103 protein-coding genes (2 of these 103 running past the window's edge) are annotated in these 113,122 nt (G+C 61.2%); 50 read left to right on the top strand and 53 right to left on the bottom strand.

All coding sequences use genetic code 11. The annotated features are described in order from the left end of the window. From ACQKIK_RS13935 to puuE, 7 genes are all read right to left on the bottom strand, one after another. Positions 1-506 carry the 5' portion of a cation:proton antiporter domain-containing protein gene (locus ACQKIK_RS13935; protein ID WP_499136365.1) on the bottom strand. 1,045 nt of this gene lie to the left of the window's left edge, so only the first 506 of its 1,551 coding nucleotides appear in the window; it begins with the start codon at positions 504-506; the stop codon falls past the left edge of the window. Between the two features lie 159 nt (positions 507-665). Next, the gene (locus ACQKIK_RS13930; RefSeq protein WP_499136364.1) at positions 666-2,015 is read right to left on the bottom strand and encodes a nucleobase:cation symporter-2 family protein; all 1,350 of its coding nucleotides are present in this window, start codon (positions 2,013-2,015) and stop codon (positions 666-668) included. 210 nt (positions 2,016-2,225) lie between these two features. After that, the gene (locus ACQKIK_RS13925; protein WP_200637420.1) at positions 2,226-3,479 is read right to left on the bottom strand and encodes a urate hydroxylase PuuD; all 1,254 of its coding nucleotides are present in this window, start codon (positions 3,477-3,479) and stop codon (positions 2,226-2,228) included. Positions 3,480-3,616: 137 nt separating this feature from the next. Next, positions 3,617-4,141: an ureidoglycolate lyase gene (locus ACQKIK_RS13920; RefSeq protein WP_159967383.1), complete on the bottom strand. Its 525-nt coding sequence runs from the start codon at positions 4,139-4,141 to the stop codon at positions 3,617-3,619. Between the two features lie 210 nt (positions 4,142-4,351). Continuing rightward, entirely contained in the window at positions 4,352-5,347 is a 996-nt protein-coding gene (alc, locus tag ACQKIK_RS13915; RefSeq protein ID WP_499136361.1) for an allantoicase, read from the bottom strand. A 38-nt stretch (positions 5,348-5,385) separates the two neighbouring features. After that, complete coding sequence (uraD, locus tag ACQKIK_RS13910; protein WP_127839906.1) at positions 5,386-5,901, bottom strand: 2-oxo-4-hydroxy-4-carboxy-5-ureidoimidazoline decarboxylase; 516 nt, start codon at positions 5,899-5,901, stop codon at positions 5,386-5,388. Then, entirely contained in the window at positions 5,901-6,830 is a 930-nt protein-coding gene (gene puuE / locus ACQKIK_RS13905; RefSeq protein WP_499136360.1) for an allantoinase PuuE, read from the bottom strand. The genes uraD and puuE overlap by 1 nt, the downstream gene beginning before the upstream one ends. A 356-nt stretch (positions 6,831-7,186) precedes the next feature. Between puuE and uraH the strand changes: the two genes are divergently transcribed. Further along, positions 7,187-7,540, top strand: coding sequence for a hydroxyisourate hydrolase (gene uraH / locus ACQKIK_RS13900; protein WP_046162555.1), 354 nt, complete (start codon positions 7,187-7,189; stop codon positions 7,538-7,540). 325 nt (positions 7,541-7,865) lie between these two features. Here the strand turns inward: uraH and ACQKIK_RS13895 are convergent, their stop codons facing one another. Further along, positions 7,866-8,492: a LysE family translocator gene (locus ACQKIK_RS13895; RefSeq protein WP_499136359.1), complete on the bottom strand. Its 627-nt coding sequence runs from the start codon at positions 8,490-8,492 to the stop codon at positions 7,866-7,868. A 185-nt stretch (positions 8,493-8,677) separates the two neighbouring features. Then, positions 8,678-10,024: an NCS2 family permease gene (locus tag ACQKIK_RS13890; RefSeq protein ID WP_064480431.1), complete on the bottom strand. Its 1,347-nt coding sequence runs from the start codon at positions 10,022-10,024 to the stop codon at positions 8,678-8,680. Positions 10,025-10,391: 367 nt separating this feature from the next. On the opposite strand from ACQKIK_RS13890, the gene ACQKIK_RS13885 reads away from it, so the two are divergent. Together ACQKIK_RS13885 and ACQKIK_RS13880 are read left to right on the top strand one after the other, a co-directional pair. Further along, entirely contained in the window at positions 10,392-11,147 is a 756-nt protein-coding gene (locus ACQKIK_RS13885; RefSeq protein WP_045425046.1) for a GntR family transcriptional regulator, read from the top strand. Beyond that, positions 11,092-11,532, top strand: coding sequence for a metal ABC transporter solute-binding protein, Zn/Mn family (locus ACQKIK_RS13880; RefSeq protein ID WP_499136358.1), 441 nt, complete (start codon positions 11,092-11,094; stop codon positions 11,530-11,532). The genes ACQKIK_RS13885 and ACQKIK_RS13880 overlap by 56 nt, the downstream gene beginning before the upstream one ends. Positions 11,533-11,879: 347 nt before the next feature. Here ACQKIK_RS13880 and guaD read toward each other — a convergent pair whose 3' ends face one another. The 4 genes from guaD to xdhA all read right to left on the bottom strand — a co-directional run bounded on the left by guaD (position 11,880) and on the right by xdhA (position 18,167). After that, positions 11,880-13,184 carry a guanine deaminase gene (gene guaD / locus ACQKIK_RS13875; protein ID WP_499136357.1) on the bottom strand — a complete coding sequence of 435 codons (1,305 nt, stop codon included), beginning with the start codon at positions 13,182-13,184 and terminating at the stop codon, positions 11,880-11,882. A 166-nt stretch (positions 13,185-13,350) separates the two neighbouring features. Continuing rightward, positions 13,351-14,199 (bottom strand): xanthine dehydrogenase accessory protein XdhC, encoded by an 849-nt coding sequence (xdhC, locus tag ACQKIK_RS13870; RefSeq protein WP_499136356.1) that lies wholly within the window; start codon positions 14,197-14,199, stop codon positions 13,351-13,353. A 145-nt stretch (positions 14,200-14,344) separates the two neighbouring features. Beyond that, the gene (gene xdhB / locus ACQKIK_RS13865) at positions 14,345-16,735 is read right to left on the bottom strand and encodes a xanthine dehydrogenase molybdopterin binding subunit (RefSeq protein ID WP_499136355.1); all 2,391 of its coding nucleotides are present in this window, start codon (positions 16,733-16,735) and stop codon (positions 14,345-14,347) included. After that, positions 16,728-18,167: a xanthine dehydrogenase small subunit gene (gene xdhA / locus ACQKIK_RS13860; protein ID WP_499136354.1), complete on the bottom strand. Its 1,440-nt coding sequence runs from the start codon at positions 18,165-18,167 to the stop codon at positions 16,728-16,730. The genes xdhB and xdhA overlap by 8 nt, the downstream gene beginning before the upstream one ends. An 853-nt stretch (positions 18,168-19,020) precedes the next feature. On the opposite strand from xdhA, the gene ACQKIK_RS13855 reads away from it, so the two are divergent. Continuing rightward, the gene (locus tag ACQKIK_RS13855; RefSeq protein ID WP_499136353.1) at positions 19,021-19,545 is read left to right on the top strand and encodes a nucleoside 2-deoxyribosyltransferase; all 525 of its coding nucleotides are present in this window, start codon (positions 19,021-19,023) and stop codon (positions 19,543-19,545) included. Between the two features lie 184 nt (positions 19,546-19,729). Here ACQKIK_RS13855 and ACQKIK_RS13850 read toward each other — a convergent pair whose 3' ends face one another. The 6 genes from ACQKIK_RS13850 to ACQKIK_RS13825 form a co-directional block, all read right to left on the bottom strand. Further along, positions 19,730-21,085 (bottom strand): 8-oxoguanine deaminase, encoded by a 1,356-nt coding sequence (locus ACQKIK_RS13850; RefSeq protein ID WP_499136352.1) that lies wholly within the window; start codon positions 21,083-21,085, stop codon positions 19,730-19,732. A 205-nt stretch (positions 21,086-21,290) separates the two neighbouring features. Continuing rightward, positions 21,291-21,992, bottom strand: a complete 702-nt coding sequence (locus tag ACQKIK_RS13845) for an ABC transporter ATP-binding protein (protein ID WP_200637448.1) — start codon at positions 21,990-21,992, stop codon at positions 21,291-21,293. 2 nt (positions 21,993-21,994) lie between these two features. Next, entirely contained in the window at positions 21,995-22,762 is a 768-nt protein-coding gene (gene livG / locus ACQKIK_RS13840; RefSeq protein WP_148924536.1) for a high-affinity branched-chain amino acid ABC transporter ATP-binding protein LivG, read from the bottom strand. Next, the gene (locus ACQKIK_RS13835) at positions 22,759-24,015 is read right to left on the bottom strand and encodes a high-affinity branched-chain amino acid ABC transporter permease LivM (RefSeq protein ID WP_486036574.1); all 1,257 of its coding nucleotides are present in this window, start codon (positions 24,013-24,015) and stop codon (positions 22,759-22,761) included. Before ACQKIK_RS13835 ends, livG begins: the two co-directional genes overlap by 4 nt. After that, entirely contained in the window at positions 24,012-24,935 is a 924-nt protein-coding gene (gene livH, locus ACQKIK_RS13830; RefSeq protein ID WP_045425061.1) for a high-affinity branched-chain amino acid ABC transporter permease LivH, read from the bottom strand. Before livH ends, ACQKIK_RS13835 begins: the two co-directional genes overlap by 4 nt. Positions 24,936-25,188: 253 nt before the next feature. Then, complete coding sequence (locus ACQKIK_RS13825; RefSeq protein ID WP_499136351.1) at positions 25,189-26,307, bottom strand: branched-chain amino acid ABC transporter substrate-binding protein; 1,119 nt, start codon at positions 26,305-26,307, stop codon at positions 25,189-25,191. 199 nt (positions 26,308-26,506) lie between these two features. Between ACQKIK_RS13825 and ACQKIK_RS13820 the strand changes: the two genes are divergently transcribed. Next, a complete protein-coding gene (locus ACQKIK_RS13820) occupies positions 26,507-26,824 on the top strand; it encodes a DUF2288 domain-containing protein (RefSeq protein WP_128118774.1) in 318 nt (105 codons plus the stop codon). 13 nt (positions 26,825-26,837) lie between these two features. On the opposite strand, the gene phnE is transcribed toward ACQKIK_RS13820, so the two are convergent. The 4 genes from phnE to ACQKIK_RS13800 all read right to left on the bottom strand — a co-directional run bounded on the left by phnE (position 26,838) and on the right by ACQKIK_RS13800 (position 30,206). After that, the gene (gene phnE / locus ACQKIK_RS13815) at positions 26,838-27,605 is read right to left on the bottom strand and encodes a phosphonate ABC transporter, permease protein PhnE (protein WP_499136350.1); all 768 of its coding nucleotides are present in this window, start codon (positions 27,603-27,605) and stop codon (positions 26,838-26,840) included. Continuing rightward, on the bottom strand, positions 27,602-28,435 hold the full coding sequence (locus ACQKIK_RS13810; protein WP_499136349.1) for a PhnE/PtxC family ABC transporter permease: 834 nt from the start codon (positions 28,433-28,435) through the stop codon (positions 27,602-27,604). Before ACQKIK_RS13810 ends, phnE begins: the two co-directional genes overlap by 4 nt. Beyond that, entirely contained in the window at positions 28,429-29,277 is an 849-nt protein-coding gene (locus ACQKIK_RS13805) for a phosphonate ABC transporter ATP-binding protein (protein ID WP_499136348.1), read from the bottom strand. Before ACQKIK_RS13805 ends, ACQKIK_RS13810 begins: the two co-directional genes overlap by 7 nt. A gap of 77 nt (positions 29,278-29,354) precedes the next feature. Next, on the bottom strand, positions 29,355-30,206 hold the full coding sequence (locus ACQKIK_RS13800) for a putative selenate ABC transporter substrate-binding protein (protein ID WP_046162537.1): 852 nt from the start codon (positions 30,204-30,206) through the stop codon (positions 29,355-29,357). Positions 30,207-30,529: 323 nt separating this feature from the next. Between ACQKIK_RS13800 and ACQKIK_RS13795 the strand changes: the two genes are divergently transcribed. The 10 genes from ACQKIK_RS13795 (at position 30,530) to ACQKIK_RS13750 (ending at position 38,854) form a co-directional block, all read left to right on the top strand. Continuing rightward, the gene (locus ACQKIK_RS13795; RefSeq protein WP_499136347.1) at positions 30,530-30,856 is read left to right on the top strand and encodes a hypothetical protein; all 327 of its coding nucleotides are present in this window, start codon (positions 30,530-30,532) and stop codon (positions 30,854-30,856) included. A gap of 52 nt (positions 30,857-30,908) precedes the next feature. Beyond that, on the top strand, positions 30,909-31,235 hold the full coding sequence (locus tag ACQKIK_RS13790) for a hypothetical protein (protein WP_499136346.1): 327 nt from the start codon (positions 30,909-30,911) through the stop codon (positions 31,233-31,235). Between the two features lie 136 nt (positions 31,236-31,371). After that, entirely contained in the window at positions 31,372-31,704 is a 333-nt protein-coding gene (locus ACQKIK_RS13785) for a hypothetical protein (protein ID WP_499136345.1), read from the top strand. Between the two features lie 171 nt (positions 31,705-31,875). Next, positions 31,876-32,934: a M4 family metallopeptidase gene (locus ACQKIK_RS13780; protein ID WP_499136344.1), complete on the top strand. Its 1,059-nt coding sequence runs from the start codon at positions 31,876-31,878 to the stop codon at positions 32,932-32,934. 23 nt (positions 32,935-32,957) lie between these two features. Next, positions 32,958-33,281: a protealysin inhibitor emfourin gene (locus tag ACQKIK_RS13775; RefSeq protein WP_499136343.1), complete on the top strand. Its 324-nt coding sequence runs from the start codon at positions 32,958-32,960 to the stop codon at positions 33,279-33,281. A gap of 68 nt (positions 33,282-33,349) precedes the next feature. Continuing rightward, the gene (locus ACQKIK_RS13770) at positions 33,350-34,237 is read left to right on the top strand and encodes an NAD(P)-dependent oxidoreductase (RefSeq protein ID WP_499136342.1); all 888 of its coding nucleotides are present in this window, start codon (positions 33,350-33,352) and stop codon (positions 34,235-34,237) included. Next, on the top strand, positions 34,234-35,016 hold the full coding sequence (locus ACQKIK_RS13765; RefSeq protein WP_499136341.1) for a hydroxypyruvate isomerase family protein: 783 nt from the start codon (positions 34,234-34,236) through the stop codon (positions 35,014-35,016). The genes ACQKIK_RS13770 and ACQKIK_RS13765 overlap by 4 nt, the downstream gene beginning before the upstream one ends. Before the next feature lie 126 nt (positions 35,017-35,142). After that, entirely contained in the window at positions 35,143-36,495 is a 1,353-nt protein-coding gene (locus ACQKIK_RS13760; RefSeq protein ID WP_045425079.1) for a spinster family MFS transporter, read from the top strand. Positions 36,496-36,624: 129 nt separating this feature from the next. Further along, positions 36,625-37,902, top strand: a complete 1,278-nt coding sequence (locus ACQKIK_RS13755; RefSeq protein WP_499136340.1) for an Hsp70 family protein — start codon at positions 36,625-36,627, stop codon at positions 37,900-37,902. A gap of 55 nt (positions 37,903-37,957) precedes the next feature. Next, positions 37,958-38,854: a CHAD domain-containing protein gene (locus ACQKIK_RS13750; RefSeq protein ID WP_499136338.1), complete on the top strand. Its 897-nt coding sequence runs from the start codon at positions 37,958-37,960 to the stop codon at positions 38,852-38,854. 34 nt (positions 38,855-38,888) lie between these two features. On the opposite strand, the gene ACQKIK_RS13745 is transcribed toward ACQKIK_RS13750, so the two are convergent. The 3 genes from ACQKIK_RS13745 to ACQKIK_RS13735 form a co-directional block, all read right to left on the bottom strand. Continuing rightward, entirely contained in the window at positions 38,889-39,302 is a 414-nt protein-coding gene (locus ACQKIK_RS13745) for a DUF6306 domain-containing protein (RefSeq protein ID WP_499136337.1), read from the bottom strand. A 68-nt stretch (positions 39,303-39,370) separates the two neighbouring features. Continuing rightward, entirely contained in the window at positions 39,371-39,922 is a 552-nt protein-coding gene (locus ACQKIK_RS13740; RefSeq protein ID WP_045425088.1) for a peptidylprolyl isomerase, read from the bottom strand. 64 nt (positions 39,923-39,986) lie between these two features. Beyond that, positions 39,987-40,919: a LysR family transcriptional regulator gene (locus tag ACQKIK_RS13735; RefSeq protein ID WP_045425095.1), complete on the bottom strand. Its 933-nt coding sequence runs from the start codon at positions 40,917-40,919 to the stop codon at positions 39,987-39,989. 68 nt (positions 40,920-40,987) lie between these two features. Between ACQKIK_RS13735 and ACQKIK_RS13730 the strand changes: the two genes are divergently transcribed. Continuing rightward, positions 40,988-41,308 carry a hypothetical protein gene (locus ACQKIK_RS13730; protein ID WP_045425097.1) on the top strand — a complete coding sequence of 107 codons (321 nt, stop codon included), beginning with the start codon at positions 40,988-40,990 and terminating at the stop codon, positions 41,306-41,308. Between the two features lie 181 nt (positions 41,309-41,489). Further along, complete coding sequence (locus tag ACQKIK_RS13725) at positions 41,490-42,836, top strand: DEAD/DEAH box helicase (RefSeq protein WP_045425099.1); 1,347 nt, start codon at positions 41,490-41,492, stop codon at positions 42,834-42,836. Between the two features lie 46 nt (positions 42,837-42,882). On the opposite strand, the gene ACQKIK_RS13720 is transcribed toward ACQKIK_RS13725, so the two are convergent. Further along, positions 42,883-43,179, bottom strand: coding sequence for a hypothetical protein (locus ACQKIK_RS13720; protein WP_046162525.1), 297 nt, complete (start codon positions 43,177-43,179; stop codon positions 42,883-42,885). A 152-nt stretch (positions 43,180-43,331) separates the two neighbouring features. Here ACQKIK_RS13720 and ACQKIK_RS13715 point away from each other — a divergent pair, with 152 nt between their 5' ends. Then, on the top strand, positions 43,332-43,712 hold the full coding sequence (locus ACQKIK_RS13715; RefSeq protein WP_046162524.1) for a hypothetical protein: 381 nt from the start codon (positions 43,332-43,334) through the stop codon (positions 43,710-43,712). A 47-nt stretch (positions 43,713-43,759) separates the two neighbouring features. Here the strand turns inward: ACQKIK_RS13715 and ACQKIK_RS13710 are convergent, their stop codons facing one another. The 6 genes from ACQKIK_RS13710 to ACQKIK_RS13685 all read right to left on the bottom strand — a co-directional run bounded on the left by ACQKIK_RS13710 (position 43,760) and on the right by ACQKIK_RS13685 (position 51,644). Further along, complete coding sequence (locus tag ACQKIK_RS13710) at positions 43,760-45,871, bottom strand: glycoside hydrolase family 5 protein (protein ID WP_499136335.1); 2,112 nt, start codon at positions 45,869-45,871, stop codon at positions 43,760-43,762. Positions 45,872-46,376: 505 nt separating this feature from the next. Beyond that, positions 46,377-48,128 carry a S8/S53 family peptidase gene (locus ACQKIK_RS13705; RefSeq protein WP_463307314.1) on the bottom strand — a complete coding sequence of 584 codons (1,752 nt, stop codon included), beginning with the start codon at positions 48,126-48,128 and terminating at the stop codon, positions 46,377-46,379. Beyond that, positions 48,125-49,090: an L-histidine N(alpha)-methyltransferase gene (gene egtD / locus ACQKIK_RS13700; RefSeq protein WP_046162521.1), complete on the bottom strand. Its 966-nt coding sequence runs from the start codon at positions 49,088-49,090 to the stop codon at positions 48,125-48,127. The genes ACQKIK_RS13705 and egtD overlap by 4 nt, the downstream gene beginning before the upstream one ends. Positions 49,091-49,093: 3 nt before the next feature. Beyond that, positions 49,094-50,389, bottom strand: coding sequence for an ergothioneine biosynthesis protein EgtB (egtB, locus tag ACQKIK_RS13695; RefSeq protein ID WP_463307338.1), 1,296 nt, complete (start codon positions 50,387-50,389; stop codon positions 49,094-49,096). A gap of 220 nt (positions 50,390-50,609) precedes the next feature. Further along, positions 50,610-51,305 carry an SDR family oxidoreductase gene (locus tag ACQKIK_RS13690; protein WP_499136334.1) on the bottom strand — a complete coding sequence of 232 codons (696 nt, stop codon included), beginning with the start codon at positions 51,303-51,305 and terminating at the stop codon, positions 50,610-50,612. A gap of 27 nt (positions 51,306-51,332) precedes the next feature. Further along, positions 51,333-51,644, bottom strand: a complete 312-nt coding sequence (locus tag ACQKIK_RS13685) for a DUF1652 domain-containing protein (protein WP_045425111.1) — start codon at positions 51,642-51,644, stop codon at positions 51,333-51,335. A 122-nt stretch (positions 51,645-51,766) separates the two neighbouring features. Between ACQKIK_RS13685 and ACQKIK_RS13680 the strand changes: the two genes are divergently transcribed. Beyond that, on the top strand, positions 51,767-56,185 hold the full coding sequence (locus ACQKIK_RS13680) for a DEAD/DEAH box helicase (protein ID WP_499136333.1): 4,419 nt from the start codon (positions 51,767-51,769) through the stop codon (positions 56,183-56,185). 164 nt (positions 56,186-56,349) lie between these two features. On the opposite strand, the gene rapA is transcribed toward ACQKIK_RS13680, so the two are convergent. After that, positions 56,350-59,199: an RNA polymerase-associated protein RapA gene (gene rapA / locus ACQKIK_RS13675; RefSeq protein WP_499136332.1), complete on the bottom strand. Its 2,850-nt coding sequence runs from the start codon at positions 59,197-59,199 to the stop codon at positions 56,350-56,352. A gap of 179 nt (positions 59,200-59,378) precedes the next feature. Between rapA and ACQKIK_RS13670 the strand changes: the two genes are divergently transcribed. The 4 genes from ACQKIK_RS13670 (at position 59,379) to ccoM (ending at position 60,782) form a co-directional block, all read left to right on the top strand. Continuing rightward, entirely contained in the window at positions 59,379-59,678 is a 300-nt protein-coding gene (locus ACQKIK_RS13670) for an aspartate-semialdehyde dehydrogenase (RefSeq protein WP_128118796.1), read from the top strand. Continuing rightward, positions 59,665-60,291: an alpha-ketoglutarate-dependent dioxygenase AlkB family protein gene (locus ACQKIK_RS13665; protein WP_499136331.1), complete on the top strand. Its 627-nt coding sequence runs from the start codon at positions 59,665-59,667 to the stop codon at positions 60,289-60,291. Before ACQKIK_RS13670 ends, ACQKIK_RS13665 begins: the two co-directional genes overlap by 14 nt. Continuing rightward, positions 60,288-60,449 (top strand): hypothetical protein, encoded by a 162-nt coding sequence (locus tag ACQKIK_RS13660; protein WP_499136329.1) that lies wholly within the window; start codon positions 60,288-60,290, stop codon positions 60,447-60,449. The genes ACQKIK_RS13665 and ACQKIK_RS13660 overlap by 4 nt, the downstream gene beginning before the upstream one ends. Positions 60,450-60,671: 222 nt before the next feature. Further along, positions 60,672-60,782 (top strand): cytochrome c oxidase subunit CcoM, encoded by a 111-nt coding sequence (gene ccoM / locus ACQKIK_RS13655; protein WP_045425123.1) that lies wholly within the window; start codon positions 60,672-60,674, stop codon positions 60,780-60,782. 330 nt (positions 60,783-61,112) lie between these two features. Here ccoM and ACQKIK_RS13650 read toward each other — a convergent pair whose 3' ends face one another. Then, positions 61,113-61,583, bottom strand: a complete 471-nt coding sequence (locus ACQKIK_RS13650) for a MaoC family dehydratase (protein WP_045425124.1) — start codon at positions 61,581-61,583, stop codon at positions 61,113-61,115. Between the two features lie 275 nt (positions 61,584-61,858). On the opposite strand from ACQKIK_RS13650, the gene fadD2 reads away from it, so the two are divergent. From fadD2 to hrpA, 5 genes are all read left to right on the top strand, one after another. Beyond that, positions 61,859-63,547, top strand: a complete 1,689-nt coding sequence (fadD2, locus tag ACQKIK_RS13645; RefSeq protein ID WP_499136328.1) for a long-chain-fatty-acid--CoA ligase FadD2 — start codon at positions 61,859-61,861, stop codon at positions 63,545-63,547. Positions 63,548-63,759: 212 nt separating this feature from the next. Continuing rightward, positions 63,760-65,448: a long-chain-fatty-acid--CoA ligase FadD1 gene (gene fadD1 / locus ACQKIK_RS13640; protein WP_463285890.1), complete on the top strand. Its 1,689-nt coding sequence runs from the start codon at positions 63,760-63,762 to the stop codon at positions 65,446-65,448. 178 nt (positions 65,449-65,626) lie between these two features. Beyond that, positions 65,627-67,312: a methyl-accepting chemotaxis protein CtpM gene (gene ctpM / locus ACQKIK_RS13635; RefSeq protein ID WP_499136327.1), complete on the top strand. Its 1,686-nt coding sequence runs from the start codon at positions 65,627-65,629 to the stop codon at positions 67,310-67,312. Between the two features lie 279 nt (positions 67,313-67,591). Then, complete coding sequence (locus tag ACQKIK_RS13630) at positions 67,592-69,196, top strand: M28 family metallopeptidase (protein ID WP_499136325.1); 1,605 nt, start codon at positions 67,592-67,594, stop codon at positions 69,194-69,196. A 116-nt stretch (positions 69,197-69,312) separates the two neighbouring features. Further along, positions 69,313-73,416 carry an ATP-dependent RNA helicase HrpA gene (gene hrpA / locus ACQKIK_RS13625; RefSeq protein ID WP_499136323.1) on the top strand — a complete coding sequence of 1,368 codons (4,104 nt, stop codon included), beginning with the start codon at positions 69,313-69,315 and terminating at the stop codon, positions 73,414-73,416. Positions 73,417-73,588: 172 nt separating this feature from the next. Here the strand turns inward: hrpA and ACQKIK_RS13620 are convergent, their stop codons facing one another. Continuing rightward, positions 73,589-75,706, bottom strand: coding sequence for a TonB-dependent receptor (locus tag ACQKIK_RS13620; RefSeq protein WP_499136321.1), 2,118 nt, complete (start codon positions 75,704-75,706; stop codon positions 73,589-73,591). A 129-nt stretch (positions 75,707-75,835) separates the two neighbouring features. After that, positions 75,836-76,846 carry a ribonuclease Z gene (locus tag ACQKIK_RS13615; protein ID WP_499136320.1) on the bottom strand — a complete coding sequence of 337 codons (1,011 nt, stop codon included), beginning with the start codon at positions 76,844-76,846 and terminating at the stop codon, positions 75,836-75,838. Positions 76,847-77,046: 200 nt separating this feature from the next. On the opposite strand from ACQKIK_RS13615, the gene ACQKIK_RS13610 reads away from it, so the two are divergent. Then, complete coding sequence (locus tag ACQKIK_RS13610) at positions 77,047-77,829, top strand: sulfite exporter TauE/SafE family protein (protein ID WP_499136319.1); 783 nt, start codon at positions 77,047-77,049, stop codon at positions 77,827-77,829. A gap of 76 nt (positions 77,830-77,905) precedes the next feature. Further along, the gene (locus tag ACQKIK_RS13605) at positions 77,906-78,649 is read left to right on the top strand and encodes a Mut7-C RNAse domain-containing protein (RefSeq protein WP_499136317.1); all 744 of its coding nucleotides are present in this window, start codon (positions 77,906-77,908) and stop codon (positions 78,647-78,649) included. An 883-nt stretch (positions 78,650-79,532) separates the two neighbouring features. Here ACQKIK_RS13605 and ACQKIK_RS13600 read toward each other — a convergent pair. From ACQKIK_RS13600 to ACQKIK_RS13590, 3 genes are all read right to left on the bottom strand, one after another. After that, entirely contained in the window at positions 79,533-79,952 is a 420-nt protein-coding gene (locus ACQKIK_RS13600) for a VOC family protein (RefSeq protein WP_499136316.1), read from the bottom strand. Between the two features lie 18 nt (positions 79,953-79,970). After that, on the bottom strand, positions 79,971-80,390 hold the full coding sequence (locus tag ACQKIK_RS13595) for a YciI family protein (protein WP_499136314.1): 420 nt from the start codon (positions 80,388-80,390) through the stop codon (positions 79,971-79,973). Positions 80,391-80,522: 132 nt separating this feature from the next. After that, on the bottom strand, positions 80,523-80,858 hold the full coding sequence (locus ACQKIK_RS13590; RefSeq protein WP_499136313.1) for a hypothetical protein: 336 nt from the start codon (positions 80,856-80,858) through the stop codon (positions 80,523-80,525). A 116-nt stretch (positions 80,859-80,974) separates the two neighbouring features. Between ACQKIK_RS13590 and ACQKIK_RS13585 the strand changes: the two genes are divergently transcribed. The 3 genes from ACQKIK_RS13585 (at position 80,975) to ACQKIK_RS13575 (ending at position 82,903) form a co-directional block, all read left to right on the top strand. Then, entirely contained in the window at positions 80,975-81,505 is a 531-nt protein-coding gene (locus tag ACQKIK_RS13585; protein WP_127839862.1) for a DUF3455 domain-containing protein, read from the top strand. Positions 81,506-81,617: 112 nt separating this feature from the next. Continuing rightward, positions 81,618-82,178: a sigma-70 family RNA polymerase sigma factor gene (locus ACQKIK_RS13580; protein ID WP_335743690.1), complete on the top strand. Its 561-nt coding sequence runs from the start codon at positions 81,618-81,620 to the stop codon at positions 82,176-82,178. Next, positions 82,175-82,903 (top strand): anti-sigma factor, encoded by a 729-nt coding sequence (locus ACQKIK_RS13575; RefSeq protein ID WP_127839861.1) that lies wholly within the window; start codon positions 82,175-82,177, stop codon positions 82,901-82,903. Before ACQKIK_RS13580 ends, ACQKIK_RS13575 begins: the two co-directional genes overlap by 4 nt. A 32-nt stretch (positions 82,904-82,935) precedes the next feature. Here the strand turns inward: ACQKIK_RS13575 and ACQKIK_RS13570 are convergent, their stop codons facing one another. Continuing rightward, positions 82,936-84,255: a serine hydrolase domain-containing protein gene (locus ACQKIK_RS13570; protein WP_499136311.1), complete on the bottom strand. Its 1,320-nt coding sequence runs from the start codon at positions 84,253-84,255 to the stop codon at positions 82,936-82,938. A 145-nt stretch (positions 84,256-84,400) separates the two neighbouring features. Continuing rightward, entirely contained in the window at positions 84,401-85,105 is a 705-nt protein-coding gene (locus ACQKIK_RS13565; RefSeq protein ID WP_127839860.1) for a glutathione S-transferase N-terminal domain-containing protein, read from the bottom strand. A gap of 244 nt (positions 85,106-85,349) precedes the next feature. Here ACQKIK_RS13565 and ACQKIK_RS13560 point away from each other — a divergent pair, with 244 nt between their 5' ends. The 4 genes from ACQKIK_RS13560 (at position 85,350) to ACQKIK_RS13545 (ending at position 88,345) form a co-directional block, all read left to right on the top strand. Further along, positions 85,350-85,796 carry an HIT family protein gene (locus ACQKIK_RS13560; protein ID WP_064482656.1) on the top strand — a complete coding sequence of 149 codons (447 nt, stop codon included), beginning with the start codon at positions 85,350-85,352 and terminating at the stop codon, positions 85,794-85,796. Between the two features lie 113 nt (positions 85,797-85,909). Further along, positions 85,910-86,920, top strand: a complete 1,011-nt coding sequence (locus tag ACQKIK_RS13555; RefSeq protein WP_499136310.1) for an ABC transporter substrate-binding protein — start codon at positions 85,910-85,912, stop codon at positions 86,918-86,920. Beyond that, positions 86,917-87,678, top strand: coding sequence for an ABC transporter permease (locus ACQKIK_RS13550; protein WP_499136309.1), 762 nt, complete (start codon positions 86,917-86,919; stop codon positions 87,676-87,678). The genes ACQKIK_RS13555 and ACQKIK_RS13550 overlap by 4 nt, the downstream gene beginning before the upstream one ends. Then, complete coding sequence (locus ACQKIK_RS13545; RefSeq protein WP_499136308.1) at positions 87,671-88,345, top strand: ATP-binding cassette domain-containing protein; 675 nt, start codon at positions 87,671-87,673, stop codon at positions 88,343-88,345. The genes ACQKIK_RS13550 and ACQKIK_RS13545 overlap by 8 nt, the downstream gene beginning before the upstream one ends. On the opposite strand, the gene ACQKIK_RS13540 is transcribed toward ACQKIK_RS13545, so the two are convergent. Beyond that, entirely contained in the window at positions 88,327-89,592 is a 1,266-nt protein-coding gene (locus tag ACQKIK_RS13540; RefSeq protein WP_499136307.1) for a DUF445 domain-containing protein, read from the bottom strand. The genes ACQKIK_RS13545 and ACQKIK_RS13540 overlap by 19 nt on opposite strands. Before the next feature lie 127 nt (positions 89,593-89,719). Next, a complete protein-coding gene (locus tag ACQKIK_RS13535) occupies positions 89,720-90,112 on the bottom strand; it encodes a hypothetical protein (RefSeq protein ID WP_045425165.1) in 393 nt (130 codons plus the stop codon). Positions 90,113-90,313: 201 nt separating this feature from the next. On the opposite strand from ACQKIK_RS13535, the gene ACQKIK_RS13530 reads away from it, so the two are divergent. The 4 genes from ACQKIK_RS13530 to ACQKIK_RS13515 all read left to right on the top strand — a co-directional run bounded on the left by ACQKIK_RS13530 (position 90,314) and on the right by ACQKIK_RS13515 (position 92,496). Then, a complete protein-coding gene (locus tag ACQKIK_RS13530) occupies positions 90,314-90,466 on the top strand; it encodes a hypothetical protein (protein WP_181689938.1) in 153 nt (50 codons plus the stop codon). A 49-nt stretch (positions 90,467-90,515) separates the two neighbouring features. Then, positions 90,516-90,737: a hypothetical protein gene (locus ACQKIK_RS13525; protein ID WP_045425167.1), complete on the top strand. Its 222-nt coding sequence runs from the start codon at positions 90,516-90,518 to the stop codon at positions 90,735-90,737. A gap of 85 nt (positions 90,738-90,822) precedes the next feature. Continuing rightward, positions 90,823-91,251, top strand: coding sequence for a 3-isopropylmalate dehydratase (locus ACQKIK_RS13520; RefSeq protein ID WP_499136306.1), 429 nt, complete (start codon positions 90,823-90,825; stop codon positions 91,249-91,251). A 234-nt stretch (positions 91,252-91,485) separates the two neighbouring features. Next, positions 91,486-92,496, top strand: coding sequence for an alpha/beta fold hydrolase (locus ACQKIK_RS13515; protein WP_499136305.1), 1,011 nt, complete (start codon positions 91,486-91,488; stop codon positions 92,494-92,496). Positions 92,497-92,553: 57 nt separating this feature from the next. Here the strand turns inward: ACQKIK_RS13515 and ACQKIK_RS13510 are convergent, their stop codons facing one another. Further along, positions 92,554-94,413 (bottom strand): SLC13 family permease, encoded by a 1,860-nt coding sequence (locus ACQKIK_RS13510; protein ID WP_499136303.1) that lies wholly within the window; start codon positions 94,411-94,413, stop codon positions 92,554-92,556. A 296-nt stretch (positions 94,414-94,709) separates the two neighbouring features. Here ACQKIK_RS13510 and ACQKIK_RS13505 point away from each other — a divergent pair, with 296 nt between their 5' ends. Then, entirely contained in the window at positions 94,710-95,612 is a 903-nt protein-coding gene (locus tag ACQKIK_RS13505) for an alpha/beta hydrolase family protein (protein WP_499136302.1), read from the top strand. 38 nt (positions 95,613-95,650) lie between these two features. Here the strand turns inward: ACQKIK_RS13505 and ACQKIK_RS13500 are convergent, their stop codons facing one another. Then, a complete protein-coding gene (locus ACQKIK_RS13500) occupies positions 95,651-96,598 on the bottom strand; it encodes an alpha/beta hydrolase (protein ID WP_499136301.1) in 948 nt (315 codons plus the stop codon). 175 nt (positions 96,599-96,773) lie between these two features. On the opposite strand from ACQKIK_RS13500, the gene ACQKIK_RS13495 reads away from it, so the two are divergent. Further along, entirely contained in the window at positions 96,774-97,499 is a 726-nt protein-coding gene (locus ACQKIK_RS13495) for an SIMPL domain-containing protein (RefSeq protein WP_127839850.1), read from the top strand. Between the two features lie 122 nt (positions 97,500-97,621). Continuing rightward, positions 97,622-98,656: a MerR family transcriptional regulator gene (locus tag ACQKIK_RS13490; RefSeq protein WP_499136299.1), complete on the top strand. Its 1,035-nt coding sequence runs from the start codon at positions 97,622-97,624 to the stop codon at positions 98,654-98,656. A gap of 10 nt (positions 98,657-98,666) precedes the next feature. Here ACQKIK_RS13490 and ACQKIK_RS13485 read toward each other — a convergent pair whose 3' ends face one another. The 4 genes from ACQKIK_RS13485 to ACQKIK_RS13470 form a co-directional block, all read right to left on the bottom strand. Continuing rightward, entirely contained in the window at positions 98,667-99,890 is a 1,224-nt protein-coding gene (locus ACQKIK_RS13485; RefSeq protein ID WP_045425179.1) for an MFS transporter, read from the bottom strand. Between the two features lie 177 nt (positions 99,891-100,067). Further along, positions 100,068-100,799, bottom strand: coding sequence for a substrate-binding periplasmic protein (locus tag ACQKIK_RS13480; protein WP_063880475.1), 732 nt, complete (start codon positions 100,797-100,799; stop codon positions 100,068-100,070). A gap of 176 nt (positions 100,800-100,975) precedes the next feature. Next, positions 100,976-101,965: an aldo/keto reductase gene (locus ACQKIK_RS13475; RefSeq protein ID WP_045425181.1), complete on the bottom strand. Its 990-nt coding sequence runs from the start codon at positions 101,963-101,965 to the stop codon at positions 100,976-100,978. Between the two features lie 134 nt (positions 101,966-102,099). Beyond that, positions 102,100-102,633, bottom strand: coding sequence for an ankyrin repeat domain-containing protein (locus ACQKIK_RS13470; RefSeq protein WP_045431646.1), 534 nt, complete (start codon positions 102,631-102,633; stop codon positions 102,100-102,102). A 187-nt stretch (positions 102,634-102,820) separates the two neighbouring features. On the opposite strand from ACQKIK_RS13470, the gene ACQKIK_RS13465 reads away from it, so the two are divergent. Continuing rightward, positions 102,821-103,033, top strand: coding sequence for a DUF3820 family protein (locus ACQKIK_RS13465; RefSeq protein WP_045425182.1), 213 nt, complete (start codon positions 102,821-102,823; stop codon positions 103,031-103,033). Position 103,034: 1 nt separating this feature from the next. On the opposite strand, the gene ACQKIK_RS13460 is transcribed toward ACQKIK_RS13465, so the two are convergent. After that, positions 103,035-103,565 (bottom strand): hypothetical protein, encoded by a 531-nt coding sequence (locus tag ACQKIK_RS13460; RefSeq protein WP_045425183.1) that lies wholly within the window; start codon positions 103,563-103,565, stop codon positions 103,035-103,037. 271 nt (positions 103,566-103,836) lie between these two features. Here ACQKIK_RS13460 and ACQKIK_RS13455 point away from each other — a divergent pair, with 271 nt between their 5' ends. From ACQKIK_RS13455 to ACQKIK_RS13445, 3 genes are all read left to right on the top strand, one after another. Beyond that, complete coding sequence (locus ACQKIK_RS13455) at positions 103,837-104,958, top strand: beta-ketoacyl-ACP synthase III (RefSeq protein WP_045425184.1); 1,122 nt, start codon at positions 103,837-103,839, stop codon at positions 104,956-104,958. Between the two features lie 242 nt (positions 104,959-105,200). Then, positions 105,201-106,505, top strand: a complete 1,305-nt coding sequence (locus tag ACQKIK_RS13450) for an OprO/OprP family phosphate-selective porin (RefSeq protein WP_045425185.1) — start codon at positions 105,201-105,203, stop codon at positions 106,503-106,505. An 88-nt stretch (positions 106,506-106,593) separates the two neighbouring features. Further along, on the top strand, positions 106,594-107,721 hold the full coding sequence (locus tag ACQKIK_RS13445) for a GNAT family N-acetyltransferase (protein WP_045425186.1): 1,128 nt from the start codon (positions 106,594-106,596) through the stop codon (positions 107,719-107,721). 1 nt (position 107,722) lies between these two features. On the opposite strand, the gene metR is transcribed toward ACQKIK_RS13445, so the two are convergent. Further along, entirely contained in the window at positions 107,723-108,649 is a 927-nt protein-coding gene (metR, locus tag ACQKIK_RS13440; RefSeq protein WP_045425187.1) for a transcriptional regulator MetR, read from the bottom strand. A gap of 383 nt (positions 108,650-109,032) precedes the next feature. On the opposite strand from metR, the gene metE reads away from it, so the two are divergent. Both metE and ybaK read left to right on the top strand, forming a co-directional pair. Beyond that, positions 109,033-111,333, top strand: a complete 2,301-nt coding sequence (metE, locus tag ACQKIK_RS13435; RefSeq protein WP_499136295.1) for a 5-methyltetrahydropteroyltriglutamate--homocysteine S-methyltransferase — start codon at positions 109,033-109,035, stop codon at positions 111,331-111,333. 130 nt (positions 111,334-111,463) lie between these two features. Beyond that, the gene (gene ybaK, locus ACQKIK_RS13430; RefSeq protein ID WP_499136294.1) at positions 111,464-111,934 is read left to right on the top strand and encodes a Cys-tRNA(Pro) deacylase; all 471 of its coding nucleotides are present in this window, start codon (positions 111,464-111,466) and stop codon (positions 111,932-111,934) included. 18 nt (positions 111,935-111,952) lie between these two features. On the opposite strand, the gene mltF is transcribed toward ybaK, so the two are convergent. Continuing rightward, positions 111,953-113,122, bottom strand: the 3' portion of a protein-coding gene (mltF, locus tag ACQKIK_RS13425; protein ID WP_499136293.1) for a membrane-bound lytic murein transglycosylase MltF. Its footprint extends 291 nt past the window's final position; 1,170 of the gene's 1,461 nt are visible here — the last part of the coding sequence; its start codon lies beyond the right edge, outside the window — the gene reads right to left on this strand; it ends in the stop codon at positions 111,953-111,955.

The raw sequence follows: 113,122 nt of genomic DNA, 5'->3' as shown, positions 1-113,122 counted from the left end.
GCTGACGGCACCTTTCCGCTGGCGATGCTCATCACCACCAGAGCGATCAGGTCCTGAATGATTAGGACTCCAATGGCGACACGGCCATGAAAGGCGCGCAGTTCGCGTTTGCCTTCCAGCACTTTCGCGGCCAGTACGGTACTGGAGAACGACAAGGCGATCGCCAGCAACAGACTGTCGCGCCAGCTGGTGTCGAGAAACAGCAGAATCGCCGGCAGTACCACCAGGCTGGATATGCCGAAGTGGAGCAGGCTGCCGCCGATGACTTCGCGGCGCACCAGGTTGCTCAGCTTGAGCTTGAGTCCGACCGTGAACAGCAGCAGCAGCACGCCCAGGTGCGCGAGGTGCTCGAGAATCACACTGTCGGTCGGGCCGACCCCGAAATGTTCGCCAAAGGCGGCGAGGGCAAAGCCGGCGGCCAGATAACCAATCAGGGGTGGCAGCCCGATCGAGCGTGTCGCAAGGCCGAGGATGAATGCGAAGGCGATCCAGGTTGCTTCGATCATGGGTCAGACCTTCTCGTTCGGGCGGGCGGGGATAGGACGGCGGGGCATTTTAACGGTGGTGCGGTGCTTGTCGAGTGTCGGGCGGCTGGAGAATAAAGCAAGGCAGAAAAAATAAGGCCCGCACATGGCGGGCTTGGGGGCTTATTTGGGACGGTATTGTCAGTGATGCGCAGCGCCTGTGAGCGCCTGGCGTTCGGCGCCACCGAGCACGTTGAACAGCAGGTTGAGGGTCACCGCGCTGAGCGTCGCCACCGCGATACCGCTGTGGGTGATCGGCTCCATCCAATGCGGCAGACGCGCAAAGAACTCAGGGCGGACTACCGGCACCATCCCGAGGCCGATGCTCACCGCCACCAGCAGTTGGTTTCGACGGTCACCGATGTCAGCTTCCTGAAGAATCTTGATACCAGTGGCCGCGACCATGCCGAACATGGCGATGCCGGCGCCGCCCAGCACCGCCGCCGGAATCGAAGCCACCATGAATGCAGCCTTGGGCAGCAGGCTCAGGCTGATCAGGAACAGCCCGGCAATCGCCGTGACGTAGCGGCTGCGTACGCCGGTCATCTGCACCAAGCCGATGTTCTGGGCAAAGGAGGAGTGGGTGAAGGTGTTCATGAAACCGGCGAGAAAAGTCGCCCCGGCATCGCACAACAGGCCGCGGCGCAGTTGCTTCGGGTCCACTTCCTGACCGGTGATCTTGCCCAGCGCGAGGAACATGCCGGCGGACTCGACAAAGATGATCACCACCACCAGGCACATCGACAGGATCGGTGCGAGCAGGAACTGCGGCGCGCCGAAGTGATTCGGCGTAACCACCTGAAATGCGGGTGCAGCACTGATGCCGGACAGGTCGACCATGCCCAGACTGCCGGCCAGCACATAGCCCAAGGCCATGCCCACCAGGACTGAAACGTTGACCCAGAAACCGCGCATGAACTGATTGATCAGCAGGATAACCGCCAGCACAGCTGCCGCCACGCCGAGGTAGGGCAGGGCGCCGAACTGACCGGTGCCGCTGCCACCACCCGCCCAGTTCACCGCCACCGGGAACAGCGAGAGGCCGATGGCGGTGATCACGGTGCCCGTCACCAGCGGCGGAAACAGGCGCACAATCTTGCACACGAACGGCGCGATCAATAGGCCGAAGAAGCCGGCCGCGATGGTCGCGCCGAAAATTCCGGTCATGCCCACGCCGGGCATGCCGGCCATCACTACCATGCTGCTGACCGCCGCGAAGCTGGCGCCCATCATCACCGGCATGCGGATGCCCACCGGCCCGATGCCCATCGATTGCACGACCGTGGCGATGCCGGCCACCAGAAGATCGGCGTTGATCAGGAAGGCGATCTCCTCACGAGACAGCCCTGCTGCCTGGCCCACGATCAGCGGGACGGCAACCGCGCCGCCATACATCAGCAGCACGTGCTGGAAACTCACCAGCAGCATCTGCAGCAAGGGCAGCCGCTTCTCTGTGGCGGGTGCGGTCTCCCGCTCGGTCACATCGTTCATGCAAAAACACCTCGGACGCTTTTGTTATTGGATGGTCGCGGTGGCCCCGCCGAACGAGCGGGGCCGGGTATAGGGTGCTCGGGGTTCCGGCTGTCTCCGTCCGCTGGGCTTGATTTCGGGTCGAGCTGAGGCCTCGCCTGGTGCAGCGCGGCTTGAGCGTTGAAGAGGTGAAAAAAAGCCGCGCTCGAAAGCGCGGCTGGTGAGCGGCGATCAGTCGATCGGCGCGCCCTTGTCGATCCAGGCTCCGAGCAGGTCGCGCTCTTCCTGGGTCATGTTGGTCATGTTGCCCAGCGGCATGATCTGGCTGGCCACGGCTTGCGCATGAATCTTCGCAGCCTGCAGGCGGATCTGCTCAGGCGTATCGAACATCACGCCCGCGGGTGCTGCACTGAACAGCGGGCTGCTCGGCGCTGCGGCGTGGCAAACGGTGCAGCGCTCGTTGATCACCCGATGAACCGCGGCGAACTCGCTGTTTCCAGCCTGCTCTGCCGGCGCTACCGCAGCGGCCTGCTGGGCTTCGAGGCTTTGCTCGCGCGGGCTGGTTGGCACCGCATTGGGCACGCCACCCTGGCGGTTCGGCGCGGTGACGAACGCCAGACAGATCATGCCAACCGCAGCAGCAGGCAGTGTCCAGGCGAAGCGATTGCTGTCATGACGGGTGTTGAAGTAATGACGCACCAGCACAGCCAATACCGAGATACCGGCAAGGATCAGCCAGTTGTACTGGCTGCCGTAGGTGCTCGGGAAGTGGTTGCTGATCATGATGAACAGCACCGGCAAGGTGAAGTAGTTGTTGTGGCGCGAGCGCAGCAGGCCCTTGGCGGGCAGCAATGGGTCCGGCGTACGGTTCTGCTCGATGGCAGCGACCAGCGCACGTTGTGCCGGCATGATGATGCGGAACACGTTGCCGACCATGATGGTGCCGATCAGCGCGCCGGTGTGGATGTAGGCCGCACGTCCGCTGAAGACCTGCGAATAGGCCCACGCAGCGAAGATCACCAGGACGAACAGGATCAGACCGAGCAGTGCGGGCTTTTTGCCAAGCGGCGAGTCGCAGAGTAGGTCATAGACGAACCAGCCGACGATCAGCGAGCCGAAACCGATGGCAATAGCCATGGCCGGCGCCAGATCACTGCCAGGCGCGATCAGGTAGAGCGAAGGGTTGAGGTAGTAGACCACCATCAGCAGGGTCACGCCCGACAGCCAGGTGGTGTAGGCCTCCCACTTGAACCAGTGCAGGTTGTCCGGCATTTGAGGCGGTGCCAACTTGTACTTTTCCAGGTGGTAGATGCCGCCGCCGTGAATCGCCCAGAGATCGCCCGACAGGCCGTCGCGGGGGTTGGCGCGGTTAAGGTTGTTTTCCAGCCAGACGAAATAGAACGACGCACCGATCCAGGCGATGCCGACGATCATGTGAATCCAGCGAACAGTAAGGTTCAGCCATTCGGTCAGATGTGCTTCCACGATAATTACCTCTTGCACGGCAGGCACGCCAACCGTTGTTTCTTCTTATTCGACTCGTCGCAAGTGTTCCGCTTGTTCTGAAGCGCGCATGTCTGGTGTCGGCTAGTCCACAGCCGCGCCGGTCATGCCCGCGCTGATCAATCGGTTGCCTGGCCGGAGTCCCGGTGGGGGTCGAGGAGAAGCTGCTCGTCCTCGGTGAAAAAATGCTCGTCGCAGTTGTTGCCAGAACCGCTGCGATCGACCACCAGGAATTCATCCCGCTTTTCGATCGTCAGCACCGGGTGGTGCCAGACGCCGCGGTGGTAATTGACGCCCTGCCTGCCGTTGCTGCGGAAGGCGCGGACGTTACCCGGTACAGGTGCATCGCCAAGTGGCGCGACCACGACCAGAAAGGGGTTGCCGAGCAGCGGAATGAAAGCCTGGCTGCCCTGCGGGTGTCTTTCGAGCATGCGAATGACCAGCGGCATTTCCAGCGCGTCGGCGGCGAAAATGCTGATGATGGCCTGGTCGTCCGGCTGCGCAGTCTCGACCGATGCCAGCTTGTGATAGCGGCGGGTGGAACCGTTATTGATCATGAAGTAGTCGCTGCCTTCGGTTTCGATGACATCACCGAAGGGGGCAAAGGCTTCCTTGGTCAGCGGTTCGATCTTGAGTGTGCGCATGCTGTGCCCGTATATGTTTGCTGATTTGTAAGCCACCGTCTTGGGGGCAGGTTTCGGTGGGCTGAAGCCCACCCTACAGAACCTACGAATCCAGCCGTAGGGTGGGCTTCAGCCCACCGCTGTAGCGGCCGGTCTTCGTCCCAGACGGGCTGGAGCGAAACGCCGTCCAGCCCGCCAATGGCCGATTGCTACGCCATTGGCGTTGTCGGCTTACTTCACCGCCTTGCCAAACAACCGCAGGCGGCTCACACCACCGTCCGGGAAGATGTTCAGGCGCACGTGGGTGATCGGACCGAGCTTGGCGATCTGCTCGCTGAACTCGTGTTCGGCGTGCATTTCCAGCTTCTGGCTCGGCAGCAGTTCACGCCAGAACAGGCTCTGGGTTTCGATCTGGCTGTCGGTGCCACCTTTGACGTACGCCGCCTGAATGCTGCAGCTGTCCGGGTAGTTACCCTTGAAGTGCAGGGTGTCGACGACGATGCGCTCGATTTCGCCGGGAGCGCCCAGCGCGACGATGACCCAGTCGTTGCCCGGCGTGCGGCGACGTGCGGTTTCCCAGCCGTCACCCATGTTGATGCCACGACCCGGGTTGAGGATGTTGCTCATGCGACCGAAATGCTCGTCGGAACAGGCCAGCGCGCGGCCGCCGTTGAGCGCCGAGGCCAGGTCGAGCTGCTCGTTGTCGCCAACGCTGCTCCAGTCGCGGTACGGAATGCCGTGCACGCGCAGACGGGCAACGCCGCCGTCCGGGTAGATGTTGAAGCGCAGGTGGCTGAACGGCTGGTCGACATTGATCTCGTGGTAGTGATGGCTGTTGCCCTGGAGCTCTACGGCAGACAGGATTTCAGTCCACTCGGTGTTGTCGTCCGGATCACCCTCAGCGAGATAGCAGGCTTCCAGCGACGTAGACGGCGGGAAGTTGCCGGTGAAGAAGCTGGTGTCGATGTCGACGCCCTTGATCGAGCCGGGTACGCCGAGGCGAATAACCGCATGGTCGTAGCCTTCGAAGCGCTTGCGGCGGGACTCCCAGCCGTCCATCCACTTGCCGTTATCATCGAAAACGCCCTCCTTCCATACGGCCGGCGTCGGCTGGAACAGCCGGTTGACGTCGGCGAACCAGTCGTCTGTGACGGAGATAGCCTTGGTGCCCAGGCGGGCGTCGGCCAGGTTGACGTATTTTTCGAAAGGTACGGCGTAGCTCTTCATACGTTGTTCTTCTCTTCGTGTCGTCTGATGGTGCTTGCTTACATCGTCTGCAGACGGAACAGAGCGATTTTGTTGATCTCAGCCAGGGCGCGGGCAAATTCCTGATCCTGCGAGTTGTGCATGCGCTCTTCGAACGCCGCCAGGATCTGGTGCCGGTTACTGCCTTTGACGGCCATGATGAAGATGAAGCCGAACTTGGCTTTATAGGCATCGTTCAGTTCGGTAAAGCGGGCGAACTCTTCCGGGGTGCATTCATGAATGCCGGCGCCGGCCTGTTCTGCGGTGCTTGAGGCGGTCAGCTCGCCGCGAACGGCAGCCTTGCCGGCAAGGTCCGGGTGAGCGTTGATCAGCGCCAATTGGGTGTCGGGATGGGCCGACAGCATGGCCTGGGACATCCGCTCGTGCATCACTTCGATGTTGTCCAGCGTCTCGTCCACGCCTGCCTGATAAACAGTGTCTGCAACCCAGGGCGAATGCTCGTAGACATCAGCGAAAGTCGAGATAAAGGTATCGCGGTCGAGTGTGGACGGCTTGATGGTCTTGAACGGGGTCATTAGCTGCGTTCCTGAGTAAGCGGATGAGTCGAGTGCCAGTGGCGGGCGATGTCGACACGGCGGGCAAACCACACCTGCTCGTGACCCTTGACGTACTCGATGAAGCGCTGCAGCGCGGCAAGACGTGCGGGACGGCCCAGCAAGCGGCAGTGCATGCCAATGGACAGCATCTTCGGCGCGCCTTCACAGCCTTCGGCATAGAGCACGTCGAACGCATCCTTCAGGTAATTGAAGAAGTCGTCACCGGTATTGAAGCCCTGCACCTGGGTGAAACGCATGTCGTTGGTGTCCAGCGTGTAGGGGATCACCAGATGTGGCTTGTTGGGCGTCGATTCCGGATCCCAGTAGGGCAGGTCGTCGTCATAAGTATCGGAGTCATAGAGGAAGCCGCCTTCCTCGCGCACCAGCCGGCGAGTATTCGGCCCGGTGCGGCCGGTGTACCAGCCCAGCGGACGCTCGCCAGTGATGTCGGTAAGGATGCGGATGGCTTCCTGCATGTGCTCGCGCTCTTGCGCCTCGTCCATGTACTGATAGTCGATCCAACGATATCCATGGCTGCAGATCTCGTGGCCGTCGGCAACCATGGCTTTGATCACGTCGGGGTGACGCTGCGCAGCCATTGCCACCGCGAAGATCGTCAACGGAATATCGAATGTGCGGAACAGCTTGAGCAGCCGCCACACGCCGGCACGGCTACCGTATTCGTAGAGGGATTCCATGCTCATGTTGCGCACGCCCTGCAATGGCTGGGCTGACACCATCTCGGACAGGAAGGCTTCGGATTCCTTGTCGCCATGCAAGACGCAACGCTCTCCGCCTTCCTCGTAGTTGAGCACGAAGGACAGGGCGATACGGGCCTTGCCTGGCCATTGCGGATTGGGTGGGTTCTCGGCATAGCCGATGAGATCGCGAGGGTAGTCTGCGCTCACTGTCGTTATTCCTTGTTTGATCCACGGGTCGCCGCTGTGAAGTACCGGCGACCATCATGGCTCAATTGTATACAAAACGTTTTGCGGTTTGGAAATCAAAAACCTGAAAATCTATTCGTCATGATCTGCGAACGGCGCCTCTTCTCCCATGGTTTGTCGCGCCGACCTGCGAGACAGGAACTTCCAGCTAATACCAGCCAGCAGGAAGCGAGCCAAAATGGCGATTTATAAACTGTGTACAATTTCCTTAAAAACTGTCTTTGTTTTTTTCGGCGGGATGCTATGCTCGATCCATCTCCACCATTCATCACTAAGAGGAGGCGGGCATTGGCGATTGATCGCTGGTGCTGGAATCTATGGGACGTTTGACTACTCATGTACTGGATGCTGCCCACGGTTGCCCAGGCAGCGACATCCGCATCGAACTCTATCGTGTCGAAGGCGAACGCCTCGAGCTGGTTACGACGAGTCAGACCAATAGCGATGGCCGTTGCGACTCGCCTCTGCTGGAAGGTGACGACTATCGTTCTGGCGTCTACCAATTGCAGTTCGCAGCCGGCGACTACTACCGCGGGCGCGGCGTCGCGCTGCCTGAGCCCGCCTTTCTGGACGTGGTGGTGCTGCGCTTCGGCATCAGCGCCGAGCAGGATCACTACCACGTGCCGCTGCTGATTTCGCCGTATAGCTACTCGACCTATCGAGGTAGCTGATGGCGCATGCCGCGTTTACAGCGACGCGGCGGTACTTCTCCCATGCGTGAAACCTTGACTCCCCTGAGTCCCCGACCCGCCTTGATGGCGGGTTTTTTTTGAAATGGGCGTTCGGTGGTGTCTGGTCGCTGTCGATCAGACAGGTAGGGTGGGCTTCAGCCCACCGAATCCGGTGCGTCAACGCCGGTGGGCTGAAGCCCACCCTACTGTTTTCTCGTAGGGCGCCTGGCAGCGGTGTGGGCGGCGCTGAACTTCAGCCAGCGCGACAGTGCTTGTCGGCACCGATTCATGGCGCAGGTGCTCGCGTGTAATGGACTCAGCGTCCTCACCGACTCACCAACGAAGCCGCCCCCGCGCCCCCAAACAGCGCAGCGCTGGTTCTGTTGAACCAAACTTGCCCCTTGCCCGTGCGCAGGTAACGCGCCGCCCCATGCGCGCCCAACCCGTAGGCCAGCTTGCAACAGAGATCCAGAACCGCCCAGGTCAGGATCATCACCAGCAACTGCGGCATGAAGGGCCGATCAGCAGTGAGAAACTGTGGCAGAAAGGCGGCGAAGAACAGGATGTCCTTGGGGTTGCTGGCGCCAAGCCCGAAGGCGCGCCAGAACAACTGGCGAAAGCGCGGGCTCACCTCGCTGGTTATCACGCTGGGGCCGCTGGCGGGGCGGCGTGATTCCCGCCAGCTCTGCCACGCCAGATAGAAGAGATAAAATGCGCCGATGATTTTCAGAGCGCTGAACACTTGCTCCGATGCCAGTAGCAGTGCGCCTAGCCCCAGCGCCGAAGCGCTGAGCAGGCAGATCGATGCACTGACCCCGCCGACAAACGCCGGCCAGGAACGTCGCAGTCCGTAGTTGAGGCTGTTGCTGATCATCAGCAGCGATAACGGGCCAGGGATCAGGATGACCACCAACGCCGCACTCGCGAACAACAACCAGGTTTCCAGACTCATTTCGGTGCTCCTCGATAAAAGTATGTTCAGCTATCTGACCCGACGCCGCGAAGCCCCCGAGGCTACGAAACGCCTCGACCGTAGGATGGTGTGGAGCGAAGCGATACCCATCAAACGCACCGCGTACCCATCCCAAACGTCAAAAGCCCCACCGCCGAAGCGATGGGGCTCTGAGCTCGCCTGGCTTACAGGAAGGCGAACTTGGCGATGAAGATTACACACAACACATACAGGCTGATCGAGACCTTGTCGCGCTGGCCTGTCAGCAGCTTGAGCGTCGCATAGGTCAGAAAGCCCAGCGCGATGCCGTTGGCGATGGAGAAGGTCAGCGGCATCATCACCACGGTGACGATGGCCGGGATGGTATCGGTATGGTCCTTCCAGTCGATGTGCGCCATGCCGCTCATCATCAGCATCGCCACATAGATCAGCGCGCCAGCCGTTGCGTAGGCAGGGATCATGCCGGCCAGCGGCGCGAAGAACATCGCGATCAGAAACAGGGCGCCGACGGTGACAGCCGTAAGGCCAGTGCGTCCACCCGCTGCAACGCCCGAAGCGCTTTCCACGTAGCTGGTCACTGGTGGGCAACCAACAAAGGCGCCCACGACGCTGGATGTGCTGTCGGCTTTCAGTGCGCGCGAGAGGTTCTGAATCTTGCCATCCTCGTCCACCAGATGCGCACGGTGCGCAACGCCCATCAGGGTGCCGGCAGTATCGAACATGTTCACGAAGAGGAACGCCAGGATCACGCTGACCATGGTCACGTTCAACGCACCGGCGATATCCATGGCGAGCCAGGTTGGGGCCAGGCTGGGCGGCATCGAGACCAGCCCGTTGTATTCGACCAGCCCCATCGCCCAGCCGATGCCGGTGACGGCCAGCATGCTCAGCAGGATCGCGCCGAACACGTTGCGGTGGCTGAGCACGGCGATCATTAGGAAGCACACCGCGGCGAGCAGGGCGGTGGGCTCGCCGAACGAACCCATGGTCAGCAAGGTAGCGGGACTGTCGACAACGATGCCGGCCGTCTTGAGGCCAATCAGCCCGAGAAACAACCCGACCCCGGCACCCATGGCGAAGCGCAGGCTCATCGGAATGCTGTTGAGCAACCACTCGCGCAGACGGGACAGGCTCATGATCATGAACAGGATGCCGGAAAGGAATACCGCCCCGAGGGCGATCTCCCAGCTATAGCCCATCTCGCCCACCACGGTATAAGTGAAAAACGCGTTGAGGCCCATGCCGGGGGCCAGGCCCACCGGCCAGTTCGCATACAGGCCCATCAACAGGCAGCCGAGCGCTGCACCGATACAGGTCGCGACAAAGGCTGCACCGTGGTCGATACCTGCGTCGGCCATGATGTTGGGATTGACGAAGATGATGTAGGCCATGGTGACGAAGGTCGTCAGGCCGGCGAGCATCTCTGTCTTGATAGTGGTTCGGTGAGCGCTGAGTTTGAAAAATCGGTCGAGCAAGCCGGGGTTTTCTGGCTGCAGGCCGAGGGCCGGCTGTTCCTGCTTGGTGGTTTCCACAAGGTGTTCCTCATCGTTCTTGTTGTCTATCACCCAGAGCAGCGCTCTCGAGGGCAGGTGATGGTGGGGCGCTTTCATTCGGTTTGTTGACCGAAAGGTCAGAAAGGCTTGACGCGATTATGCTTTTGTATACAAGAAATGCAACAGGCAATTCCCTAGCCGCCGCGTATTCCCTGATTCAGCTTGCGATGTGACAGGCGAAAGCGTGCGAATTAGCGCGGCTGCTTGAGTTATAGAAATATTCTTGGTGCACCGATTGTGCACAATAAAATGCGCTTTATTTGCTTGTTTTCGTATTGGCGTCTCCCAGCTGCGTTACGAAAGGCAGTAAAGTTCGAACCTGCCGACCCCTCCGACGCGAGTCACCATGAACGAACAGTTGCAGCCTTTGAAAAAGCCGACACGAAGCGGCAAGGCCCGTACCGGGACCCAGGACGACATCGTTTACGCTCATATCTTTGATGCAATCCTTGAACAGCGACTAGCGCCGGGCACCAAGCTCAGCGAAGAGGCGTTGGGCGAGATCTTCGGTGTAAGCCGCACCATCATTCGCCGTGCCCTGTCACGGCTCGCCCATGAAGGTGTAGTGCTGCTGCGGCCGAACCGCGGCGCGGTGGTTGCCAGCCCGAGTGTTGACGAAGCGCGGCAGATCTTCTTTGCCCGGCGCATGGTCGAGCGCGCCATTACCGAACTGGCTGTGCAGCACGCCAGCGCCGACCAGCTGAGCGAACTGCGGCAGATGGTGACCGATGAGCAGGATTGCTTTGCACGCGGTGATCGCGGCGCGGGGATTCGTCTGTCCGGCGAGTTTCACCTGAAGCTGGCCGAGGCCGCCAAGAACGCGCCGCTGGTGAGCTTCCAGCGCAGCTTGGTATCGCAAACCTCGCTGATCATCGCGCAGTACGAAAGCGGCAATCGCTCGCATTGCTCGTTTGACGAGCACAATGAATTGATCGACGCCATCGCCGCGCGCGACAGCGAAAAGGCGGTGCGCCTGATGATGCATCACATGGATCATATCGACAGCAAACTCAACCTCGATGAAGACAGCGCGTCGGATGATCTCCATGCGGTGTTTTCGCACCTGGCTCTGGCCAAGAAAAAGCCGCGTACCGCCCGCTAATTTTCCGTCCAGCTTCAAGCGGTGCTGGCTCGGTGCGTCTCTGACGCCGCAGCGGCAACTGGTCACCAGCCATGATGCATTCGGTTATCTGGGGCAGGCCTGGCAGCTGGAATTCATCGCACCGCAGGGGTTGTCCACCCATGACGAGCCTTCGGCTGCGGAAGTGGCGGCCTTTGATTCAGCAGATACACAGCGAAGGCGTGCGGGCCGTGTTCGTCGAGAAGATCCGGGACCGGCGGCTGATCCGCAGATAGCCCATGAGGCCGACGCCACGGTCGGCGGCACGCTGTATTCGGATGCACTGGCCAGTGAGGGGCCGGCCAGTACCTATCTCGGGATGTTCGAGCACAATCTGGACACCTTGATGGCCGCATTGAAGCCGTAGGGCGGATCAGGCTTCATCGATCCAAGCCTTCATCGAGCTCCGTGCGGTCTAGTGGTGGATGTAAAAGGCGACATCCACCCTACGCGCTGCATGCCAGTACAGGCATAGGGTGGACCGGCGGCGCTCCGTTGCCATGAAGTAGGGTGGGCTTTAGCCCACCAATCGTTTGCGGCCCCGTCGCGGTGGGCTGAAGCCCACCCTACAGTGGACGAAGCCCGCGGTGCGGTACGCGGTCTTCACTTGTGGGGCTGCGTAAGGTGGGCCGGGCGGCGCTCCGCTTTAGCCAACCTGTTTCGCGTGTCTCAATACTCGCGGCATCGAAACCTATTTGCACAGCGGTATTCGGCTTACGCTTTCCGGTGCACCGAAACCCCTGCCGCATAAGTTTCCTTCACCGCGCGGTCGTCGCCCAGAATCATCAGCGCAAAGAGTTTTTCCTGCAGCGTAGTCGCCTGGCTCAGGCGGTAGCTGATCAGCGGAGTGGCCTTGTAGTCCAGTACGACGAAGTCGGCGTCCTTGCCCGGTTGCAGGTTGCCGATCTTGTCGTCCAGATAAAGCGCCCGCGCGCCGCCGAGGGTCGCGAGGTACAGCGCCTTGAATGCATCCAGCTTCTGACCCTGCAGCTGCAGCACCTTGTAGGCCTCATTGAGGCTTTGCAGCTGCGAGAAGCTAGTGCCGCCGCCGACATCCGTACCCAGGCCCACCCGCACGCCGTAGCCTTCGACCTTTGCCAGATCGAACAAACCGCTGCCGAGGAAAAGGTTGGAGGTGGGACAAAAGGCGACTGCCGAACCGGTCTCGCCGAGGCGCTTGCATTCGTCATCGCACAGGTGGATGCCGTGAGCGAATACCGAGCGTGCGCCGATCAGGCCGTGGTGGTCGTAGACGTCCAGATACCCCTTACGCTCGGGGAACAGCTCCTTGACCCATTCCACCTCCTGCTTGTTCTCGGAGATATGCGTGTGCATGTACAGGCCCGGAAACTCGGCGAACAGCTTGCCGGCGAGGGTCAGTTGCTCCGGCGTGCTGGTCGGCGCGAAGCGCGGCGTCACGGCGTAATGCAGGCGACCCTTGCCGTGCCAGCGCTCGATCAACTCCTTGCTGTCGGCATAGCCTGATTCGGCGGTGTCGGTGAGGAAATCCGGCGCGTTGCGGTCCATCAAAACCTTACCGGCGATCATCCGCAGGTTGAGCTTTTCCGCCGCTTCGAAGAAGGCATCCACCGATTGCTTGTGCACCGTGCCGAACACCAGCGCCGTGGTGGTGCCGTTGCGCAGCAACTCGCCGAGGAAAAGATCGGCTTGCTCGCGTGCGTGGGCCATGTCGCTGAAGCGCCCTTCGTTCGGAAAGGTATAAGTTTCCAGCCAATCCAGCAGTTGTGCGCCATAAGAGCCGATGACGCCGACTTGTGGGTAGTGAATATGGGTATCGATGAAGCCTGGAGTGATCAGCGCGTCGAGGTACTCGACGACCTCAGTGCCGGCGGACAGAGTCGGCAGCAATTCGGCCGCATCACCCATTTGGACGATCTTACCGTCCTCGACGACCAGCAAGCCGTCTTCAAAATACTCATGGGACTGCTCGATGCCCACCTCGCGCGGATCGGCGAGACAGTGGAGCAGGGCGGCACGGTAGGCTTTGGCTTGGGACATGGTGGTTCTCAAAAATTCGTGGTGTATGTGTTCCGGCCCGGAATCAACGGGTAATTCCAAAGGCTTCGGTGCTATTCGTAGGAGCCAGCTTGCTGGCAATCCTGTCGCGTTGAGTTCATTCGTGAGCAATTGCGCTCTTACGCTACGAGCTGTGATGCCTTGGGCATCAACCCATTTGCGAACGCCGCGAGGCCGGAACCAGCATAGGCACGAGCTTTTTGCCATCCGCGGTTTTTTCACCGAAGTTGGCGTTGTAGATGGCGATCACCTCGCCGGCGATGGATATGGCGATCTCCACCGGCAGCTTGCCCTTCACTTCGGCAATACCCATCGGGCAGCGCATGCGCTGTACGGTTTCCGGCTGGAAGCCACGGTCGCGCAGGCGGTGCTCGAACTTGGCGCGCTTGCTCTTCGAGCCAATCAGCCCGTAGTAGGTGAAATCGTTGCGTTCGAGGATGGCCGTAGTCAGTTCCAGGTCGAGCTGATGGTTGTGGGTCATGACGATGAAGTAACTGCCGGCGGGCATGTTTTCCACCTCGTCGACCACGTCGTCATTGACGACCTTTTCCACCCCGGCAGGAATCTGGGCCGGAAATTCGCTTTCACGCGAATCGATCCAGCGCACCTTGCACGGCAGGCTGGCGAGCAATGGCACAAGGGCACGACCGACATGGCCGGCACCAAAGACGGCGATATGCGCTTGCGGCTGCCCCATGGGTTCGAACAGCAATACCGTGGCGCCGCCGCAGCACTGGCCGAGGCTGGCACCGAGGGAGAAGCGTTCGAGACGGGTGTCGCGGCTGCGGTTTTCCAGCATCTCACGGGCGATCTGCTGCGCCTTGTATTCCAGATGCCCGCCGCCGATGGTGTCGTACAGGCGCTCGCGGCTGACTACCATCTTCGAGCCGGCATTGCGCGGCGTCGAGCCGCGCTCCTCGATGATGGTCACCAGCACGCAGGGTTCGCCTTGGTGTTGCAGGTCGGCGAGCGCGTCGATCCAGGCCGTGTTGCTCATGTTTATGTCCCTCGTAGGGCGGGAGACCGCGAAATGTCTTCCACCAAAACGATCAAGTTATGTCGATGGTGGACAAGCAAAGCGTTGTCCACCCCACGTCAGGCCGGTGTAGCTCGTAGGGTGGGCTTCAGCCCACCATTGAGTTTCAGGCTGGCGTGGTTTCGGTTGCCGGAACGGCCGCAGCGGTCCGCTTGAACTTACGCATCTGCTCCACACCCCATAGCACTCGCTCTGGCGTCGCTGGTGCGTCGATCTTCGGTTGGGCCTTGTAGTCGGCCAGGCTGGCGACGGCATCCTTGATCGCACACCAGACCGAAATGCCGAGCATGAACGGCGGCTCGCCGACTGCCTTGGAGTGGAACACCGTGTCCTCGGGGTTCTTGCGGTTCTCCACCAGCTTGACCCGCAGATCCAGCGGCATGTCGGCAACGGCCGGTACCTTGTAGCTCGCCGGGCCGCTGGTCATCAGCTTGCCCTTGTCGTTCCAGACCAGCTCTTCCATGGTCAGCCAGCCCATGCCCTGGACGAAGCCGCCTTCGACCTGACCGATGTCGATGGCCGGATTCAGCGAGGCGCCCACGTCATGCAGGATGTCGCTGCGCAGCATCTTGTACTCGCCGGTCAGGGTGTCGACGATCACTTCCGAACAGGCCGCGCCGTAGGCGAAGTAGTAGAACGGCCGACCGCGCGCTAGGCTGCGGTCGTAGTAGATCTTCGGTGTGCGGTAGAAGCCGGTGGACGACAGCGAAACCTGCCCGAAATAGGCCTGCTGGATCAGCTCGTCGAAGGAGACGTACTGGTCACGGATGCGCACTTGGCCGTTCTTGAACTCGACGTCCTCTTCGGTAACCTTGAAATGCCGTGCGGCAAACTCGATCAGCCGCTGCTTGATGGTCTGCGCGGCATTTTGCGCTGCCTTGCCGTTCAGGTCGGTGCCGCTGGAGGCGGCGGTTGGCGAGGTATTCGGCACTTTGTCGGTGTTGGTGGCGGTGATCTGGATGCGATCCATGTCCACCTGGAACACCTCTGCCACCACTTGGGCAACCTTGGTATTCAAGCCCTGGCCCATCTCGGTGCCGCCGTGGTTCAGGTGGATGCTGCCATCGGTGTAGACGTGCACCAGCGCGCCGCCCTGGTTGAGGAAGCTGGCGGTGAAGCTGATGCCGAACTTCACCGGGGTCAGTGCTAGGCCTTTCTTCAGAATAGGGCTCTTGGCGTTGAACGCGCGGATTTCCTCGCGGCGGCGTGCATAGTCGCTGCTGGCTTCGAGTTCGGCGGTCATCTCTTCGAGCATGTTGTGCTCGACGGTCTGGTAGTAGGGCGTGACGTTGCGCTCGGTCTTGCCGTAGTAGTTGCGCTTGCGCACATCCAGCGGGTCCTTGCCCAGCTCGCGGGCCACCGCGTCCATGATCTCCTCGATGGCGACCATGCCTTGCGGGCCGCCGAAGCCGCGGTAGGCGGTGTTCGACGCCAGGTTGGTCTTGCAGCGATGGCCATTGATGGTGGCATCGCCCAGGTAGTAGGCGTTGTCGGAGTGGAACATGGCGCGGTCGACGATGGAGCCAGAGAGATCCGGCGAATAGCCACAGTTGCCAGCCAGGTCGATCTCGATGCCGTGCAGCAGGCCATCGTCATCGAAGCCGACGTCGTATTCGACGTAGAAGGGGTGGCGCTTGCCGGTCATGGTCATGTCTTCCATGCGTGGCAGACGCATCTTGGTCGGGCGGCCGGTGAGGTGCGCGATCACCGCGCACATGCACGCCGGGCCGGCTGCCTGGGTTTCCTTGCCGCCGAACCCGCCGCCCATACGACGCATGTCGATGACGATCTTGTTCATCGAGACGCCGAGCACTTCAGCGACCAGCTTCTGCACTTCGGTTGGGTTTTGCGTCGAGGTGTAGACGATCATGCCGCCGTCTTCGGTCGGCATCACCGAGGACACCTGGGTTTCCAAGTAGAAGTGTTCCTGCCCGCCGATGTGAAGGCTGCCTTGCAGTCGGCGCGGCGCGGTGGCCAGTGCCGCGCTGGAGTCGCCGCGCTTGTGGGTATGGCTGTCGAGCACGAAGTGCTTCTTGCGCAAGGCATCGACCACGTCGATCACCGGTTCCAGATCTTCGTATTCGATGATGGCGGCCATGGCCGCTTTACGTGCGGTTTCCAGGCTGTCGGCGGCGACTGCGATCACCGGCTGGCCGACGTATTCGACCTTGTCGTCAGCCAGTAGCGGATCACCTGGCATGACGGCGCCAATGTCCAACTGGCCAGGTACATCCTTGGCGGTGATGGCGATGGCGACACCCGGCACGTCGTAGCAGGGGCTGGTGTCGATACTGACGATACGGGCATGGGCGCGGTCGCTCATGCGGGCGTACACATGCAGCTGGTTGGGAAACTCCAGACGGTCATCGACATATACCGCTTCGCCGGTGACGTGCTTGGGCGCGCTGTCGTGCTTGACGCTGCGGCCAACGCCTGTGACCAGATCCTGGGTGAACAGGGCTGCGAGTTCTTCTTGGGTCTTGGTTGGCTTATGCATATGCGGTCACCCTTGTCTCGGCTTCCGGGCTCTGTTGCTCGAGGAAGCATTTGCGCAGCAGGTTTTGTGCAACTAGCAGGCGATATTCGCGGCTGGCGCGGAAATCGGTCAGCGGCGTGAAGTCTTTTTCCAGCGCTTCACAGGCCTGCTCGATGGTGTCGGCGTTGAACGGCGCGCCGATCAGTGCTCGTTCACAAGCAGCCGCGCGTTTCGGGATGGCGGCCATACCGCCGAAGGCGAGGCGGGCATCTTCGATGATTCCGTTCTGAAGCTTCAGATCGAACGCGGCGCAGACGGCGGAGATGTCGTCGTCCAGGCGCTTGGAGACCTTGTAGGCGCGGAACACCCGATTGGTCTGGGCACGCGGCACGATGATCTTTTCGATGAACTCGCCCTGTTCACGGGCGGTGACCTTGTAGTCGATGAAGTAGTCCTGCAGCAGCAGAGTGCGGCTGTTGCCACCCTTGCGCAGCACGACCTGCGCACCCAGCGCGATCAGTAGCGGTGGCGAGTCGCCGATGGGTGAGGCGTTGCCGATGTTGCCGCCCAGGGTGCCCTGATTGCGGATCTGCAGAGAGGCGAAGCGATGCAGCAACTCGCCGAAGTCCGGGTATTCGTTGGCCAGCGCTTCGTAGCAGTCGGTCAGCGGCGTGGCTGCACCGATCTCGATGCTGGTGTCTGTCACTTCGACCTTCTTCATCTCGGCGATATGCCCGACGTAGATCATCACCGGCAGTTCGCGGTGGAACTGGGTGACTTCCAGCGCCAGATCGGTGCCGCCAGCGAGCAGGCGGGCTTCGGGGTTGGCGCCGTAGATCTCCGCCAGGTCGCCTACCGTCAATGGCGACAGGCAGCGCTTGTCGCCGCTGTTCAGCTCGGCGGTTTCGCGCGGCTCGATGGCTTTGAGCTGGACGATGGTGTCGGCTTCACGGGCGTCGAACTGGTCCGGCTGCTTGCCGCAACACGCCTGCTCGGCAGCTTCGAGAATCGGACGGTAGCCGGTGCAACGGCAGAGGTTGCCTGCTAACGCTTCATGGGTGTCCGCCTTGTCGTAACCGTCCGCCGACTTCTGCAGGGCGAACAGGCTCATGACAAATCCGGGCGTGCAGAAACCGCACTGCGAGCCGTGGCAATCGACCATCGCCTGCTGAACGCTGTGTAGTTGGCCTTGATGCTTGAGGTCTTCCACGGTGATGAGTTGCTTGCCGTGCAGCGCAGAGACGAAGGTCAGACAGGAATTGAGCGTGCGGTAGCGCAGCTTTTCTCCGTCCAGCTCTCCGACTACGACGGTACAGGCACCGCAATCGCCGGATGCGCAACCTTCTTTGGTGCCGGGCTTGCCGCGGTGTTCACGCAGGTATTCCAGCACGGTGGTATTTGGATCGAGTGTCTGCTCACGGCGCAGTTCTCGATTGAGAAGAAACTGGATCAAGGCGGGCCTCCGGGGCATTTTTGTTCTGGGCTCTGGCGGTGGAAATTATCGTTATCTGACTTTTCGGTCAAGAAATTACTGACTCAAAAGTCAATGCGTCCGATGGACAGACCTTGGATGACCACATTCAACGCCAAATGGCAGGTTTGAATACGCCTTGAGTGTGGCTCGGGCAGACAGTTCTTGCTGCCTGGGGCGACAGGCGTGGAGTCGGCGAAGCGAGAATGGCTTTGTTGGGGGCGGGCTGGATGAGCCCGCTCCTACGCTTATGCCGCTTAGTCTGTCGGTCTCAAGCATTACCGCATCAGATGCAAAAAGCTGACCAGTTGGACAGTTACGGAAGCGGTTCAGCGACCTGGCGGCTTTCTAACCCTGCGCTTGGCTCCGCCGATCCGGAACGGTGCATGCGAAGCGGCGTTTGCTACGGCTTAGTGCGTCGGGGAGTCAAGCGTTAAGGGAACTTCGGTGAGCCTGGCCAAACCCTGAGCAGCGCCCATTTTGCTGTCTTGTCGTAGGCGCATTGCGGCTGTACAGGATGCTCTGACCACCTTGCGCGACGCCTGGCCAGCCGCAAGCAGTCAGCGGTTTGCATTGCGCTTGGTGCCGCGCTGTCTACGGTGATTCGGGCAGCCGATCATCGAAGCGTTGGCGCTGTTATAGTAGCCAGCCGTTTCAGGCAGTGATGACGCCGGCGCAGCTAACCGTCGTTCTGATCACTATCATTTTTGCCGTTATCAATTTGAACGAAGGTGAAACTTACGCGATCGAGGGACGACCCTGTTCGTGCTGTTCGCCTCCTTCATTGTGCTTGCGCTGATCGGGCTATGACCTGCTCAGTCGTACGGAAACCTCAATGACGTTGCGTATTTACCTCGCCGGCCCCGGTGTGTTCCGGTCGGACGCCCTTGAACATGGTGAGCGGCTCAAAGCGTTGTGTAGCGAGTTCGGCTTCATCGGTTTGTATCCGCTTGATAAGCAGGTACCGAACGGGATCGTGGCACCGCGTGAGCAGGCGGCGTGGATCTACCGGGCTAACCTGGACTTGCTCGATCAAGCCGATGCGGTGCTTGCCGATCTGAACTTCTTTCGCGGTGGTGAGCCGGACAGCGGCACCAGTTTCGAAGTCGGTTATGCCGCGGCTCAGGGCAAGTCGATCTATGGCTATCTGGACGGGGAGGGCAGCTATGCCGAGCGCCTGCAGCGCCAGCATCCGCAGCTATGTGGTGTGTCCGGCCTCGATTGCGATGGGCTGCAACTAGAGGCGTTCGATCTGCCCGTGAACTTGATGCTGGCTGTGCCCGCTACGCTGATTTGCGGTGGGCCGCGTGAGGCCCTGCAATGCATGGCCAAGGCGCTGCGCCCAACGCCGCATGCCTAGGCTCGCCTGAGCAAACTGGCCGTCGGCCCTGGCGCGGCAGTTTGCTTTTGACGGGCGTGTTTGCGCTCAAGATTGGCGAATCGAAGAACTGAGAAGCTGACTGCTCAGTCCTGGCGCCGGCGAGCGTCGCTGCTCGCCGGTCATACGACTCGCCAGTCTTTTGAGCGAAACCTCAGCGGTGGGGCTAGCCCGCGATCAGCTCGCGTGCCGCCTGGCTGTGGTTGGCGATCAGTCCGGCCACGTCAAGGCTTTCGATTTGGCCGTCGACCACCCGCCACTGGCCACCCACCATCACCCGGTCGGCCCGGTCAGCGCCGCACAGCAGCAGCGCGGAAATGGGGTCATGGCTACCGGAGAAACGCAGCTCGTCGAGCTTGAACAGGGCTAGATCGGCCTGCTTGCCCACCGCCAATTCACCCACATCTTGACGACCCAGCAGCCGAGCCGAACCGCGCGTGGCCCAACCCAAGGCCCGCTCAGGCGTGATCTCTTCTGCACCGTAGCGCAGGCGCTGGATGTATAGCGCCTGCCTGGCTTCTAGAATCATGTTGGACGCGTCGTTGGAGGCCGAACCATCCACGCCAAGACCGATTGGCGCGCCTGCCGCTTCCAGCGCGACGGTGGGGCAAATGCCCGACGCCAGTCGCATGTTGGAGCATGGGCAATGGCAGATGCCGGTGCCGGCCGCGCCGAGGCGGGCAATTTCGTCCTCGTTGAAGTGAATGCCATGCGCCAACCAGGTGCGCTCCGATAGCCAGCCGACGCTGTCCAGATAATCCACCGTGCGCAGGCCGAAGCGCTGCAGGCAGAACTCTTCTTCGTCCAGGGTTTCGGCCAGGTGCGTGTGCAGGCGCACGTCGTGGTGTTCAGCCAGAGCGGCGGTAGCGCGCATGATTTCCGGTGTAACTGAAAACGGCGAGCAGGGCGCAAGGCCGATCTGGATCTGCGCGCCGGCGCCGCGCTCGTGATAGCGGCCGATCAACCGTTCGCTGTCTTCCAGGATCGCTTCGGCCGTCTGCACGGTGTGTTGCGGCGGCAGCCCACCGTCGGCTTCACCCAGGCTCATGGAGCCGCGGGTCAGCATGGCGCGCATGCCCAACTCGCGAACAACGTCGATCTGCACGTCGATGGCGTTTTCCAGGCCATCCGGGAACAGGTAGTGGTGATCGGCCGCGGTGGTGCAGCCGGACAACAGCAATTCGGCGAGCGCGACCTTGCTGGCGAGCGCCAGGCGATCCGGCGTCAGGCGTGCCCAGACCGGGTACAGGGTCTTCAGCCATGGAAATAGCGGTTGATTGACCACAGGGCCCCAGGCTCGCGTGAGCGTCTGATAGAAGTGGTGGTGCGTGTTGATCAGCCCTGGCAACACAACGTGTTCACGGGCATCGAAGGTGCTGTCGACAGGCGTCGAGGGCGATTGCCCGGCGTCGAGCATTTCGACAATCACGCCTCTCTCGATTACCAGCCCGCCAGGGGCTTTCTGATCGTTGGCGGTGTAGAGGGCGAGGGGGTTCTTGATCCAGATACGGCTGGCAGTCATGGCCGGCTTCTCCTGAGTTGAGTTCAGAAATGAGCCAGCTCAGTTATGCCCTGTCTGCTGATCCAGGGGTCTCGTCGGGACGCCCAGATGGGTGTCGGGTAAGACGCGACGCAGAGCACGATAAAGGCCCGGCCCTCGCTTGTCATCCCCTACGTGCGCGCATGAAAAAGCCGGGCATTTGCCCGGCTCCTTCTTTTGCCTCGATTCAGCCGCCCAGGTAGGCGTCGCGAACCTTGGGGTTGACCAGCAGCTCCTCACCGCTTCCCTGCATGACGATGTGGCCGTTCTCCAGCACATAAGCCCGGTCGGCCAGCTTCAGCGCCTGGTTGGCGTTCTGCTCGACCAGGAAGATGGTTACGCCATCTTTGCGCAGCTGTTCGATGATGTCGAAGATTTGCTGAATGATGATAGGCGCCAGTCCCAACGACGGCTCGTCAAGCAGCAACAGCTTGGGCTTGCTCATCAATGCACGGGCAATGGCGAGCATCTGTTGCTCACCGCCGGACATGGTGCCGCCACGCTGCTGGAAACGCTCCTTGAGTCGTGGGAACAGCAACAGCACCTTGTCCAACTGCTCCTGGAAGTCCGCCTTGTTGGTGAAGAACCCACCCATGGCCAGGTTTTCCTCGACCGTCAGCCGAGCAAAGATGCGCCGCCCTTCGGGCACCACGGCAATGTCCTTGCGCATGATGTCGAAGGTCTGCTTGCCGACCAGCTCCTCGCCCTCGAAACGGATGCTGCCCTCGGACGCCATGGGCGTACCGCAGAGCGTCATCAGCAGGGTCGACTTTCCAGCACCGTTGGCGCCGATCAGGGTCACGATCTCGCCCTTGCGGACTTCCACGTTGACGTTATGCAGCGCTTGGATCTTGCCGTAAAAGGTCGAGACGTTTTCGAAATACAGCATGGTTACGCCTCTCCCAGATAGGCTTTGATCACGTCCGGATTGTCACGAATCTGCTCCGGCGTGCCGTCAGCCAGCGGACAGCCCTGGTTGATCACCACGATATGGTCGGAGATGCTCATGACCAGCTTCATGTCGTGCTCAATGAGCAGAACCGTCACGTTGTGCTGGTCACGCAGCATGCCGATCAGCGCTTTCAGGTCTTCGGTTTCCTTCGGGTTCAAACCCGCTGCCGGCTCGTCGAGCATGAGGATGCGCGGACGCGTCATCATGCAGCGCGCGATTTCCAGACGGCGTTGCTGGCCATAGGCAAGGGTGCCGGCCGGGCGGTTGGCAATGTCGGTCAGGTTGACCTGATCGAGCCAGTGCGCGGCGAAATCCATTGCCTGGCGCTCGCTCTTGCGAAACGCCTTGGTCTTCAACAGGCCGGACAGAAAGCCCGTGTTCAGGTGCCGGTGTTGGGCGACCAACAAGTTTTCGATGGCGGTCATGTCCTTGAACAGGCGAACGTTCTGGAATGTCCGCACCACGCCCTTGCGGGCAATCTTGTGGCCGGGCAGGCCCTGGATCGCTTCGCCGTCGAGCAGGATCTTGCCGTCGGTGGGCTGGTAGAAGCCGGTCAGGCAGTTGAATACCGTGGTCTTGCCGGCGCCGTTGGGGCCGATCATCGAGACCACCTGTTTGTCATGTACGGTCAGGCCCACCCCGTTGACGGCCAGAAGGCCGCCGAAGCGCATGGTCAGGCCGCTTACTTCGAGAATCGGGCGGCTCATCGCTTCAGCTCCATGTGGGGGCGTTGCATGGGCAGCAGCCCCTGCGGACGCCAGATCATCATCAGCACCATCAAGGCGCCGAACATCAGCATGCGGTACTCGCTGAACTCACGCATCAGTTCAGGCAGCAGGATCATCACAATGGCGGCGAGAATCACCCCCAGCTGCGAGCCCATGCCGCCCAGTACGACGATGGCGAGGATGATGGCCGATTCGATAAAGGTGAACGATTCCGGTGACACCAGTCCCTGGCGCGCCGCGAAGAAGCTACCGGCGAAGCCTGCAAACGTTGCACCTAGGGTAAACGCGGAAAGCTTGATCACGGTGGGGTTCATGCCCAGCGCACGGCAGGCGATCTCATCTTCACGCAACGCTTCCCAGGCGCGGCCGATAGGCATGCGCAGCAGGCGGTTGATGACGAACAGTGTCAGCAGCACCAGCAGCACGGCAATCAGATAGAGGAAGATCACCTTGTTGATCGACTGATATTCAAAGCCGAAGAACTCGTGGAACGTCTGCATGCCCTCGGCAGCGCGACGGTCGAACGAGAGGCCGAACAGTGTTGGTTTGTCGATGCCGCTGATGCCATTGGGGCCGCCGGTGAGATCGGTCATGTTACGCAGCAACAGACGGATGATCTCACCGAAGCCGAGGGTCACGATCGCCAGGTAATCCCCGCGCAGACGCAGCACTGGGAAGCCCAGCAGGAAACCGAACAGCGCGGCCATGGCACCAGCAATCGGCAACGCGACCCAGAACCCGATCCCGTAATAATGCGAGAGGAGGGCATAGGTATAAGCGCCAACGGCATAGAACCCGACGTAACCAAGATCCAGCAAGCCGGCCAGGCCGACCACGATGTTCAAGCCGAGGCCGAGCATCACGTAGATCAGGATCAGCGTGGCGATGTCCACCGCGCCGCGTGAACCGAAGAACGGCCACACCAGTGCCAGCAGAATCAGGCCGATGATGATGTAGCGCTGGGTCGATGGCAGGGTCAGGAAGTTGCCCGCACCAGCCGGTATGCTCGGTAGGTTGGGGGTCGCCGCCCAGCCAGCCGCCGCGTGGTGGCGGAACAGCTGCCAGAAGAACATGGCCACGGCGCAGGCCGCGATGATCCAGAACGTCGTCGCGTCGCTGCCATGAACTTCGAGGCGAATGCCGACGGTGGTGAGTTTCAGGCCGAACACCGGTACCGCTACAGCGAATACCAACAGTGCGCTGAAAAAGGCAGTGCGCAGATTGCGAGTCATACCTTTTCAACCTCCGGACGGCCGAGAATGCCGGTCGGACGGAACAGCAGCACCAGTACCAGCAGGCTGAACGCGACCACATCCTTGTATTGATCACCAAAGATATCGGCGCCGAACGCTTCAGCGACACCCAACACCAGGCCGCCGAGCATGGCGCCCGGGATGCTGCCGATACCGCCAAGCACCGCAGCAGTAAAGGCTTTGATGCCGGCCAGGAAGCCGATGTGCGGGTTGATCACGCCGTATTGCATGCTGATCAGAACGGCTGCAACGGCCGCCAGCGCAGCGCCGATGACGAAAGTCAGGGCGATGATGCTGTTGGTGTTGATGCCGAGCAGGTTGGCCATCTTCAGATCTTCGGCGCAGGCACGGCAGGCGCGGCCCAGGCGAGAGCGGGAGATGAACAGCGTCAGACCCATCATGGCAATGATGGTGACGACAAAGATCAGCACCTGCATGTAGGAAATCACCACCCCGTTCATGGCGCTTTCGCCAAAGATGAAGTTGCCGGGCATCAGGTTGGGGATCGCCTTGTCTTTGGAGTCCTGGGAAAGCAGGACGACGTTCTGCAGGAAGATCGACATGCCGATCGCGGAGATCAACGGGATCAGTCGGTTGCTGCCCCGTAGCGGTCGATAAGCAACCCGCTCGATGCTGTAGCCATAGGCGCTGGTGACGATCATGGCGGCGGCGAACGCGCCGATCATGAGGATTGGCAGCGAATCGAGCCCCATCATGGTCAGCCCGACGATGGCGATAAAGGTGACATACGACCCGATCATGTACACCTCGCCGTGGGCGAAGTTGATCATGCCGATGATGCCGTAGACCATCGTGTAACCGATGGCTATCAAGGCATAGGTGCTGCCGACGGTCAGGCCGTTGATCAGCTGTTGGAAGTAGTGGTAAAGCTCAGGCATTACGTTCTCCTGAACACCCGCAGCCGTGCTTGCCGCCAATGCGGACCTGCTTCGAAAACGCTGCAGGGAGAATGCAGCGCCGTGGACTCGGTGCGGATCACGCACCTACCTGTCGAGGCGGGCCAGTTCTACAGGCCACTCGCTTGGTTGAAAGTGTTGCTGGGCGTCCCGTGCTTGTGGCCGGGTTGGCTCCGATCAGCTAAAACAAAGCCCACGGCGGATGCCGTGGGCTTTGGGTCGGTTGGTTATAGGTTCACTTGGCTTCGGTCTTGGTGCCGTCCTGGTGCCATTCGTAAACCACGAAGTTGAAGTCTTTCAGGTCACCCTTCTCGTCGAACGAAAGGTTGCCGGTCGGAGTATCGAAGGTGTTGCTGCGCAGCGCTTCGGCCACCTTGGCGGTGTCGGTGCTGCCGGCTTTCTCGATACCCTCGGCAATGACTTGAACAGCCGCGTAGGCCGGGAACACGAACGGGCCGCTCGGGTCCTGCTTCTTCGCCTTGAATGCGTCGACCAGCTTCTGGTTGCGCGGATCCTGATCGAACGACTTCGGCAGGGTGACCAGCAGGCCTTCGGAAGCCGGGCCTGCAATGGCGGAGATTTCCTTGTTGCCTACGCCTTCAGGGCCCATGAAGCGGACATTCAGACCCTTTTCCTTCGCTTGACGCAGCAGCAGGCCCAGCTCTGGGTGATAGCCGCCGTAGTAGACGAAGTCGACATTCTCCTGCTTGAGCTTGGATATCATCGAGGAGAAGTCCTTGTCGCCAGCGTTAATGCCTTCGAACAGGCCAACCTTGACGCCTTTCTTCTCCAGGGTTTCCTTGACCGCGGTCGCGATCCCTTCGCCGTACTGCTGCTTGTCATGGATGACAGCCACATTCTTCGGCTTGACGGTGTCAGCGATGAAGTTACCGGCGGTCGGGCCCTGCAGGCTGTCCAGACCGATGGTACGGAAGATCAGCTCGTAGCCACGAGAGGTGATGTCCGGGCTGGTCGACGCTGCGGTAATCATCAGAATGCCTTCGTCTTCATAGATATCGGACGCCGGCTGGGTGGAGCTGGAGCAGAGGTGACCTACGACGAAGCTGACCTCGTCGTTAACGATCTTGTTGGCAACCGCTACGGCCTGCTTGGGGTCGCAGGCGTCGTCATAGACGATACCTTCAAGCTGCTGACCGTTGACGCCACCTTCCTTGTTGATTTGCTCGATGGCCATCTGGGCACCGATGAACTGCATGTCCCCGTACTGCGCGACAGCCCCGGTAACCGGACCGGCCAAGCCGATCTTGATGTTGTCGGCGGCCAGCGTGTAGCTCGCTGCACCCGTCAAAGCGATAGCCATGAATAGTTTCGAAAGACGCTGCTTGGTCTTCATATGCGCTCCACTTGCATCATTATTGTTTGGATCCTGCGGGCTGCAGTGTCGTTAAGGGCTCAACGTCCCCAAACGGTACGGCAACTGTACCGGCACAGTGTAGAAGCGTCAGCACCTGTTTGCACAGTCAGGAATTCCATCCGCTTGATGAGATTTACCCGAGCGCTATCATTGCGCCCCTTTAGACCGGGTGAACCTCATGAGCGAAGAATCAAGCACTCTCTATGCCAAGCTGCTGGGTGAAACAGCCTCGATTACCTGGCAGGAGCTGCAACCGTTCTTTGCTCGTGGCGCGCTGCTGCGGGTGGCCAGTGACTTTGATCTGATCGCTGCGGCACAGGCGGTCGCTGAGGATGATCGGGAAAAAGTGACCGCATGGCTAGCAGAAGGCCATCTCGGCAAGCTTGAGGCAGAGCAGGCCCAAGACTGGCTTGAACGCGATCCGTCACTCTGGGCCGTTGTTGTTGCGCCCTGGGTGTTGGTGCAGGAAAGGGCAGCGAAGCCCAGCCTGCACTGATTCAAGTCAGTCGCTAGCTGCGCACCCAGCGCTGGCGCGCCCAGCCACTCAACGCATCGACTGCCAGTACCATCAGCAGCATGGCCAGAATGACTGTCGAGGCTTGGGCCTCCTGGAACAGGCTGAGGCTCATGTAAAGCATCTGTCCGAGGCCGCCGGCGCCGACAAAGCCGAGCACGCTGGCCATGCGGATGTTGTTCTCCCAGCGATACAGCGTATAAGCCATGATCTGCGGCCATAGCGTCGGAAGGGTGCCGTAGCAGAACGCACCGATCCGCCCACTGCCGGCCAGCCGCAACGCCTCGCTTGGCGCGCTCGGTGTGTTTTCCAGTGCTTCGGCGAACAGGCGACCCAGCACACCGGCTGTGTGCAGCGCCAGGGCCAGGGTGCCAGCATTCGGTCCCAGGCCCGCCGCCAGCACCATCAGCGCCGCCCAGACGAGTTCGGGTATCGCACGAAGCGCATTGAGCAGCAGTCGTGAAGCACCCTGGGTGACCAATCCGAAGCGTCCGGAGGCTGGCAGCGCCAGTATCAAACCGAGCACAGCCGCGAGAAGCGTGCCGATGGCCGACATCGCCAGTGTTTCCAAGGCGCCGTAAGCGATTGCGCGTAGGTGCGGTGCCGACAGATCTGGGCTGAAGAAAGCAGCAGCGTATTCGCCCATTTGCACTGCGCCATCACGGCTCATCAGTGCGCTGGTGTCGAGCTGCAAGTAGGCGAACGAAGCGACCACAGCCATGATTAGCAATAGCGGTAGCGCATAGCGAGCAAGCGACTTCATACGAACCTTCTGCGCAGCAGCTGGCTGAACAGATCCGCCAGCAGCACCAGCAGGAGAAAGGTCAGCAGCATGCTCGCCACTTCGCCGCCAGCGAACATGCGCATCGACAGATCCATCTGCTGACCCAACCCGCCCGCACCGACAAAGCCCATGACGACCGACGCACGGATGGCGCACTCCCAGCGATAGACAGTATAGGACAGCATCTCGCCCGTTGCCTGTGGCAGCACGCCGTAGGCAAACGCCTGCAGACGTGAACCGCCCGCGCCGATCAATGCGCGCGTCGGCAGCGGATCGACCGACTCGAAGATTTCTGCGTAGACCTTGCCGAGCATGCCGGCGTAGGTGATGGCGATGGCCAGTACGCCAGCCGTTGGACCAAGGCCGACGGCCCGCACGAAGAGCAGCGCCCAGACGATTTCCGGCACGCTGCGTAGCAGGATCAGCAGCCCTCGAACGGGCCAGCGAACGGCCTGCGCCCACCAGTGCGGACGACCGCCGCGACTCAGGGCCGAAATCGACAGCGCGCGCGTTGCCAGAAGCGCGCAGGGAATGGCTACAGCAAGCGCCAGCGCCATACCCGCCGTGGCGATGGAGAGCGTTTCCAGCGTTGCACGTCCCAGCAGAAGTAGAAATTCCGTGTCATGTGCCGGAGGCCAGAAACCGGACAAAAAGACGCCCATGGTGTCGGCGTTGCTGCCATCGACGAGCACGCTGAGATCCAGCTCGCTTAATGACAGTCCAGGCCAAAGCAGAGCCAGCGCTACCAATGTCAGCAACAGGCGTGAGCGAGCGGCAGGGTCGCGCTGGGTGAGGGCGGGGTTCAGCATCGAGGAATATGCAGGCTCTGGCCCGGCGTCGGCTCAACACGTGCGAAGCCTTCTAGCTGGTCGTTGGCATAGAGCGCATCGAGCTCGTCCGCCGTCACGGTGTTGGATGCTTTATCGAACAGGATTCGCCCGTCACGAACCGCGATCACCCGAGGGAAGTGCTCCAGCGCCAGCTCGACCGCGTGCAGGCTGGCTATGAGTGTGGCCTGGCAACGCGTCGCTTCGCGGTTTAGTACGTTCAACGAATAAGCCGCTAGCACCGGGTCCATCGCGGATACCGGCTCGTCTGCCAGCATGAGCCTCGGGCTCTGGTACAGCGCACGGGCGATGCCGACGCGCTGCAACTGACCACCGGACAGCTGATCGCAGCGCTCATAGAGCTTGTCTGCCAGATCCAGCTTCCCCAGTACTTCGGCTGCGCCGTTCTTGTCCAGCGGGTAGACCAGGCTGAGCAGACTGCGGCCGAGCGACCATTGCCCCAGCCGCCCGGCCAGCACCGAGGTAATCACGCGTTGGCGAGGTGGCAGCGGTGGTGCCTGATGAATTAGACCGATGCGACCACGCAGTTTCTGCCGGGCACCGACTGATAACGCCCAGGGCTGGCAGCCGAGCAGTTCGAATTCACCATTGCTCGGCTGCACGTGCGTGGCAAGCAAGCGCAACAAGGTGGTCTTGCCTGCGCCAGAGGGACCGATGAGCGCAACGCGCTCGCCTTTCGCGATCTGCAGGTCAACGTCGCGCAGTGCGACGTGACCGTTGGCATGGCAGTAGCTTACGCCGGACAGGCTCAGGGCCGGTTCGGTCTGGTTTGTTAGCGAAGTGCGCGGGCTCGAAGACAGCATCGTCACGCTCATTCAAGCGTGCTCGCCTGGTACTGCCCGAGCGGTCCGCAGAGTTGCAGCGGACCGACTGGCGGAACTCACTTCAACAGGCCAGCGGCGCGCGCGGCTTCCTCGATGCCTTCGTAATTTTCCGGGCGCGTTTCGATGAAGCGTGTTGCGGCCTGAAGATCAAGAATCTTCTTGTGTTCCGGGTTCTTCGGGTCGAGTTTGAGAAACGCGTGTTTGATCTTCTCGGCCAGCGCTGGCTCCAGGTTGCCGCGTACGGTCCAGTTGTAGTCGTAATAGGGCGGCGTGGTTGAGATCACCCGCACCTTGTCAGTGTCGACCTTGCCAGCCGCGACCAGCTTGTCCCAAACCGAGGCATTGAGTACGCCACCGTCGGCCTTGCCAGCTTGAACCCAGGCGGCCGTGGCGTCGTGGGCGCCGGAATAGGCGATGCGCTTGAAGAACTGCTCGGGGTCGATGCCGTCCTTGATCATGAAGTAGCGCGGCATCAGGCTGCCGGAGGTCGAGGACACGGAGCCAAACGCAAAGGTCTTGCCCTTGAGGTCCTGCAGCGTTTTGACCTCGGGATCGGCAGTGATGAATTTGCTGGTGAATTTCTCGTCCTGCTCACGCTGTACGAGCGGGATCGCATCGCCCGTTTTCAGGCGAGTCTGGACGAAGGTGAAACCGCCGAGCCAGGCCAGGTCGAGGCGGTCGGAAGCAAGTGCTTCGACAACTGCCGCGTAATCGGAGACCGGAGTGAATTTCACCGGCATGCCCAGTTCTTTTTCGAGGTATTGGCCCAGCGGTTCGAACTTGCGAATCAGCTCAGTCGGGGCTTCGTCGGGGATGGCCGATACGCGAAGTACGTCGGCGGCATGGGTGGTGGCAATAGACAACGAGAGGGCAAGGCCGGTGACGGCTGCCAGGGTGCGCTTCAGCATTGTGGTTCTCCGGTTCAATAGCGGAAAAAGCGCGCGGATTATAGAGGTAGAAGGCTGCGCCAACGCAAGCGTCTGGCCGAGATGGCGCTGCCGCTTGGCGAAACGGAGGTAAACGGCGGGGTGTGGCGAGTTTGGTGCGCTGTCTATCCGGCCGGGAACCCACATGTACTGTGCCAGCCCCCTGCATAGGCGCAGGTGAGAATGACATGGATCAAATGATGTTCAGCTCAGAGCGGAGAATGATGGCAGTAGTGGCATTTAGATATTTAAGTGCCATCAAGGTTTGACTAGAATCTTGGGCCTTCAAGGACGAGGGTTGCGGCATGAGTGATTTCAGAGAAGAAAAGCGGAAGCTTCATGCGCTGCGAAAACACATCGATGCGCTCTTGGCGAGCGGCGCCGTTATTACCCAGCGGGATCCGTTAATCCTGCTCGATGGCAGTCAGGCCCTGCGGGTCGAGCACGGCATGCTCATCAGTTACTACAAATCGCTCGCGCTGATCGAGCCGACCACAGACGGCGAATGGCCGGAGTCATTGCGCGATATGGCTGCTGATCTTTGCTGCCGTCAGCTCGACGAGGCCATTGACACCGAGCTTGAAAACAATCCGGAGAATGGCGCTTCGGTCAAGCAAGGCCAAGCGTGCTAATGCAGGACGATCAGCTAGCGGTGATGCACACCCGGGCCGGCAGATGACCGCCATGCGCTCCGAACGTCGTGAAAATCATACGTTGCGCCGGCACATCGATTATTTGCTCAGCGCCGGAGCAGGCCTGACCGAGCGCTGTCCGATCACCATCGATTTTCACGACTGCACACTCACGGTGCGTAATGGAAGGCTCTTCAATGAGACCGGCATTCGGAGCTTGGTTGCCGTCATCGCCAGGCATGTTTGGCCGTGCTCAGAATCACGGCACGTCGCTGTCGAGATTTGCCTGGGTCAGCTTGTTGATACTCGTCAGGATGACTTCGGTACCTCTGGCGAACCGAAGAGAAGCCCCATGATGCATAGCATTTCGAAGCGCTAACGCATAACGCTGCGCCCACAGATTGACTCTGGGCGAGTCCATAACGCAAGGTCGGTGCGGCAGATTCGAAATTACATTTGTGATGCTTGTCACATTTAGTAGAATCCGCCGCCTTTATGGATGATGGCTTTTTGATATGGATTCGACCCGGGACAAGCGCGCACTCCATGCCCTGCGTAAACACATCGACGGACTGCTCGACGCGGGGGCGGTAATCACCTCGCGAGACCCGCTCACAGTTCTTTCAGCTGGCGAAACCCTAAAGGTGAAGCATGGGATGCTCGTCGGCTATACCGACATCCTGGATATGATCGAACCGGTTACCGACCATGAGTGGCCAGAGTCTTTGCGCCAAATGGCCGTAGACCTCTGCGTCAAGCAGCTCGACCAGGCTATCGAAGCGCTCAACCGCAGCAGCGTGATCGCTGAGGTGCATGTTGCCGCCAACGACAGCTCGATCACTGGCTGAATCCCCGCCGCGCTCCCCAAATCAAAGCACCCCATTTGCGGCTTGCCGACTTGGGCTTTTGCTCTAGCCTGCTGAAAGCAGACATCGAAAACAGCCGGCACGACAACGCTGCGCCGTAATCGGATCAACGTGCGTGGATGCCTTGCAAGCGAGCTGGCTGAAGGGGAACCCATGCATAACTCAACCATGCGCCACGGCTTCATTCCGCCTTACGTACTCAGCCGGATTATTGAGCACGGCTCCGCCCCACAGCGCGAGCGAGCGCTCGGCACCCTGTCCCATATTCATCATCTGCTGCCCAACCCCGGGCCACCCAACCGTCAGCCAATCGTCAGCGTGTTGCCTGAACGAGACCTGCCGGGCGAACCGCGACGCAGCATTCACGATGCAGGGCAGCAGATGTTGCTGCCTGGGATGCTGGCAAGAATCGAGGAACAGCCGCCGGTCGGCGATGCAGCGGTCGACGAGGCCTACGATGCACTCGGCAACGCCCACAAATGCTTCTGGCAGGTGTTCGGGCGCGACTCGATCGACAATCATGGTTTCCCGCTGATCGGCACGGTGCACTACGGCGTTGGCTACGAGAATGCTTTCTGGAACGGCGCGCAGATGGTCTTTGGCGATGGTGACGGCGAGATTTTTAATCGCTTCACGCGGTCTCTGGATGTCGTGGCGCACGAGCTGACCCATGGCGTCATCGAAAGCGAGGCCGGGCTGCTGTACTCCGATCAGTCCGGTGCCCTGAATGAATCGCTATCCGACGTGTTCGGCGTGTTGGTGAAACAGTTCAGCCTCAAGCAGACAGCGGACCAGGCCGATTGGTTGATCGGCGCCGAGTTGCTGACCGACAAGGTGAGCGGCTCGGCACTGCGCTCAATGGCCAGCCCCGGCAGCGCCTATGACGACCCGCTGTTGGGCAAGGACCCACAGCCAGCGCATATGCGCGACTTTATCGACACCCGTGACGACAATGGTGGTGTGCACCTGAACTCCGGCATTCCCAATCGCGCGTTCTATCTCGCCGCTCGGGCGCTCGGTGGTTATGCCTGGGAGAAGGCTGGGCGCATCTGGTATGACACCCTTTGTGATCAGCGTTTGGCCAAGGATGCGGATTTTGTCGCGTTCGCTGGTTTGACGCTCGATAACGCGGTGATCCGCTTCGATGGCGGCAGTAGCGAGGTTCAGGCGGTAAGGCAGGCATGGACAGATGTCGGTGTCCTTGTGCCGTAAACAGGCCCCAACGAGGCGACGTCATGAAACAGCTACCACCGCTGGGCAAAGAAGCAACCGTTCGCCTCTCGCGGCAGGGCGGGTTCGCCGCGATGCAGGCACTCTCTCTGCCGCGTGAGATCGATTTCGCCAGCTGTGACGAACGCCAACGCGGCCAGATTTGCTCCGTGCTGGAAGGCTGCCTTCCGTTGGCAAGTGCCGACGCCGGGCAGGGCGATCGTCGTTACTACCAGATCGAGCTTCATTACCGCGAAAACGAGCATGACGGCGAGATGCTGCTGCAAGTCCCCGAAGAGCAAGCGCCTGGGGAGCTGGTGCGTTTGTGGGACAAAGGGGAGCTGCTTTGAGGCCGGCTTGGCCATCGGAGCTTGAGCGGCGCTAGAATCCCGGGCCCGGTTTTACAGGAACCACCCGCATGTCTGATTTGCCAACGATCGCTTTTGCCGGCATCGGCCTGATGGGCCTGCCAATGTGCCGCCGGCTGCTCGCTGCCGGTTATCGATTGACGGTCTGGAACCGTTCCCCCGAAAAATGTGCGCCCCTGGTAGAGGCTGGCGCGCGACAGGCTGGCAATCCGGCCGACCTGTGCAGTGACGCAGACATGGTGCTGCTTTGTCTGGCAGACACCGCGGTGGTACGTGAGGTGGTGTTTGGTTCGGGTGGTATCGTCGAGGGAGCAAAAGCGGGCCAATTGCTGGTCGATCATTCCAGTCTGGAGCCAACGGCCACGCGCGCCATGGCCGCCGAACTCGAATCCCGCAGCGGCATGCGCTGGGTCGATGCACCGGTGTCCGGCGGTACGGCGGGTGCCGAGACGGGCAGCCTGGCAATCATGGCAGGCGGGCGCGGCGAGGATGTCGAACGGGTTCGACCCGTGTTGGCACACCTCGGCCAGCGGTTGACCCACATGGGCGACGTCGGCGCCGGCCAGGTGACCAAAGCCTGTAACCAGATGATCGTCGCCTGTAATGCATTGGTCATCGCCGAAGTGGTGGCTTTGGCCGAACGCTGCGGGGTCGACGCCACTCTCATCGCGTCGGCACTGGCTGGCGGTTTCGCCGATTCCAAACCGCTGCAGATCCTCGCCCCGCAAATGGCCCACAGCGAGTTCGAGCCGGTGAAGTGGCGCGTTCGCACCCTGCTCAAGGACCTCGACACGGCCGTGCAGCTCTCTCGTGAAGCAGGCGGGGCCACGCCCATGACCGGCCTCGCCGCACAGCTGATGCGCCTGCACGGTAGTCAGGGCGAGCTGGAAAATGACCCTTCCACGCTGGTCAGGATGTTTCGGGAGCAAGATCAATGAAGATTGCAGCCAACCTGTCCATGTTGTTCACCGAACTGCCGTTGGCCGAGCGCATCATGGCCGCTCGGATTGCCGGGTTCGATGGCGTAGAAATCCAGTTTCCCTACGAGCTCCCGGCGCTGCAGCTAAAGGAGTTGCTGGAGCGTGCGGGTCTGCCGCTGGTGCTGATTAACCTGCCTGCTGGCGATTTCATGCAGGGCGGTGCGGGGCTGGCGGCGGTGCCGTCACGGCAGGCTGAGTTCGATACGGCGCTTCAGGAAGGCCTGACCTATGCGGCCATGACGCGCCCACTGTGCGTCAACGTCTTGCCGGGCCGGCTGGCCGAAGGTGTCACGCGTGAGCAAGCCTTGGAAGCCCTGGTAGCCAACCTGCGCAAAAGCGCCGAGGCGTTCGCATTGCTTGGAGTTCGAGTGGTGTGCGAGGCGATCAATCCGCTCGACATGCCCGGTTTTCTAATCAATACACCCGCGCATCTGCAAGCGCTGCTGGAGCGTGTCGACCATCCTAATTGCCAGGCTCAGCTGGACCTCTATCACATGGCCCGTCAAGGGCTGGACGTCGCCGCGGGTATCCGGCTGCTGGGATCGAGGATAGGTCATGTGCAGTTCGCTGACTGTCCCGGCCGTGGTGCGCCCGGCACGGGTTCGATAGCGTTCGGACCGCTACTCGAAGCGTTGCAAGCGGTGGGCTATTCCGACTGGTTGGCGGCTGAATACCGCCCCGATAGCGCCGGCACCTCAAACAGCCTTGGTTGGCTAGAGGCTTGGCAGCAGAGCTGACCCGTCGCATCGGCCGGCATCAGCGAAAGTGATGGTGACAGACAGACGCACGTTAGAACCCTAGAGTCAGTTCCGAGAATCGGTCGGCGCACGACCGACGCATAACAATAAATCGAGAGCGACGTCATGCAGCCATCCACCCAAGCCGCGAACGCCTGGCGCGTCCTGTTTCTGCTGTTTCTGGCCAACCTGTTCAATTTTTTCGATCGCACCATCCCGGCAATCATTGCCGAGCCTATCCGCCTGGAGTGGGATCTCAACGATTTCCAGCTGGGCTTGATCGGCACCGCTTTCACCATCATCTATGCGATCGCCGGCGTGCCACTGGGCCGCATGGCCGACATCGGCTCACGGCGCAAGATCATGGGCTGGGGCTTGACCGTCTGGAGCGGGCTGACCGCTGTAAACGGTCTGGCCTGGAATTTCTGGACTTTTCTGCTGGTGCGCATGGGCATCGGCATCGGTGAGGCCAGCTATGCGCCCGCGGCCAATTCGCTGATTGGCGATCTGTTTCCGGCGCACAAACGCGCTCGGGCCATGGGTATCTTCATGCTAGGGCTGCCGCTGGGTCTGCTGCTGGCCTTCTTCACCATTGGCTCGATGGTGGAATATTTCGGTAGCTGGCGCGCACCGTTCTTCATTGCGGCAGTGCCTGGTCTGGTGCTGGCGCTGTTCATCTTTTTCGTCAAGGAACCCCAGCGTGGCGCGGCGGAAACGGTGAAAGTGTCGCAGGCGCGTGTGGAGCAGCCGATTCGCAAGGTGTTCGCGATCCGCACGTTCTGGTGGCTGGTGCTGGCGGGGCTGGCGTTCAACTTCGCCACCTACGCCTGCAACGCCTTTATGGTGCCGTTGCTGATGCGCTATCACGCGGTGCCGCTGGTGGAGGCGTCGATCGCCACCGGGGTGATCGTCGGCTTGACGGGTTTGGTCGGTTTAACCCTCGGCGGTTGGGTAGCAGACAAGATCCATCAACGCTTTGCCCGCGGCCGCCTGATCTTCGCCGCGGTGAGCATGCTTATCGCCACCGCTCTGACCGGTTATGCGTTGCTTGCCGGGCGGATTGAAGTAGGCGTGTTCGTCGCGGTCTTCAGTATCGGCTGGCTGTTCTCCTACAACTTTTACACCTGCGTTTACACAGCCATTCAGGACGTCGTCGAACCACGTCTGCGGGCCACAGCCATGGCTCTGTTCTTCGCCGGTCTGTATCTGCTTGGTGGTGGCATGGGCACGGTGGTGGTGGGGCTGCTGTCGGACCACTTTGCCGAGTCGGCAATGCTTGCCGCGGGTGCCAGCGAGATGAGCGAAGTCTTCCGCGCCGAAGGTCTACACGGTGCGATGTATCTGATCCCCGGCTCGCTGCTGCTCACCATGGTGTTCCTGTTCCAGGCCTCCCGCACTTTCTGCCATGACGCCAAGCGCATGACGGACGGCATGACCGACTCCGCGGCCGCAGCCGCTGCCGAGCCGTCACTCGCCTAACGGCGCTCCACTGCGGCGGCGCTCGACTGCCGCAGTGGTTTGCCTGGTTGAGTCCGCCCGACGATTGGCCTGCATTTGCTGGCAGGCTCGCATAAACTGCGCGGCCGTTTTTAGAAGTCCGGACCGCACATGCATAACCCGTCCCCCGCCCCCGCCCCCGCCCGCGCCTGCGGCATCGACTTCGGTACCTCCAATTCCACCGTCGGTTGGTGGCGTCCTGACGCCGAGCCGCTGTTGGTGCTGGAAGGCGATCAGCAAACCTTGCCCTCGGTGGTGTTCTTTAACACCGAAGAGTGTCGTCCGGTCTATGGTCGCCTGGCCTTGGCCGAATACCTGGAAGGCTACGAAGGGCGTTTGATGCGCTCGCTGAAAAGCCTGCTCGGGTCCAAGCTGCTCAAGAGTGAGACGACCGTGCTCGGCGGCGCCATGCCGTTCAAGGACATTCTCGGGCTGTTTCTCGGGACCCTCAAACAACGCGCTGAAGAGCAGGCCGGGCGCTCGTTCGATGAGGTGGTGCTGGGCCGCCCGGTGTTTTTCGTAGACGACGACCCGGATGCAGATAGGGAAGCGGCGAATACACTCGCCGCTGCGGCCAACAAGATTGGTTTCAAGGACGTCTCTTTCCAGTACGAACCCATCGCTGCAGCGTTCGACTACGAGTCGCGCATCGAGCGGGAAGAGCGCGTGCTGATCGTCGACATCGGAGGCGGTACCTCGGACTTTTCACTGGTGCGGCTGGCACCGGAGCGGCGGCAGATCGATGACCGTCAGGACGACATCCTTGCTACCTCTGGCGTGCACATCGGCGGTACCGATTTCGACAAGCAGCTCAGCTTGCAGGGGGTAATGCCCCTGTTCGGCTACGGCAGCCGGATGAAAAGCGATGCACCCATGCCCACCAGCACTCATCTCAATCTGGCCACCTGGCACACGATCAACGCGGTCTACGCTCCAGCTTCGCTGCGCGCATTGCAGAGCATGCGCTACGACATTGTCGACCCCACCGGAATCGACCGGTTGTTCAGCCTGATCGAGCAACGCGCCGGGCATTGGCTGGCGATGCAAGTCGAGCAGGGCAAGATTGAATTGACCGAGCATGAACGCTTCCTGATCGACTTCGCGCGAATCGAATCCGGCCTCGAAGCCACACTCACGCGTCCTGTATTCGAAACGGCGATCAACCCCCTGCTCGAACGAATCCGCACCAATGTCAGTCAATTGCTCAAGAGTGCCGGGCTCAAGCACGAGGACATCGACACGGTCTTCTTCACGGGCGGCTCCAGTGCGATCCCGGCGCTGCGCAATAGCGTCGCCGCCTTGCTGCCACGGGCACGCCACGTTGAAGGCAATCGCTTCGGCAGTATCGGTAGCGGCCTGGCCATCGAGGCGCGCAAGCGCTACGGTTGAATCGCCCGTCATGCCTGCTGTGCGAGTGTGGCAGCGGGCCTGAACGGGAGTTGTCATGGGCTACAAGCTGCGTCCGCAAGACCCTGCCGCCGAGGTGCGAAAAGTTGCCCGGCAGGGCATCGACAAAGCCATCGAGGCGCTGAGCGTTGCACCCGAAGACCGCGCCGAGGGCGTGCATCAGGCGCGCAAACGGTTCAAAGAGTTGCGGGCGCTTCTGCGCCTGGTGCGCAAGCCGCTGAGAAACGAGTTTCAGCGAGAAAATCACCGTTTGCGGGATCTGGGGCGCGCCTTAGCCGAGTCACGTGACGCCACTGCCATGTTGGAAAGCTGGGATGCGCTGGCAAAGCGTTTCCCGGACCTGTTCGCCGAGGCGGATTTCAAGCTGACCCGGCGTCGCCTGCAGGCTCGAGCGAAGCAGGCCGAAAGTGGCACTACCGACCTCGATTCGCGCATCGGCAAAGTGATCGATGAGCTGAAGGATGCGCGAAGCTGCATCGACACCTGGTCACTTCAAGCCAAGGGCTTCGACTTGCTGTCTGGCGGTGTCGAACGCACCTACGCAGACGGTTGCGCTGAGCTGGCCAAAACCAAGATCGATCTCAGCGACGAACAGCTCCACCAATGGCGCAAGCGGGTCAAGGATCACTGGTACCAGACCAGGCTACTGACGCCGAGTTGGCCGAAGCTGATGCAGCTGCGCAGCGACTCGCTCAAGGATCTGGCGGATCAGCTGGGCGATGATCACGATCTGGCGGTGCTGACGGAGCTGACGCAGGCTCAGCCGGCATTGTTCGGCGACGACACCCTGCGTGAGCGACTCAACACTGCCATAGCAGAACGTCGGAGCGAGTTGCAGAGCGCCGCGCTCAAGCTGGGGGAGAAGATCTATTCGGAGGCGCCTAAGGAGCTGGTGGCACGCTGGCAGCGCTATTGGGACGTCGCCGCCGACTGACCAAACTCAGCTGCGCTGCACGATGAGCCAGGCATCAGGCGGCCTGGCTGTTGATCTCGTGAATCTTCAGCATTTTTTCCAGCTCCGTGCGGATGAAATCATCGTTGCAGCCGGGCAGGTACTCACGCAGCTTGCGGATCACCCACTGCTGGCCGCGGTCAACGAAGGTCAGGCGCTCTTCCAGCGACTCGATGGCCATGGCCTTACCGTAAAACGCGCCGGTTTCGCGGTTGGGCTCGATGTTCAGATGATTCATGCAGTTCAGGACCAGCCGGCAGCTGTCGACCTCGCCCTGGCGGATCTGCTCGAGCAACTTCTGCTGGGTTGGATCGTTGCACTGCTGCAGGCTTTCACCGGCGACCTTGGCCCCGGCGCGCTCCGCGCTCAGCAGGTCTTGAAGCAGTTGTGCTTCCCCTTCGGCGGTGTTCAGCATGTTCTGTTCACTCATGTCAGGTCTCCTGTTCAGCAGCCGGTGCACGGCGGGTGCCGTGCACACTGTCGACTGACGTGGAAAGGTCAGAGTTTCTTCGCTGAGACAATCTTGACCGGCGTCAGCGGTACGTTCTGCATCATGCTGCGGTTGCCGGTCGGCACCTGGGCGATCTGGTCGACCACGTCCATGCCGCGCACCACCTTGGCGAATACCGCATAGCCGAAGTCGCGGCTGCCATGGTCAAGGAAGTCGTTGTCACGGTGGTTGATGAAGAACTGACTGGTCGCCGAGTCGACGTTCTGTGTGCGCGCCATGGCGAGGGTGCCACGTACGTTGTGCAGACCGTTGTCGGCCTCGTTCTTGATCGGCTCACGGGTCTTCTTCTGGCTCAGACCCTCGTTAAAGCCGCCGCCCTGGATCATGAAACCAGGGATCACGCGGTGAAAGACGGTGCCGTCGTAGAAGCCGCTTTCGACATATTCGAGAAAGTTCTTCACGCTGACGGGGGCCTTTTCGGCCTCCAGCTCGATTTCGATTTCGCCCATGCTGGTGTTCAGCAGTACGTGAGGATTCTCCGCGGCGAACAGGTTGCCGGCGAGCAGCAGTGAGCAGGCGGCGAGTGCGAGTCGTTTCATGGTCTATTCCTGGTATGGGTAAGCCTGGGTCAGCCCGTTCATGCAGGCCGGTTGCACAGGTGCTTCAGCCGTCGTGCTTGATGTTGCTCACCGGCTGAACAGGCGATTGCGCTTGTGCATCGTACGTCCTGATCAGGTCGATGAGAATCTGTGTGGCCGGACCGAGCGGTTTGTCGGGGTTCGTGTAGAGGTAGAAAAGCGGCCGGCGAACGCTGCCCTGAACCAGAGGCAGCGGCTTGAGGGCTCCTTCGGCCAGTTCGCGATGAATCATGTGCCGAGGTAGCCAGGCAAAGCCCAGGCCGCTGCTGACGAAGCCGACCGAAGTGGCCAGGCTGCCGACCGTCCAGCGTTGTTCGGCCCCCAGCCAGCCGCTGTCGCGCGGCTGGCGCTGGCCGGAATCGCGCACCACCACCTGCATCTGGCTTTGTAGATCCTGGACGCTGAGCTTGCGTTGCAGCTGATGCAGCGAGTGGTTGGGGTGCGCGACAGCAATGAATTCGACAGTGCCCAATTCCTGGCCAAGGTAGCCGGTGATATCCAGACCGCTGATCGCCAGATCCGCTGTGCCGTCCTTTAGGACCTCTTCAACACCGGACAGCACTTCTTCACGCAGCCGCACCCGGCAACCTCGGCTTTGCGGCATGAAGGCGGTCAGCGCACGGATCAGCTTGGCGTTGGGGTAGGCGGCATCGACCACTAGCCGCACTTCAGCTTCCCAGCCTTGCTCCATGTGGTGCGCCAGCTCTTCCAGCTGCCCGGCCTGGTTGACCAGCTGCCGGGAGCGGCGCAAAAGCACTTCACCGGCATCGGTCAGTACCGCCTTGCGACCATCGATACGTAACAGGGGGACGCCTAATTGCTCTTGCATGCGCGCCACCGTATAGCTCACCGAGGATTGCGAACGATGCAGCATTTCGGCGGCCTGGGCGAAGCCGCCGTGGTCAATCACCGCCTGCAGGGTTCGCCATTGATCAAGGGTCACACGGGGCACTTTCATTCCATTGTTTTCCTGTTGCGTCGGTCTGGTACGCTGGCGGTCGCCTATTCGAGGAGCCCACATAAAAAATGAAAAGACTCTGCTTCGCTGCGCTCGTCATCTTCCCACTGAGTGCGCTTGCCGTCAGCTACCCCGTGGACCTCGAGCAGGAGCTCAACGGCGCCGAGGTGCTGGCGAGCACCGAGACCATCGACCGCGATATGGCTGGCCTGGTACTGCAGAACCTTGGGGACCGCCCGGTCGAGTGTACCGCCTCGTTTCGCAACGGGCCGGAAATGCCGCGCACTCGACGGGTGACGCTCGAGTCAGGGGAAAGCAAGCCCATGACCGCCAAGTTCAAGCGCGATGTGATCCGCCTGCGCATCAAGCTGACCTGCGAGCCTCAGTGACGTTGGCCTGACTCGCGCTATCCGACGAGGCGGCGAGCGAGGCCAATGCCGTTTGTCACGAGCTGAACTTCCGGTTCTAGCTACCGGTCAGCCTGTCGTCGCGTAGTACAAAGACGACTCTGCACGCGTCGGACGGGTTACTCTATGCCACGTTTTTTTCGACTTGCTTGAGGTGTCACCCTTGTTTGACCAATTCGCCCTCCACGAACGCCTGCTCAAGGCGGTCGCCGAACTCAAATTCGTCGAGCCGACCCCGGTGCAGGTAGCGGCTATCCCCCCCGCGCTGGAAGGGCGTGATCTGCGGGTGACGGCCCAGACCGGCAGTGGCAAGACCGCCGCCTTCGTGCTGCCAATGCTCAATCGGCTGATCGGCGATGCCGTGGTGCGTACCGATGTGCGTGCGCTGATCCTGCTTCCGACCCGTGAGCTGGCCCAACAGACGCTCAAGGAAGTCGAACGCTTCTCGCAGTTCACCTTTATCAAGTCAGCGATGATCACCGGCGGCGAGGATTTCAAGGTCCAGGCGGCGATCCTGCGCAAGGTGCCGGACATCCTCGTCGGCACACCAGGCCGCATGATCGAACATCTCAACGCCGGTACCCTGATCCTCAAGGATGTCGAGTTGCTGATCCTTGACGAAGCCGACCGTATGCTCGACATGGGCTTCGCCGAAGACGTGCAGCGCCTGGTGGGAGAATGTGCCAAGCGTCAGCAGACCCTGTTGTTCTCGGCTACCAGCGGGGGCGCCGCGCTGCGCGAAATGAGCGCCGCCGTGTTGCGTGATCCGTTGCACCTGCAGCTCAACCGCGTTAGCGAGCTCAACGAAGGTACGCGCCAGCAGATCATCACGGCCGAAAACACCGAGCACAAAGAAAAGCTGGTGCATTGGCTGCTGGCCAACGAGACCTACAAGAAAGCCGTGATTTTCACCAACACCCGCGTACAGGCAGACCGCCTCTATGGCCGTCTGGTCGCGGAAGGCGTGAAGGCCTTCGTTCTACATGGCGACAAGGATCAGAAAGACCGAAAGCTGGCCATCGACCGGGTCAAGGAAGGCGGGGTCAAGGTGCTGGTGGCCACCGATGTGGCCGCGCGTGGGCTGGATATCGAAGGTCTGGATCTGGTGATCAACTTCGACATGCCGCGTTCGGGCGATGAATATGTACACCGGATCGGCCGCACCGGCCGCGCTGGGGCTGAAGGCTTGGCTATCTCGCTAATCTGCCACAACGACTGGAATCTGATGTCGAGCATCGAGCGCTACCTCAAGCAGCGCTTCGAACACCGCGTCATTAAAGGCCTGAAAGGCAGCTACATGGGGCCGAAGAATCTAAAGGCCTCGGGCAAGGCCGCCGGCACCAAGAAGAAAAAGGACGACAAGAAAAAAACCGCGGACAAGAAGGGCAAGGCCGCAGCCAAGCCAGTAGCCAAGCGGCCGAAGAACGCCAAACGCGAAGCGCCGGCGTCACCGCTCGTCAGTCAGGACGGTCTCGCGCCTCTACGGCGGAAAAAGCCCGCAGCAGAATGATCTGCAATAGCCGGGGCGGCATCGCTGCCCTGGCTCGTTTCCATGCTTAACGCTTTTCGGCCGGTGCGATATCGGCCTGCTTCTCAGCCTGCTCCACATGCATGATGCGCTTCTCGTAGGCTTCGCATTCGCTGCCCAACTGCTCGGCAGTCTGCTTGACCTCCATATCGCGCAACTCTTCATTGATCTCCGCGGCTCGCTTCGGATTGCTTTCCGTAAGGGCGTTGACTCGATCAGCGAGCTGCTTGGCCTTGGCATTGATCTCGTCGGTGGTGCATTGGTCGGCGAGCACTGGCTGGCTTGCCAGCAGGGCAAGGGTAAAAGGGATGATCAGGCGTTTCATGGCGCGCTCCTTATTAACGACCTATCTGGTGGATCGCCAGTGGCGCGCTTTAGTTCAGCCTTTTGCGGTTGCGCTGGATCGAACCATGCCGCGGCGGATGGGGTCCGAATAACAATGGCCGCCTCCCGAAGCGGCGCAACAGGAGAACGGACATGACCTACGACTGGGACTTGATGCTACGCCTGCTGCGCGAAGCGCAGAAATCCGGAAACGAGAGCTTCGCGCCACGTCAGTACGCTGACGAGCATGCCTTGGCGGCGGAAGAGGCCGGCCAGCCAATGCCCAACATGGATTCCTTGAAGGCCGAGGCGCAAAACTACGAGAGCCTGCTGTTCGAAGGTGGTTTCATGGTGACGCGTCCGGAGGAGCAAGGCGGCAATGGCGAGAATTTCGTGCTGACTGACCGAGGCGTGCGCCTGATGGAGATGCTTGAGGGTGGCGCAGGTCGAACCGAGAACCGTCGCCGTCTGGACGAAAAGGGTGAGGCGGCTTTGACCCCGGAAGTATTCGACAGCGTAGCGGCAGCAGGCTAGCTGCCGGTAGGAAGACGCCCCGCCGATGCGGGGCGCCGGTTGGGTCTTTACCGCAGCGGACCAACGGCCCCGCAAGATTTGTTAGCGGCGTGCTTCTGCAATATCGGCAACTGAGGGCGAGGTTTGCCGCTTTTTACGTCCAGCGACAGCGCATAGTCGCCCCACCAAGGCCCGGCCGCCCAGTACGTACTGGGAATGCAATGCTGGCCCAGGTACTGGAGCAGGTTGTCCATGGCAACCACGGCCGATGGTGAGAAGTCCGGCGCCCCGTGCTCACCGATGAAGCCCCGCAGACGATATCGGGTCAGCCATTCGACGAAGGGTTTTGCGCGAACCACGCCAATCATCGGGTCGTACTTCTCGTAGCGGTTGGTGTAATAGCCCGAGTAATCCTTATCGAAATACAGATGGGCCTCGAACATCAGGTTGTTGTTTGGGTCGCGCATCCATGAGTCCTTCACCAGCTGAGTGTTGTAGGACGGCCAGTGGAAGGCGCTTGACCAGCGATCGCCCGCAATGACGACCCAGTTCTCGGCGTCCAGGGTGCGGATACTTTTTGCAGCAGCCAGTGCGGCGGCGGGCCACTTACCATTGGTGGTGTGGGGCTCGTTCATCAAGCCGTAGCCGTAGACTGCCGGGTGGTTAGCGACCTTTTGTGCAATACGCCGCCAGGCATCGGCAAACGCGCTCACGGGCACCTCGTTAGATCCGATCATCTTGCCGTGGTAGCGGTAGTAGTTATGCATGTCGAGGATGACCTGCATGTTGTATTTCTTTGCATGGTCGAGCGTTGCCAGCATGCGGCCTAGCTCAACGCTGTTCAGCTCGCCGTTGAGTCGCGGCTGAATCCGTTCCCAGCGAAACGGCAGGCGCACCAGCTTCAGATTGCGCTCAGCGTAACGCTTGAAATCAGCCTCTCCTGGATAGATGTACTGCTTCAGGTACACACCGGGCAGTGCGACATCTGCACCGAACTCCGCGCCGGCCAGGTTGATGCCGACCAGATTGATCGGATTCGCCGGCGCCACTCCGCCGGTAGCGGGTGCAGTGCTGCCAGCGCTTGGGCTCGTATTGCTGAAGCCGGTGCTGCTAACCGAGATGGTGCGGGGATAACCTACTGCCTTGCCGTTGATAGGGCCGCCATCGACCATGACGGTCATGTTGCCGCCGGAATGGTAGATCAGCTTGATGGTGCGCACCTGGCCGTCAGAAAAACGGATTTTCGCGCCCTTGTGGAATGCCGCCTTGTTCTCCGCCGTTGCCTTGACCGAAATACCGACGAATTTGCTGGTGTTGTACACGCCGTTGACGAAATCGCCGCCGTTAAAGGCGTTGAGTGCAGTCGTCATGGAGGAGCCGGTCGCAGGTTGGCTAACGACCGGCTCTGGCGCCGGCGCAGCGGGCTTGCTTGGAGCAATTGGCGAAGCCGGAGCAGTGCTGCTGGTGGCCGAGAACAGCTTGTTCGGGTAGCCGAGTTTGCCGCTTAGGGTCGCCCCGGAAAGCATTAGGCTCATGTTTTTGCCGGACACATACACGGCGTTGATCTTGCGCACCTGGCCGTCAGCCAACTTCACCGAGGAGCCGACCTTGAAGGCCGAGCGGTTCGCGCTGCTGGCGGGAATCGAAAAACCTGCCGACCTGCGCCATACACCATTCAACCAGTCGTTATTGGTGTAGTTGTTGATTGCGCTGCTGTGGGATGAAGTATCAGCTGCGGCGTTGTTGCTGGGCGCAGTTACGGCACTATCTGCAGCGGCACTTACGCCAAGGGCCGAGACGCTTTTCGGATGGCCATTCTTGGATGCATTCAGCGTCGCCCCCGAGAGCATCACGCTCATGTGGGCGCCTGAAAAGTAAACCACTTTGACGGTGCGGACCTGCCCGTCTGCCGTCCGGACCTGGGCGCCTTTCTTGAACGCCGCTTTATTGGCTGCTGTGGCAGGGATCGAAAGACCGGCCGACTGGCGCCAGCTACCTTTGAGCCATTGCGGACCGGTGAAGTCATTGACCTTGGCAGTGGCGACTGTCTGCAGAGCGGAAGCCGTTGAGGCTGCAGCGGCGTGGGCCGTCTGGATTGGGCTGATCATGCCTAGAGTGGCTGCGAATAACGCAGCACCGAGCAGCACGTTACGTGTGCTAACCGTCGCTTTGACGAGCATTGATATCTCCGAAACTTAATACGACAAAGGGCCGAAGTCCTTTAAAAAGTGCGAAGGCATCCAAAGACCCATGCATCGAACGAAGCACCGACCGTTGACGCCACCAGGCAACGCTTTAGCGCCTCAGGAAGTTCCCGGTCGCTGCGTGCATAGGCTTTATATAGATTGATTATTAAATTTTGAACTTATATTGGCGCCAAAAAATCACATAAATCAAAATATTTAATGGCTGACTGCTATATAGCCACTACATAGTGGCTTATAAATATTGAAATGACATTATCAAGCAAGTTCCTGATTTAACTGATTTTGAATGCGGGACTACGAAGCTTGACGGCTAAATTGGCCGAGCGTTACCGCTTTGCTTGAGCGGTTTGACTTTGAATGGTCATGCGCTTGGTTTTATTGCAGAGTGTTTCAGAGCGAAGCCGCATTGTTCTAAGCGTCTGCAGGTTGCAATCGTAAGGAAATAAGGTGGGTTGACGGGCCGTGGCCGGCCCGTTGATCAACGAACCTGTTGCAGGCTGTCGACAGTCAGTTCCAATGCTTTGCGCATGTCCAGGCGAGCGGAGCGGCCAATGTCCTGATTGTCGAGCTGGTAGCTGCGCTCAGATGGCAGGATCGGCGCGGTCAGGTCATCAGCTTCAACTGCTTCGAAGTCGCTGTTGCGGCCGATGGTGAGCGCGCTTCGACGCAGCAGTTCACGCAGCTGTGCCGGCTCGAGGGCCGGGTTGATCGACAGCATTGCACCGACGACCCCCGTCACCATTGGCGTGGCATACGAGGTGCCGCAATGCACCTCACCGCGCTTGCCGAGTTCCAGCGTTGCCGCTCGGGTGCATGCCGAAGCGGTGATATCGACTCGCATGTCGATATTGGACGATGGGCGCTTGGTCACGTAGTCCGGGTGGTCAACCGGTACGCTCTTGCTGAAGTCGCGCTGATGCGCGCCCACCACCAGCAGTTGGTCAGTGATGAAGGAGGAGGGCAGCCGATAGTCGTCCTGGCCGGAATGCGCCGATCCGTTCCCGGCGGAGTTCACCACCAGCACGTCCGGATGCTCGCGGCGCAACCAGAGGAAGAATTCCTCAAGCAGTTCTTCATAGCCGCTCATCGCCACGCCGGAGCGCACCAGTGAATCGATCTTCTCGCCGTCCACGTCGAGTGTGCCGACGCGGTGAATCCCCCAACTCCAGTTCAGCACACGCACGCCGTCCTCGACCAGATTGACCGAGGCCGCGACGTTGGCGGTGATGCCTGCATCCGAGTTGCGCTCGACGATCACCTCGAAGCCGGAGCTGGTCGGTTCCAGAGCGCTGAGGAAGCCGCTGTCGCCTGGGTCGACGCTGCGTGCCGCGAGGATGCCGGTGACGCTGGTGCCGTGGTCCGCAGGAGACTCGGCATCACGCGCGTAGACACAGGTGCGTGGCTTGGCTGGGTCGCAGCTGCCCAGGTAGGCCGCGAATTCGGGCGAATCGAAGTCAACGTCGCGCTCGATGATGCCAATCCGTACCGGATGGGTCTTGATCGAAGGTTTCTGGCCGGGCAGCCGGTGCAAATAGAAATCCACGGCATCGAGAAAGCGGTTGGCCACCCATTCACTGTTGCGAGGCTTGGTTTGCGTGTCTTCTTCCAGCGGCTCCTCGGCACCGGATTCCTCGATAACCACCGCATCCACGCTTGTTTCGCTACCCAGGCGCAGCACCAGCGCGTCGCGATCGGTCAGGTTCTTGGCCGGCAACCGCAGCTGATAGGTATTGAGTGGGGCAATGGCGCCAACCACTTCGGCGCCATACTTCTTCGCCAGGCGTCGCGATTCCTCCAGTCCGTCGTGATCCTCTTCGATGATCAGGCTGACCAGGTCCACGTAGGTCGTCAGGCCATCCATGTTCTTGGCTACTTCGTCCGGGCTCGCCGGCACGACGTGGCTGCCGTTGAGGGTGAGCCAGACCGGATTGCTGTGGCGATCGCCTTGCTCCAGCCAGAGCGGACCGCTCTGGTGATCCTTTCGGTTCAGTGTCAGGCGGAGTCGCCCATTCTTTCGCTGAGCGGTTTCGACGGGTTTGCCGCCTAGCATCACTTGCAGATCCGCCTTGGCGACGCCTTCGCTGCGCAGGCAGAACGTTAGCTGCTCGGTGGAAAACAGGTCGCCGCAGCGCTGAAGGTCTTTGAGTCGCAGCGGCTGTTCCTCAGCAGCAGCGCTGCCAAGGCCAAGCGCGAGGGTGAGGGCGGATACGTATTGGGTGATGAGCCTCATGGACGACGTTGCAGGTAGTGCACGCTGAACAAATCCTGAGCATCGGTCCATTGGCCGCTGCAGTCGAAGCCTGCGCTATTGGCCAGGTCGGCAAACGACTGCAAGGTGTATTTGTAGGAGTTCTCGGTATGCAGGCTTTCACCCGCATCGAAATGGAACCGCTGGCCCTCGATCATCACGTCCTGCGCCTCACGGCTGACCAGGTGCATCTCTATCCGCGAGTCCTGCTCGTTGAAAAATGCCCGGTGGGTAAAACGCGACGGGTCGATATCACTATCGAGCTCCTGGCGGATGCGCTGCAACAGGTTGAGGTTGAACGCGGCCGTGACGTGGGCGCGATCGTTATAAGCTGCCTCCAGGACGCTGCGGTCCTTGACCAGATCGACGCCGATCAACAGGCCACCGCCCGGTGGCAGGATTGCATGCAGATGCCCGAGCAGTTTGCGCGCTTCCAGCGGGGTGAAATTGCCAATGCTTGAGCCCGGGAAAAACACCAGCGGATGATGCAAGGTGAAATCGTCCGGCAGTTTCAGCTCGTCTGAGAAATCTGCGCAGGCTGCGTGCACTTCGAGCCAGGGATAGTCTGCGGCGAGGCGCTGGGTACTCGTGAGCAGGAAGTCTTCAGAAATATCGATGCCAAGGTAACTGACCGGCCGCAGCCCCTCGAGCAGCAGGCGTACCTTGCGGCTGGCACCGCTGCCCAGCTCGATCAGGTCGGTCTGTGGGCCGGCGATTTCCAGTATCTCGTTTGCCGCCTTGGCGAGGATCTTTTCCTCGGTGCGGGTCACGTAATACTCGGGCTGCAGGCAGATCTGCTCGAACAGCTCCGAGCCGCGTCGGTCGTAGAAAAACTTCGGCGAGATGTGCTTCGGCGATGCGGCGAAACCTTCCAGTGCCTCGTCGCGCAGGGAGCTGTCGTGGGTCGGCTGCGTCTGGTCATGAAAGTGTACGGCTAGTGCCATGTTTCATAGCTCCCTGGCCAGGCGCAGCCCGGCGAATTGCCAGCGCATCGCCGGCTGAAAAAAGTTGCGGTAGGTGGCGCGGATGTGCGACTCAGGTGTAGCGCAACAACCGCCGCGCAAGACCATCTGACCGGACATGAACTTGCCGTTGTATTCGCCCAGGCTGCCTTCCAGCGGATGGAAGCCGGGGTAGGGCCGATAGGCGCTGGCGGTCCATTCCCAGACATCACCGAACAACTGTGCCGGCCCCTCATGTGGCACGCTGGGACAAACAGGTTGCAGATGGTCGCTTTCCAGAAAGTTGCCGCGCCGTGGCTGGTCGGTGGCGGCGACCTCCCATTCGGCTTCCGTGGGCAACCTGGCGTCGGCCCAGCGTGCATAAGCGTCCGCTTCATAGAAGCTGATGTGGCAGACGGGCGCTTCGAGGTCCAGTGGCTGTAATCCGGCAAGTGTCATTTCGCACCAGCCGCCGTCCTCACGATGCCAATACAGCGGGGCGTTCCAGCCGTGCTGGCGGATATGCGCCCAGCCATCGGATAACCAGAGTTCGCTTCGCGCATAGCCGCCGTCTGCGATGAACGACAGGTACTCGCGGTTGCTGACCAAGCGGTCGGCCAGCTGAAAATCTTCGACGAATTGGCGGTGTCGCGGCGTCTCGCAGTCAAAGGCGAAGCCACTACCAGCATGGCCGATATGACGCACGCCACCGGCATAGCTGTGCCAGCGAACACGGTCGTTATGCCGTGCGGGTGCAGGTTTCAAGTCGCTGCGATAGACAGGGTGCAGCGGGTTCTGCGCAAGGATGTGCTTGATGTCCATCAACAGCAATTCCTGATGCTGCTGCTCGTGCTGCAGGCCCAGCTCGACCCGGTGCATGATTTCGGCGGCGTGCTGTTGTGGCGGATGGGTCAGCAGCTCGCCCATTGCCCGGTCGACATGCTGGCGGAACCGGTAGACGTCTTCTACGCCAGGGCGCGAGATCAGCCCGCGCTGAACCCGTGGGAACGGCGTGCTGTGTGTTTCGTAATAGGAATTGAACAAATGGTCATACGCCGCGTTCAGCGGTTTATAGCCGGGTAGATAGGGCTTGAGCAGAAACGCCTCGAAGAACCAGCTGATATGCGCCAGGTGCCATTTCGGCGGGCTGACGTCGGGCATGCTCTGGATGACGTAGTCTTCGATCTGCAGCGGTGCACAAATTGCTTCACTGGTGGCGCGAACCTGCTGGAAACGCTGCAGCAGGTGATCCATATCGGCCAGCACCGGTTGCTGTTTCGGCTGTTGTGCCAGGTTACCCATGGACATCCCCCTGATCGAAGCATGGAGCGGCCAAAAACCGCCTCTATAAGCGACCCGAAGCGAGGCGCAAAAGTTTCTGCGGCGTGCGGCTGGTCGCCTCTTTCAAGATATTCATGAAAGCAGCCCAGCATTGAATCGCCAGGCTGCTCGACGCTCATCCGCCTTCCATCATCTGCTGTTCCACAGCTTGGCCGGTCCAGCCTGAAAAAAAACCGACCGGCTAATCGGTCTCCACCGGCGGGACTGGCCGGATCAGAATTTCGTTAACGTCCACATGGCCTGGTTGCGACAGCGCATAGACTACCGCGCGAGCAATGTCGTCGGGCTGTAGCGCATAGGGGGGCGGCTGGTCGAACAGTGGTGTATCGACCATGCCTGGTTCGATCAGCGTGACGCGCACGCCGGTGCCGCGCAGCTCTTCGCGCACGCTCAGGCCCATGCCGGTCACCGCCCATTTGCTGGCGCTGTACATGGAGCCGGGGATCACGAAGCGGCCCGCGGCTGAGCCGGTCAGCAGCAAATGGCCACGGCTGGCCTTGAGCGCTTCGAGGCTGCAGCGCAGCGTCAGGCCGACGCCGTAGACGTTGGTGAGCAGCATCTCGCGCCAGATTTCCGGATCGGCGCCACTGAAGCCGCCTTCGCTGCCCGGCATGCCGGCATTGGCGTAGACCGCATCGAGCTGGCCGAAATGATTGAGCGCCTGCTCCACCATGGCCTGTTGCTCGGCGTATTCCTTCACGTCACAGCGGATCGCCAACGCGCGCTCAGGGCCGCCAAGCTCGTTCACCAGTCGCGTCAGCTTATCCTCGGAGCGCGAGGCGAGGGCAACGCGGTACCCGGCCTCGGCCGCGAGGCGGGCAGTGGCAGCGCCTATCCCGGAGGAGGCTCCGGTGATCAGAAGTACCGGGTCGCTCATGGTCGTCCTCGTCAGCTGGCAGAAGCCTCAATAGTTCGGCGGGGTTTCCGGGATGCCGGTGTCATCATCGAGGGCTGGCATGGTCCAGGGCTCGAGGCGCTGATCCTTGTCTTCGACATCCAGCCTGGCTTGCTCGATGACGCTGCCGAGGCGCTGTGGGCTGGTGTATTCCTCGCGTGACACGTTGGCAACGCGTAGCACTTCGGTACCGCTGCCCGACATCACGGTAAAGCCGAAGCTGTCGTCGTCAGGGTTGGCGCTGGTCACGCAACCGCAAGGTAGAAAGGCTTCTGAAACGAGCTGCATCGCTTCGTCCAGGTTCAAGGCTTGGTTGCTCATGGGTTTCTCCGTCTTCGGGCTGTATGAAGTGGACCGCCAAGCGGCGCTGCCGTTTCCTTTGACGCGACGGGATGTGCTGAGTCGGCCTTGTGGATGAGCCGCTGCGGCAGCATATTCAGGAGATGACAGACTCTCTCGCCCACGCAGCGCTGGCTGCGTTCCACCCTGCAGTGGCCGGCTGGTTCGGTCGCAGCTTTCCGGCGCCGACTCCCGCTCAGGCCCGCGCCTGGCCTCTGATACGCGCGGGCCAGTCGACGCTGGTAGCAGCGCCGACTGGCTCGGGCAAGACGCTCACGGCCTTTCTCGCCGCCATCGACCAGTTGGTTCAGCAGGGCATTGCCGAAGGCGGTCTCCCGGACCAGACCTCGGTACTCTACGTCTCGCCGCTCAAGGCGTTGTCCAACGATATCCACGTGAATCTGGAACAGCCGCTGGCGGGTATCTCCGCGCAGCTGCAAGCGCTCGGTCTGCCACCGCTGGAAATTCGCACCGCCGTGCGCACCGGCGACACGCCGCAGGCCGAGCGCGCGGCGATGCGCAAACGGGTGCCGCATATTCTGGTAACAACGCCGGAATCGCTTTATGTGCTGCTCGGCTCCGAGTCCGGTCGGCAAATGCTGGCCGGTGTGCGCAGCGTGATCGTCGATGAGATTCATGCCATCGCCGGTAACAAGCGTGGCAGCCATCTGGCGCTGTCGCTGGAACGGCTGGAGGCGTTGTGCGCGCGACCGCTGGTACGGGTCGGCCTGTCGGCAACGCAGAAACCCATCGAGGCAGTTGCTGATTTTCTGGTCGGTGCGGGGCGCCGCTGCGAAATCGTCGATGTGGGCCACGGCCGTGCGCGTGACCTGGCGCTGGAGGTGCCTCCGGTCCCGCTGGAAGCGGTAATGAGCAACGATGTCTGGGAGCTGGTGTACGACCGGCTTGCCGCGTTGGCGGCTGAACATCGGACCACCCTGGTTTTCGTCAACACCCGGCGCATGGCCGAACGGGCCGCGCGGCATCTCAGTGAGCGTCTCGGCAACGCAGTGGTCGCCGCCCATCACGGCAGCCTGGCGCGCGAGCAACGGCTGGATGCCGAGCAGCGCCTCAAGCGCGGCGAGCTTCGGGTGCTGGTGGCTACTGCTTCGTTGGAGTTGGGCATCGATATCGGTGATGTCGAACTGGTCTGCCAGCTGGGCTCGCCGCGCTCGATTTCCGCCTTCCTGCAACGCGTCGGGCGCGCCGGACATCAGGTCGGTGGCGTGTCCAAGGGGCGCCTGTTTCCCAGCTCACGCGACGATTTGATCGAATGCGCCGCCTTGCTCGACAGCGTGCGTCGCGGTGAGCTGGATACGCTGGTGATTCCCAAAGCGCCACTGGACGTGCTGGCGCAGCAGATCGTGGCCGAGGTGTCGTGCCAGGAGTGGCAGGAGGCGGCGCTGTTGACGCTGATTCGCCTGGCGATGCCTTACGCACAATTGAGCGAGACGGACTATCAGGCGCTGCTGGCAATGCTCGCCGAGGGCTACACCACCCGTCACGGTGCGCGCGGCGCCTATCTGCACCGCGACTTGGTCAGCCGCAGTCTTCGCGGACGCCGCGGCGGCCGTCTGACCGCGCTGACCTCCGGCGGCACCATCGCTGACAATGCCGACTATTCGGTCCTGCTCGAACCCCAGGGCTTCAATATCGGCACGGTCAACGAGGATTTTGCCGTTGAGAGTCTTGCCGGTGACGTCTTCCAGCTGGGCAATACCTCCTACCGCATCATCAAGGTCGAATCTGGGCGGGTGCGGGTAGAAGACGCGCAAGGCCAGCCGCCGAATATCCCGTTCTGGATAGGCGAGGCGCCTGGGCGTAGCGACGAGTTATCCGCAGCGGTGGCGCGACTGCGAGGGGAGGTTGATGAGCGTCTGGCGGAAGCTGAGTCTCGTAGGAGCCAGCTTGCTGGCGATGCTCTTACGCGGCCTGGGATCGCCAGCAAGCTAGCTCCTACAAAAGCGGAAGGTGCCGATGCTTCAGCGGGGTCCTCACGGCTCCAGCCCGCCATCGACTGGCTCACCGACACCCTTGGCCTGCCAGACGCCGCGGCGCGCCAGATCGTCGAATACCTTGCCCGTGCTCGTTCCGCCCTGGGCGCGCTGCCGACGCAGCAACGGTTGATCATGGAGCGCTTCTTCGACGAATCCGGCGGCACCCAGCTGGTTATTCACTCGCCGTTCGGCAGCCGGATCAACCGCGCTTGGGGCCTGGCGCTGCGCAAGCGCTTCTGCCGCACCTTCAACTTCGAGCTCCAGGCCGCGGCGACCGAGGATGCGATCATCTTTTCGCTGTCCACCAGTCACAGCTTCCCGCTCGATGAGGTGTGGCGCTACCTGCACCCTAACAGCGCCGAGGCGGTGCTGATCCAGGCACTGCTCGATGCGCCGCTTTTCGGTGTGCGCTGGCGTTGGAACGCGACTACCGCTCTGGCGCTGCCGCGGATGGCCGGCGGGCGCAAGGTGGCCCCGCAGCTGCAGCGAATGAAGAGTGAAGATCTGCTTGCCACCGTTTTCCCGGACCAGGTCGCCTGCCTGGAGAACATCGTCGGCGAGCGGGAGGTGCCGGACCATCCGCTGGTTGCACAGACGCTCAATGACTGCCTGCACGAGGCCATGGACAGCGAAGGCTGGCTGGCGCTGTTGCGGCGCATCGAGGCGGGCCAAATCGAGCTGCTGGCGCGCGACCTGCCGACACCGTCGCCGCTGGCCATGGAAGTGCTGGGCGCGCGGTCGTACGCCTTTCTCGACGATGCGCCACTGGAAGAGCGCCGAACCCAGGCCGTGCTCAATCGCCGCTGGACCGACCCTGAATCTTCCGATGACCTCGGCGCGCTGGATGCCGCTGCGATCCAAGCGGTGGGCGAGGAAGCCTGGCCCCAGGCACGCAATCCGGATGAGTTGCACGAAGCGCTGACGGGGCTCGGCTGCATCGCTGAAGTGGAAGTGCAGGCCGATCCCCAGTGGCTGGCCTGGCTGAGCGAACTGGCTCGTGGCGGGCGCGCAACGCGGATGCAGGTCGCGCAGGATCGCGCGCTCTGGTTACCCATCGAGCGTCTGGCGCTGTTGCAGTCGATCTATCCCAGCGCTCGTTGCGAGCCGGTCCTCAAACCGTTGCCCGGCTTCGATCAGAAATCGAGCGAAGACGACGCGTTGGTCGAGCTGATCCGCGCGCGCCTGACCGGCTTCGGCCCCTTGCCGGTACCGCTGATCGCTCGGCCGCTGGCCTTGCCGGCCTCGGCGGTTGCGCTGGCGCTGACGCGCCTGGAGTCCGAAGGCTATGTGCTACGCGGCCGCTTCACGCCTGGCGCACGTGAAGATGAGTGGTGCGAGCGGCACCTGCTGGCGCGTATCCATCGTTACACGGTCAAGCGCCTGCGCCGCGAAATCGAACCGGTCGAGCGCGCCGATTTCATGCGGTTTCTGTTCGACTGGCAGCACCTATCCGAGGCCACGCGAATGCAGGGCCGCGAGGCGCTCGGTACCGTGGTCGAGCAACTGGAAGGTTTCCAAGCCGCTGCGGGTGCTTGGGAAAGCGACCTGCTGCCTGCGCGGTTGAAGGATTACGGCGGCACTTGGCTCGATGAGTTATGTCGCTCCGGGCGCATCGTCTGGACGCGCCTGGCCGGGCGGATCAAAGCCAGCAGCGGACCGGTGCGTGGCACGCCCATCGTGCTACTCCCGCGCCGGCAGCTGGCAGCCTGGTATGCACTGGCCAGCGAGGCGCCGCAGCCCGAGCTTTCTTCACGCGCGCAGCGGGTGTTCGAGACGTTGCAAGGGCAGGGTGCTTTGTTCTTCGACGAACTCCAGCAGGAGGCACGCCTGTTGCGCAGCGAACTGGAGGATGCTCTGGGTGAGCTGGTCGCGGTAGGGCTGGTCAATGCCGACAGCTTCGCCGGTCTGCGGGCGCTATTAGCGCCCGCTGCGAAGCGTTCACGCAGCACGCGACAGAGCCGCGGCGGAGCTTTCATCGGCGGCATGGCTGATGCCGGTCGCTGGGCTTTAGTGCACAAAGGCGCGCCAGCGCCGGTCGAGACCTCGGCGCGTCGGCCCGCGCTCGACCCCGAAGCGCTGGAGTACATTGCGATGACCTTGCTGCGTCGCTACGGCGTGGTGTTTTGGCGCTTGCTGGACCGGGAGGCGGATTGGCTGCCGCCCTGGGGGGATCTTCTGCGGGTCTACCATCGGCTCGAAGCGCGGGGCGACATTCGCGGCGGGCGTTTCGTGGCGGGCGTGCCGGGCGAACAGTTCGCCTTGCCCGAAGCGGTTGGCCTGCTGCGTGGGGTACGCAAGCGCCCGCTGGCCGGCGAGATGATCGCCGTTTCGGCGGTCGACCCGTTGAATCAGGTCGGCACGCTGCTACCTGGCGAGCGCGTACCCGCTATCGCAGGCAACCGCATCCTCTATCGTGACGGTGTACCCCTGGCGTTGCTGATTGCCGGAAAACCGGAGCTGCTCGCAGAGCTGGACGAAGACGACCAGCGAAAGGCCAGGCAGCTGCTGGCGGTGGCGCGGCGTTAGTACTGCACCGACTCCCATGGTGGGAAGGGTTGAACGTGCGAGATCGGTCGTTCGGTTGCATGTGATTGATATCGATGGACAAGCACTGAAAAAACGTCCGGAGACGCAAACAAGAAGGCCGGCTGCGATCGCTCGCGGCCGGCCTCCTCGTACCGCGATAAACCTCAGCCGGCGACCAGCACGCGGATTGCCTCCAGACGCAGACCGGCCTTCTCCAGCATCGACAGGCCTTCCTCGCGCTGCTTGCGCACGGCTTCGATCTCGCTATCGCGTACGCTCGGGTTGACCGCTTGCAGTGCCGTCAGGCGTGCCAGCTCTTCGTCGAGGCTCGCCTTCAACTTGCGTTGTGCTTCGGCGACGCGCTCGGTGTGGCGCGGGGTGACCTTGGCTTCCGCGTCGGCGATCTGCTTGGCCAGTACGTCGCGTTGGGCCTGGACGAACTTGTTGGCGCTTGCGCGAGGCACGCTTTCCAGCTGATCGGTCAGGGTTTCGAACGCGACTTTCGAAGCCAGGTCATTGCCGTTCGAATCCAGCAGGCAGCGCAGCGCCAAAGGCGGCAGGAAGCGATTGAGCTGCAGCGCACGCGGCGCCACCACTTCGCTGACATACAGCAGTTCCAGCAGCACGGTACCGGGCTTGAGTGCCTTGTTCTTGATCAGCGCGACCGCGGTGTTGCCCATGGAGCCGGACAGCACCAGGTCCATGCCGCCCTGCACCATGGGGTGTTCCCAGGTCAGGAACTGCATGTCTTCGCGGACCAGCGCCTGCTCACGGTCATAAGTAACGGTGACCGCCTCGTCGTCGCCGAGCGGGAAGCTGGCGTCGAGCATCTTTTCGCTGGGGCGCAGAATCAGTGCGTTCTCGGAATGGTCTTCGCTGTCGATACCGAACGCGTCGAACAGTTCTTCCATATAAATTGGAAGGGCGAACTGGTCGTCCTGCTCTTCGATGGCTTCAACCAGTGCCTTGCCCTGTTCGCCACCGCCGGAGTTGAGCTCCAGCAAGCGGTCGCGGCCGGCGTGCAGGTCCGCCTCCAAACGATCGCGTTCGGCGCGGGCTTCTTCAATAAGCTTCTGGAACTCATCGTCATCGCCTTCTTCAAGCTGATTGAGCAGGCGTGGGCCGAACTGATGCTGCAGGGCGTTGCCGGTCGGGCAGGTGTTGAGGAACGCGTTGAGCGCCTCGTGATACCACTTGAACAGACGTTCCTGTGGGCTGGTTTCCAGATAGGGCACGTGCAGCTGAATGACATGGGCCTGGCCGATCCGGTCGAGACGGCCGATGCGCTGCTCGAGCAAATCCGGGTGCGCCGGCAGATCGAACAGCACCAGATGGTGGGCGAACTGGAAGTTACGGCCTTCACTGCCGATCTCGGAGCAGATCAGCACCTGCGCGCCGAATTCTTCATCAGCAAAGTAGGCGGCCGCGCGGTCGCGCTCGAGGATGCTCATACCTTCATGGAAAACGGTGGCGGGGATGCCGGAGCGCACGCGTAGTGCGTCTTCCAGATCCAGTGCGGTTTCGGCATGAGCGCAGATGACCAGCACCTTGAACTTCTTCAGCATCTTCAGGGTGTCGATCAGCCACTCGACACGGGGATCGAAGGTCCACCAGCGGTTCTGCGCGTCCGGCTCTTCCTGCTGGCTCTGGAAGCTGACTTCCGGATACAGCTCGGCATGCTCGCCCAGCGGCAGCTCCAGGTATTCGGCAGGGCTGGGTAGCGGATACGGATGCAGCTGGCGCTCCGGGAAACCGCGAACGGCGGCACGGGTGTTACGGAACAGCAGGCGTCCGGTGCCGTGACGGTCGAGCAGCTCGCGGATCAGGCGGCTGCTGGCTTCGATGTCGCCATCGGTGGCCGCGGCAAGCAGCGCTTCACCTTCGGCGCCGAGGAAGTCATGGATGGTCTGGTGCGCTTCCTGCGACAGCCGGCCTTCGTCGAGCAGTTCCTGCACCGCGCGGGCGACCGGCTGATAGCTGGCGCTCTCGGCGCGGAAGGCTTCAAGGTCATGGAAACGATTCGAGTCGAGCAGACGCAGGCGAGCGAAGTGGCTTTCCTGGCCGAGCTGTTCGGGCGTTGCGGTCAGCAGAAGAACGCCTGGTATGACTTCAGAGAGCTGTTCGACCAGCTTGTATTCGGCACTGGCGTTTTCCGGGTGCCAGACCAGGTGATGCGCTTCGTCCACAACCAGCAGATCCCAGCCGGCGGCAAAGGCAGCGTCCTGAGCGCGCTCGTCATCCTTCAGCCATTCCAGCGAGACCAGTGCGAGCTGGGTGTCTTCGAAGGGGTTGCTGGCATCGCTCTCGATGAAACGCTCGTCATCGAACAGTGCGACCTCCAGATTAAAGCGGCGGCGCATTTCCACCAGCCACTGATGCTGAAGATTTTCCGGAACCAGGATCAACACGCGCTTGGCGCGGCCAGAGAGCAGCTGGCGATGGATCACAAGGCCGGCTTCGATGGTCTTGCCCAGGCCCACTTCGTCCGCGAGCAAAACGCGTGGAGCGATTCGGTCGGCGACTTCACGAGCAATATGCAGCTGGTGTGCAATGGGTTGCGCACGCACGCCGCCCAGGCCCCACAGCGAAGAGGTCAGCTGTTTGCTCTGGTTTTCCAGGGTGTGGTAACGCAGCTTGAACCAGTTCAGCGGGTCGATCTGCCCGGCGAACAGGCGATCACTGGCAAGGCGGAACTGGATAAAGTTCGACAGTTGGGTTTCCGGCAGCGTGCGGGCTTCGCTCTGTGCGGTCAGGCCGTGATAGACCAGCAGGCCATCGACATCGTCGACCTCGCGCACGGTCATCTTCCAGCCTTCGAAATGCGTGATCTCGTCGCCCGGAACAAAACGCACACGGGTCAGCGGGGCGCTGCGGGCGGCGTACTGGCGAGTCTCACCCGTTGCGGGATAGAGCACGGTGAGCATGCGGCCATCTTGCATGAGGATGGTTCCCAGACCGAGTTCCGCTTCGCTGTCGCTGATCCAGCGTTGCCCCGGTAGATACTGCTGCGCCATGCCCTGCCTCCCGCTGTAAAAAGCCCGCTATATTAACGGAACACTGCCGATAGAGCGACGACAGATACCGCGCCAGTCAGTGTAGCGTTGCTGTTAAAGTCGACAGCAGGTTAAGCGTTCGGTTGGTTCAGGGCTGCCCGAATGGCCCTTGATCTTGGCGTTGCTTTTGGAGGGCACAAATGCTGCCAGTCATTCCACCCGGTACAGTCCAGGTCACCGCGCAACAGGACGTGGTCAAGCCGAGACCTGAAATCGCGCCGGTGACGCCCGTTCAGCCGAGCGCCAACGAAAGCTCGGTGGGCCTCGATCGTCGTCACCCGCAGGAAGCCGAGCAGATGCTTCGCGACGAGCAACGCAGGCGGCAGCGTCGTCGTGGTTATACCGCTCAGGAGCTGGCCGAAGGCGAGACCGCCGAAGAGGATCAGGCCGCCCTTGAAGAGCTTCCGCGACAGGGGTTATGGGTGGATGTCGAGGTTTGATCTGTCTGGGACAGCCAATAGCGAGGTGATCGAGCTGCCAGATGCGGATCTGCGCTACTTCCCGCAATGGGTCGATGCAGGCCTGGCTGATCAATGGCTGTCGCAGCTTTCAGCGCAGACGCCATGGTCTCAACCACAGATCAAACTCTATGGCCGCAGCATCGCCGTGCCGCGACTGGTCGCCTGGTATGGCGATGCTGACGCGCTCTACCAGTATTCAGGCCTCACTCACGAACCGCTTCCCTGGACGCCATTGCTGGCTGATATCCGCCAACAGGTGGAACGGCAGGTCGGCCAGTCATTGAACGGTGCGCTGCTCAATTTCTATCGCGACGGGCAAGACGCCATGGGCTGGCACAGCGATGACGAGCGAGAGCTGGGCCATCAGCCTTTAGTAGTCTCGCTCAATCTGGGCGCAACGCGGCGTTTCGATTTTCGTCGCAAGGGAACCAACAGGATTGCGCACTCCATCGCGCTCGAGCATGGATCGCTGCTGGTCATGAGCGGTCTCACGCAGCATCATTGGCAGCACCAGATCGCCAGAACACGAAAGGTCCGAGCACCGCGCCTCAACCTGACTTTCCGCCAGATCATCCGCGAGCCCATCCTATGAGCAGTGAAGAAACGCTGATCGACTTCAGCGCTGAACGTGAAAAGCGCATCCACGACATCAAGGAAAAGCGACTCGTCGAGATGCGCCAGGCCTTCGAGCAAGTGCTACCGCTGAACAAGCCGAAGAAGAAGCCCAAGACCAAGCCGAAAAAGCGCTAACAGGTCTCTCTGACCGTCCATTTCCAAGCCAGTGCGACGGCCGATCGCGTGGCTTCTGTTCCGCCGCATCCTTCTGACACCCCGTTTTTTTTGATCCAGATCAGCTCCTGCGAAGCCTTTATTCAAAGGCTCCGCAGCGATTGACGTCGGTCAATTTTTTTATCGGCAGGGAGGAAGACTATGCAGCCATCAGACAGCGAAACAGCTTGGAGGTAGGAAATCATGTTCGTCGATAATGTGGTGCTCGCAGGGGTGGTCACGGTCGGCCTTATGGTCGCCTTCCTCGGTGGTTTCGGATATTTCATCTGGCGGGACGCGCATAAGAAGCGGTGATCCGGCTAGAGGCAAAGAGCACGCAAGGCATTTGGGCGACTTAGGTCGCCCTTTTTTTTTGCCTGCGTTTCAGCGACGACGCAGGGGTCGCATGAACCGAGTGCGTGGGTTCAGGGCGGGATATTGATTCATTGGCACACCGTGGCTTGGCGTCTTAGCGTGTGCTTGAAGGCTGCTCCCTCGGGCTACCGATGCGCCTCATGTCGCTGGGGTCAGTCAATTGCCGAAGGGCGACAATCAGACGCCCTAGTGCGCGGGCCTCCCTGCATAGGTCAGCAGCCGTCAAACGATGGGCTTGTGCGGCGGAAGGCTCTAGCGATGTTCGTTGGCTCAGCCAATGGTGACCGGGGGCAGGGCTTTGATTTCGACGGTCTGTGCCTTGCGCGGGGCGAGAATTTCGGCCTCGCCGTCAACGACCATCTCGTCGCGCTGGTTAAATACCTGAGTGGCGATGCGGACGCGAAACTTTGGCAGCTTCTCGAGAATCTCCAAGCGCACGGTCAAGGTGTCGCCAAGCTTCACCGGCAAGGCGAAACGCATCGTCTGGCCGAGATAGATGGTGCCCGGTCCGGGCAACTCGCACGCCACGGCTGCGCTGATCAGTGCGCCGCTGAACATGCCATGGGCGATGCGCTCACGGAAGATCGTCGAGGCGGCGAATTCGGCATCCAAGTGGACCGGGTTGTGGTCGCCTGACATTGCGGCGAACAATTGAATGTCGCGTTCTTCTACGGTCTTGCTGTAGGTGGCCTTTTGGCCCACTTCCAGGTCAGCGTAGGGGGTATTGCTCAATGTGCTCATGCGTAAACCTCAGAATACGGAAACGGACGGTAGGCCCGGCCTCGACAGAAGCCGCGGCAGGAAATGGCGGGCGCGCCGGTGCGGGCGCTTGGGTGGCTGCATTCTAGAGGTCTGTGGCGGGGTTGTCCTGTTCCAGGGCAGGGTTAGCGCAGTGGCTGGAGATTCACATCACTGATTACACCCGCCTCGCTATTGCGCGGCACAGCGGAGCTGTTAAGTTCGCCACAGCCCGCCGCGAGTGGGCCAGACACTCTCAGGTATAGAGGCCAATAACAATGCAACCTGACTTCTGGAATGACAAACGCCCCGCTGGTGTGCCCAACGACGTGGACCTGGGCGGCTTTCGCTCGGTGGTGGAAGTATTCGAGCGCTCCTGCAAGACTCACGCAGACCGTCCCGCTTTCAGCAATATGGGTGTGACGCTGACCTATGCGGACCTGGAACGTTACTCGGCGGCTTTCGCGGCCTGGCTACAAAATCACACCGACCTGCAGCCCGGTGACCGCATCGCAGTGCAGATGCCCAACCTGCTGCAATACCCCATCGCTGTGTTCGGTGCGTTGCGCGCCGGGCTTATCGTGGTCAATACCAACCCGCTGTATACCGCGCGGGAGATGCGCCACCAGTTCAAGGATTCCGGTGCGCGGGCACTGGTGTACCTGAATACTTTCGGGAAGCTCGTGCAGGAGGTTGTACCCGACACCAGTATCGAGGTCCTCATCGAGGCGCGTATCGGCGACATGCTGCCTTCGCTGAAGGGGCTGCTCGTCAACGCTGCAGTCAAGCATGTTAAGAAGATGGTGCCGGCTTACAGCTTGCCGCAATCCGTGTCGTTCAAGCACGTCCTGCGTGATGGCGGGCGGCATGGCCTCAAGCCGGTTGCGCTGACGCTGGACGATATTGCAGTCCTGCAATACACCGGCGGCACGACTGGCGTGGCCAAAGGCGCCATGCTGACCCATGGCAACCTGGTGGCGAATATGCAGCAGGTTCACGCCAACATGCAGCAGCTGGACGAGCAGGGGCACACGATCATCAAGGAAGGGCAGGAAATCATGATCGCGCCGCTGCCGCTGTACCACATCTACGCCTTCACAGTTAACTGCATGTGCATGATGGTGACCGGCAACCATAATGTGCTGATCACCAATCCTCGCGACATTGATGGTTTCGTCAAAGAGCTGCAGAAGTGGGAGTTCACAGCCTTCCTCGGACTGAATACGTTGTTCGTCGCGCTCATGTCGCATCCTGAATTCAAGAAAATCAACTTCGCCTCGCTCAAAGGCACCAACTCAGGCGGCACGGCGCTCGTTTCTGCGGTAGCCGAGCGCTGGAAGGGCATGACCGGCGTCACTGTGACCGAAGGCTATGGCTTGACCGAAACTTCACCTGTGGTCTGCGCCAATCCGCATGGTGAAGATTCACGTCTGGGAACCGTCGGCCTGCCGGTGCCGGGCACGACGTTGAAAGTGATCGACGATGACGGCAGTGAGCTCCCCCTCGGCGAGCGCGGTGAGCTCTGCGTCAAAGGTCCGCAGGTTATGAAGGGTTACTGGCAACGTCCAGACGCGACTGCCGAGGTGCTGGATGCTGAGGGGTGGCTTAAAACTGGTGATGTCGCGGTGATTGATGCCGATGGCTTTGTCCGCATCGTTGATCGCAAGAAGGACCTGATAATCGTGTCCGGCTTCAACGTCTACCCCAACGAGATCGAGGACGTAGTCATGGCGCACCCGAAGGTGGCTGCCTGCGCAGCGATCGGCGTGCCCGACGAGAAGTCCGGTGAAGCCGTGAAGTTGTTCGCTGTGCGCAGCGACGCCAGCCTGACCGTCGATGAGCTGAAGGCGTATTGCAGGGAAAACTTCACGGGCTACAAGGTGCCCCGGCACGTGGTCTTCCGAGATTCGCTTCCGATGACACCTGTGGGCAAGATTCTTCGTCGGGAATTGCGCGATCAGGCTTGAACCGAGCGACGCCTGATGACGCTCTAGAAGTGACCGGGTAATCCGCCTCGGTCACTTTGTGTCCTTTCTGAGCTAGCCGGACACTGTTCGGCCAGTTCCAAAACTGCTAACCTCCAGTCCACTTTTTGGCGGGAACTTCCGTACAAAAATTAACAAAACACAACAAAACAGCTGCTATATGCAGTAAAGCTGTCGCTTAGGAGTGGGGTTTCATGACCGATAACTTCTGGAAGGATAAGTATCCTGTCGGGGTCAAGAGCGAGATCAATCCCGATGAGTACCAGAACATTCAGGCTGTGCTCAAACAGTCCTGTGAGCAATTCGCAGACAAGCCGGCCTTCAGCAACCTCGGCAAGACCCTGACCTACGGTGAGCTGTACAAACTGTCCGGTGAGTTCGCTGCCTATCTTCAGCAGAACACCGATCTGCAGCCCGGCGATCGCATCGCGGTCCAGCTTCCCAACGTTCTCCAGTACCCCATCGTCGTGTTCGGTGCCATGCGCGCTGGTCTTATCGTGGTTAATACCAACCCGCTCTACACGGCGCGGGAGATGGAACATCAATTCAATGATTCCGGCGCCAAGGCTCTGGTCTGCCTGGCCAATATGGCCCACCTAGCTGAAGAAGTGCTGCCGAAAACCGGCATCCGCCACGTGGTGGTGACCGAAGTTGGCGACATGCTGCCGACCGTCAAACGTATGCTGGTCAATGCTGTGGTCAAGCATGTGAAGAAGATGGTGCCGGCTTACAACTTGCCCAAGGCGGTCAAGTTCACCGACGCCATGGCGCTGGGGCGCGGCAAGGCGCCGCGCGAAGCCAATCCGGCCAGTGATGACGTGGCGGTTCTGCAATACACCGGTGGTACTACTGGCGTAGCCAAGGGAGCGATGCTGAGCCACCGCAACATCGTCGCCAACATGCTGCAGTGCCGCGCGTTGATGGGCTCCGAGCTGGGTAATGGTTGCGAAACCATGGTTGCGCCGCTGCCGCTCTATCACATCTACGCATTCACCTTTCACTGTATGACCATGATGCTGATCGGCGCGCATAACGTGCTGATCACCAACCCGCGCGACTTGCCGACCTTCGTCAAGGATCTCGGCAAGTACCGTTTCACTGGTTTTGTTGGTCTCAACACTTTGTTTGTGGCGCTGTGCAACAACGAAGACTTCCGCAAGCTGGATTTCTCTTCACTGAAAGCCACGTTCTCCGGTGGTATGGCCCTGCAATTGGCCGCTGCTGAGCGCTGGCAGCAAGTCACTGGCTGCGAGATCTGCGAAGGCTTCGGCATGACCGAAACCAGCCCAGTAGTCTCGGTCAACCCGTTCGGCGGCATTCAGATCGGTACGATCGGCATCCCGATGCCGTCGACATTGTGCAAAGTGATCGACGATGAGGGTAACGACCTGCCGATGGGCGCAATCGGCGAACTCTGCGTCAAGGGTCCTCAGGTGATGAAGGGATACTGGCAGCGCCAGGATGCCACTGATGAAATCCTGGATGCTGACGGTTGGTTGAAGACAGGCGACATCGGCATTATCCAGGACGACGGCTACATGCGCATCGTCGACCGCAAGAAAGACATGATTCTGGTCTCCGGATTCAACGTCTATCCCAACGAACTGGAAGACGTGCTCGCGACCCTACCCGGTGTGCTGCAGTGTGCTGCTATCGGTGTACCGGACGAACGAGCAGGCGAGGCGATCAAGCTGTTTGTGGTGGTCAAGCCGGGCGAAAGTCTGACCAAGGAGCAGGTCATGCAGCACATGCATGACAACGTAACGGGCTACAAGCGGCCCAAGACCGTCGAGTTCCGCGACAGCTTGCCGACCACCAACGTGGGCAAGATCCTGCGCCGCGAATTGCGTGACGAAGAGCTGAAGAAGCTCGGAAAGAAATAACCGTAGTGGTACAGAAAAGCCCCGCCTTGGCGGGGCTTTTGCGTTTCTGCCCGGTAGCTTTCTGTCCCTGCTGACGGGCTTACCAACTCCTTTACATGCGACCTTTGGCTGCTGTCTGGCGCGCCTGTTACTTGTCACAATAGCGGTATTAATCCATGTAAATAGTGGGGTCAAGCAGATGATTTCCAACCTTCGATTACGAGTGAAGTTGCTGCTGCTGGGGTTGGTGCCGACGCTGATGTTAGCCGTGGTGCTGAGTAGCATCGCAGTCTATGAATTGAACGACCTGGCAAGGCAGCAGGAGAGCCACGCCCGTGAAAGCCTTACGCGGGATCGCCGCGCCGAGCTCAAGCATTATGTGGAAGTGGCGCACAATGCAATTGGTGCGCTCTATGACCGTTCTGCCGACGGTGACATGGCAGCGAGAGCCGAGGCAGTCAGGCTTCTCGAAGGACTGTCATATGGCAGCGATGGTTATTTCTGGGGCTACGACGACCAGGCTGTGAGAGTTTTTCAGGGCGACACTCGTGAAAAGATCGGCCAGAGCTTTGCTGGATACCAGGACCCCAACGGTGTCTATGCGATTCGCGAGCTGGTTAAGGCTGGTCAGGACGGCACACATTTCGTCGACTACAGCTTTGAAATGCCGGATAGCAAGGCAGTGGTGCCAAAGATCGGCTATGCCGAATACCTTCCTAAATGGAAGCTTGCGTTCGGCACCTCGTTAAACCTTGATGGGGTCGAGCGGGACGTGCAGGCGGCGCGCATGGCGTTTCAACAACGCATCGATCGTATGACGGCCATCATGCTCGGCTCAGCTGCCGTACTGCTGGTGTTGATCGCGGGGCTGGCGCTGTTCCTGAGCAATGCCATCCTGAGACCGCTGCTATTGGTCAAGCGCAATCTGGATGACATGGCCGCCGGAGACGGCGATCTGACCCATCGGTTGCCGGTCACGAGCCGTGATGAGCTTGGCGAGCTGGCCGGATCTTTCAATCGTTTCGTTGAGAAGATCCACGTCCTGGTACAACAGGTTGCCGGTACCACGACCGAACTGACCGGTCTGGTCGGTGCGGTTGCCAGCCAGGCGCAGCGTTCAGAGCAAGCCATGGCTGGTCAGCGGCATGAGACCGATCAGGTGGCTACTGCGATCAACGAGATGTCGGCTGCCGCACACGAAGTGGCGATGAGCGCGCAGCGGGCGGCGGAAGCGGCGCAAGAGACCGACCAGCAAGGCCTGGCGGCCAAGCAGGTGGTTGACCGCAGCATCGAGCAGATTCATGAGTTGGTAGGTGAGCTGCGGGACAGTGGCTCTTCGCTCGAAGGGCTCCAGCGGGACGTGCAGGGCATTGTCGGTGTGCTGGATGTAATTCGTGCGATTGCCGAGCAGACCAACTTGCTAGCCCTGAACGCGGCGATCGAAGCCGCCCGCGCCGGGGAAGCTGGCCGAGGCTTCGCCGTGGTCGCAGACGAGGTGCGGGCCCTTGCCAGTCGTACCCAGCAGAGCACCGGCGAGATCCAGAACATGATCGACCGACTGCAGAGCGCCACCTCGCATACCGTAGGCACCATGCGGCGCGCTGGCGAGAAGGGCGAGGCCACACGTGAGCAGGCCAATCAGGCAGGCGAATCGCTGGATGCAATCGCCGCGCTGATCGGCACCATCAACTCGATGAACGCTCAGATCGCCAGCGCCGCAGAAGAACAAACCGCGGTAGCCGAGGAAATCAACCGCAGCGTTCACCACATCGCCGATGCGGTCGACGGTGTTGCCAACGATGCCGCCGAGGGTGCTAAGACCGCACGTGAACTTGATGGGTTGGGCAGCCGCCTTCAAGGATTGGTCGGGCAGTTCCGCGTTTGACCTGTTGCACATTTGAACGCAGCGCGGGCAAGTCCCGCTGCGGTTCCATTAATACTTCTGCACATCCCTTCCAAGCGCTGGCGTGGTCCGCGCGAAGTGCATCGAGACAGGTTCCTGCGAGGCGACGGATGGTGCTGCCGTCCGGCTGGAGAGCGAGAACCGGAACGTAACCGTTCCGGTCTAGTCCCCTATGGCCGCGTCCGCTTAAAGCCGTAGGGGACGATGGCGCATGCCATTTTGCGGCCTGCCCATCAATCTCGTTGCAAGGATGAGTTACCCATGCAAAAGAAAAACAATGCACGTCGGGTAGTTGCTTCTTTCGCTTTACTAGCTTCCACCGCAGCCTTGGCTGCACCCACAGCAGAAATCCCTGCGTTTGACGATTACTGGAGTCCGGGCAAGCCCGACTCAAGAGTTTGTCGCACACCGCTGCTGGTCGGCACGCCGCTCGGTCTGCCGCGCTGTATGCAGGCCAGTAACATCATGACGCACCTGCAGAACCTGCAGGACATCGCCTCCCTGAACAACGGCAATCGCGCGTCCGGTCAACCTGGTTATCAGGCGTCGGTAGACTACGTGCGGACCACACTCGAACGCGCCGGTTACCGCGTAAGGGTGCAGAGCTTTCCCTTCCTCGCGTTCTACCCGGAGGGGCCAGGCTCACTCGCTGCGGTAGCGCCCCAAACCGTGCAGTACACCTGGGAGGAAGACTTCACCTATGCCGATCAGACCGACCCCGGGACCGTGACCGCCCCGGTCGTTCCGGTCGACCTTGCCCTCGGCCTGGGCAACACCTCCACTAGCGGGTGTGAACCGGAAGATTTTGCAGGCTTCCCTGCTGGCGCCATTGCCCTGATGCAGCGTGGCGCCTGTGCGTTTGGCCAGAAGGCAACCAATGCAGCAGCGGCCGGGGCAGCAGGAGCAATCATCTTCAATCAGGGCGATACTGAGGACCGTAAAGGGCTCTTGGTTGCCACCTTGGGTGAAGACTACGAAGGCGGCATCCCGGTGCTGTTTTCCACTTATCAAAACGGCGTGACCTGGGCTGGGACCGAGGGGCTGCAGCTGAGCATGAACGTCGACGTGGTGCGCGAGCGAACCGAAACCTACAACTTGCTGGCCGAGACCCGTCGGGGCAATCCTGACAATGTGATCATGGTCGGTGCGCACCTGGATTCGGTATTCGAAGGGGCTGGCATCAACGACAACGGTTCCGGCAGTGCTGCGCTGCTGGAAATGGCGACACTGATGAGCAGGGCCTACCCGCTGAACAAGGTGCGCTTCGCCTGGTGGGGCGCCGAGGAATCGGGGCTGGTCGGCTCGACTTACTACGTCAACCAATTGCCGGAGGAGGAAAAGCAGCAGATCAAGGCCTACCTGAACGTCGATATGATCGGCTCGCCGAATTACGCGAACTTCATCTATGACGGCGACGGCTCGGACTTCGGTCTGCAAGGCCCACCCGGTTCGGGGGCTATCGAGCGTCTGTTCCGCTCCTACTTCCAGCTGCGCAACGCGCCGTCCGAAGGCACTGAGATCGACTTCCGCTCCGACTATGCGCAGTTCTTCGATGACGGCATCGCGTTCGGTGGGCTGTTCACCGGTGCCGAAGACATCAAGAGCGTGGAGCAGGCCCAGCGCTATGGCGGTACCGCCGGGCTGGCATACGATCCGTGCTACCACTCCGAGTGCGACGACCTCAGCAATATCTCCACCGAGGCGTTGGAGTTGCACGGCGACGCGTTGGCCTTCACCACCAGCTGGTTGTCGCTGTCGACCAAGGTGGTCGATGACGAGATAGCCGCAGCGGCTGAGCAGAGCATCGGCACGATGCGCATTCAGCAAGTGCAGGAGAAATCTCGCTGGGGCCACTGGATCCGTTAACCACCTGAAATCCGCGCCGGTCAGCCGGCGCGGTCTTTCAATCAGTCCCTTTCCCTACGGCCAGCCGGCCAAATCTGCGACAATCGCGGCCTTCACGCTATCGCTTACGGCTGTCCATGACCGACGCAACGCCCGCCTTTGATCAACTCCTGAAAAACCTCGACCAGGCGATGTACGCCGATCGCCATCGCTTGCGGCGTCAGCTGCATGACCTGCGCAAGAAAGTTGGCGATGCACCGCTCGAAGACGAGCGCCTCGCCCAGTGGCTCGAACGTTTCCACGCCTCTGCCGCCAAGGCCGAGGCGCGGCGGCAGAGCGTGCCGACCATGCGCTACGACGACAGCCTGCCGATTGCCGCCAAGCGCGAGGAGATCAAGGCCGCGTTGGAAAAGCACCAGGTGTTGGTGATCGCTGGGGAAACGGGTTCTGGCAAGACCACCCAGTTGCCGAAGATCTGCCTGGAAATCGGCCGTGGTGTTCACGGGCTGATCGGTCATACCCAGCCGCGCCGACTGGCTGCACGCAGCGTCGCGACGCGGGTAGCCGAGGAAATCGGCACGCCATTGGGTGAGCTGGTGGGTTATCAGGTCCGCTTCGAGGACCAGAGCAAAGACAGCTCGCTGATCAAGCTGATGACCGACGGCATCCTGCTGGCCGAAACCCAGCACGACCGTTTCCTTGAGCGCTACGACACCATCATTGTCGACGAGGCCCACGAACGCAGCCTCAACATCGATTTCCTGCTCGGCTACCTCAAGACCTTGCTGCCACGGCGGCCGGATCTCAAGGTCATCATCACCTCGGCGACCATCGATCTGCAGCGCTTCAGCGAGCACTTTAATGGCGCCCCCATCGTCGAGGTGTCCGGCCGAACCTTCCCGGTCGAAACCTGGTATCGCCCGCTGGCAGCCGAAACCGACGAGGACGGCAACCGGGTCGAGGACGATCTTACTGTCGACCAAGGCATTCTGGCGTCGCTGGACGAAATCGAGGCGCATGAAAAAAGCGTCGGCAAGCGTCCGGGCGATGTGCTGGTGTTTCTGCCCGGTGAACGCGAGATCCGCGATGCCGCCGAAGTGCTGCGCAAGGCCAACCTGAAGTTCACCGAGGTGCTGCCGCTGTATGCGCGTTTGACCCCGGCCGAGCAGCAGAAAATCTTCCGCCCCGCGGCCGGTCGCAAGATCGTTCTGGCAACCAACGTGGCTGAGACGTCATTGACCGTGCCCGGTATCCGCTACGTGATCGATTCGGGCACCGCGCGCATCAGCCGCTACAGCTATCGCGCAAAAGTGCAGCGTCTGCCCATCGAGGCTGTGTCCCAGGCCAGCGCGAACCAGCGCAAAGGCCGTTGCGGGCGGGTCGAGCCGGGCATCTGCATTCGCCTCTACAGCGAAGAGGATTTTCTCGGCCGGCCGGAATTCACCGATCCGGAGATCCTGCGCACCAACCTCGCGGCGGTCATCCTGCAGATGCTGCATCTGCGCCTTGGCCAGATCGAGGATTTCCCCTTTATCGAGCCGCCGGATGGCAGGGCGATCAGCGATGGCTTCAACCTGTTGCAGGAGCTGTCAGCGGTCAATCGCGAAAACCAGCTGACACCGCTGGGCCGACAGCTGGCGCGTTTGCCCATCGACCCGCGCCTGGGCCGCATGCTGCTCGAAGCGGCGCAGCTCGGCAGCATGGCCGAGGTGCTGATCGTTGCCAGTGCGCTGTCGGTGCAAGACGTGCGCGAGCGACCAGCCGACCGCCAACAACAGGCCGATCAGGCCCATGCGCAGTGGAAGGATCCGGATTCGGACTTCGCCGCGCTGATCAATATCTGGCGCGGTTTCGAGGAACAGCGCCAGGCGCTGGGTTCCAATCCGTTGCGCACATGGTGCCGGAAGAATTTCCTCAACTATCTCCGCCTTCGTGAGTGGCGTGATGCGCATCGGCAACTGACGCTTATCGTGCGGGAGTTGAAGCTCAACGATAACGCGAACAACCGTAGGAGCCAGCTTGCTGGCGATCAGGCCATCGATGGTAAGGATCGCCAGCAGTCGGGCGTCCACAAGGATGACGGCAAAGAAGCCCCTGCCGATCAGATCGCCCTGACGAAGGATAAGAAGGTCAACGTCAAGCTGGCCGAGCAAGCCGAAGCCAACGAGGCTGCGCAGAAGGCCAAAAGTTACGCGGCCGTGCATAAGGCGATCCTGTCCGGCCTGCTCAGCCAGGTCGGGCACAAGACCGAGGAGGGCGACTTTCTCGGCGCGCGGCAACGGCGTTTCTGGGTGCACCCGTCCAGCGTCATCGGGCGCAAGAAGCCCAACTGGATCATGGCGGCGGAACTGGTCGAAACCACCAAGCTGTTCGCGCGCATGGTGGCGAAGATCGAGCCGGACTGGATCGAGCCGCTGGCCAAGCACCTGATCAAGACCAACCACTTCGAGCCGCACTGGGAGAAGAAGCGCGGCCAGGTGGTGGCCTTCGAGCAGGTCACCCTGTACGGCATGATCGTGGTGGCGCGGCGCCCGGTGCATTTCGGTCCCATCGATCCAGCAGCGGCGCGGGAGCTGTTCATCCGCGAGGGTCTGGTGCGTGGCGAGATGCTCAGCCGCGCCAAGGCACTCACCGCGAATCGCGAGCTGCTGGAGCTGTTCGACGAACTGGAAGCCAAGGCGCGGCGTCGCGACATCATTGCCGATGAAGACACGCTGTTCGCCTATTACGACGCGCGCGTGCCGCAGGACATCTACCAGACCGCCAGTTTCGAAAGCTGGTACAAGCGCGAGAGCGCCAAAGACCCGCAACTGTTGGTCATGCGCGACGAAGACGTGCTGGCGCGCGACGCCAGCGAGGTCACCGCCGCTCAGTACCCGGACCATTTGCGCATCGGCGAACTGCAACTGTCATTGGAATATCACTTCGAACCCAACCATCCGCGCGACGGCGTGACGTTGCGCGTTCCTGCGCCTCTGCTGCCGCAACTGCGGGCTGAACGGCTCGACTGGCTGGTGCCAGGGTTGATCGAGGCAAAGGCGGTGGCACTGGTGCGCAACCTGCCGAAAGCGATCCGCAAGAACTTCGTGCCGGTGCCCGACTTCGTCAAGGCGGCACTCTCGAAAGTCAGCTTTGCGGAGGGCGCGCTGCCTGAGGCGCTGGGTCGCGAGCTGCTGCGCATGACCGGCGCACGGGTTCCGGACGAGGCCTGGAGCGAAGCCGCAGCGGGCCTGGAAAGTCATCTGAAAATGAACATCGAGGTGGTCGACGCGCGCGGCAAGTTTCTTGGTGAAGGTCGTGATCTTGCCGAGCTGACCGCACGCTTCAATGAAGCTAGCCAGGCCGCGCTGGCGCCCCCGCAGCAAAAGGCTGAACAGAAACCGGTGGAGGCCAAGGGCTTCGCCCAGGTGGCGGAAAAAGCCCAGGCGAAAATGGCGGGGCTGTCCATGACCGTTTACCCGGCACTGGTGGAAGAGGGCGTGGTGGTCAAAGAAGGCCGCTTCCCGACCCAGGCCGAAGCCGACTATCAGCACCGCCGCGCCCTGCAACGACTGCTGCTGCAGCAACTGGCCGAACCGGCCAAGTACTTGCGCAACAAGCTGCCGGGACTGACCGAACTGGCGTTGTTGTACCGCGACATGGGCAAGATCGATGCGCTGGTCGAGGACATCCTTCTGGCCAGCCTCGACAGCAGCATCCTCGACGGCGAAGCGCAACTGCCACGCGATGGTGCTGCGCTTGCGTCATTGGCGGAACGCAAGCGTGGTGACTGGGCGACCCATGCTGAGCGTCTGGCCCGCCTGACGCTGGACATCCTCAAGCTCTGGCATGGCCTGCAGAAGCGCTTCAAGGGCAAGATCGACCTTGCTCAGGCGGTCGCGCTCAACGACATCAAGGCGCAGCTGGGCAATCTGGTCTATCCCGGCTTCGTTCGCGAAACACTGGGCGAATGGCTCAAGGAATACCCGCGCTATCTCAAAGCCGTCGAACAGCGCTTTGAGAAGATCGGCGCGCAGCTGCAGCGCGATCGGGTGTGGTCCGGCGAATTGGCTGGCTACTGGGAGCAGTACCAGGCGCGGTTGAAAAAGCATCAGCAGGAAGGCAAGCGCGATCCGGAACTGGTGCTGTACCGCTGGATGCTGGAGGAGTATCGCGTGTCGCTCTGGGCCCAGCAGCTGGGCACGAAGATGGCGGTATCGGACAAGCGCTTGAACAAGCAGTGGAGCCAGGTGGAGGCTTGACCGTAGAGCGTTGCAGTCGCGGCTTTTACTCAGGCCGTCATTGTTTTTCAGGCGCACCCTAAGCAGCCCGCATCATTGCAAATCGGACCAGTGCTGACGGTGGAATAGGCCGCTAATAAAACGAGGCGCTTATCAACAAGCGCCTCGCTTGTTTCGGGTATCCGAAGGGCGTTTAGAATCGGTAGTTAGCGCTCAGCTCAAGGGTGCGCGGCGCGCCAGAGGTAATCAGGTCGACCGAACCATGGGCCGAGGCGTAGTACTCCTTATCGAAGACGTTGAACAGGCGCAGTGCCGCATCCCATTGCTCTTGCTGATAGAACAGCGCTGCATCGAATGTGGTGTAGCCGGGTAACTCGGTTTCGTTATCCAGCGAGGTGTACCGGCTGCCGACATAGTTGGCGCCCATGCCAACACGCCAGTCGGGAGTGAGTGAGCGCACCGCCCACAGGTTGGCGCTGTGGCGCGGCGTGAGCGTTGGCACCTGGCCCTCGTTGGCAATACCGTTGGTCTTGCTGTTCGATTTGGTGATCTCCGCATCCAGGAAGGCATAGCCACCATAGAGCTGCCAGTTGTCCGAGACCTGACCCATGAAGGTGGTTTCGAACCCGTCAGTGCGTTGCTCACCCGCCAGCACCAGCTTGGCCGGGTTGACTGGGTCGGTGGTCTTGATCTGAGTACGCTCCAGGCGGAATACCGCTGCGGTCAACGTGAGCTGATCCTGCAACAGGTTCCATTTAGCGCCGATCTCGTAGTTGGTGGTTTCCTCAGGCTCCAGTTCCACGTTGGCTGCGCTGACCTGGAACATTTCGCCTGAGGGCTGATAGGACTGGCTGACCGAAAGGTAGTAGGACTGACTGCCATCCGGCTGCCAGACCAGACCCGCGCGCGGGCTCAGCGTGTAATCGGTACGCTCCAGCTCGGTCTTGCCGTTGAGGTCGTCGCGGAAGGTCTGGTCGAACTCGTCGTAACGCACGCCTAACAGCGCTTTCCAGTGTGGCGAGAGCTCAATCAGATCCTGGATGTAGAGGCCTGTAGTTTCCTGCGTATTGAGACCGTCGCCGGTCTTCCGGTTGGCCTGAGACGGCACCGGTTGTAGCGCATCGCCGTAAACAGGCACCCTCGCTACATCATCCTGGTTGAAAAACTGCTGGTCCTTTTCTTGGCGTCCGAACTCAACGCCGTAAAGCAATTGATGATTCATTCCAGCGAGGACCGCGTTCTGTTTCAGCTCGGTCTGGTTGAACCATCCATCCTCTTTACGCTGCACATTGCCGCGCTTGAGCTTGACCAGCAAGGTACCGTCCGGGGCAGTGACGAAGCGGTTGGCGTCGGTGTGAGCCAGGGTGTTGTTGCGGTCCAGATCGTAATGGTAATAGCGGCTGGTATTGCTCAGCGTGAAGGCGTCATTGATGCGGTAATCGATACCGGCAGTCAGCGAGAAGACTTCGCTGCGCGTGTAGTCCTGATCCGCGTCGGCCGAACCGAAGCGTTTATCGCGGTCCACATCGACCGGGCGGCCGTTGAGTGCCGGAATGCCGAAGTCGATCAGACGCTTGTCGTACAGATATGACGCGCCGAGGTTGATCTCCAGATCCTCGGAGAGCTGGAAGTAGGCAGACGGCGCCAGGGCCTTGCGTTCCAGAAAACCGTTTTCGCGGAAGGTGTCGCTGTCTTCCAGCGCGCCGGTTACACGAAACGCCTTGTTTTTCTGCTCCTGATCGGCCCAGCCGGCATCGAACTGAGTGCGCCGTTTTCCTTCGCTGTCGAAGCTGACACCCACTTCCTGCTCTGGCGTGAATGTAGGTTTTTTGGTCACGCTGTTGATCAGGCCGCCAGACGAGCCACGACCATAAAGTACTGCCGCCGGCCCCTTGAGCACCTCCACGCGCTCGATGTTCGACATGTCCCTGTAGTAAAGCGCGTCATCACGAATGCCATCGATGTACTGGTCGCCAATGGCGCTGAAGCCACGGATGGTGACCTGGTCGCGTTGCCCGTCGCCGTTGCTCAGGCCGATGCCTGGTACGTTCTTCAACGCATCCTCGAGGGAATCGACGCCTTGGTCCCTGAGCACGCTCTGGGGAACCACATTGACCGACTGCGGAATATCGCGCAGCGGGGCGTCAATTTTCAGGGCAGTCCTGCTCTCTTCGGGCTTATAGCTTGCTTCTTCGCGGGCACCGGTTACTGCGGTGGCAGGAAGTTCAAGCGGGGAAGCGGATTGTGCGTAAACAGCCGGAGCTGCAAGCACGCTGAGCAGCGGCAATAGACGGGTTACATTTGATGGCACGGTGTCATCTCCAGTGGAAGAGGAGGCGACGATAGCGGTGTGTAAACTAAATGTAAATGATAGAGATTATCGTTAGTGGTTGTCGGTTGGCTTTACGCTCTTCGTTATAGTTTCCCGCCTCGCCCTACGCTACGAGCCGCCTGGCCGGCTCACGGCTGCTTCTCGCGCATCTTTGCTAAGCCGTTCCACCCGTTGCAGCTGACCTTGCTTGTCTAGCCTGATCCGCAACAGATCTTCGGCCAAAATCAAGTTCGCGCTGAAATGCTCTGCTGCCTCCACCCGGATGTCGTTTATTGATAAGCCTCTGTTCGGTGCGCCTTGATACCGCGCGCTGAAGTGCGTTAGCACTAGATGCGGCAGCTGGACCGACGCTGCGAATGCGGCGACCTGCGCGGCTGTGCTGTGGCCAAAATCAGCTTTACCGGCTTCGGCGATGGTCTGGGTATAGGTCGCTTCGTGAACCAGCAGTTGCGCGCCTTGGCAGGCCTCGCGTAGAAGTTCGGGCTGGTCGTTATCGCCCGCTATAACGACACGACGCGGTGCACGACTGAACAGCAGATAGTGCTCGCTACGCAGCGTGCGTCCCTCATGTTCGATGTCGTGGCCGCGCATCAGAGCCCCCCAGAGTGGGCCGCGCGGCACGCCGTCGCGGTCGAGCTTGTCGACATCGAGGCTAGGATCGGGACGGCTTTCCGTGAAGCTGTAACCCCAGCTCGGGACCCGATGGGACAGGGCTGTGGCCTCGACGCGCATCTGCGAGCTGCACCAGCCGTCGAACGACTCGGTGGCGTGAAACCTCAGTTCGTAGGGCAGCCAGCTCTGGCTCATGTCCAGCGTGGCACGTACCCAGTCTTCGATCACCCGCGGAGCGATGATATCCAGCGGCCCCTGGCGCCGTGCCATGCCGGCGCTGGCAAGCAAACCCGGCAAGCCGTAGCAGTGATCGCCGTGCACGTGGGTGATGAAAATGGCTCGCAAGCCATGCAGCGTCAGCGGCGTATGCAGCAATTGATGCTGGGTGGCTTCGCCACAATCGATCAGATACCAGCCTTTGCCGCTGTCCTCCAGCAGCGCTACGCCGCTGACATTGCGGGCCTTAGTCGGCGTGCCGGAAGAAGTGCCAAGGAAGATCAAGTCCATGGTAATGCTCGTGCGTAGTCGTCGCGTCAGTATGGCGGCCGAGTGCCGGCTAATAAACCTACACCCGACCGGGGCACCTTGCCGTGGTCATATATCTTTTAGCTACTAAGAAAGCACGAACTTATATTAAGGATTGCTAGTTCGGACCGTTATGCTGCTGGCCTTTGACACGGCCTGTGTGCCTTGGATCGGACGTTCGTATGGAATTCGGTGTAATCGGCTTTGTTGTGGCCGGCCTGCTGGTTGGCTTTATCGTTGGCATGACCGGTGTAGGCGGCGGCTCGCTGATGACGCCGATCTTGTTGTGGTTCGGCGTCAACCCGGCTGCGGCCGTGGGCACCGACCTGCTCTACGCAGCGATCACCAAAGCCGGCGGCGTCTGGGTACACCAGAAGAATCGAAACATCGACTGGAGCATTACCGGCTGGCTGGCGCTGGGCAGCGTGCCGGCCGCAGCGCTGACGCTGTGGCTGTTGAAAGGGCTGCACACGGACCAGGATGCGCTCAACGCGATCATCAAACACTCCCTTGGCATCGTGCTGGTACTCACGGCGCTGGCTGTGCTGTTCAAGAAGCAACTGCTCGCTGTGGCAGCTCGCTTGTCAGGCCCGACCCCCAGGCTGTCGCAGCGCGGGTTGAACATCCTGACCGTAGCGGTGGGCGTTGTGCTTGGCGCAATGGTCACGCTGACTTCGATAGGCGCCGGTGCGCTGGGTACAGTGGCGCTGTTCTTCCTTTACCCCTTGCTCGCCACGCGCCGCCTGGTGGGGACTGAGATCGCCCATGCGGTGCCATTGACGCTGGTAGCCGGGCTGGGTCACGCCAGCATGGGCAACATGGACTGGACCATTCTGAGCTACCTGCTGATAGGCTCGTTGCCGGGCATTTTTTTGGGCAGCAACCTGTCCGGCCGGGTGCCGGAAGCGGTGTTACGACCTTGCTTGGCAGTCATGTTGGCGATGATCGGCTATAAGCTAATCTGACCTATCGCTTTTTCGGGAGTGACACGCGCCGCGCAATTCTTGGCAGAGCATGCGCGGTTGGCGGTGCCCAGATACCATGACGAATGCAACGTTTCGCTTCTATGCCAGGTTGAACGCATTCCTTACCGTCGAGCGTCGCGGGCAGGCGTTTCGCTGTTCCTGCGCCGAGTCGGCCACCACCAAGCACATGATCGAAGCCCTCGGCGTACCGCATACCGAGGTGGCGCTAGTCCTAGTCAATGGCGCGCCGGCTGGCCTTGACTGGCCTATCGAAGCGGGTGACCGAGTCGCCGTGTATCCCAAGTTTGAACAGTTGGATATCGGCTCCCTGACCACCATTGAACCCTTACCGTCGAGGCCGCCCCGCTTCGTGGCCGATGCCCACCTCGGAGGTCTGGCGCGGCTGCTGCGAATGGCTGGCTTCGACACCCTCTACGACAATAATTTTGAAGATGCGGCAATGGCAGAGCTGGCCAACCGTGAACGCCGGGCGCTGCTGACCCGCGACCGCGCGCTGCTGATGCATCGGTTGGTGCTGCACGGCTGCTACGTACATGCAATCAAACCTCAGGACCAGCTACGCGAACTCTACCAACGGCTCGATCTGGCCAGCCATGCCCGGCCCTTCAGCCTGTGTCTGAGCTGCAACGTACCACTGCATCCGGTGGACAAGGAGGCCATACTCGATCGCGTGCCGCCGCGGGTGCAGGCGCGCCATGAGCGTTTTTGGGGCTGCGATCAATGTGATCGGATTTTCTGGGAAGGCACGCACTGGCAGGACATGCGGGCCTTGCTCGATTCCCTGACGCTCGTTGACTAGCGCTCGTTTCGTATCGGTTAGTGTTGTCCCAAATTCCTCAGGAGCCGACCATGCAGCGCCACACGATGTTCTATCTTACGCCGGCCATCCCTCTGCTCGTCTCAGGAGTTGCTTGCCTGCCGATTGGTCTTGCGTCGGAGACGAAAACCTTTCTATGGATGGCGCCCGGTTTTTTGGGGGCAGGCTTGGTGTTGATGCTGCTAGGCCTTCGTCGTCGAGGCCACTGACCTGATCAGGCCGTTGCTTGCGCGTTCAGTCCACGGCTCGCTGATTGGACAGGTAGATAGGGTCGGGTGAAAGCGCCTGCCCATCCCATACGGCTTGCAGCCCCTTGTCCGTGGTCACAACCGTGAAGGCACCCTATCCGCCGTCGCGTCTTCAGCGCAGCGAACCAACGCACTGGGGAAATAGCACTACCGCCACGACGAGCGTACATAGCCAAATCGGCAACACGTCAGCAGAAGCCGAAGTAGCTTCCCTAGTTGAGCCCCCCGAAAGGCTCCACGGCATGATCGGCAAAACTGTAACAATTAAAGGGTAAGGGCGTGTCCGGCGACCGCTAAGCCCCGGTGTGCTTGGGGAGTGGTGTGTTATCCACAAAAGCTGTGGATAACACTGTGAACATATATTGGATGACTTGCTCAAACGCCCATCTGGCGCGGCTCAGAACAGATCGTCGAGTTTTTACCCAGTATTGATAAATCCTTTTGAATCAATAACTTAGGATTGTTTAGCCTGGCGCGTGCAGCACCCCTACGAGCAGAGCCAATCCGACCGGGCCTTATGTGCATAAAATTATCTGTCAACGGGTTTTTTAGATAATTTTGCTGCTATAAGACTGGACAAATCCGTTCGAATGAGTCGAGGGGATGGCTGCTTGCCACTAAGCGCAGTTGATCATCCAGGACACGCCGAAGCGGTCGATAAACATGCCGAAACGCTCGGCCCAGAAAGTTTTCTCCAGGGGCATCACAACCTGCCCGCCCTCCGAAAGCGTTGCGAATAGGCGTTCACTCTCGGCAATGCTTTCGGGGTGCAACGAGATCGAGCAACCCTTAATGCCTTCGTATGATCCTCCGCCACAAGCGGGATCTCCCGGCATGGTATCCGACGCCATGAGCGAGAATTCGCCGAGGCTCAGACAGACATGCATGATTCGGTCGCGATGTTCCGCCGGGAAGTGCCCAGCGTCAGGCGCTTGTGCAAAAGTCATCATTTCCAGTTCGCCGCCGAGTACCTGCTGATACAGCGTAAAGGCGTCACGTGCCTGACCGTCGAAGGTGAGGTAAGGGGTAATTTTCATTCGATTCTCCTGGTGCGGTTAGTGGTTGATTTGCGCGCGTAGGCGTTCTTCTTGCTCGCGTAATTCGGCGGTGAATTCCGCCCCGAAGTCCTCGGCTTCGAACACCTGTCGGATCTCGATTTCCGATTTACCGACGGCCGATGCCGGGCAGCGCTTTACCCAATCGATGGCGTCCTGCAACGAGGCCGTCTGGAATAGCCAGAAACCTGCAATTAACTCGCGGGTCTCGAGGAAGGGGCCATCCACGACCGAGCACTGGCCGTCGTCGAAACGCACCCGCGCACCTCGGCTGCTGGGGTGTAAGCCTTCGCCACCAAGCAGCACGCCCGCATTGGTCAGGGTTTCGTTGTAACGGCCCATGGCTGCAAGAACATCCTCGCTGGGCATCTCGCCCGCTTCGGTTTGCGCGTTGGCCTTGATCATCACCATGAATCGCATCGTTTCGGTTCCTCTGTGAGTTAAGGACGGCCACGTCGGCGTCAACGCATCCGCAGGCACTGATCCCTAGTCGTTCCGAGCCCAGTCAAATCGACAACCAAACGTCTTTTTCTTCAGGGAGCGATTCTTCATTCAGCGCTGAACCATGCCTGCGTGATACGTGGCGATACATTCCCTGCGCGACGGCTCTGGCCAGACCAATGCGCGGGTGGCAGGCAGGAGCGATGCGTCGACGAACCGATCGAAAGCGGTTGCGCTCTCCCACAGATCAGTGATGCGCCAGCCATGGGGCACGGCAGCACATGAGTGAAACAGGATGCCGGACGGCGGGCCGCTCGATGCGAGCGTTGCACTGAGCGCGTCATAGCGTTGCCGATCGATGGTTGGGAATTCCAGGGTGGGCAGATAGGGCATCGCGTGTTCTCTGCGAATGTAGAAAGGCAGTTCGGCATCGGCGCGACTGGTCATGCGCAAAGCTAAGCAGATTATTTTTCAAATTCACTGCATCCAATCGTCTGCCTGACGGGTAGTACAGGTAGCGGCTGCTTGGCCGCCCAATCTGATCATTACCCGGAGACACCAAAATGGACGCGAAAAAGATCCTCTGCCTGACCGGTCTGACACTGGCCATTGGCTGTTCTGCCAGCGCTTTCGCCCAGATGGACGTACCTGAAGCCGTGCGCGTACCGGACGGCCACAAGGTCGCCATGGAAACGGTTGGCGTCGGCCAGATCACCTATGAATGCCAAGCCAAGACCGACATGCCCGGCCAGATGGCCTGGGTCTTCATGGGGCCGAAAGCGGCGCTCAACGACCGCAGCGGCAAGCAGGTCGGCAAATACTACGGCCCACCTGCAACCTGGGAAGCGATGGATGGCTCCAAGGTGACCGGTACTCAGGTCGCCATTGCGCCAGCCGGCGACGGCAACATTCCTCATCAGCTGGTCAAGGCCAACCCGGCTGAAGGTAAGGGCGCCATGACAGGTGTCACTTACATCCAGCGCGTCGCGACCAAGGGTGGCGTAGCGCCGGCCAAAACATGCGAAGCGGCCAACGAGGGCGAGCGCCAGATCGTTGATTACCAGGCCGACTACCTGTTCTGGGCCAACAAGTGAGCAACGCGCAGTGGGTGAAAAGCCGCTCGATATGAGCGCTGATCGCTTCTATGCTCTGACTCCCCGGCCCGTATGCGTCGGGGGTGTCGATAACCAGCCAATGGCAGATACCGTGTCGCAACCCCCCTTGTTCGATTACGAAGCGGCCCTGCGCGCTTGCGCACGTGGCGAACGATCGGCATTGCAGCAGCTTTACGAGCAGGAAAGCCCGCGACTGCTCGGCGTCGTTCAGCGCATTGTGCGAGATGTGGCCCTGGCCGAAGACATCGTTCACGACGCCTTCATCCGCATCTGGAACAAGGCCGGTACGTACGACCAGGCGCGTGGCTCGGCTCGCGGCTGGATCTTCAGCCTGACCCGCCATCTGGCGCTAAATGCCGTACGTAACAACGCCCGCCACGTCCAGATGGAACCGGACGAGGAGGGCGACATGGAGCACGCCGCCATCGATGGTTGGCAGGAACAAACCGACGCCTTCGATTGGCGGGTAAACCCCGGCAGGATCGAAGCCTGTCTCGAACAACTCGAACCGGTGCGTCGCAATTGCGTGTTTCACGCCTACGTCGACGGCTATTCGCATCAGGAAATCGCCCAGCGCCTGGGTGCGCCACTGGGTACGGTAAAAGCCTGGATTCGCCGCAGCCTGACCGCCCTTCGTGAGTGCATCGGATGAACAACGAACCCAAGGGTCCGAACGAGGCCCTGCACGAACTCGCCGGCGAATATGTGATTGGAACCCTCTCTGCAGAAGACAGGGAAGCGGTCGAAAAGCGCCTCGCTGTAGAGCCTGAGTTGCAAGCAGCAGTCGATTACTGGGAAGCGCGGCTGCTCTACCTGACCGATCTGGTCGAACCGCAAACGCCCTCGCCGCGCTTGTGGAATCGAATCGAGCGCAGCCTGGACGAGACGAGTCGCCAGGCCGCTCCGGCTGTACCCGCCCGCCCGAACAGCTGGTGGGAAAGCCTGTCGCTGTGGCGTGGTTTTGCTGCAGCCGGCATGGCCGCCACGCTCGTGCTTGGGGTCGTGTTACTGACACGCCTGTCGCCTACGCCGTCGCCAACCTGGCTCGTTGTGCTCGCCACCCCACAGGACCTTTCACCGGGTTGGGTCGTGCAGGCCAGCAATCAACCACGTGAAATCGAGCTGATACCGCTGGGTGTCACCGAACTGCCGCCGGACAAGGCCCTGCAACTCTGGACTAAGGCCGAAGGTTGGCAGGCGCCGGTCTCCCTCGGCTTGGTCAAGCCGGGTGAGCCGGTAAGGATTCGCCTCGACGATTTGCCGCCGTTGCAGCCCAACCAGCTATTCGAATTGACGCTGGAACAGCCGACCGGCTCGCCAACCGGGCTGCCGACCGGGCCGATTCAGTTCATCGGGCGTGCGGCCAAGGTCATTTGAAGACGGGGCGCAACAGGCTGCGCCCCATCTGATCAGCGCTTTGCTTTCTCCATGAGATGGTCGGCCAGCGCCTGGTAGGCCGGCAGCGAAGTGGGGTCATTGTCCGCATTCTTGGCCGAGGGGTGGGAGGCGAATCGGGCAATCACCATTTCGGCTGTCGGGTCTATGTAGAGGGTTTGCCCGTGCACACCGCGAGCGGCGAACGCGCCATTGGCGTTGTGCAGTACCCACCACATCGCCCGATAGCTGCCGCCTGGTAGCGTCTTGTATCCGGCTTTGGCGAACACCTGCTTATCGCCCCCGGTGCGAATGGTCCGAACGACTTGCGCAGGGAATAATTGCGCTCCGTCGTGTTGCCCCTCATCAAGCATCAACTGGCCGAGCCTGGCCATGTCGCGAAGGCCGGCGCTCAGACCGCCGCCGGCAAACGGCGTACCCAGTGCATCGACCGTGTAGTAAGCGTCCTGCTCGGTGCCCAGGCGCTGCCAGAGTCGTTCGGAGACCAGTTCGCTGACGGCCTTGCCGGACACGCGGGCGATGATCCAACCCAGTGCATCACTGTTGACGGTCCGATAGCCGAACGCCTCACCGTGGGTACCGCGCTTGGCGACGGTCTGCAGGTACTGGTAATAACCGACCGGCCCTTTGTAGTCGGCAGGCTTGGGCAACGGGTTCGCCGCCGCGCTGTAACTCCAGATCTGCGCGTTGGGATCGGCATAGTCCTCGCTGAAGTCGAGCGCCGTGGTCATGTCCATGACCTGCCGTACGGTGGCATCACCGAAAGCGCTGGAGGCCAACTCGGGAACCAGCTTTGCCACCATGGCCTGATCATCGAGCGTGCCCTCTGCAACCAGTATCTCGGCCAGCAGGCCGGTCAGCGACTTGGTCATCGACATCGCGGCGTGTTTGCGCTGCTCGTTGAGGCAGCCGGCGTAGCGTTCGTACACCACACGGCCCCGGTGCAGCACGATGATGCCGTCGGTGTAGTTCGCTGCCAGTGACTGTTCCCACGTCATCGGCTCACGGCTGCCGAGGGGGATAAACCTGACGGCATCGATGCTGCTGTCGAGCGATTGGCGTAATGGCGCCGGTGCATCCAACCCTCGGCTGACGGCCTCGGTGGGCAGCAGCTCGCGGATATGGCACACGGTCCAGCGAAGCTTGGGAAAGCTGAAGTAGTTCGAGTCCGGCTGGCCGATCAGTTTTTCAGCAGGAGGCGGAAAGCCCTGCATCCAGCCCAACTTGACCGGGTCGGACTCCGCAGCCGTCAGCTGTGCTTGAGCGGTCGTGCACAGGCTGGCCAGACAGATCGCGGCCACTAGACGCCTGGCCCAGCGTTCGTGACGCTGCATCGGTTCTCGACAGTGGGCATCCGGGCAGCGCGGTCTGAGTCGGAAGCTGTTGCCTGCCATACCGTCACCTCTCGGTTTTGTTGTGGCGAGGTCGGCCAGCAGCCGTCCCCGTTAAGCGATCCACTCCGTCAACCCTAGTCCAGCATCACCCGTGCGGTGGAATATTCAGCCCCTTGGCCACCGCTGGCCGGGCGACGAAGGCATCCAGTACTCGCTGGACGTTGACGAAGCGCTCGAACTCCACCAGTTCACGCGCTTCGTAGAACTCCACCAGACCGCGGACCCACGGGAATGTAGCGATATCGGCGATGCTGTAGCGCCCGCCCATGATCCATTCGCGACCTTCCAGGCGCTTTTCCAGCACGCCCAGCAAGCGTTGGGCTTCGGCGACGTAACGGTCGCGCGGACGTTTGTCTTCGTAATCCTTGCCGGCGAACTTATGAAAGAAACCGAGCTGGCCGAACATCGGGCCAACGCCGCCCATCTGGAACATCAACCACTGAATCGTTTCGTAGCGGGCTGCGGCGTTTTCCGGCATCAACTGGCCGGTTTTCTCGGCCAGGTACAGCAGAATTGCACCGGACTCGAACAACGCCAGCGGCTCTCCGTCCGGGCCGTTGGGATCGAGGATCGCCGGAATCTTGTTGTTCGGGTTCAGCGAAAGGAATTCTTCTGAGCGCTGGTCACCACTCTCGAAGCTGACCAGATGCGCCTCGTAAGGCAGACCGGTCTCCTCCAGCATGATCGAAACCTTCACCCCGTTGGGCGTGGGCAGCGAATACAGCTGCAGACGATCCGGGTAACTGGCAGGCCATTTTTGGGTGATGGTGAAGGTGGATAGATCGTGCATCGGTTCCTCCTGAGGGTGACGTCGGGGATGGAAACAGGGCGTCGTATTGCGGCCGCGCGTCTTGGCCGCTTTCCATTCGGACAGCCGCAGTCTCTGCGCGTTGCTGTCTGGTTGAAGTGTGGCACGTGCACTCAGGCGCCTGATTAGATTGGTTGTCAGAGTGACGTTGTTGGATCCGCCGCTTTGCATGGGCATTGGCGCCCGCTATGGTTTGGACTCCAACCCCCGCCATGGAGCGCCGCACGTGTCCCTGACTACCCCCTACGACCCACAGAACATCTTCGCCCAGATCATTCGCGGCGATGCGCCTTGCTACAAGCTCTACGAGGATGACGATGTACTCGCTTTCCTGGATCTGTTTCCGCAGTCCTACGGGCATGCGCTGGTGATTCCCAAGCGGTCCGCGGCGTGCAACATCCTCGATGTGGATACCGATGCGCTGTGCAAGGTGATGGCGGTGGTGCAGAAGCTCGCGCGTGTGATCGTCGAGGAGTTGCAACCCGATGGCGTGCAGGTGGCGCAGTTCAACGGGGCGCCGGCGGGGCAGACGGTGTTTCACATCCATGTGCACATCGTCCCGCGCTTTTCGGGCGAGGGGCTCGGCATTCACGCTGCAGGTAAGGCCGATCCGGCAGAGCTGGAGAAGCTGCAGGCGCGGCTGGTAAGCAAGCTTGCCGAGAGCGAGCACTGATCGGCACCTGAACCGGCATCGCTGCCGCACCGGTTGCAGCCGCGACCATCGCAGCAGCGAAGAAACACCAAAGTACTATTCGTGGCTGATGTGAGGCTTCGTACCCTTCGGGCATGAAGCCTGCTCCGTGGTTCCTCACCTTGTCTTTCGCTCGCGCCTGCCTCGCAGCGCTTCGATGCGGGCGTGTGGTTCTGCTCGCGGTAGTCCCGCTGGTCGTCCAGGCGCAGGGCGAGACGCAACCGCTGCCGGTGCTGACCCTTAGCGTCTTGCAGTTCGGCACGCCGCATTGGGAACTCGACCATCTCAAGCGTCACGGGTTGGACAAGGCCAACGGCTTCGATCTCGAGGTGCGTTTGGTGGCTGATTTGCCAGCGTCGCGTCTGGCGCTGAGCAGCGGCAGCGTGGACGGCGCGGTAAGCGACCTGCTCTGGGCGCAGGCACGCTACGAGGCCGGGACGGCGTATCGCTACCTGCCGTTTTCCTCGCAGATCGGTGAAGTGTTGGTCAACGATGGCAGCGACATTCGCACCCTGGCCGACCTGCGCGGCAAGCGCATTGGCGTCGCCGGTGGCCCGGACGGGCTTGGTTGGCAACTGCTGCAGCAGGTGGCGGCCGGGCAGGGGATTGACCTGGCCCGAGAGGCGACGGTGCAGTACGCGGCGCCGCCCCTGCTCAGCCAGGCGTTGCGGCGTGGCCAGGTGGACGCGCTGCTGACCTTCTGGCACTTCTCGGCGCGCCTGCGTGGTGAGGGCGGTGTGCGTATTGCCTTCGGTCTGGCGGATCTGATCGGAACGCTGGGTCTCGACCCCGATCTCCCGGTGCTCGGCTACCTGTTCCCGCAAGCCTGGGCGATTGAACACGATGATCTCTTGCAGCGCTTCTCCCGCGCCTTGCGCGAAACCAAGGGCCAGCTGGCGAGTCAGCCCGATCTCTGGCAGGAAATCCGGCCCTTGATGCGGGCCGATAACGACGCGGTGTTCGCCGCGCTGCATGACAGCTTTATCGAAGGCATCCCCCAACCGCTGGACGCGGCGCGCATCGCTGCGCTGCATCGGCTGTTGCTGCTGACCGGCGCCGAGCCGGAAAAGCTGATGCCCGCGGCGCTGTTTCAGAGCGAACCATGACCGGCTCGCGCTATGCCTGCTGGGTTGCACTGCCGCTGTTGGTCGCGGTGTGGGCCGTCATTGCGCTGACAGTGGACACACCGCTGCTGCCTTCGCCGGCTGAGGTGGCGCATGCGTTCTGGCTCGCCGTCCAGAGTGGTGAGCTGCCTCATCATCTGTTGGTCACCCTGCGTCGGGTGCTGATCAGCTTTGCGCTTGCGATGGTGCTGGGTGCGCTGCTGGGCGTCTGGATGGGGCGCTCGCGGTTCGCCAACGCGGTGCTCGATCCGCTGCTGGTGCTGTTTCTCAACCTGCCAGCGCTGGTCACCATCATCCTGCTCTATGTCTGGTTCGGTCTGGTGGAAGCGGCAGCGGTGCTGGCGGTGGTGATCAATAAAGTGCCGAACGTGGCGGTGACGGTGCGCGAAGGCGCGCGCAGCCTCGATCCGAAGCTGGAACAGATGGCCCAGGTCTATGGCTTTAACCGTTGGCAGCGGGTGGCGAACGTCTGGCTGCCGCAGCTGTTTCCGTATCTGATGGCGGCGACCCGCGGGGGCCTGGCGCTGATCTGGAAGATCGTCCTGGTGGTCGAACTGCTGGGCCGCTCCGATGGCGTCGGCTTCCAGCTGCACATGGCGTTTCAAGTCTTCGACGTGGCGAGCATATTGGCCTATAGCCTGGCCTTCATTGCCGTCGTACAGCTGATCGAGCTGGCGCTGCTGCAGCCGCTGGAGCGTCGCGCATCGAGCTGGCGCAACGCCGGGATGCAGCATGCTTGAGCTGCGCATCGATGGCGTAGCGGCAGGCCATCCGGTGCTCGGGCTGATCGACGTACAGGTGCGGGCCGGGGATCGAATCTGCTTGCTGGGCCCCTCCGGCGTCGGCAAGACCACCTTGCTCAACGCCATCGCAGGCCTTGATCCACGCCTGGCTCCGATGATCCGTCTTCAATCCGGGCGGCGCGTCGGCTACCTGTTTCAGGAGCACCGCCTGCTGCCCTGGTACAGCGTGCGACAGAACCTCAAGCTGGTTGGCGCGGCGGCGGGCGATATCGATCGGCTACTGGCCGACGTTGGCCTGGGCGATGCTGGTGATCGTCTGCCGGATCAGCTCTCGCTGGGTATGGCGCGCCGCGCCTCGCTGGCTCGGTGTCTGGCCGTCAAACCTGATCTGCTCTTGCTCGATGAGCCCTTTGCCTCGTTGGACCCGGACCGCGCTGCCGAACTGCGCGAGCTGATTGTCCGGCTGCTTGAGGGGCAGCCACAGATGGCATTGATCTGCGTGACCCACGATGCGCGCGACGCCGATCAGCTCGCCAATCGGCTGTGGTACATGAACGGCAAGCCTGCGAGCCTGCGTTGGGATCGACCGCTGACCGACGGGACCAGTGCCAGTCAGATCTGCGACACGCTGCGCTCGCTCAATGCTCAGCCAGCTGCCAGCTGAGTCAGGGCATGCAGCAGCAGCCCGACGAGCCCGCCCACCAGGGTGCCGTTGATGCGGATGTACTGCAGGTCTTTGCCGACGCTCTGTTCCATCTGCTCGACCAGTTCGCGGCTCTCCCAGTTTTCCACGCGCTGGGTGATGTATTTGCCGATCTGCCCGCGGTAGCGCTCGAGCAGGCTGGGCGCGGCCGCCATCAGTTGCTCGTTGATCCAGGTACGCATGGACGTGTCGGCGGAAAGCGAGTCGCCCAAGCCCTGGGTCAGGCGCACGATCCGCTTGCCGATGCGTGAATCCGCGCTCTCCAGATCCGCTTCCAGCCACTCGGTCAGTTCACGCCAGAGCGTCTGCAGGTAATCGGTGGTAGCAGGGTGTTCCAGCAGCTGAGCGACGATGCGTTCGACTTCCAGCCGATAAGCCGGGTCATGCTTGAGCCGGTCGATGTACTCCACAACATGCTCGTCGAAGCGCTCCCGTAGCGGATGTTCAGGGTCACCCGCGATCTCGGCGATGACAGCCGATACGCCGTCGACGAACTTGTTCGCCGACCAACCACCGACCGCCTTGCCGAGTCCCAGATAGCGCAGCGTGCGGACCTCTGCGGTGATGGCATCGGCCACCAGTGCACGGGTGTCATCGTCCTGCAGCAGCGCATCGACCTTGATCAGCGCTTCATCGAGCATCGCCTGATGCTTGCCCTGTCGGGTGAGCATTTCCAGCACCTGACCGCAGATCGGTGCGAGATCGACCTTGCGCGCTCGGTTGATCAGCTTGGCCTGAACGAAGGCCTGCACGCGCTCGTCGTGCAGCGACTCGACGCCGAACCGCGCCATGCCGGTGAGCTGGCGGCCAACCGCTTCGGCATTAGCGGGATGGCGCAGCCAGTTGGCTAGCCGGCCGCCGATATCCAGTGCTTCGAGCTTGGCCAGCACCATCGGAGTGGACAAGAAGTGAGTGGTGATGAAGGTCGACAGATTCCGCCCGATGCGCGCTTTGCTGCGCGGAATGATCGCCGTATGCGGGATCGGCAGGCCGAGCGGGTGGCGGAACAGGGCGGTCACGGCGAACCAGTCGGCAATCGCACCGACCATTGCCGCTTCTGCAAAAGAGGCGAGGTAGCCCCAGGCCGAGTGGCGCGGCTCCATGGCGGTTGCGATGACGTAGAGCAGCGCGGCGAGCAACAGGAGCAGGCCGGCGACCAGCTTCATTCGTGTGACGGGGGATTGCCAGCGGCGGAGCAGAGGGCTCATGCGATTCCTCTTTGCGGCGAATGGTGTGCGGGGTGTTACTCAGGCATATCGGGTACGGCCGACGGGTCTGCCTATACAAGACAGACCCGGCTAGCGAGGCGAGGGTTCGGTAACCGTCTGCGTGCGGTTATTCCTCGTCGTCTTCCTCGCGCAGCAGCACGTAGCTGTCGTCGTCCAGTCGCTCGCAGACATAGAACATGGAGATGCTGCCGTCCTGTTCGGTGACAGCAGCATAATCGTCGGCTTCGACGGTAAAGAACCCTGTTGAGTCGGAGCCAGGTTCGCTGGCGAATACAGCGGTGAAGAAGGCGTCTTCCGGCATCCCGTCGAAATAGTCGGCGCGCGCCTTGGCATCCCACTCCTGCGGCGGCTCGAACTGCCCGGTGATGATGACGCGGGCGTCGCCCATGTCGCGTTCTTCACCATCCGGGTCGGTTTCGTGAGCGCGGTAGATAGTGCAGTTGAGCGCATCCGGGTCGGCCAGAATACTGTCGCGCGACGGGGTTTGGGTGGCAGGCATGGCAGCAGCTCCGGTCAAAGATTGGATTGTCGGCAGTGTGGTGGAGTCCGGGGGGCGCTGCAATCGCAAGTTGGGAAGGATGCTGGATTCTTTCGATCAAGGCGGGCTGATCGGACCGCCGGTGGCTGAACAGGCGAACGCTATCGGCCGGCTGTTGCTCCAAATGGTTAGACCCTATCGCACCAACGCAACGAGGTAGCCATGAACCAGAGCGACCAGACTCAGCCTGAGCAGAACAAGCCAGCCGACGACCTGCCGGACGTCACCATGACCGACGCCGGCGAGAAGGAAGCAGGCGAGGATCCTGATTTCGACGACAGCGAGATCGATGACGACCAAGACAGCCGCGGCTGAAGTTGAATGACCTGCGCAGCCGAAACTGCGCCACATCCAGGAGTGCCAGATGGACAAGTATCACGTGAACCCGACCCCGATGGGCTGGGAGCTGACCGATCAGCAATCCCAGGAAACGGTATTGCGAACCCTGACCAAGGACGAAATGTTCACCGGCCTGGATAGCTTGATGGAAGGCAAGACCGCATCGGTCGAGGTCTACGATCGCCACGGGACGCTGGAAGAAGAGCGGCCGTATCCGGGCAGCAGTCATCCGGTGTCGACCCGTTAGATCCAGGTGAGCGCATATTTCCGCACGGTGAGCGAACACACCTGTCATACCATCACCGCTTCGCTTATCTGACAGGAGAATCCTTATGCGCATGATGCTCGCACTCATCCCTGTGTTGGCTTTGGCCGGTTGCTCGTCCTGGCAGGCGGACCCGGAGGACATCACGCCAGTGCCCGAGGAGCGTCTGCGTGGCTTTCAGACACCTGTGGCCAATGGTGGCGAGTTGGTGGTGACCCGCGACTTCGGCATTCGCGGCGGCGGCTGCTACGTGGCGGTGATGGTCGATCGCAGGCTGGCGGCGCGGATCCATGTCGGCGAGCAGGTGCACTTGCACGTGCCGGCCGGGATGCGCATCGTCAGCATCGAATCGGACCCTGAGGACGACACGCTGTGCGGCAAGGGTAGTCTGCTGCGCGAGAAAGCGGCGCGGGTCGAGTCGGGAGAAACGCTGCAGTTCCGCATCAGCAGTGATAACCGCATCGGCTTCGATATCCAGCAGATCGACGCCCAGTAGCAGCGTTGCCTCGTTCGCGGCCGGTGTCGCAGTTTGGTCACTGGCGCGAGGCGGTATCACGAAGAAACATTCTTGCACCGGCCTCGCCGAACCCTCCCTCCGGTTTCGTGCTCCCAGATAGGCAAACCGTTGTGCTTGAGCCTTCGGCGCCTGTCTGAACGTTGGTAACAGCCGGCTCCGCACAACGACCCATACGCCATCGCGGCCGAATGGTCGCCTGCCAGGAGTCGATGCGTGAAACGAGCCATATCCTCTCTGATGTTCGTCGCCGGGCTTGCTCTGGTCCCTGCGCTGCACGCTGAACAACAACCGACCTACGGCCCGCACCTTGAAGGGTTTGAGTATCCGCACCCGATCAAGCGCTTCGAGTTTTCGTCTCAGCGCCAGCCATTGACCATGGCTTACATGGACGTGGCCCCAGCGGGCAAGGCCAATGGGCGAACGGTCGTGCTGATGCATGGCAAGAACTTCTGTGCGGCGACCTGGGAGGAGAGCATCGAGGTGCTTTCGCAGAACGGTTATCGAGTCATTGCGCCTGATCAGATCGGCTTTTGCAGCTCCAGCAAGCCTGAGGCTTACCAGTTCAGCTTTGCGCAGCTGGCACACAACACCCGGGCGCTCTTGCAGTCGCTGGACATCGAACAGGCCACGGTGATCGGTCATTCCATGGGTGGCATGCTGGCGTCACGGTTCGCACTGAATTACCCGCAGATGGTCGAGCAACTGGTGTTGGTCAATCCCATCGGGCTTGAGGATTGGCAAGAAAAGGGAGTGCCCTATGCGCCGATCGAAGAGCTGTACCAGAGCGAGTTGAAGACCGACTTCGAAAAGATCAAAGCCTACCAGCAGAAGTTCTACTACAACGGCAGCTGGAAGCCGCGCTATGACCGCTGGGTGAACATGCTCGCTGGGATGTACGCCGGTGACGGCAAAGAAATCGTTGCCTGGAACCAGGCGTTGACCTCCGACATGGTGTTCACCCAGCCGGTGATCCACGAATTCGACACGTTGAGCGTGCCGACCCTGTTGCTGATCGGTGGCAAGGACCGCACCGCACCGGGTGCCAATCGAGCGCCGGAAGACGTCGCGAAACGCCTGGGGGACTACCCCGAACTTGGCCGGCAGGCCGCAGCGATGATTCCCGACGCGACCCTGGTGCCTTTCCCTGAACTGGGCCATTCACCGCAGGTCGAGGCGCCGGATGTGTTCCATGAGGCGTTGCTGGATGGACTCAAGACGCGTTGAGCCACGCCGCGGGTGCGGTGGCCGGTGCGCCGATATCCGTGCCTGCCGTGGATGCAGCTATAGCGGCCAGACCCAAAGGATGATGGGCACGGCCACCAGCACCACCAGAATCGACAGCGGTAGCCCGAGCCGCCAGTAGTCACCGAAACGGTAGCCGCCGGGCGCCATGACCAGCGTGTTCGACTGGTGCCCGATGGGCGTCAGAAAGGCGCAGGAAGCACCGATGGCGACCGCCATCAATAGCGGATCGGCGGAGGCGTCCATACCGCGTGCGAGCGCGATCGCCACGGGCGCGGCGAGCACCGCGGCGGCGGCGTTGTTGACCACGTTCGACAGCAGCATCACACCCACCATCAGGAGCGCCACGGTGGCTGCCGGCGGGGCGGCCTGGCCAACGTCCAGCAGGGCATCGGCGATCAGGCGCGAGCCTCCGGTGCTTTCCAGCGCTTCGCCAATGGGCAACATCGCGGCAATCAGGACGATGATCGACATGTCGATGCTTTTGTAGATGTCCCCCGTGGGGACCAGCCCGACCAGAATCATCGCTAATGCGCCGCCCACCAGTGCGACGGCGGACGGCACCATGCCCAGCGCAATGAGCGCCAGCGCGGCGGCAAAGATGCTGCTGGCGAGCAGCACCTGGCGAGGCGCGGTGATCCGCAGGCCGCGCGATGCCAGCGGCAGGCAACCGAGACTGTTAAGCGTCGATTGCAGCTGATCCTCACGCGCCTGCAACAGCAGGATGTCGCCCGCGGCAAAGCGGATCTTGCCCAGCCGCTGTTGCAATCGCTGCCCTTGCCGAGCCACGGCCAGGATGTTGACGCCATGGCGCTCACGCAGTGCCAGACCGGAGGCGCTGGTACCGATCAAAGACGAACTTGCAGTCACGATGGCCTCGGCCAGGGCGCGCTCGGCGTTGCGGTCGGCTTTGGAATCGGCGGCTTCGGGCTGTTTGTCAGGCTCACCGTTCCGTTTCAGCTGTTTGTCCTGTTCTGCTTTTTCACGGGCTTCCGCCTTGCTGTCGGCTTCGGCAGCAAGGCGCAGGTGGGTCACATCGAGAAAACGTTTCAGGCTGTCAGAGTCAGCTTCGACCAGCAGGATGTCGTCGTCGCGTAGCACTTCATAGGTCGACGGCATACGGTGGTACTTTCCGGCACGTACCAGCCCGGTGACCATCACATCGACCTCGTCACCGCCCGCAGCGATCAGATCATGCAGGGTGCGGCCAGCGTATTTGCTGTCGGCCGGAATCTGCAGTTCGGTCAAGTAAGCACTGATTTCGAACAGCTCCTGCTCACCGCTCGGGTCCTCGCGACGAGGCGTCAAGCGCCAGAGCAGAGCGATCAACAGCACCCCGACGAGGGTGATCGCGAGGCCCACCGGCAGAAAGTCGAACATACCGAACGGCGCTTCGCTGACTTCACGCCGATAGCCGGCAATGATGATGTTCGGCGGCGTGCCGATCAGGGTCAGGGTGCCGCCGAGCAAAGAGCCGAAAGCCAGGGGCATCAGCAGATAGGAAGGCGAGCGGCCGCTCTGGCGCGACATCCAGACGGCTACCGGCATGAACAGCGCGAGTGCGCCGACGTTGTTCATGAAGCCCGAGCACAAGGCGACGATACCGGACAGCGTCAGCACCTGGATCCAGGGTCGATCGCCGACCTTGGTCAGGTGCCGCGCCAGCGAATCCACCACACCGGCATTGAGCAAGCCGCGGCTGAGCACCAACACAGCAGCAACAGTGATCACGGCCGGATGGCCAAGGCCCATGAACGCCTTTTCCGGCGGCACGATGCCGGCCAGGGTAACCACCAGCAAGGCGGCAAGGGCGACGATGTCGTAACGCCAGCGATTCCACACGAACAGGCCCAATGTGGCGGCGAGAACGGCGAACACGATCAGCTGATCGCTTTGCATGGATAACTCCGATAACGGCTTTTGCCGCAGTGAACGGATGACGGTTAAGGGCCGAACGGCTGGATCTAGACGGGTTTCGCCAAAGCGAAGCGGCAAGGCGGCGATACACTAGCCGCTTGAGCGGGTGCTGAGCCAGCGCTGCGTTCGACATTTGGCGCTATGCGCCGGTATCGAGCCAAACACTGCTGTGATCGGAGGGAAAATTCGCTGGGGCCAGGTTGTTTTACCGGCCCGGTCACTGGCAAGACCCGCTCCGGTAGGCAAGGATGTAGAAGACTCCAGAACGAAACCTGCCCATGCCCAAGCAACTTTCTCTGCCTTGCCGCGATGGCTACCCGCTCGCTGCGCAACTCTGGCTGCCACCGGGACAGGCACGTGGCTCGGTGATCGTCAGCAGCGCCACCGGTGTGCTGGCGCGGTATTACGCGCGCTACGCCGGCTTCCTGCGCGAACGTGGCTATGCGGTGATGACGTATGACTATCGCGGTATCGGCGGGTCACGCCCGGCCAGCTTGCGAAAGGCGACCATCCGTTGGCGAGATTGGGGCGATCTGGACTTTGATGCGGCGGTGCGCTGGATGCGCCAGCGTGATCCCGATGGGCCATTGGTGGCCGTCGGTCATAGCATCGGTGGTTTTCTGCCGGGTTTTGCCGAGTCCGCTACCGAGGTCGATCGTTTTCTCAGTGTGGGCGCGCAATATGCCTACTGGCGCGACTATGCCGCCGCGCAACGCTGGCAGATGTTTGCCAAGTGGCACCTGTTCATGCCGGCGGTGACGGCGCTGTGCGGATATTTCCCGGGTCGCCGGCTGGGCTGGCTGGAAGACCTGCCCGCAGGCGTCGCGCGCGAATGGGCATTCCGTCGGGCACGCTTGGAACAGAGCTATCCGGAGCACGAACGGGCCGAGGTGCTACGCCGCTTCGCCGCGATCAGCGCGCCGATCCTGGCGGTGAGCCTGAGCGACGACGAGTACGGCACGCCCCCGGCGATCGCCCGCGGGCTGTCCTACTACCGCAATGCCGCGGTGCAGCAGGTCCAGCTGAGTCCGGCGGTACTGGGCATGGAGCAGATCGGGCACTTCGACCTGTTTCGTGAGCGACATCGAGACGGTTTCTGGCAGGCGAGCCTGGACTGGATCGGGGAAGGTCGCAATCCCTGGTCGGGCGAGACGCAACCCTCAGTCAGCGAGGCGTGCTGAGCGCGACATTTTAGGTCTGTTTGGCGGCGAAAACGGCGCTAACTGCGGTTGGCCTGGGTGACTGGGTGCGTCTGATCATCGGCACTGTGCACGACGGGCCCGTTCAACAGCTGGCGGATCGCGTCGGCATAGGCGCGGCGGCCGACGCGCATGGCGTTGTTGTGGTTGCCGCCCTCGATCAGCAGCAGCTGTTTGGGGTTCTGAGCGGCGGCAAAGAGTTCTTCGCTGAAGCGCGCCGGTACGTATTGATCAGCCGTGCCATGGACCAGTAACAGCGGCATGCCGACCTGATCGATCTTGTCGATGGAGTCGAATTTCTGCGACACCAGCCAGCGGACTGGCCAGGGCGTGTCGGCCACCTCCGTTGCAATATCGGCCAGGCTGGTAAAGGTGGATTCGACGATCAGCGCACGCGCTTCCGGCGCTTCGCCACGGCGTTCGGCTTCGCGTCCCAGCTCGGCGGCGAGGTCCACCGCCACTGCACCACCCAGCGAGTGGCCATAGATCAGACGTTTGTCCGCATCGGGCTGCAGGGTTTTCAGATGGTCCCAGGCGATACGCGCATCCTCATATACGCTGGCCTCCGACGGCAGCTCGCCGAGGCTTTGGCCAAAGCCACGATAGTCGATCGCCAATACGGAGAAGCCCAGTGAACGTATCTGTTCGAGTCGGAACAGGTGCCCGGTGAGGTTCCAGCGAGAACCGTGCAGATAAAGGATCGCCGGCGCGTCTCGCTCGGCAGCCGGCCACCACCATGCGTGGATGTTCTGGCTGTCGCCGAATGCAGGCGCGCTTAACTCCAGCTCCTCCACACCGTCTGGTAGGCCGCGGTACCAACTGGCGGTACCGGGCTCGATGCGAAGCACCAGTTCGCGCTCTTTCTGTTCGAGCATCGAGCAGCCGACGGGCAGCAGGGTGAACACTGCGGCGACGATCAGCGAAACAAAGGTGCGGGCTCTGGTGCGGAAAAATGGCAATTTCGACATGCAGCGGGAAGGTCTCCTTCGGGAATCGACATTGAGCGGCCAGCGGGCGAGGCACGCAAGCGGCTAGCGACGGCAAGTCATTACTACAGATTGCAGCGTTGCGCTGGTAACCACACGCCATCGAGCGCCAGTGCGGAGTAGCATCACGGGTTCTTATCCGTAATGGAGCTTCATCGTGACTACAGCACGTATCGGTTTGCTGCCCGCCCTGTTGATCGCCGCTGCGGTGGCCTTCGCCGGTTGGTCCGTGGGGCAGGGCGTGGAGCGCTTCCGGATGGCGGATCGCTCGGTGACGGTCAAAGGCCTGGCTGAGCGGGACGTGGCGAGTGACTTCGCCGTCTGGACACTCGGCTTCCGCCGTGCCGGCAACGACTTCGCCAGTGTTCAGCAGGGCCTGTCCGAGGACCGCAGTCGGGTCGTGGCGTTTTTGCACGAACAGGGTTTCAGTGACGACGAGATCGAGGTCCGCCCGTTGCAGGTTCAGGACCTGCTGGCGCGCGAATGGGCGCCGCAGGAAATCGCCCTGCGCTTCAACGGCAGTGGCCAGGTGCTGGTGAAATCGGCACGTGTCGAAGCGGTCGGCAAGGCTGCCAATGGTGTAGATCCGCTGATTCTGGCCGGCATCCAACTGGATACCGAACAGAACGGATTCAGTGGCCCGCGCTACCAGCTGCGTGGCTTCAACGACCTCAAACCGGCGCTGTTAGAAGATGCCACCCGCAACGCCCGCGAGCAGGCTGCAAAGTTTGCCGAAGATGCCGGCGCGCAACTTGGTGAACTGAAGACCGCCAACCAGGGCGTGATCCGCGTGCTCGATGATGACGGCAGCGACATGGACACCGGCCGCACGCCGGGCAAGCGTCTGCGGGTCGTCAGTACCTTCGAGTATGCCCTGCAGTAATGCCTGATCGTCGTGGCCCGACGCCTGAGGCGAGCCACGGTGAAAAAGGCGATTCACCCCATTGACCCTCACGCTGCGTGAGGCTCGATCATCACTCCCGCACGGACGAGGAGCGCTTTGCGATGCAGTTGAAAGTAGGTGAGTTGGCTCGACGCTGTGGTTTGACCGTCAGGACATTGCACCACTACGACGACATCGGATTGCTGCGCCCGTCCGCGCGCTCCGACGCTGGCTATCGGCTGTACAACCGCGACGATGTTGCGCGACTGCAGCAGATCCAGGCGCTGCGAAGCCTGGGCGTTTCGCTGGCCGACGTCGGGGCGATCCTTGACCGGCAGGAGCGGTCGGTTTCCTCCGTGATTGAGCAGCAGCTAAAGCTGCTCGACCAGCAGATCGCGCGCCAGATCCGGCTGCGCGAGCGGCTGGCGCAGCTGCACCAGCAGTGCATCGCGGGACAGAAGCCGACGCTTGCCGACTGGCTGGAAGCACTGGAGTTAATGAGCATGTACGAGAAGTATTTTTCCGAAGATGAATTACGGCAGTTGCCGTTCTATAACCGTAACGCTGCCAGCGATGCCTGCTGGGCGGAGCTGGCAGAAGAGGCGGCGCGGCTGATGCACGAAGGCGTGAGCTCACAGGAACCGCAGGCGCAGGATCTGGCACGGCGTTGGATGGTGCGATTGGAGCGGGACACCGCGGCCGATCCCGCTCTGCTGGCCAAGCTCGACGCCATGCACCTGAACGAGCCGGCGTTGCAGCAGCAAACGGGTATCACCCGCGAGGTTAGCGACTACGTTCTGCGGGCGTTCGCGGAGAGCAAGCTGGTTATTTACGAGCGCTACCTGGATACCGACGCGTTTGCCTTTATGCGCAAGCATTACCTGGAAAGCATGCGCGAGTGGCCCAGGTTGATCGCCGAGTTGCGCAAGGCTCAACGAGAGGGCCTGGGACCTGACGACGAGGCCGTGCAACAGCTGGCCCGGCGTTGGTTGGCGCTGTTTCGCGCCTACGCGGGAGATGATCCACAGACGCAGCAGCGAATTCGTCAGGCCAACCAGCAGGAGCCCGGCTTGATGGAAGGCACCTGGGTAGACGACGGCCTGTTGCGCTATCTCGGCCAGGCCGTTGATGTGCTCACCGCGCCTGCCACTCGGTGAGGCGCGCAGCTCAATCGCAGGCGGTGGCGGCTCCCCTGGTTTCTTCGCTTCCACTGCTTGTGGTCCAGGCCCACCAGAACACCAGCAAGCCGACGGCGCCGGTAGCGGCGCCGATGTAGCCAGTCGAGGTCCAGCCAAGCCCTGCGCTGATCGCCAGTCCGCCGAGCCACGGCCCGAGGGCGTTGGCGACATTGAAGGCTGAATGGTTGGACGCAGCTCCAAGCGTCTGGGCCTCGCCCGCCACGTCCATCAGGTGGGTCTGCAGGGGCGGGCCGAGCGACACCATAGTGCCTACCGCAAACGCGGCTGGGAGGATCGTCCACAGGGAGTGTGTAGCGAGCGGGAACATCAGTAGGACCAGGATGCTCCACAGCAACAGCCAGGCAACAGCCTTGAATCCCAGCTTGTCGAACAACCAGCCGCCAAAGAGGTTGCCGACGATGCCGCCCAGACCGAAAGCGGCCAGCCCCACCGGGATCCAGTTCTCGCTGACGCCAGTGACCTCCAGCATGGTTGGTGCCAGGTAGCTGAACACGCAGAACATGCCAGCGAAACCGATCGAACTAATGGCCAGCGCCAGCCACACCGGTTTTCGATTGAAATCACGCAGTTCGCGCATCGGGTTGTTGCGCGGCTCGCTGCGGTTGAGCGGCAGGAAGATCGCCACAAGCAACACCGTCAGCAGCGCGATCATTCCGACCAGACCAAACGCCCAGCGCCAGCTGAGCCATTGCCCCAGCCAGGTGGCGGTGGGATTGCCGATCAACATGGCGATGGTGAGGCCCGCTAGCACGCGGCTGACCGCCTTGGCCCGCTGGTCAGGTGCAACCATCGAGGCGGCGACCAGCATCGCCACGCCGAAGTAGGCCCCATGGGGCAGGCCGGCGATGAAGCGGAACAGCATCAGCGAGTGGTAATCCGGTGCGATGGCGCTGGCGAAATTGCCCAGAGCGAAAAAGCCCATCAGGAGCAAAAGTAGGTGCCGGCGGAACATCCGCGAGCCGAGGATCGCCAGCAGCGGTGCGCCTACCACGACACCCAGGGCATAGGTGCTGATCACATGGCCCACTTGCGGCTCGCTGATCCCCAGGCCCTGCGCGACGTTGGGCATCAGCCCCATGATGGCGAATTCGCCCGTACCGATGGCGAACCCACCCATGGCCAGGGCCAGCTCGATCAGCAATATGGCGCGCGCCGAGAATGTCGACTTGCCTGTGGCGTTCACTTGGGTCATCGGTGCCTCAATGGGATGGGTCGATTAGCGGACACGCGCCGCTTGCGTCGAGCGGCACTGGGCTAGCGGGATTAGGGCGAATAGGTAGGCAGCGATCGTAGGTTGAAGTTCGTCTCAGGACGGAGGGGGCAGAGCGCGCTTATGACGCAACAAGGTCGAACATGCGAGGCCGAGCGGCTATCGATACTTCGCCAGGATCGCCTCGAACTCGCCGTCGTGCTGCATCTGTTGCATGACTTCAAGTATCTCTCGGGCCGGGACGTCAGTCTCATCACGCACGATGCAGTGGATGGAGGACTCCGAGAGCCGGTCGATTGCCTTTAGTCTGCGGTCTACGGGTCTGTCTCGATTGAACCAATCCAGTGCTACCTGAGTGCTGATCGCATAACGTTCACGTCCGGCAGCGAGTTTTTCCAGTACTAGGTGCTCTGTTCGTGCATCGTCGCGAATCAAGGTGCCGTCTCGAAACGATGCATCCGCCTCCGGGTAGAAGAAGCCGAGCACCGTACCGACCCGTCGGCCGCGCAGGCTGGAGAGCTTGGCTGGAGGTGTTTCAGGCCGAGCCACCAGAATGCTGCGCTGCGTCATGAACGGGACGCTCCAACGATAGCTTGCGTGGTCTACTGCCAGCCAGGCCGGGTTCATATAGCAGCTGACATCGACTGCGCCCTCGGCCAGCAGCGGCTGGATGCGCGTTCGTGACATCACCAGTTGCTCGGCTTTACGCCCGAGCTTTTCGGCGATGCGCCTGTGCAGGTCGTGAAGAATTCCGTCTGTAGGGAGACCGTTCTCTAGATGAATCATGGGCATGGTCGAGCTGTCGCTGACCGAGAATCGCAGTGGGCGCTCCGCAGCCTGCGTCAACACGGAAAAGAACAGAAGGGACACGGCAACGGACAGTGCGCGCACGGTTGGAACGATCCTTCGTCGATGACCGACCCTGTAGGGGTTAGTCCATGTTCGAGAGGGCGCGGATTATCGCGACATCGTTCCGCTTGTGTCCATTTAGTGCATGAATAATGCGAAGCGAGTCGTTTCTGGTTCTGCCTGAAGTAACGCTGCAGCTTCAGGCAGAACCACAGGCGTTACGCCTTGCGGCTAGGCGGCGCCATAAATTCCGGTCCTACCGGATCGGTGATGTGCTCGGCAAGGAGTGCATCGATGTCCGTCAGGTCCTGTGGACTCAACGACCATCCGAAGGCATCGTCGATGCCGTCCAGCTGGTCTGGTCGACGAGCGCCCCAGAGCGCAATGGTCGGGCCTTGGTCGAGCACCCAACGGATGGCGAGCGCCAGCACTGATTTGCCGTGACGGTCTTGCGCCAGCGCTTTCAATGCCTCGACTGCAGCGAGGTACTGCTCGAAGCGCGGCGACTTAAACTTCGGGTCGGACTTGCGCAAGTCGTCACCATCAAAGGTGGTGCTGCTGGTCATCCGCCCGGAAAGCAGACCGCGGCACAGGGCGCCGTAGCCGAGCACCACCAGGCCGTTATCCCGAGCGTAGGGAAGTACGTCGGCTTCGATGGCGCGCTCGAAGAGGTTATACGGTGGCTGCACGGAGGCCAGCGGCGCGGCTTTACGAAACCTATCCATCTGCTCGGTGGAATAATTGCTCACGCCGATCGCGAGGATCTTGCCTTCCTGGCGCAGCTTTTCCAACTCGGCCGCGGTTTCTTCGATGGGAACCAGCGGGTCCGGCCAATGCACCTGATACAGGTCGATGCGGTCAGTGCGCAGCCGACGCAGCGAGTCTTCGATTTCCTGGCGGATGCGAGCGGGCGTCGAATTGCGCCGCGGACCGCCTTCGCTCCAGTCCAGTGCGACCTTGGTGGCGATCACTGCCTGATCGCGCACGCCTTCTAGGGCCTTGCCTACGACCTCTTCGGAGTGACCGAAGCCGTACACCGGTGCGGTGTCGATCAGGTTGATGCCGCGTTCCAGGGCACTGCGAATGGTGGTGACGGAGCGGTCGTCATCCGCGCCGCCCCACATCCAGCCACCGATGGCCCAGGTGCCCAAGCCAATACGCGATACAGGCGTGGCGATGCCTTCGATCGATAGCGTTTCGATGCTCATGAGTGCTCCTCTGTTGGATCGGGGTCGGCCAGCTCGGCGGTTGGCCAGGTCACGGTTACTGACAGCTGCAGCCGTCCGATGTGCGGTGCGTTGGGTACAGGAGAGACGTCGTTCAGACGCTGCGAAGCTGAAACTCAGCTGCAGGCAGCAACGGCTTCGGTTAGCAGTTTGGGTGTGTCCTGGGCGCCCATGGCTTGCGCAGCGGCCAGAGGCGTCACGCCGTTCATGTCGGCCCGGCTTGGGTCTGCGCCGCGCGTCAGTAAGAGTTCGACAATTTCACTGCGATTGAACATGGCCGCCATCATCAGGGCGGTCTTGCCGTCGGGCGAGGCGCTTTCGACATCGGCACCCTGATCGAGCAGCAGTCGTGCCATTTGCAGGTTGCCCTTAAAGGCAGCGCCCGCCAGCGGACTCTGGCCCTTGTCGTTGCGCAGCTGGGGGTCGGCACCGTTCTCCAGCAGCACGCGCGAGGCGTCGAGATGGCCGTGGTAACTGGCGAGCATCAACAGGCTGTCGCCATTGTGGTTGCGAATGTTGGCGGGCAAGCCGCGACCGAGCAGATCGGTGAGGCGCTCGGCATCACCGCTGCGGGCGCTTTCGAAAACCTGAGCGGCGAACGCCAGCGCGGCGTCGTCCAGTTCGGGCTTGGGGCTCGGTTGATCCGTCATCTTGCTGTCCTCGGCTTTCAGAGTTGGGCGCAGCGGCGCAGACGCGTCGAGTTGCCATGCGGTCTGAACTGGCAGCTGCGTTTCTATCCGACCGACAGGTCGCGCAAATGTGCGAAACGGGCGCAAGGCTGCACGGCCAGATCGGCTATGGCAGTATTTGCCGCCCATCTGCCGATGAATTGCTGCAATGAAAGCTGAAGACCTCGAACGCCTGGTGACCCAGACGATGCCCTACGGCAAATACAAGGGCCGGCTGATCGCGGATCTTCCGGGCAACTACCTGAACTGGTTCGCCCGGGTCGGCTTCCCGCCCGGGGATCTGGGTCAGCTGCTGGCGCTGATGCAGGAGATCGACCACAACGGTCTGTCGCTGCTGCTCGAGCCATTGCGTCGCCGCTGATTCACGCCTGGCTTTGGGCCTGTAGCGCCGCCAGCGCGGGCGTGGCGTAGATGCCCACTTCTACTGCCAGGGCCATGACCCGCTCGATATCGCAGGTATAGACGAGTACGGCCTGCAACTCATCGTCCAGTGGCTCGCTGAAGTCCACCAGCACGTAACCGCCTTTTTCTGGGTAAAGGCTGCTGAGCTGGGTCTGGATGCGGTTGAGCGCCTTCAATGGCTCGGTCTTGGCCAATTGCTTGGGCTTGAGGATGAAATTCACGTCCGGGCCGAACGAACCGACGATCTGCTCGAACAGCGCCTGGTAGTCATCGGCCTGGAACAGCACGGTATCCGGCAGGCTGCCGACGATCATCCATTCGCCCAACGGGATGGGGAAGTCATCGTCGTAGATGATGTCCGGGTTGGCCTGCAGAAAGGCCTGAGGGTCGGCATAGGCTTGAGCCGCTTCGTCAGCGAGCCGGTTGATCTCGTCGTCGCTCATGCAGCCCGAACTGATCAGACGGATCAGTTCGGCAAGTGGGTCTTTCATCAGGGAAACATTCCTGCTGTGCGGGGAGCGCAAGGATAACCGAAAGCCTGCCCAGGCCCAGCCTGCTGCCTTCTGGGCGGCAGCGATGTCCGCCGTCGTGCCTCGATAACCTTTGGCTGCTTTTACGCGCTGAGCTGCAGATTCTGTTCGGTTTTCGTGCACAATAGCCGCCATATAAACAGACGCGGCGTGACGATCGCATCGGCGCTCGCTGGCTTCGCTCCTGTTCCGACACCCGACTACGATCAGCCAATATTCGAGAGGAACGACTGTGCATAACGTCGTCATCAGCGGTACCGGCCTTTACACCCCTGCCCAGAGCATTTCCAACGACGAGCTGGTTGAGTCTTTCAACACCTACTCACGTCGTTTCAACGACGAGAACGCTGCGGCGATCGAAGCGGGTGATGTTCAGCCGATGCCGGAGTCGAGCTCTGCGTTCATCGAGAAGGCGTCCGGCATCAAGAGTCGCTTCGTCACTGACAAGGCCGGCATCCTCGATCCGGATCGCATGGTTCCGCGCATTCCTGAGCGCAGCAATGACCAGTGGTCCATCCTCTGCGAAATGTCGGTCAAGGCCGCTCAGCAGGCGCTTGAGCGCGCAGGTAAAACCGCAGCCGATATCGACGGTGTGATCGTTGCCTGCTCCAACCTGCAGCGCGCTTATCCGGCGATTGCCATCGAAGTGCAGGCGGCGCTGGGTATCAAGGGTTTCGGTTTCGACATGAACGTGGCCTGTTCCTCGGCCACCTTCGGTATTCAGAATGCCGCCAACTCGGTGCGATTGGGCCAGGCGCGTGCGGTGCTGATGGTCAATCCGGAGATCTGCACCGGGCACATGAACTTCCGCGACCGCGACAGCCATTTTATCTTCGGCGACGCCTGCACGGCGGTCATCGTCGAGCGCGCCGATCAGGCCACCTCGGGCTATCAGTGGGACATCGTTAGCACCAAGCTGGCGACTGAGTATTCCAACAATATCCGCAATAACTTCGGTTTCCTCAATCGCACCGCCGAGGAATACATGACCAACCCGGACAAGCTGTTCGTTCAGGAAGGCCGCAAGGTGTTCAAGGAAGTCTGCCCGATGGTGGCCGAGCTGATTGGCGAGCACCTGAAGGAAAACGGGATCGAGGTCAGCGAGGTCAAGCGCTTCTGGCTGCACCAGGCGAACTTGAACATGAACCATCTGATCGTACGCAAGTTGCTCGGTCGTGATGCTAGCTCGGAAGAGGCGCCCGTTATTCTCGACACCTATGCCAACACCAGTTCGGCAGGTTCGGTCATTGCCTTCCATAAGCATCAGGATGACCTGTCCAGCGGCAGCCTCGGCGTGCTCAGCTCGTTCGGTGCGGGCTACTCAATTGGCAGCGTGATCCTGCGTAAACGTTGAGTTGCGTTAACACCTAAAGGCGGACTTCGGTCCGCCTTTTTTGTACCTCGCCGCTGCATACAGAGAGGATCCGGCTGCCGCCTTGAGAATTTGGCGATAAAGACGAATATTTTAAGTTCCCACTGTCATAAAACCTTTATGGAATAGCCACTTGGCTGACACACGTGCTGGCCAAGATGCCGGCAACACAAAGAGCCATTAGCCGTGTGTTTTCCGACGCTAAACCAAAAGGGGAATTTTCGATGATCCGTAAGCACTTCGCCGGTTTCGCCGCCAGCGCCCTCGCTCTGGCCGTTTCCGCCCAGGCTTTCGCCGGCACCGTTACGACTGACGGCGCCGATATCATGATCAAGACCAAGGGTGGTCTGGAAGTAGGGACGACGGACAAGGAGTTCTCTTTCAAGATCAACGGTCGTCTGCAAGCTGATGCTGACAGCTTTGATGGTTTCTACACCCAGAACGGTGAGCGTGCTGACGAGACCTATTTCCGCCGGGCACGTATCGAGATATCGGGTGTGGCCTTTACCGACTGGGGTTATACGTTCAACCGCAACTTCGGCGACAGCTCGAGCAACTGGAATGAACTGGCGATCCACTACAACGGTTGGAAGCCCGTCCAACTATCGATAGGCCGCATCAACCCGACTTTCGGTCTGGAAGAAGCGGTCAGTTCCAAATGGATCACTGCGATCGAGCGGTCGGCCATGTATGACCTGGCGCCCTGGCTGAATAGCCATGAAGATGGCGAAGGCATCCGACTGCGCGCAACAGCAGGCATGTTCCATGGTGAAGTCGGCGGATACCGCCAGAGCGGAAACGAGGATGAGGATGGCCAGAACAACACCTCTTTCATCGCTCGCGGTGTGGTCGCGCCGATCGTTCAAGATGACCAGGTGCTGCACTTCGGTCTGAATTTCGCTACACGTGAGGTCGAAGCGGGCTTTGAAGAAGAAATCGAATCGCGCCTGTCGGTCCGCGGCACCACCGAAGACGGTCCGAATGGTAACCGCGCGTTGTTTGGTGGCGCCGCGCTGGATGGCACTGACCAGGCCTGGGGCCTCGAAGCGGCGTACATGATCGGCCCGTTCTCCGTCCAGGGCGAGTACCTCACCCGCAACGCGGATGGCGACGCTGCCCTGAACGGCAATGACAACGATCTGGAAGCTACCGGCTACAACGTCCAGCTCGCCTACACACTTACCGGTGAGTCACGCAGCTACAAGCTTGATGGCGGCAAGTTCGACAAGATCAAGCCCGAGAACAAGCAACTCGGCGCGTGGGAGGTCTTCTACCGTTACGACAACATCACGGTTGACGAAACGGCCATGTTGCCGGTTGGTGAAGGTGGCGCCGTGCCTGTGGCCGGCTTGACGGTCGACAGTGCCGAGGCCGCCGCGAAGACTCACACCATCGGCGTCAACTGGTATGCCAACGAGGCGGTAAAGATCTCCGCCAACTACCTGAAGACCAGTGTGGATGACGTGGTCAACGCCAATGGCGACGACGACGGCGACGCCATTTCCCTGCGCGCCCAATACGTCTTCTAAGCAACACCGCTACGCTCGCGATGCTCCTTATAAAGCCCCATGTTCTTGGGGCTTTTTTTCGTCCCGGTTACAGGCCAGACTGGCGCGCATGCCTATTCAGACCCTGTCCCGCCTCGCTGATATCGATCCCGCTCGTTGGGATGCATTGCTTGTCGATAACCCTCAGCCGTTTCTAAGGCACGCTTTCCTGTCCGCTTTGGAAGACAGCGGCAGCGTCGGGGGCCGCACCGGTTGGCGTCCGCATCATCAAGTCCTCAGTGATGCGCAGGGTGACGTGATCGCCGCGCTACCGCTGTACCGCAAGACCAACTCCAACGGCGAGTACGTGTTTGATTGGGCTTGGGCCGACGCCTGTCATCGCGCCGGCATCGACTACTACCCCAAGCTGCTCTGCGCGGTGCCGTTCTCTCCAGTGACCGGCGCAAGGCTACTCGGTGATCGCGAGGCGGCGGGGCGGTTGCTTGATCAGCTCACGGCCGAGCTTGACGCGCAAGGGCATTCCAGCCTGCACGTTAACTTCACCGAGCCGGACGCCGACGCCGTGTTGCACGTGCGCGAAGGCTGGCTGGAGCGCATCGGTTGTCAGTTTCATTGGCACAACCGCGGCTACCGTGATTTCCAGGATTTTCTTGACGCGCTGACGTCGCGCAAACGCAAGCAGCTGCGAAAAGAGCGCGAGCAGGTGGTGGGGCAGGGGATCGAATTCGAGTGGCGCGAAGGTCACAAGGTCAGCGAGGCAGAGTGGGATTTCGTTTATGCCTGTTACGCCAATACCTACCATGTTCGCGGTCAGGCGCCGTATCTGACTCGCAGCTTTTTCAGCCTGCTGGCCGAGCGGATGCCCGAGGCGATCCGGGTGGTGCTTGCCTGCCAGAGCGGCCGGCCGGTGGCCATGGCGTTTAGTCTGATTGGTGCTGGCGAGCTGTATGGTCGCTACTGGGGCAGCTTGGCAGACTTCGACCGCCTGCATTTCGAAACCTGCTTTTACCAAGGGATCGATCAGGCGATTGCTGCTGGCCTGTCACGCTTCGATGCCGGAGCACAGGGCGAGCACAAGCTGATACGCGGCTTCGAGCCGGTGATCACGCGCTCCTGGCACTACCTGGAGCATCCGGGGCTGCGTGCTGCGGTCAGCGAGTTCCTACAGCAGGAACGTCTAGGTGTGATGCGCTATGCCGAGGCCGCGCGCGATGCGCTGCCGTATCGGCAGGAGTGAGCTATTTCGTCTTCGGTGCGGCGCTGACCCCTTCGAGCGTCGAAAACGAGGTGTCCTTGGCGGTCAGCAGGAAATCGCGCATGAACGGCGAATCCAGCATGTCAGCGCGTATGCCCGCATAGAGCGTGGCAAACAGGCCTTTCTCGCCAAGTCGTTTGGCAGTGACGTAACCGCGCGTGCTGTATTCATGCAACGCCCAGTTAGGCACGCAGCACACGCCGCGACCGGAGGCCACCAACTGCATCATCATCACGGTGAGTTCCGAGGTACGAACCTGCGCGGGTTCGATGTCGGCCGGCTCGAGGAAACGGGTAAAGATGTCCAAACGATCACGTTCCACCGGATAGGTGATCAGGGTTTCGCTGGCCAGGTCTTCGGCGCGTACGAACGGGCGGGATGCCAGGGCGTGCTGGTTGGCGACGGCGAGCAGCGCTTCGTAGGTAAACAGCGGCACATAGGTGATGCCCGGCAGCTCGATCGGGTCGGACGTCACCACCAGATCCAGATCACCGCGCGCCAGGGCCGGCAGCGGTGCGAAGGAAAACCCCGAAGCCAGGTCCAGCTCGACTTCCGGCCAGGCATCGCGGAACTGATCGATGGTCGGCATCAGCCACTGAAAGCAGCTGTGACACTCGATCGCCATATGCAAACGGCCCGCGGTGCCGCCTGCCAGTCGGGCCAGGTCGCGCTCGGCACTGCGCAGCTGTGGCAGCAAGCTGTCGGCCAATTGCAACAGGCGCAAACCCGCACTGGTGAAACGCACAGGACGCGTCTTGCGCACGAACAGCTGCAGGCCCAAGCGTTCTTCCAGTTCCTTGAACTGATGGGACAGTGCTGACTGGGTCAGATGCAGCCGCTCGGCGGCCTCCACCAGGCTGTCGGTTTCGCGCAGTGCGTGAAGAGTTTTCAGGTGGCGGATTTCCAGCATGCTGACTTCCTGCTGTTTTCGATGGCGAGACCTAGGTTTCGAGAGGACGTCAGATCAACCAAAGCACGGTGACTTGAGCAATCCTCATCGCGGCGGCGAAGTGTGTCCCAGCGCGCCGATCATTGTCGACATCTCGAATGAATCTTCGCAGGGCAATGAGCATGCATCGGGTGCTGACAGAGCCATTCAACAACCTGCAGGTTTTAGCTGGGAGTGAGACGGCGCGTAGCGACTGCTTATCGCGTCTCGATGTCCAGTTGGACAGAGGCGTAGCGGTTAGGACATGAATATATCTAAAGATGATCTAGAATTGCGTGAGTTTGTTTCATTTATCTCGGGCCGTCACAATTCGCTCATCGAAAACGAACGAATTGGAGATTGTCATGGCTGTTGCGCATTCCCTGGGCTTCCCACGCATTGGTGCCGACCGAGAATTGAAAAAGGCGCTCGAAGCGTACTGGAAGGGTGACCTCAGCGAGGCCGAGCTGCGCCGGGTCGGTAGGGAGTTGCGCGCGGCCCATTGGCAGCTGCAGGCGGATGCTGGCATTGAACTGCTGCCTGCCGGCGATTTCGCCTGGTATGACCAGGTGCTGACCCAGTCGCTGATGTTTGGCGTTGTGCCTGAGCGCTTTCGTCCGGCCGACGGTCAACTGACCCTGGATACCTTGTTCGCCATGGCGCGTGGCGTAACTAACCAGTGCTGCGGCGGTGGGCAAGCGCAGGAAATGACTAAATGGTTTGATACCAACTATCACTACCTGGTCCCCGAATTCAGCGTTGATCAGTCCTTTGAGCTGTCGTGGACGCAGTTGTTCGAGGAAGTGGAAGAGGCCAGGGCCCTTGGCCACGCGGTCAAGCCGGTGCTGATCGGGCCGTTGACCTATCTCTGGCTGGGGAAGGCCAAGGGGGAAGCGTTCGACAAGCTGGAGCTGCTCGAGCGACTGCTTCCGGTCTACGGGGAAGTGCTGGAGCGGCTCGCCGCGCAGGGAGTGGAGTGGGTGCAGATCGATGAGCCGATTCTGGTGCTCGATTTGCCGCAAGACTGGAAGAACGCCTTCGAGCGAGCCTACAACCTGTTGCAGCGCGCTCCATTGAAGAAGCTGGTCGCAACCTATTTTGGCGGATTGGAAGACAACCTTGGCTTGGCCGCAGCGTTGCCGGTCGATGGCCTGCATATCGACCTGGTGCGTGCACCGGATCAGTACCCGGTCATCCTTGATCGACTGCCGGCATACAAAATCCTCTCTCTGGGCATCGTCAACGGACGAAACGTCTGGCGGTGCGATCTGGATAAAGCCTTGAACGTGCTTCGTCACGCTGCCGAGCGGTTGGGCGAGCGACTCTGGGTCGCGCCGTCCTGTTCGTTGCTGCACGCACCGGTAGACCTTGCGCGGGAGGACCAACTGGATGCTGAGCTGCGTAGCTGGCTGGCATTTGCCGTGCAGAAATGCGCGGAGGTTGCCGTGCTGACGCGAGCGGTCAATCAACCAGACGATGCCCAAGTACAGGCCGCGTTACAACAAAGCCGCGAGGTTCAGGCGAGCCGCGTCGAGTCTCCACGGATCCACAAGCCCGCAGTGCAGGCGCGGTTGGCTGCGATCAAACCCAGGCACAGCCAGCGGCAATCCGCTTTCGAAAGCCGCATCGAGAAGCAGCGCGCTCGGCTGGATCTGCCGGCATTCCCGACGACCACCATCGGCTCGTTCCCGCAGACTCCGGCGATCCGTTTGGCGCGTCAGGCGTTCAAGCAGGGCAAGTTGGCCCTGACCGACTATACCGAGGCGATGCACGCCGAGATTCGTCACGCAATTGCCGTACAGGAGCAATTGGGTCTGGATGTGTTGGTACACGGTGAGGCCGAGCGTAACGACATGGTCGAGTATTTCGCCGAACAGCTCGACGGTTATGCCTTTACCCGCTTCGGCTGGGTGCAGAGCTATGGCTCGCGTTGCGTGAAACCGGCGGTGATCTACGGTGATCTGAGCCGTCCGGCGGCTATGACGGTGGAGTGGATTCGCTACGCGCAACAGCAGACCCGCAAGGTCATGAAGGGCATGCTGACCGGCCCGGTAACCATGTTGATGTGGTCGTTTACTCGCGAGGATGTCAGCCGTGAGCAACAGGCGCGGCAGCTGGCGCTAGCGATCCGGGACGAGGTCTGTGATCTCGAAGCGGCGGGCATCAAAATCGTCCAGATCGACGAAGCGGCATTCCGCGAAGGTCTGCCGTTGCGGCGCGCCCAGTGGGGGCACTATCTCGATTGGGCGGTCGATGCGTTCCGTCTGTGTGCCAGCGGTGTGCGCGACGAAACGCAGATCCACACGCACATGTGCTACAGCGAATTCAACGATGTGATCGAGGCGATTGCCGCGATGGATGCCGACGTTATCACCATCGAGACCTCCCGCTCGCAAATGGAGCTGCTGGAAGCGTTCCGCGTCTTCGACTACCCCAACGACATCGGTCCCGGCGTCTACGACATCCACTCGCCGCGCGTCCCGGACACGGCTGAAATGGTCCAGTTGCTGCAGAAGGCCGCCGAGCGAATCCCGGCCGAGCGGCTCTGGGTCAACCCGGATTGCGGCCTGAAAACCCGCGGCTGGGCGGAAACCGAGGCAGCTCTGGTCAACATGGTCGCTGCCGCCCGCCAGTTACGGGCGGCGTACCGGACCAAGGTTGCCTGACCGGTTGTCTGCTGGCGTGGCGGGCCGATCTGTCGACCCGGCCGCGACGCAACAGCAACGGCCCGCACATTGTGCGGGCCGTTGTGTTTTTGGCTAATGTAGCGACCTTTCCTCGACGATTCTTTTCGCCATGACGCCCGCTATCGATCTGCTGAAAAAGGCCAAGGCCGACTACCGCATCCACAGCTACGAACACGATCCCAAATCGGCATCCTATGGTCTTGAAGCCGCTGAGAAGCTCGGCCTTGAACCGGCGAGGGTGTTCAAAACACTACTCGCCTGCAGCGAAAAGAATGAGCTTCTGGTGGCTGTCGTGCCGGTTGCTGGTTCGCTTGACCTCAAGGCGCTGGCGCAGGCGGCCAAGGTGAAGAAGGTCGACATGGCAGATCCCATGGCGGCGCAACGCGCGACCGGCTATCTGGTCGGTGGCATCAGTCCGCTGGGGCAGAAGAAGCGGCTACGCACGTTTATTGACGTGTCGGCGCAGGCGCAACCGAGCATCTATGTCAGCGCCGGGCGGCGAGGGCTGGAGGTGGAGTTGGCGGCTGAGGTGCTGGCCGAGCATACCGCAGGCAGCTTCGCCTCTATCGGAAGAGGCTGAGGCTTAGGGCCGGAAGGATCAGAGCGGCGGAAGAATTTCACCGAGTTCGGTGGAGTTGATGCCGGGAACGTGGATCTCGTTGTTCACCAGTTGCTGGCCTTCCATTTGCGGCTGAGTCACCCAGGTGAGGATGTCGTAATAGCGGCGGATGTTGGCCACGAAATGCACCGGCTCGCCTCCGCGTGCGTATCCGTAGCGCGTCTTGGTATACCACTGCTTCTGCGCCAGCCTTGGCAACATCTGTTTCACGTCCAGCCACTTGTTCGGGTTCAGGCCCTCGCTTTCGGCCAGTTTGCGCGCATCTTCCAAGTGGCCGCCACCGACGTTGTACGCGGCTAGGGCGAACCAGGTACGGTCCGGCTCCTCGATGCTGTCAGGCAGGTTGGCATGCACCTTGGCGATGTATTTTCCACCGCCGCGAATGCTTTGGACGGGGTCGAGACGATTGTTCACGCCCATGGCCTTGGCGGTATTGAGGGTCAGCATCATCAGCCCCCGCACGCCGGTTTTAGAGGTCGCTTCGGGCTGCCAGTGGGATTCCTGATAACCGATGGCGGCAAGCAGACGCCAGTCGACGCCGTGCTCCTTGGCCGTTTCGCGGAATACCTTTTCATAGCGCGGCAGACGTTGCTGCAGGTGCTTGGCAAAGGCATAGGCGCCAACGTAGCCGAGCACGTCGACGTGACCGTAATAGCGTTCTCTCAGGCGCTGCAGTGTTCCGTTCTCCTGTGCCTGGGTGAGGAACTGGTTGGCCGCTTCGAGCACGCTGTTGTCTTCGCCCTTGCCAACGATCCATGCCAGGCTGCTTTGCTCACCGAGATCGAATGCCGCTCGCGCATTGGTGAAGTAGACCTGATTCAGCGCCAGCTCATTGGACTCGACCAACGTCAGATCTACCTGGCCCTCATCGACCATACGCAGCAAATCGACCACCTCAACTGCATCCGATTCCTCATAGCGAAGATCGGGAAATTCGCTCTGTAGCGCCTTGAGTTTCTCGGCTTGGCTGCTGCCCTTGAGCACCAGAATGCGTTTACCGACCAGGTCTTCGGGTTGGGTAGGGCGGCGCTGACCCCGGCGATAGACGACCTGAGTGGTGACATCCAGGTAGGGCTGGGTGAAGCGCGCGAAGTCCTTGCGTCCTTTGCTTGCTACTAGGCCGGCCGCCGCCAAGGTTGGACCACCAGG

Origin of the sequence: Pseudomonas sp. NPDC047961, from assembly GCF_050272435.1 — a bacterium.
In the GTDB taxonomy this organism is placed as follows: Bacteria; Pseudomonadota; Gammaproteobacteria; order Pseudomonadales; family Pseudomonadaceae; genus Stutzerimonas.
Note: the sequence above shows the minus strand (reverse complement) of the source record. Positions and strands in the feature narration are given on the sequence as shown.

Bases quoted from the DNA above. Each gene is read 5' to 3' on its own strand.
- ACQKIK_RS13650 (WP_045425124.1), bottom strand. From the start codon at position 61,583: ATGAGCACATTGAGCAATACCCCCTACGCTGACCTGGAAGTGGGCCAA.
- ACQKIK_RS13800 (WP_046162537.1), bottom strand. From the start codon at position 30,206: ATGCTGAAGCGCACCCTGGCAGCCGTCACCGGCCTTGCCCTCTCGTTG.
- ACQKIK_RS13710 (WP_499136335.1), bottom strand. From the start codon at position 45,871: ATGCTCGTCAAAGCGACGGTTAGCACACGTAACGTGCTGCTCGGTGCT.
- ACQKIK_RS13590 (WP_499136313.1), bottom strand. From the start codon at position 80,858: ATGACCAGTCGCGCCGATGCCGAACTGCCTTTCTACATTCGCAGAGAA.
- egtB (WP_463307338.1), bottom strand. From the start codon at position 50,389: ATGGGTAACCTGGCACAACAGCCGAAACAGCAACCGGTGCTGGCCGAT.
- fadD1 (WP_463285890.1), top strand. From the start codon at position 63,760: ATGACCGATAACTTCTGGAAGGATAAGTATCCTGTCGGGGTCAAGAGC.
- hrpA (WP_499136323.1), top strand. From the start codon at position 69,313: ATGACCGACGCAACGCCCGCCTTTGATCAACTCCTGAAAAACCTCGAC.
- ACQKIK_RS13615 (WP_499136320.1), bottom strand. From the start codon at position 76,846: ATGGACTTGATCTTCCTTGGCACTTCTTCCGGCACGCCGACTAAGGCC.
- ACQKIK_RS13920 (WP_159967383.1), bottom strand. From the start codon at position 4,141: ATGCGCACACTCAAGATCGAACCGCTGACCAAGGAAGCCTTTGCCCCC.
- ACQKIK_RS13605 (WP_499136317.1), top strand. From the start codon at position 77,906: ATGACGAATGCAACGTTTCGCTTCTATGCCAGGTTGAACGCATTCCTT.
- ACQKIK_RS13930 (WP_499136364.1), bottom strand. From the start codon at position 2,015: ATGAACGATGTGACCGAGCGGGAGACCGCACCCGCCACAGAGAAGCGG.
- alc (WP_499136361.1), bottom strand. From the start codon at position 5,347: ATGAAGAGCTACGCCGTACCTTTCGAAAAATACGTCAACCTGGCCGAC.
- ACQKIK_RS13790 (WP_499136346.1), top strand. From the start codon at position 30,909: ATGCGCTCCGAACGTCGTGAAAATCATACGTTGCGCCGGCACATCGAT.
- ACQKIK_RS13680 (WP_499136333.1), top strand. From the start codon at position 51,767: ATGACAGACTCTCTCGCCCACGCAGCGCTGGCTGCGTTCCACCCTGCA.
- ACQKIK_RS13575 (WP_127839861.1), top strand. From the start codon at position 82,175: ATGAACAACGAACCCAAGGGTCCGAACGAGGCCCTGCACGAACTCGCC.
- ACQKIK_RS13715 (WP_046162524.1), top strand. From the start codon at position 43,332: ATGACCTACGACTGGGACTTGATGCTACGCCTGCTGCGCGAAGCGCAG.
- ACQKIK_RS13565 (WP_127839860.1), bottom strand. From the start codon at position 85,105: ATGCACGATCTATCCACCTTCACCATCACCCAAAAATGGCCTGCCAGT.
- ybaK (WP_499136294.1), top strand. From the start codon at position 111,464: ATGACGCCCGCTATCGATCTGCTGAAAAAGGCCAAGGCCGACTACCGC.
- livG (WP_148924536.1), bottom strand. From the start codon at position 22,762: ATGAGCCGCCCGATTCTCGAAGTAAGCGGCCTGACCATGCGCTTCGGC.
- ACQKIK_RS13500 (WP_499136301.1), bottom strand. From the start codon at position 96,598: ATGTCGAAATTGCCATTTTTCCGCACCAGAGCCCGCACCTTTGTTTCG.
- ACQKIK_RS13630 (WP_499136325.1), top strand. From the start codon at position 67,592: ATGCAAAAGAAAAACAATGCACGTCGGGTAGTTGCTTCTTTCGCTTTA.
- ACQKIK_RS13805 (WP_499136348.1), bottom strand. From the start codon at position 29,277: ATGCTGTCTTCGAGCCCGCGCACTTCGCTAACAAACCAGACCGAACCG.
- guaD (WP_499136357.1), bottom strand. From the start codon at position 13,184: ATGTCCCAAGCCAAAGCCTACCGTGCCGCCCTGCTCCACTGTCTCGCC.
- ACQKIK_RS13520 (WP_499136306.1), top strand. From the start codon at position 90,823: ATGCGCATGATGCTCGCACTCATCCCTGTGTTGGCTTTGGCCGGTTGC.
- ACQKIK_RS13720 (WP_046162525.1), bottom strand. From the start codon at position 43,179: ATGAAACGCCTGATCATCCCTTTTACCCTTGCCCTGCTGGCAAGCCAG.
- ACQKIK_RS13780 (WP_499136344.1), top strand. From the start codon at position 31,876: ATGCATAACTCAACCATGCGCCACGGCTTCATTCCGCCTTACGTACTC.
- ACQKIK_RS13505 (WP_499136302.1), top strand. From the start codon at position 94,710: ATGCCCAAGCAACTTTCTCTGCCTTGCCGCGATGGCTACCCGCTCGCT.
- ACQKIK_RS13795 (WP_499136347.1), top strand. From the start codon at position 30,530: ATGAGTGATTTCAGAGAAGAAAAGCGGAAGCTTCATGCGCTGCGAAAA.
- ccoM (WP_045425123.1), top strand. From the start codon at position 60,672: ATGTTCGTCGATAATGTGGTGCTCGCAGGGGTGGTCACGGTCGGCCTT.
- ACQKIK_RS13585 (WP_127839862.1), top strand. From the start codon at position 80,975: ATGGACGCGAAAAAGATCCTCTGCCTGACCGGTCTGACACTGGCCATT.
- ACQKIK_RS13460 (WP_045425183.1), bottom strand. From the start codon at position 103,565: ATGAAAGACCCACTTGCCGAACTGATCCGTCTGATCAGTTCGGGCTGC.
- ACQKIK_RS13895 (WP_499136359.1), bottom strand. From the start codon at position 8,492: ATGAGTCTGGAAACCTGGTTGTTGTTCGCGAGTGCGGCGTTGGTGGTC.
- ACQKIK_RS13540 (WP_499136307.1), bottom strand. From the start codon at position 89,592: ATGAGCCCTCTGCTCCGCCGCTGGCAATCCCCCGTCACACGAATGAAG.
- ACQKIK_RS13770 (WP_499136342.1), top strand. From the start codon at position 33,350: ATGTCTGATTTGCCAACGATCGCTTTTGCCGGCATCGGCCTGATGGGC.
- ctpM (WP_499136327.1), top strand. From the start codon at position 65,627: ATGATTTCCAACCTTCGATTACGAGTGAAGTTGCTGCTGCTGGGGTTG.
- ACQKIK_RS13670 (WP_128118796.1), top strand. From the start codon at position 59,379: ATGCTGCCAGTCATTCCACCCGGTACAGTCCAGGTCACCGCGCAACAG.
- ACQKIK_RS13730 (WP_045425097.1), top strand. From the start codon at position 40,988: ATGAAAAGACTCTGCTTCGCTGCGCTCGTCATCTTCCCACTGAGTGCG.
- uraD (WP_127839906.1), bottom strand. From the start codon at position 5,901: ATGACCCCGTTCAAGACCATCAAGCCGTCCACACTCGACCGCGATACC.
- metE (WP_499136295.1), top strand. From the start codon at position 109,033: ATGGCTGTTGCGCATTCCCTGGGCTTCCCACGCATTGGTGCCGACCGA.
- ACQKIK_RS13490 (WP_499136299.1), top strand. From the start codon at position 97,622: ATGCAGTTGAAAGTAGGTGAGTTGGCTCGACGCTGTGGTTTGACCGTC.
- xdhB (WP_499136355.1), bottom strand. From the start codon at position 16,735: ATGCATAAGCCAACCAAGACCCAAGAAGAACTCGCAGCCCTGTTCACC.
- xdhC (WP_499136356.1), bottom strand. From the start codon at position 14,199: ATGAGCAACACGGCCTGGATCGACGCGCTCGCCGACCTGCAACACCAA.
- ACQKIK_RS13510 (WP_499136303.1), bottom strand. From the start codon at position 94,413: ATGCAAAGCGATCAGCTGATCGTGTTCGCCGTTCTCGCCGCCACATTG.
- egtD (WP_046162521.1), bottom strand. From the start codon at position 49,090: ATGGCACTAGCCGTACACTTTCATGACCAGACGCAGCCGACCCACGAC.
- ACQKIK_RS13755 (WP_499136340.1), top strand. From the start codon at position 36,625: ATGCATAACCCGTCCCCCGCCCCCGCCCCCGCCCGCGCCTGCGGCATC.
- ACQKIK_RS13765 (WP_499136341.1), top strand. From the start codon at position 34,234: ATGAAGATTGCAGCCAACCTGTCCATGTTGTTCACCGAACTGCCGTTG.
- ACQKIK_RS13555 (WP_499136310.1), top strand. From the start codon at position 85,910: ATGAAGCCTGCTCCGTGGTTCCTCACCTTGTCTTTCGCTCGCGCCTGC.
- fadD2 (WP_499136328.1), top strand. From the start codon at position 61,859: ATGCAACCTGACTTCTGGAATGACAAACGCCCCGCTGGTGTGCCCAAC.
- ACQKIK_RS13690 (WP_499136334.1), bottom strand. From the start codon at position 51,305: ATGAGCGACCCGGTACTTCTGATCACCGGAGCCTCCTCCGGGATAGGC.
- ACQKIK_RS13525 (WP_045425167.1), top strand. From the start codon at position 90,516: ATGGACAAGTATCACGTGAACCCGACCCCGATGGGCTGGGAGCTGACC.
- ACQKIK_RS13610 (WP_499136319.1), top strand. From the start codon at position 77,047: ATGGAATTCGGTGTAATCGGCTTTGTTGTGGCCGGCCTGCTGGTTGGC.
- ACQKIK_RS13535 (WP_045425165.1), bottom strand. From the start codon at position 90,112: ATGCCTGCCACCCAAACCCCGTCGCGCGACAGTATTCTGGCCGACCCG.
- ACQKIK_RS13550 (WP_499136309.1), top strand. From the start codon at position 86,917: ATGACCGGCTCGCGCTATGCCTGCTGGGTTGCACTGCCGCTGTTGGTC.
- uraH (WP_046162555.1), top strand. From the start codon at position 7,187: ATGGGACGTTTGACTACTCATGTACTGGATGCTGCCCACGGTTGCCCA.
- ACQKIK_RS13820 (WP_128118774.1), top strand. From the start codon at position 26,507: ATGAGCGAAGAATCAAGCACTCTCTATGCCAAGCTGCTGGGTGAAACA.
- ACQKIK_RS13530 (WP_181689938.1), top strand. From the start codon at position 90,314: ATGAACCAGAGCGACCAGACTCAGCCTGAGCAGAACAAGCCAGCCGAC.
- ACQKIK_RS13740 (WP_045425088.1), bottom strand. From the start codon at position 39,922: ATGAAACGACTCGCACTCGCCGCCTGCTCACTGCTGCTCGCCGGCAAC.
- livH (WP_045425061.1), bottom strand. From the start codon at position 24,935: ATGCCTGAGCTTTACCACTACTTCCAACAGCTGATCAACGGCCTGACC.
- ACQKIK_RS13885 (WP_045425046.1), top strand. From the start codon at position 10,392: ATGAACGAACAGTTGCAGCCTTTGAAAAAGCCGACACGAAGCGGCAAG.
- ACQKIK_RS13445 (WP_045425186.1), top strand. From the start codon at position 106,594: ATGCCTATTCAGACCCTGTCCCGCCTCGCTGATATCGATCCCGCTCGT.
- metR (WP_045425187.1), bottom strand. From the start codon at position 108,649: ATGCTGGAAATCCGCCACCTGAAAACTCTTCACGCACTGCGCGAAACC.
- ACQKIK_RS13570 (WP_499136311.1), bottom strand. From the start codon at position 84,255: ATGCAGCGTCACGAACGCTGGGCCAGGCGTCTAGTGGCCGCGATCTGT.
- ACQKIK_RS13665 (WP_499136331.1), top strand. From the start codon at position 59,665: ATGTCGAGGTTTGATCTGTCTGGGACAGCCAATAGCGAGGTGATCGAG.
- ACQKIK_RS13660 (WP_499136329.1), top strand. From the start codon at position 60,288: ATGAGCAGTGAAGAAACGCTGATCGACTTCAGCGCTGAACGTGAAAAG.
- ACQKIK_RS13450 (WP_045425185.1), top strand. From the start codon at position 105,201: ATGATCCGTAAGCACTTCGCCGGTTTCGCCGCCAGCGCCCTCGCTCTG.
- ACQKIK_RS13825 (WP_499136351.1), bottom strand. From the start codon at position 26,307: ATGAAGACCAAGCAGCGTCTTTCGAAACTATTCATGGCTATCGCTTTG.
- ACQKIK_RS13475 (WP_045425181.1), bottom strand. From the start codon at position 101,965: ATGAGCATCGAAACGCTATCGATCGAAGGCATCGCCACGCCTGTATCG.
- ACQKIK_RS13465 (WP_045425182.1), top strand. From the start codon at position 102,821: ATGAAAGCTGAAGACCTCGAACGCCTGGTGACCCAGACGATGCCCTAC.
- ACQKIK_RS13810 (WP_499136349.1), bottom strand. From the start codon at position 28,435: ATGCTGAACCCCGCCCTCACCCAGCGCGACCCTGCCGCTCGCTCACGC.
- ACQKIK_RS13485 (WP_045425179.1), bottom strand. From the start codon at position 99,890: ATGACCCAAGTGAACGCCACAGGCAAGTCGACATTCTCGGCGCGCGCC.
- ACQKIK_RS13845 (WP_200637448.1), bottom strand. From the start codon at position 21,992: ATGCTGTATTTCGAAAACGTCTCGACCTTTTACGGCAAGATCCAAGCG.
- ACQKIK_RS13685 (WP_045425111.1), bottom strand. From the start codon at position 51,644: ATGAGCAACCAAGCCTTGAACCTGGACGAAGCGATGCAGCTCGTTTCA.
- ACQKIK_RS13735 (WP_045425095.1), bottom strand. From the start codon at position 40,919: ATGAAAGTGCCCCGTGTGACCCTTGATCAATGGCGAACCCTGCAGGCG.
- ACQKIK_RS13600 (WP_499136316.1), bottom strand. From the start codon at position 79,952: ATGAAAATTACCCCTTACCTCACCTTCGACGGTCAGGCACGTGACGCC.
- ACQKIK_RS13850 (WP_499136352.1), bottom strand. From the start codon at position 21,085: ATGACTGCCAGCCGTATCTGGATCAAGAACCCCCTCGCCCTCTACACC.
- ACQKIK_RS13785 (WP_499136345.1), top strand. From the start codon at position 31,372: ATGGATTCGACCCGGGACAAGCGCGCACTCCATGCCCTGCGTAAACAC.
- ACQKIK_RS13750 (WP_499136338.1), top strand. From the start codon at position 37,958: ATGGGCTACAAGCTGCGTCCGCAAGACCCTGCCGCCGAGGTGCGAAAA.
- ACQKIK_RS13470 (WP_045431646.1), bottom strand. From the start codon at position 102,633: ATGACGGATCAACCGAGCCCCAAGCCCGAACTGGACGACGCCGCGCTG.
- ACQKIK_RS13595 (WP_499136314.1), bottom strand. From the start codon at position 80,390: ATGCGATTCATGGTGATGATCAAGGCCAACGCGCAAACCGAAGCGGGC.
- ACQKIK_RS13775 (WP_499136343.1), top strand. From the start codon at position 32,958: ATGAAACAGCTACCACCGCTGGGCAAAGAAGCAACCGTTCGCCTCTCG.
- phnE (WP_499136350.1), bottom strand. From the start codon at position 27,605: ATGAAGTCGCTTGCTCGCTATGCGCTACCGCTATTGCTAATCATGGCT.
- ACQKIK_RS13705 (WP_463307314.1), bottom strand. From the start codon at position 48,128: ATGAGGCTCATCACCCAATACGTATCCGCCCTCACCCTCGCGCTTGGC.
- rapA (WP_499136332.1), bottom strand. From the start codon at position 59,199: ATGGCGCAGCAGTATCTACCGGGGCAACGCTGGATCAGCGACAGCGAA.
- ACQKIK_RS13855 (WP_499136353.1), top strand. From the start codon at position 19,021: ATGACGTTGCGTATTTACCTCGCCGGCCCCGGTGTGTTCCGGTCGGAC.
- ACQKIK_RS13760 (WP_045425079.1), top strand. From the start codon at position 35,143: ATGCAGCCATCCACCCAAGCCGCGAACGCCTGGCGCGTCCTGTTTCTG.
- ACQKIK_RS13745 (WP_499136337.1), bottom strand. From the start codon at position 39,302: ATGAGTGAACAGAACATGCTGAACACCGCCGAAGGGGAAGCACAACTG.
- ACQKIK_RS13835 (WP_486036574.1), bottom strand. From the start codon at position 24,015: ATGACTCGCAATCTGCGCACTGCCTTTTTCAGCGCACTGTTGGTATTC.
- ACQKIK_RS13880 (WP_499136358.1), top strand. From the start codon at position 11,092: ATGCGGTGTTTTCGCACCTGGCTCTGGCCAAGAAAAAGCCGCGTACCG.
- ACQKIK_RS13545 (WP_499136308.1), top strand. From the start codon at position 87,671: ATGCTTGAGCTGCGCATCGATGGCGTAGCGGCAGGCCATCCGGTGCTC.